Origin of the sequence: Flavobacterium sp. CFS9, assembly GCF_041154745.1 — a bacterium.
In the GTDB taxonomy this organism is placed as follows: domain Bacteria; phylum Bacteroidota; class Bacteroidia; order Flavobacteriales; family Flavobacteriaceae; genus Flavobacterium.
This window is the reverse complement of the sequence record NZ_AP031573.1, coordinates 5,188,432-5,303,774: the sequence shown is the minus strand read 5'-3', so window position 1 is coordinate 5,303,774 and position 115,343 is coordinate 5,188,432. Positions and strand designations below refer to the sequence as shown.

General features: G+C 36.7%; 75 protein-coding genes, 2 tRNA genes and 2 pseudogenes (2 of these 79 only partly in view). 48 read left to right on the top strand and 31 right to left on the bottom strand.

All coding sequences use genetic code 11. The features are described 5' to 3' along the window. The 5 genes in view from ACAM30_RS21715 to ACAM30_RS21695 are tightly spaced (at most 21 nt apart) and all read right to left on the bottom strand, a layout consistent with a single transcriptional unit that may run on beyond the window. A protein-coding gene (locus ACAM30_RS21715; protein WP_369616594.1) for a glycosyltransferase crosses the window boundary here: on the bottom strand, positions 1-1,816 show its 5' portion. Its footprint begins 590 nt before the window's first position; the window shows 1,816 of its 2,406 coding nt (coding positions 1-1,816); the start codon lies at positions 1,814-1,816; its stop codon lies off the left edge, out of view. Next, positions 1,809-2,591, bottom strand: coding sequence for an alpha/beta fold hydrolase (locus ACAM30_RS21710; protein WP_369616593.1), 783 nt, complete (start codon positions 2,589-2,591; stop codon positions 1,809-1,811). Before ACAM30_RS21710 ends, ACAM30_RS21715 begins: the two co-directional genes overlap by 8 nt. Continuing rightward, positions 2,582-2,881: an acyl carrier protein gene (locus tag ACAM30_RS21705; RefSeq protein WP_369616592.1), complete on the bottom strand. Its 300-nt coding sequence runs from the start codon at positions 2,879-2,881 to the stop codon at positions 2,582-2,584. Before ACAM30_RS21705 ends, ACAM30_RS21710 begins: the two co-directional genes overlap by 10 nt. Further along, on the bottom strand, positions 2,869-7,107 hold the full coding sequence (locus tag ACAM30_RS21700) for a beta-ketoacyl synthase N-terminal-like domain-containing protein (protein ID WP_369616591.1): 4,239 nt from the start codon (positions 7,105-7,107) through the stop codon (positions 2,869-2,871). Before ACAM30_RS21700 ends, ACAM30_RS21705 begins: the two co-directional genes overlap by 13 nt. Positions 7,108-7,128: 21 nt before the next feature. Further along, a complete protein-coding gene (locus tag ACAM30_RS21695) occupies positions 7,129-13,377 on the bottom strand; it encodes an SDR family NAD(P)-dependent oxidoreductase (protein WP_369618673.1) in 6,249 nt (2,082 codons plus the stop codon). Between the two features lie 16 nt (positions 13,378-13,393). Between ACAM30_RS21695 and ACAM30_RS21690 the strand changes: the two genes are divergently transcribed. Continuing rightward, on the top strand, positions 13,394-13,579 hold the full coding sequence (locus tag ACAM30_RS21690) for a carbohydrate-binding domain-containing protein (RefSeq protein WP_369618672.1): 186 nt from the start codon (positions 13,394-13,396) through the stop codon (positions 13,577-13,579). On the opposite strand, the pseudogene ACAM30_RS21685 reads toward ACAM30_RS21690, so the two are convergent. The 3 genes and pseudogenes from ACAM30_RS21685 to ACAM30_RS21675 all read right to left on the bottom strand — a co-directional run. Next, positions 13,510-13,815: pseudogene (locus ACAM30_RS21685) on the bottom strand (nitronate monooxygenase); the annotation flags it as partial. The gene ACAM30_RS21690 and the pseudogene ACAM30_RS21685 overlap by 70 nt on opposite strands. Positions 13,816-14,771: 956 nt before the next feature. Beyond that, entirely contained in the window at positions 14,772-15,458 is a 687-nt protein-coding gene (locus ACAM30_RS21680; protein WP_369616590.1) for a LytR/AlgR family response regulator transcription factor, read from the bottom strand. Further along, on the bottom strand, positions 15,455-16,555 hold the full coding sequence (locus tag ACAM30_RS21675) for a sensor histidine kinase (RefSeq protein ID WP_369616589.1): 1,101 nt from the start codon (positions 16,553-16,555) through the stop codon (positions 15,455-15,457). Before ACAM30_RS21675 ends, ACAM30_RS21680 begins: the two co-directional genes overlap by 4 nt. Before the next feature lie 220 nt (positions 16,556-16,775). On the opposite strand from ACAM30_RS21675, the gene ACAM30_RS21670 reads away from it, so the two are divergent. From ACAM30_RS21670 to ACAM30_RS21615, 12 genes are all read left to right on the top strand, one after another. Then, on the top strand, positions 16,776-17,432 hold the full coding sequence (locus ACAM30_RS21670) for a DUF2490 domain-containing protein (protein WP_369616588.1): 657 nt from the start codon (positions 16,776-16,778) through the stop codon (positions 17,430-17,432). A 17-nt stretch (positions 17,433-17,449) separates the two neighbouring features. Next, positions 17,450-18,742, top strand: coding sequence for a CitMHS family transporter (locus ACAM30_RS21665; protein ID WP_369616587.1), 1,293 nt, complete (start codon positions 17,450-17,452; stop codon positions 18,740-18,742). A gap of 42 nt (positions 18,743-18,784) precedes the next feature. Next, on the top strand, positions 18,785-20,029 hold the full coding sequence (locus ACAM30_RS21660) for a cation:dicarboxylase symporter family transporter (RefSeq protein ID WP_369616586.1): 1,245 nt from the start codon (positions 18,785-18,787) through the stop codon (positions 20,027-20,029). A gap of 37 nt (positions 20,030-20,066) precedes the next feature. Next, positions 20,067-20,864, top strand: a complete 798-nt coding sequence (locus ACAM30_RS21655; protein WP_369616585.1) for a TerC family protein — start codon at positions 20,067-20,069, stop codon at positions 20,862-20,864. A 406-nt stretch (positions 20,865-21,270) separates the two neighbouring features. Beyond that, complete coding sequence (locus tag ACAM30_RS21650) at positions 21,271-21,849, top strand: RNA polymerase sigma factor (protein WP_369616584.1); 579 nt, start codon at positions 21,271-21,273, stop codon at positions 21,847-21,849. A 389-nt stretch (positions 21,850-22,238) separates the two neighbouring features. Beyond that, positions 22,239-23,087 carry a FecR family protein gene (locus tag ACAM30_RS21645; protein WP_369616583.1) on the top strand — a complete coding sequence of 283 codons (849 nt, stop codon included), beginning with the start codon at positions 22,239-22,241 and terminating at the stop codon, positions 23,085-23,087. A 153-nt stretch (positions 23,088-23,240) separates the two neighbouring features. Next, entirely contained in the window at positions 23,241-26,480 is a 3,240-nt protein-coding gene (locus ACAM30_RS21640; protein WP_369616582.1) for a TonB-dependent receptor, read from the top strand. A gap of 529 nt (positions 26,481-27,009) precedes the next feature. After that, on the top strand, positions 27,010-28,308 hold the full coding sequence (locus ACAM30_RS21635) for a hypothetical protein (protein ID WP_369616581.1): 1,299 nt from the start codon (positions 27,010-27,012) through the stop codon (positions 28,306-28,308). Positions 28,309-28,379: 71 nt separating this feature from the next. Beyond that, on the top strand, positions 28,380-29,234 hold the full coding sequence (locus tag ACAM30_RS21630; protein WP_369616580.1) for a T9SS type A sorting domain-containing protein: 855 nt from the start codon (positions 28,380-28,382) through the stop codon (positions 29,232-29,234). A gap of 38 nt (positions 29,235-29,272) precedes the next feature. Then, positions 29,273-30,061 carry a hypothetical protein gene (locus ACAM30_RS21625; RefSeq protein WP_369616579.1) on the top strand — a complete coding sequence of 263 codons (789 nt, stop codon included), beginning with the start codon at positions 29,273-29,275 and terminating at the stop codon, positions 30,059-30,061. A 56-nt stretch (positions 30,062-30,117) separates the two neighbouring features. After that, positions 30,118-31,473: a S41 family peptidase gene (locus tag ACAM30_RS21620; RefSeq protein WP_369616578.1), complete on the top strand. Its 1,356-nt coding sequence runs from the start codon at positions 30,118-30,120 to the stop codon at positions 31,471-31,473. A 57-nt stretch (positions 31,474-31,530) separates the two neighbouring features. Then, positions 31,531-31,773, top strand: coding sequence for a hypothetical protein (locus tag ACAM30_RS21615; RefSeq protein ID WP_369616577.1), 243 nt, complete (start codon positions 31,531-31,533; stop codon positions 31,771-31,773). Between the two features lie 135 nt (positions 31,774-31,908). Here the strand turns inward: ACAM30_RS21615 and ACAM30_RS21610 are convergent, their stop codons facing one another. After that, the gene (locus tag ACAM30_RS21610) at positions 31,909-32,586 is read right to left on the bottom strand and encodes a hypothetical protein (RefSeq protein ID WP_369616576.1); all 678 of its coding nucleotides are present in this window, start codon (positions 32,584-32,586) and stop codon (positions 31,909-31,911) included. A gap of 218 nt (positions 32,587-32,804) precedes the next feature. Beyond that, the gene (locus tag ACAM30_RS21605) at positions 32,805-33,326 is read right to left on the bottom strand and encodes a hypothetical protein (RefSeq protein ID WP_369616575.1); all 522 of its coding nucleotides are present in this window, start codon (positions 33,324-33,326) and stop codon (positions 32,805-32,807) included. Positions 33,327-34,333: 1,007 nt separating this feature from the next. On the opposite strand from ACAM30_RS21605, the gene ACAM30_RS21600 reads away from it, so the two are divergent. The 9 genes from ACAM30_RS21600 to ACAM30_RS21560 all read left to right on the top strand — a co-directional run bounded on the left by ACAM30_RS21600 (position 34,334) and on the right by ACAM30_RS21560 (position 66,878). Beyond that, positions 34,334-44,380 carry an amino acid adenylation domain-containing protein gene (locus ACAM30_RS21600; RefSeq protein WP_369616574.1) on the top strand — a complete coding sequence of 3,349 codons (10,047 nt, stop codon included), beginning with the start codon at positions 34,334-34,336 and terminating at the stop codon, positions 44,378-44,380. A gap of 11 nt (positions 44,381-44,391) precedes the next feature. After that, a complete protein-coding gene (locus ACAM30_RS21595; RefSeq protein ID WP_369616573.1) occupies positions 44,392-45,465 on the top strand; it encodes an amidinotransferase in 1,074 nt (357 codons plus the stop codon). Beyond that, complete coding sequence (locus tag ACAM30_RS21590) at positions 45,465-46,742, top strand: KamA family radical SAM protein (RefSeq protein ID WP_369616572.1); 1,278 nt, start codon at positions 45,465-45,467, stop codon at positions 46,740-46,742. Before ACAM30_RS21595 ends, ACAM30_RS21590 begins: the two co-directional genes overlap by 1 nt. Beyond that, positions 46,742-57,766: an amino acid adenylation domain-containing protein gene (locus ACAM30_RS21585; protein WP_369616571.1), complete on the top strand. Its 11,025-nt coding sequence runs from the start codon at positions 46,742-46,744 to the stop codon at positions 57,764-57,766. The genes ACAM30_RS21590 and ACAM30_RS21585 overlap by 1 nt, the downstream gene beginning before the upstream one ends. A gap of 14 nt (positions 57,767-57,780) precedes the next feature. Continuing rightward, a complete protein-coding gene (locus tag ACAM30_RS21580) occupies positions 57,781-59,496 on the top strand; it encodes a carbamoyltransferase (protein ID WP_369616570.1) in 1,716 nt (571 codons plus the stop codon). Between the two features lie 155 nt (positions 59,497-59,651). After that, positions 59,652-60,452: a class I SAM-dependent methyltransferase gene (locus ACAM30_RS21575; RefSeq protein WP_369616569.1), complete on the top strand. Its 801-nt coding sequence runs from the start codon at positions 59,652-59,654 to the stop codon at positions 60,450-60,452. Continuing rightward, positions 60,445-61,392, top strand: a complete 948-nt coding sequence (locus ACAM30_RS21570) for a cysteine synthase family protein (RefSeq protein WP_369616568.1) — start codon at positions 60,445-60,447, stop codon at positions 61,390-61,392. The genes ACAM30_RS21575 and ACAM30_RS21570 overlap by 8 nt, the downstream gene beginning before the upstream one ends. Further along, positions 61,379-62,344, top strand: coding sequence for a 2,3-diaminopropionate biosynthesis protein SbnB (locus ACAM30_RS21565; protein WP_369616567.1), 966 nt, complete (start codon positions 61,379-61,381; stop codon positions 62,342-62,344). Before ACAM30_RS21570 ends, ACAM30_RS21565 begins: the two co-directional genes overlap by 14 nt. Before the next feature lie 91 nt (positions 62,345-62,435). Then, positions 62,436-66,878, top strand: a complete 4,443-nt coding sequence (locus ACAM30_RS21560; RefSeq protein WP_369616566.1) for an amino acid adenylation domain-containing protein — start codon at positions 62,436-62,438, stop codon at positions 66,876-66,878. An 81-nt stretch (positions 66,879-66,959) separates the two neighbouring features. Here the strand turns inward: ACAM30_RS21560 and ACAM30_RS21555 are convergent, their stop codons facing one another. The 3 genes from ACAM30_RS21555 to ACAM30_RS21545 form a co-directional block, all read right to left on the bottom strand. Beyond that, a complete protein-coding gene (locus ACAM30_RS21555; RefSeq protein WP_369616565.1) occupies positions 66,960-68,135 on the bottom strand; it encodes a chromate transporter in 1,176 nt (391 codons plus the stop codon). Positions 68,136-68,145: 10 nt separating this feature from the next. Then, positions 68,146-68,643: a hypothetical protein gene (locus ACAM30_RS21550; RefSeq protein ID WP_369616564.1), complete on the bottom strand. Its 498-nt coding sequence runs from the start codon at positions 68,641-68,643 to the stop codon at positions 68,146-68,148. A gap of 85 nt (positions 68,644-68,728) precedes the next feature. Beyond that, on the bottom strand, positions 68,729-69,574 hold the full coding sequence (locus ACAM30_RS21545) for a chromate resistance protein ChrB domain-containing protein (protein ID WP_369616563.1): 846 nt from the start codon (positions 69,572-69,574) through the stop codon (positions 68,729-68,731). Between the two features lie 844 nt (positions 69,575-70,418). Between ACAM30_RS21545 and ACAM30_RS21540 the strand changes: the two genes are divergently transcribed. From ACAM30_RS21540 to ACAM30_RS21495, 10 genes are all read left to right on the top strand, one after another. Beyond that, positions 70,419-71,291: an ABC transporter ATP-binding protein gene (locus ACAM30_RS21540; RefSeq protein ID WP_369616562.1), complete on the top strand. Its 873-nt coding sequence runs from the start codon at positions 70,419-70,421 to the stop codon at positions 71,289-71,291. A gap of 95 nt (positions 71,292-71,386) precedes the next feature. Then, positions 71,387-74,971 (top strand): M1 family aminopeptidase, encoded by a 3,585-nt coding sequence (locus ACAM30_RS21535; RefSeq protein WP_369616561.1) that lies wholly within the window; start codon positions 71,387-71,389, stop codon positions 74,969-74,971. Positions 74,972-76,129: 1,158 nt separating this feature from the next. Continuing rightward, on the top strand, positions 76,130-76,459 hold the full coding sequence (locus ACAM30_RS21530) for a DUF1493 family protein (protein WP_369616560.1): 330 nt from the start codon (positions 76,130-76,132) through the stop codon (positions 76,457-76,459). Between the two features lie 223 nt (positions 76,460-76,682). Further along, positions 76,683-77,576, top strand: coding sequence for a helix-turn-helix domain-containing protein (locus ACAM30_RS21525; protein WP_369616559.1), 894 nt, complete (start codon positions 76,683-76,685; stop codon positions 77,574-77,576). A gap of 107 nt (positions 77,577-77,683) precedes the next feature. Continuing rightward, on the top strand, positions 77,684-78,601 hold the full coding sequence (locus ACAM30_RS21520; protein WP_369616558.1) for a DUF6268 family outer membrane beta-barrel protein: 918 nt from the start codon (positions 77,684-77,686) through the stop codon (positions 78,599-78,601). A gap of 45 nt (positions 78,602-78,646) precedes the next feature. Then, positions 78,647-79,060 (top strand): DUF2141 domain-containing protein, encoded by a 414-nt coding sequence (locus tag ACAM30_RS21515; protein ID WP_017498703.1) that lies wholly within the window; start codon positions 78,647-78,649, stop codon positions 79,058-79,060. A gap of 86 nt (positions 79,061-79,146) precedes the next feature. Then, a complete protein-coding gene (locus tag ACAM30_RS21510) occupies positions 79,147-79,881 on the top strand; it encodes an ABC transporter ATP-binding protein (RefSeq protein ID WP_369616557.1) in 735 nt (244 codons plus the stop codon). 3 nt (positions 79,882-79,884) lie between these two features. Continuing rightward, positions 79,885-80,820: an HlyD family secretion protein gene (locus ACAM30_RS21505; protein WP_369616556.1), complete on the top strand. Its 936-nt coding sequence runs from the start codon at positions 79,885-79,887 to the stop codon at positions 80,818-80,820. Between the two features lie 106 nt (positions 80,821-80,926). After that, positions 80,927-82,066 (top strand): ABC transporter permease, encoded by a 1,140-nt coding sequence (locus tag ACAM30_RS21500; RefSeq protein WP_369616555.1) that lies wholly within the window; start codon positions 80,927-80,929, stop codon positions 82,064-82,066. 13 nt (positions 82,067-82,079) lie between these two features. Then, the gene (locus ACAM30_RS21495) at positions 82,080-83,423 is read left to right on the top strand and encodes a TolC family protein (RefSeq protein WP_369616554.1); all 1,344 of its coding nucleotides are present in this window, start codon (positions 82,080-82,082) and stop codon (positions 83,421-83,423) included. Positions 83,424-83,596: 173 nt separating this feature from the next. On the opposite strand, the gene ACAM30_RS21490 is transcribed toward ACAM30_RS21495, so the two are convergent. The 6 genes and pseudogenes from ACAM30_RS21490 to ACAM30_RS21465 all read right to left on the bottom strand — a co-directional run bounded on the left by ACAM30_RS21490 (position 83,597) and on the right by ACAM30_RS21465 (position 87,080). After that, positions 83,597-83,677, bottom strand: a tRNA-Tyr gene (locus tag ACAM30_RS21490). 271 nt (positions 83,678-83,948) lie between these two features. After that, positions 83,949-84,029 (bottom strand) — tRNA-Tyr (locus tag ACAM30_RS21485). Positions 84,030-84,642: 613 nt separating this feature from the next. Beyond that, positions 84,643-85,029: pseudogene (locus ACAM30_RS21480) on the bottom strand (peroxiredoxin family protein); the annotation flags it as partial. An 18-nt stretch (positions 85,030-85,047) separates the two neighbouring features. Then, the gene (locus tag ACAM30_RS21475; RefSeq protein ID WP_264530479.1) at positions 85,048-85,809 is read right to left on the bottom strand and encodes a DUF4369 domain-containing protein; all 762 of its coding nucleotides are present in this window, start codon (positions 85,807-85,809) and stop codon (positions 85,048-85,050) included. Positions 85,810-86,069: 260 nt separating this feature from the next. Beyond that, positions 86,070-86,510 (bottom strand): KTSC domain-containing protein, encoded by a 441-nt coding sequence (locus ACAM30_RS21470; protein WP_369616553.1) that lies wholly within the window; start codon positions 86,508-86,510, stop codon positions 86,070-86,072. A gap of 318 nt (positions 86,511-86,828) precedes the next feature. After that, complete coding sequence (locus ACAM30_RS21465) at positions 86,829-87,080, bottom strand: hypothetical protein (protein ID WP_369616552.1); 252 nt, start codon at positions 87,078-87,080, stop codon at positions 86,829-86,831. A gap of 89 nt (positions 87,081-87,169) precedes the next feature. Between ACAM30_RS21465 and ACAM30_RS21460 the strand changes: the two genes are divergently transcribed. From ACAM30_RS21460 to ACAM30_RS21420, 9 genes are all read left to right on the top strand, one after another. Next, positions 87,170-87,712 (top strand): hypothetical protein, encoded by a 543-nt coding sequence (locus tag ACAM30_RS21460; RefSeq protein WP_369616551.1) that lies wholly within the window; start codon positions 87,170-87,172, stop codon positions 87,710-87,712. After that, a complete protein-coding gene (locus ACAM30_RS21455; protein ID WP_369616550.1) occupies positions 87,712-87,855 on the top strand; it encodes a hypothetical protein in 144 nt (47 codons plus the stop codon). The genes ACAM30_RS21460 and ACAM30_RS21455 overlap by 1 nt, the downstream gene beginning before the upstream one ends. Positions 87,856-87,953: 98 nt before the next feature. Further along, positions 87,954-88,184, top strand: coding sequence for a hypothetical protein (locus tag ACAM30_RS21450; RefSeq protein ID WP_369616549.1), 231 nt, complete (start codon positions 87,954-87,956; stop codon positions 88,182-88,184). Beyond that, the gene (locus ACAM30_RS21445) at positions 88,174-88,554 is read left to right on the top strand and encodes a YchJ family protein (RefSeq protein WP_369616548.1); all 381 of its coding nucleotides are present in this window, start codon (positions 88,174-88,176) and stop codon (positions 88,552-88,554) included. Before ACAM30_RS21450 ends, ACAM30_RS21445 begins: the two co-directional genes overlap by 11 nt. Before the next feature lie 106 nt (positions 88,555-88,660). Next, complete coding sequence (locus ACAM30_RS21440; RefSeq protein ID WP_369616547.1) at positions 88,661-89,779, top strand: VWA domain-containing protein; 1,119 nt, start codon at positions 88,661-88,663, stop codon at positions 89,777-89,779. 220 nt (positions 89,780-89,999) lie between these two features. Beyond that, positions 90,000-91,463 carry an AAA family ATPase gene (locus ACAM30_RS21435; RefSeq protein ID WP_369616546.1) on the top strand — a complete coding sequence of 488 codons (1,464 nt, stop codon included), beginning with the start codon at positions 90,000-90,002 and terminating at the stop codon, positions 91,461-91,463. An 85-nt stretch (positions 91,464-91,548) separates the two neighbouring features. Next, the gene (locus ACAM30_RS21430) at positions 91,549-92,403 is read left to right on the top strand and encodes an EamA family transporter (RefSeq protein ID WP_369616545.1); all 855 of its coding nucleotides are present in this window, start codon (positions 91,549-91,551) and stop codon (positions 92,401-92,403) included. A gap of 427 nt (positions 92,404-92,830) precedes the next feature. Then, complete coding sequence (locus tag ACAM30_RS21425; RefSeq protein WP_369616544.1) at positions 92,831-94,117, top strand: Glu/Leu/Phe/Val dehydrogenase; 1,287 nt, start codon at positions 92,831-92,833, stop codon at positions 94,115-94,117. A gap of 161 nt (positions 94,118-94,278) precedes the next feature. Further along, on the top strand, positions 94,279-95,502 hold the full coding sequence (locus tag ACAM30_RS21420; protein ID WP_369616543.1) for a sterol desaturase family protein: 1,224 nt from the start codon (positions 94,279-94,281) through the stop codon (positions 95,500-95,502). Positions 95,503-95,624: 122 nt separating this feature from the next. Here the strand turns inward: ACAM30_RS21420 and ACAM30_RS21415 are convergent, their stop codons facing one another. After that, positions 95,625-97,223 carry a DUF6377 domain-containing protein gene (locus ACAM30_RS21415; protein ID WP_369616542.1) on the bottom strand — a complete coding sequence of 533 codons (1,599 nt, stop codon included), beginning with the start codon at positions 97,221-97,223 and terminating at the stop codon, positions 95,625-95,627. A gap of 482 nt (positions 97,224-97,705) precedes the next feature. Here ACAM30_RS21415 and ACAM30_RS21410 point away from each other — a divergent pair, with 482 nt between their 5' ends. From ACAM30_RS21410 to ACAM30_RS21380, 7 genes are all read left to right on the top strand, one after another. Then, on the top strand, positions 97,706-98,230 hold the full coding sequence (locus tag ACAM30_RS21410; RefSeq protein ID WP_369616541.1) for a DUF5004 domain-containing protein: 525 nt from the start codon (positions 97,706-97,708) through the stop codon (positions 98,228-98,230). A gap of 8 nt (positions 98,231-98,238) precedes the next feature. After that, the gene (locus ACAM30_RS21405; protein ID WP_369616540.1) at positions 98,239-99,321 is read left to right on the top strand and encodes a hypothetical protein; all 1,083 of its coding nucleotides are present in this window, start codon (positions 98,239-98,241) and stop codon (positions 99,319-99,321) included. 121 nt (positions 99,322-99,442) lie between these two features. Then, entirely contained in the window at positions 99,443-102,460 is a 3,018-nt protein-coding gene (locus ACAM30_RS21400; RefSeq protein ID WP_369616539.1) for a SusC/RagA family TonB-linked outer membrane protein, read from the top strand. A 25-nt stretch (positions 102,461-102,485) separates the two neighbouring features. After that, positions 102,486-103,991 (top strand): RagB/SusD family nutrient uptake outer membrane protein, encoded by a 1,506-nt coding sequence (locus tag ACAM30_RS21395; RefSeq protein WP_369616538.1) that lies wholly within the window; start codon positions 102,486-102,488, stop codon positions 103,989-103,991. A gap of 337 nt (positions 103,992-104,328) precedes the next feature. Continuing rightward, positions 104,329-105,573, top strand: coding sequence for a glycoside hydrolase family 71/99-like protein (locus ACAM30_RS21390; protein WP_369616537.1), 1,245 nt, complete (start codon positions 104,329-104,331; stop codon positions 105,571-105,573). Positions 105,574-105,598: 25 nt separating this feature from the next. Next, positions 105,599-107,617 carry a glycoside hydrolase family 97 protein gene (locus ACAM30_RS21385; protein WP_369616536.1) on the top strand — a complete coding sequence of 673 codons (2,019 nt, stop codon included), beginning with the start codon at positions 105,599-105,601 and terminating at the stop codon, positions 107,615-107,617. Between the two features lie 364 nt (positions 107,618-107,981). Further along, positions 107,982-109,151 carry a hypothetical protein gene (locus ACAM30_RS21380; protein ID WP_369616535.1) on the top strand — a complete coding sequence of 390 codons (1,170 nt, stop codon included), beginning with the start codon at positions 107,982-107,984 and terminating at the stop codon, positions 109,149-109,151. A gap of 24 nt (positions 109,152-109,175) precedes the next feature. Here the strand turns inward: ACAM30_RS21380 and ACAM30_RS21375 are convergent, their stop codons facing one another. The 11 genes from ACAM30_RS21375 to ACAM30_RS21325 all read right to left on the bottom strand — a co-directional run. Then, positions 109,176-109,610: a DUF6526 family protein gene (locus tag ACAM30_RS21375; protein WP_369616534.1), complete on the bottom strand. Its 435-nt coding sequence runs from the start codon at positions 109,608-109,610 to the stop codon at positions 109,176-109,178. A 117-nt stretch (positions 109,611-109,727) separates the two neighbouring features. Next, positions 109,728-110,243 (bottom strand): DNA-deoxyinosine glycosylase, encoded by a 516-nt coding sequence (locus ACAM30_RS21370; protein WP_369616533.1) that lies wholly within the window; start codon positions 110,241-110,243, stop codon positions 109,728-109,730. A 133-nt stretch (positions 110,244-110,376) separates the two neighbouring features. Beyond that, positions 110,377-111,204, bottom strand: coding sequence for an MlaD family protein (locus tag ACAM30_RS21365; RefSeq protein WP_369616532.1), 828 nt, complete (start codon positions 111,202-111,204; stop codon positions 110,377-110,379). Between the two features lie 22 nt (positions 111,205-111,226). Next, positions 111,227-112,006 carry an ABC transporter ATP-binding protein gene (locus ACAM30_RS21360; RefSeq protein WP_369616531.1) on the bottom strand — a complete coding sequence of 260 codons (780 nt, stop codon included), beginning with the start codon at positions 112,004-112,006 and terminating at the stop codon, positions 111,227-111,229. A gap of 2 nt (positions 112,007-112,008) precedes the next feature. After that, a complete protein-coding gene (locus ACAM30_RS21355; protein ID WP_369616530.1) occupies positions 112,009-112,767 on the bottom strand; it encodes an MlaE family ABC transporter permease in 759 nt (252 codons plus the stop codon). Between the two features lie 253 nt (positions 112,768-113,020). Then, a complete protein-coding gene (locus ACAM30_RS21350) occupies positions 113,021-113,494 on the bottom strand; it encodes a DUF1440 domain-containing protein (RefSeq protein WP_369616529.1) in 474 nt (157 codons plus the stop codon). 4 nt (positions 113,495-113,498) lie between these two features. Beyond that, positions 113,499-114,002 carry a DinB family protein gene (locus ACAM30_RS21345; RefSeq protein ID WP_369616528.1) on the bottom strand — a complete coding sequence of 168 codons (504 nt, stop codon included), beginning with the start codon at positions 114,000-114,002 and terminating at the stop codon, positions 113,499-113,501. A gap of 10 nt (positions 114,003-114,012) precedes the next feature. After that, positions 114,013-114,393: a VOC family protein gene (locus ACAM30_RS21340; protein WP_369616527.1), complete on the bottom strand. Its 381-nt coding sequence runs from the start codon at positions 114,391-114,393 to the stop codon at positions 114,013-114,015. 89 nt (positions 114,394-114,482) lie between these two features. Then, complete coding sequence (locus ACAM30_RS21335; protein ID WP_017495574.1) at positions 114,483-114,695, bottom strand: hypothetical protein; 213 nt, start codon at positions 114,693-114,695, stop codon at positions 114,483-114,485. 9 nt (positions 114,696-114,704) lie between these two features. After that, complete coding sequence (locus tag ACAM30_RS21330) at positions 114,705-115,085, bottom strand: DoxX family protein (RefSeq protein ID WP_202703995.1); 381 nt, start codon at positions 115,083-115,085, stop codon at positions 114,705-114,707. A gap of 235 nt (positions 115,086-115,320) precedes the next feature. After that, positions 115,321-115,343, bottom strand: the 3' portion of a protein-coding gene (locus tag ACAM30_RS21325) for a GNAT family N-acetyltransferase (RefSeq protein ID WP_369616526.1). The gene runs 724 nt beyond the window's last position; 23 of the gene's 747 nt are visible here — the last part of the coding sequence; its start codon lies beyond the right edge, outside the window; it ends in the stop codon at positions 115,321-115,323.

Below are 115,343 nucleotides of genomic sequence, written 5' to 3'. Positions count from 1 at the left end.
ATTTCATGTGCGGGGGTACGGTCTCAAAACCGGCAAATGCCTGTGAAGTGAACACGAGGTTTAATCGATGCGAATGGATGAATATGCCCTCTTCAGAAATACCGACTTCTTTTTGCAGTTCTTTGATGAGATTTTGCTGCCATTCAAATATTTTAGGAGCACTTTTTTCGGTATCCCCCATAACATCCGGTGGTACCGGGGTTGTTGTCACAGACGGGATACGATGTTTGTGTGCGAATAAAGCGCCGCCAAAAGTGATACAGTCATTAATGACTACATCAGGCTGCCATTGCCCAAGTAGTGTTTCTAAGCCCGGCATCATCATTTTAGCAAATGGAACATAGGTTTCTTCCAGCGCTAATTTCATGACTTCCGGTCCCGAACAGGAAGGACCGTCATCCTGGCGTTTTAATATTCGTTGAAGTTCCTCCTGATAGGGTAAGAGTTCCTCTTTGGGATAGATATAAGTACCTCCTTCAGGAATATGTTCTTTCGCCAAAGGTGTAATACCAAACCATTTGACTTCATGACCACGAGCCAATAAACTGGCACCCAGACTCAATGTCGGACTGATATGCCCGAAGAAAGGCGGAACAACCACAAGGAATTTGGCAGGAGATTCAGTAGACCGCTGTGCAGAAAGTATGGCATGTTCGAGTAAATCTGCTGCGGTCTTTGTTCCGCCTGCGTCAATGAAAGATTGACGAACTTTTAGAGCCGCTTCCCGATATTGAGGATTGTTCAGGATATCATGAACACTGGTTCTTAAGTGGTTTGCTTTAAATCGGTTAAAATTGAGACGTTCACCTGCACCCGTACGCACGACACGTCCCGCAACATGTGACTGATCGTATGCAATTGGAATGACAACAAGCGGCAGACCATGTGAGAGGGCTTCAGAAACGGTATTATGTCCGCCGTGGCACACGACAGCATCTAAATGAGGTAACAAATCCAATTGAGGAATTTGCGCATAGACCATAAAATTTTCAGGCCACTGATCAAATAAATCGGGATCTGAAACCACTACAACTGTTAGATCTTCCTCTTGAAATGCATCGATTACCTTTTGAAAAAATACTTTCTTATGCTCGTGGTCGAATGTGGTACCGATGCTGACTAAAATCTTTTTTTCTTGACTATTTTTCAAACGCTCCCAATCAAAATCATTAGATACACGGCGTTCTGTTAGTACCGGACCGGTAAATTGATAGTTGGAGTTGAGATCCATTTCTCCAAAGAAATATTGAGAGGTTAACACTAAAGTAAGAAGATCAGAGCAAGCCAAAGATTGGTTTTCTTTGACACCAAGCTCTTCTTGCAGCGCCATGATTTGATTGACTTCCCATTCGTGTACTTTTGGCAACTCACTAATAATTTTGATTGCTGCCGGGGCGGTTACGGAGGTCGCATAAGGACGATTCACTTTTTTTGCCGCAATTGCCGCCGCAAATAATTGATGATCACCAATAACCAAATCCGGCTGGTAGATTTCCAGCAGCTTAACAATTCCGTTATAACAATGTCTGTTTAAAGGGATCAATACTTCGTCGTATAAAAACTTGATACTTTCAATACCGTAAACGACCTTTTTTGAAATGATGTCCAGATAGTGTTCGCTCTCTCTTTTTTCTTCGTCAGTCTGATCGTATTGGATAAGCAATAGCTGTCCGCCTGCAGGAAGTTTGGACTTTAAGTTTTGGTCAAGACTAATCCACGCTACTTCATGTCCTCTTTCTAAAAGTTCGGCACCAATACTCAATGTTGGATTGACATGACCTGTTAGTGGGGGAACAACAAATACAAATTTAGCCATAGTTCTGTAATAAGGGGTTAGTTAAAAATTGAACAATAGTTTCTGCTATCTGAATGGGAGCCTGAATGGGAATATTGTGATCTCCATCGATGAGTTTCAGCTCGGCTGTATCAATTTGAGATTCTAACCATTCTCCCGTCGGTTTACAGTCGGAAGCTGTCCCATATAGTAACAGAGTAGGTATGCGTAATTCGGAAATAGGAACCTGATACAGAAAATCTTTTTCTTTCACCATATCTGCTTTGATACTGGTCTGGTGGAATAGGAACTCGTATAACCGATGGTTTTTTTCGAATTGTCTTTTTCCCATTTTCACTTTGGTGGTATCCGTAAAATTGGTGATGTAATGTTCCAGAAATTCCTTGCTGTACGATTCGATAATACCTCGTGCCTTTTCATCTTTCGGATCGGGTGCTTCGATGATAACCAATTGGTCTGCACGTTCAGGGGCGATCAAGGCAGTTTGGAGTGCAATAAGTCCCCCAAAACTATAGCCAACAAGTTGTGCTTTTTTGATTTGGAGGCAATCCATCATTGCGATTAAATCAATGGACATAGTTTCTAAATCGTATCCTTCTAAGGTGCGCTCACTTCTGCCATGACTTTTCAGATCGTACATGACCACATGAAAGTGCTGTGCCAAAATGGGAGCAATGTTAAAATAATAAATAGAAAGATTACTAAACATACCGTGGATCAGTACGACGGTATCTTCAGCATCTTTATTCAGTTCCTGTACGTGAACTTTTTTATTATTAACTGTAATTATTGGCATTCGTAGATATAATTAATGATCTTATTCAGATCAAGATTAATCAGTTGATCCAAATCCATATCCGACAGCCAGCCCGTGAAATCGATCTGATCGCCAAAATGTGCTTTGATTTTTTCTGAAAAAGAAACAATCTCTATACTGTCCATTTCCAGATCTTTGGTGAACGAACTCTCCGGAGTGATATCCATCTCTTCTACAAATTCTTCACCAATAATTTCTGTAATAAAACCTTTTAACAGGTTGAATAACTCCTCATGATTTCTTTTTAATGTCGTGTTTAAAGTGTCCATCCGATAATATAATTTAGGTGTTTGATTGTTTTAATTTCAATTTGATCGATCCACAGATGATCGCCTTGTATGCAGGTTACTTCGTGTCTTTTTGGGTTTCCTTTCAGTCCCGTTCCCAACAATTTTCCATAGGCTTCTTTTGCTACCCAGAATCGGGTGGTCCATTCGGCCTGATCTCGACCTTCTAACAAGGCTGATTCTGTACCAGTGAATACCAATTGATAAAATTCAGGACTGCGTTCGGCAATGATTTCCATGTCAATACCCACCGGTTTATCGTGCCGCGCAATGGCTACGGCATCTTTTCCTTTATGGGCCAGTGAGATCTGAATCTGTTCTGTAGCATTGCCTTTAAGATGAGGTTTGCCTGCTTTATCAGAATAAATTTCAAAGGTGATGGGATAACTGGGCTGTTTTTTCTTTTCACTCAGCACCTGTCGTACGGCATCTTTCACGGCTACACGGCTCACCATCCAGTTCTTCCTGCGGTTGGGCAGGAGTTCCTGATAGTATTGTTTTTCCCTTTGATTGAAATAACGCTTCAATATAAAATCCCAGGAACTGACGCGCGAGTAGGCCTGATGAAAGAAAAAGACCTGTGGGGCAATTTCTTCCGACAGACGGTTATGCAACGGTGACATGGAAACATTCCATAAAGCTTCGTCAATTTCTAATCTTCGGTTTTGCCACCCTTTTATAGCGCACCAAACTTTTCCGTCTCTTTGAAGAATAATGTCAGCGATGGCAAATTCATCGTTTAATTCAGTCAGTATACAGGTACACTCAAATTCACCGTCCTGATCGTGCAGGTCTTCGAAGAATTCGATTTGCCTGATTTTCACCGGAAAAGCAATTCGGTCTTTGGTTAAGGTAAGCTGAAGCCATAATCCAAATAATTGTCCTGCATTATCCAATAAGGAACCCTTACCACCATTACCTTTTATTTGTCCTGTAATGCCTTTTTTTCCAACAGCAGACACCACCGTAATGCCCTGATATTTTTCTCCATGAAACATGTGCTTCTCATAGATTTCCAAAGGAGTTCGTTCGATAGGCAGTCGTTCGCCTATAGACAGATCAAAAGCAGGCTGTTGCGGATGTGATGCTGCTAAAAGTACTTCGGCATTGGCAAAATTCTCAACATCCAGATAGGCGTGATTGTCTGAGCGCCAGATACCTTTTATCGTTTTTTCAAAAGGTTTGGCAACATTCATCCATTGAAATACACTCACGTTCATGATCTTGTGAATTTTGGTTGCCGGCTGTTCCGCTTGCGCGGCTTCTGCCAGTAATTCAAAAATCATGGTCATCGGAATCACAGGTTCCATATCTGCCACATCGGACCAGCCTTTGGGTTGTCGCAAAAGACTGTGATCAATGAGATAAGGATGTGTGTCTAAATTGACGTGTAGTGCTTTTGTAAAAGGACCGTCGGCCAGTTGTTTTTTCGTTAAAACCGGTGTCGAAACAACAGTTTGTGTTTGTGTATGATTTTGAAAGACGTCCAATACTTCTTCCTGCATTCGGATCATATCGGCGATATTGTCCTGAAATGCACGGACCAATGGATGACTTACTTTTGCTTCCGCTAAAACCTTTTTCGGTTGTACCGTATCGATCGATTTTCTTAAGTTTTGCAGGGCTTCAAAATCGCGAATAATAGGGGAACCTAGTTGTAATTTTATGCCTTTTTTAGGGACTATTTTTCTGTGATTTTGGATGTCTAAAAAGTCAAGTGCCAGAACTTTTCCTTCTACAAATAATGCGGCTACTACCCGTTGCAGCTGAGCAAGGGCTGTTCGATTGGCTACACTAGAGGCAAGGGTACTAAAGGCTCTCCCTTTTAGTGTATCATCGATAAAACCAATTAATCCTCCTGTACCCACCTGAACAAAAAAACGGACTCCTTCATCATAAAGTTTTTCGGTGAGTTCCCTGAACCTTACAGGCTGTACCAGATGTTCGGCGCTTAATTTACGGATAGACTTTAGATCTGCCGGATAAGGCAGGAGCGTAGTGGCTGACCACAACGGAATTTTTGTTTTTTGGAATTGTACTTTTTCCATGCCCGCTAAGATCACATCCAGTTTATCCGCAACAAAAGGAGAATGAAAACCGGATTGAAACGGTAAAATCTGATGGAATATCTGTTTTGATTTTAGTATAGGGGTTAATTTCTGCAGTGCAGCGAGGGTACCGCACAGGATGACCTGATGCGGACAGTTGTCATTCGAAACATAGAGATTCGGAATTTGTTCAATCAACGGCTTTACCTCTTCAAGACCTGCTCCAATAGCAATGAATTTAGAATCTTTTAATTCAAATGTTTTTGGATCAAGAACATCGATCAGGTCCTTGACTGAACTGGCTTCGGCCAAATCTGAAGCATATCCCGCCAGCCATTCTCCTAAACTATGTCCGGCATTCATATCCGGATAGATCCCTAATTTTTTTAAGGAACTGTCTAGTATGCCACAATTGTTAAAAATACCTAATGCGTCGTTCAGCAGTCCTTCACCTGCTGTTTCTATGGGAGGGGTCAATCCAAAATAGCGACTGACTGTTTCCACTTCACCTTTTTCTAAACCATCTAATCCCGGGAATACAAAAGCCAGTTTGCCACCGTCTTGTAAGAGAGGAGTGGAGGTGTACCATATATCTTGTTTATTGCGCCAGGCATTATTTTTAGTAACAATTTTGATTGCTTTTTGGATACGATCTGGTGTTGGATCAAAGAGTGCGATACGATAATCACCATCTCCCACAGCAGTATTATTATCCTGAAGTGCAGAAAGCAATGCTTCATGGGTTTCCCTTGCAAGCAACAACACTTCGTCTTTTTTGGGAATATCATACCCTTTTAAAACTACGTGTGCGTTGATCCCTCCAAATCCAAATGCATTTACTGCTGCGATTTTGGGTAAACCGGTTTGTGACCAGCTCTTAGCTTCCTGTATCGGTGTAAATCTGGTGTCTTGTATAGAGGCAGTTGGGTTTTCACAATATAAGGTAGGCGGCAATATGTCGTGGTGCAAGGCCAGACAAGTCTTGATCAAACCCGCTATTCCGGCAGCAGGCATGGCATGCCCTATATTGGATTTAACAGATCCTATACCGGCTCGTGCGGCGGTTTCTTCTTTGCCAAAAAACTGAGCCAGAGTCTGCAGTTCTGTTTTATCACCTAATGGAGTTCCGGTGCCATGAGCTTCCAGATAACCGATTTGTTCTTTATCTAAACTGGCATTTGACCATGCTTGTTCCAGTGCTTTTAACTGACCTTTTACAGAAGGGCTCATCACGCTTGTTCCATTGCCATCACTGCTGATACCAACTCCTTTAATAACGGCATAAATTTTATCCTGATCGCGTATAGCGTCGTCTAACCGTTTTAGGACAACAAAACCGCAGCCTTCACCAATAAGTAATCCGTCCGCATCTTCGCTAAACGGCTTGATTTGCTGCTGATGGGATAATGCTCCCAATTGGCTGAATATGCTCCAAAATGCAGCATTTTGACCAGTATGGACTCCTCCCGCAATCATCATATCGCTTCGGCCACGCAGCAATTCTTGTACAGCGTGATCTACAGCTACCAAAGCGCTTGCACAGGCCGCATCAACGGTGAAAGCAACGCCTCCAAGATTGAATCGGTTGGAGACTAATGAGGCCACAAGATTGGGAATTAACCCCATTGCGGTATCTGCCGAAAACCGTCCTTTACGTTCCTGAAAGGCTTCTTTTATTTTTTTAATATCTGAGGAAGATACTTCCGGCAATAGTTCTTGCAAAAGCGAGGAAATTTGTTCTCCTGTACGCACAATTTCAATGGCACGCGTAGCTCCGGGACCAGTGTAATTTCCTTTCCCGATGACGATTCCGGTTCGTTCCAATGAAACTTTTTTTCGGAATACACCTGCATCTTCTAGCGCTTTCTGAACAAGGTCAAGTGTTAATAAATGGTCAGGTTCAGTGCCTTCAACAGCAAGTGGTAAAATACCAAATGCTGTTGGGTCGAATTCATAATCAGGAATAAATCCGCCGCGATTACAATAGAATCGGTCTGTAGCTTCCTTGCTGTCGTTAAAGTGAATCGGATCGATCCGATCTGCCGGAACAACTTGCGTGGAGTCGACTTTATGGATGATATTCTGCCAAAATTCTTCTGGATTTTTTGCACCGGGAAACAGGCAGGACAAACCTACAATAGCAATATCTGTTTTTTTCATAATAGAGAAATACGACGGTTATTACCAATTTTTACCGGACATGATTAATACCTGACTTTCTGTCCCGTACTTGATTTCGTTCAGAAACAGTTCTTTCCCTTCTTCTAATGGAATCAGCGAAATTCCGCGTCGTTCGTACTCACTTTCCAAGGATGAAGAAACCATTCCCGCGCCTTTCCATGGCCCCCAGTTGATCGAGATTACTTTTCCTTTCAGTCTTTTGTTTAAGGCATTGGCATAATCGTCCAATACACTATTGGCTGCTGCATAATCCGTCTGTCCTTTGTTGCCATAGACAGAAGCAATGCTTGAAAATAAAACTACAAATTGGCAATCTGAGCGTAATTGTTCCGCCAGCACACGTAAGGGTTTTACTTTTGTATCAAAAACACGTTCGAAAGAACTGGTAGTTTTCTGTTTGAAAAGTTTGTCTTCCAGAAGACCTGCGCCATGAATGACACCATCTAATTGACCATATTGTTCATAAATATCATGGATAAGCTGCGTCAGGCCCTCTTCATTACAAACATCTAAGGATTGATAAACTACTTTGTTACCTAATTCTTCCATGTGTCGAATGGTACGTAGAATTTGATTGTTTTTGAAAATACGCAGCGTCTCTTTTTCAATTTGGGCCGGAGCACCGAAATTACCAGTTTTGATGATGTAACTCCTGATTTCTTCTTTTGATTCCATTAACTCTAATACTTTTGAATCAGTAATAACTTCTCTCGGATCAGTTGATCTTCCGACAAGAACATAGGTACAGGTATAAGTAGCGGACATGTGTTTGACCAGTTCCGCAGTAATTCCCTGTCCTCCGCCAAGAACTAAAACAACCGACTTTTTGCCCAATTCGATATGTGCCCGATCCAGAGCGGTTAACATAGGCGAAGGTATTATTTCGACTTTATGGCGTTGATTGTTTTTGTAAATTACTTCAACGGATTGGTCTGTTGTCAGGATCTCCCGTAAAGTGATTTCGGCTATTTGTTCTACTTCCTGTAAGGTATTGAGGCTGATCAGCCTGAAGCTGGTGTGCTCGAACTCACGTGCTAAACTTTTAAATAAACCGGGATAACCTTGATAATGACGCAGTGCACGGGTATCTTTCAACTCTTCAAGATGTGCCGGAATATCTGAGATCAAATATATCCATTGTGCCTTTTCAAGATCCATCTTCTTAATTAAACCAACGTGGTCGATGATACTATGCTTCACATCGGAGGAGTAGATATCGGTAATAATTAGTCCGTCAAAGAGTGTCAGATCTTGTTCAGTTTGAACCAATTCAGTAATTGCCCCGTGTTGTTCCAATATCTTTTTAATGGCCAAGGTTTGTGTTCCATTGTCCGGAACTATTGCAAACCGTTTCCCTTTAAGGATTTCGGTGTTTTGTGCTTCGGAAATATGGGTTGGTATTAAATCAAACCGTAAACGCGTCAATAAACTTTGCACGGGTTCCGTTGTACTTATTTCACTTATCCAGGTTGCTAAGCCATTTAGCGTTTTTATGGCGGCTAATTTTTCCATAAGATCATCAGCCTGCTCCTTATCGTCACCAAATCCGATTTTGTTTTTTAGATCGCTGATGATTTCCATTCGTTTAATGGAATCGATGCTTAAATCGGCTTCCAGATCCAGATCCAGTCCCAACATTTCTTTTGGATAACCGGTCTTTTCACTAACGATATCCAAAATGGCAGTTTGCAGTTCTGCAAGTGTTACTCTGGTTTTATCTGCTGCTACAGGTGCTATAGGCGCTGATTCAATTTTTGTTGTAACGGAATCAGCAGTACCTGTGTATTCCGTAAGCCAGTTGGCGAGTCCGCTTAAAGTTTTTAAGGCCGCCAGCTGTTCCATTACGGTGTCTTCATTTTCATGATCACTGCTAAGGATACCCAACTCATTGCGAAGCGCTCCGATGATTTCGACTCTTTTGATAGAATCTATGCTGAGGTCCGCTTCCAGATCCATTTCCATTCCTAACATTTCCTGCGGATAGCCGGTTTTTTCGCACACTACCGTTAACAACAAAGATTTGATATCTCTTGAAGGTATTTGCAGTGTTACTTTAGCTATCGGTTTATCGTTTGTAATTACGGTTGCTGCCAATTGATCAGCCGTTTTATTCTCTACTGTAGCAGCATAAACAGGGATAGGATTTAGCTGTTGCTGTTGTCCCAGGAAGGTAAGCATGACATCGCGTTGTGCCTGAATCAGCATTTTCATACTGTTTAAATATTCCTGTAGTATGTGTTCTGCAGCAGGTTGTGTCTCTGGTGTCTGGATGATCTTGGAGTTTGTCATTTGAATAGGAGTTACGATAGGTAATGCACCGTGAGCAGGTAATGTACCTGTGGTTGGATGAGCGGCTTGTCCGTTTACACGCCAAATCGTTGGGCTTTTTTGATAAAGATCCGGTTGATCGATTTGAATTAAATTCGGGTGTCTGTCTTCAAAGAGTTTGTTTAGATTAAAGGTGCGGCCGGTTCCAAGGTACTGTGCCAACATACAAAGGAGATGGGTGAGACTGTTATGGTTGTTATCCTCAACATGTAGTATTAGTTCCTCTTGATTTAGACAGGCCTTTGTTAATCCGGTCAATACTTTTCCGGGACCTACTTCAATAAATATCCTTGCTCCATCGGCATACATGGCCTGGATTTCGTCAACAAAATGCACAGGTTGAACCAGGTGATCGGTCAATCGAGCTTTAATATCAGATACCGGGTTAGGGTATAAGGCTGCTGTGGTGTTGGACCAAACCGGAATCTGCATTTCCTGAAAAGGAATTTCTTTCAGGACATTGGCATACAAATCTTTGGATTTACTCACCAAAGGACTGTGAAAAGCACAGGCGACTTCCAGTTTTTTGGCTGAGATCCGCTCATTTTTAAGTGCCTCCATGAATTTGTCAATAGCAGGAGTACTTCCGGCAACAACGCATTGAGTTGGTGAATTATAATTGACAGCATAGCAGTCCTGATGCTGGTCGAGAATTGTTTTCAGGCGATCTGCATCAAGGTTTACGGCTACCATAGTTCCGGGATCACCATTTGTAATGGCATCTAAAATAGATTGTGCACGTTTGCTGCTAAGTTCAACCAAATGTTGTTCATCAAATACACCCGCAAAACATAAAGCCGGTAACTCTCCATAGCTATGTCCTGCTACCATATCCGGTACAATACCGAATGATTGCAGTAATTGCGCTAAGGCAAGATCTACAATACCTAAAAGAGGCTGTGCCAGACGGGTATCCTTAATGGTTTCTTTTTGTTTTTTCAATGCAGCTGTATCAAATGTGGCTGCAGGGAAAACCACTTTTTCTAAATCAGGATATTGTGATATGATTTTTCGCAGGACGGGAAACAGAACAAACAGATCTCGTGCCATATGAATGTTTTGGCTGCCTTGACCAGGGAACAAAAATGCAGTTTTACCGTCTTTTTTGTTGACCATAAAAATATCTTTGCTTTCAATGCCCGTTAGCAGCAGTTCGATTTTCATCACCAGATCCTCGGCTGTATCTGCAACAATGCTCAATTGAATCGGTTTTTCTGAACCCACGGCCAAGCTGTAGGCAATGTCTTTTAAAGATAAACTGTCATTGCTTTCCAATAAAGTTTTGACCTGTTCCAATTGAATCTTGGCAGCCTCATAATGATCTCCCCGGAAGACGAATAATTCGGAGGACCAGGATTGTAGGATGGCAGCTTCTTCTTTTTGAGGATGATTTTCGATTACCATATGAAAATTGGTACCGCCAAAACCAAAGGCACTAATACCGGCATAACGTTCTTTTTCGGACCATAATCCTGTTTTTGCATGAAAAGCAAAAGGACTAGTATGGGCATTGTAGTAGGCATTAGGCTGTTGAAGATGAAGGGTAGGAGGTTTTACTCCGTGGTACACAGACAGTGTGGCTTTGATAAGTCCGGCCAAACCGGCTGCACATTTGGTGTGTCCAATTTGGGTTTTTACAGATCCCAGATGGGTCTGAGACGGTAAAGCTCCGGATTTGAGAAATAGATTGGTGAGTGCGGTGAGTTCCGTTTTATCTCCGACTACCGTTCCGGTACCATGAGCCTCAACTAAACCAACTGTAGCGGCACTGATACCTGCCTGATCGTAGGCACGTTCCAATGCGCGTACCTGACCTATTTTTCGGGGTGCGGTAAGACCAAGGGCTTTACCGTCGCTGGATCCCCCAACACCTTTAATAACCGAATAAATACGGTCACCATCACGCAGGGCATCTTCATATCGTTTTAAGACTAAAATAGCGACCCCTTCGCCCAATGCAATACCGTCGGCAGCACTGTCAAATGTAGCACAGCGTCCTTTGCGGGAGAGAGCATGTGTGCTGGAAAACATCAGATAATCGTTAATACCATTATGTAAATCGGCTCCTCCGGTAAGCACCATATCCGATTTGCCCAAGACCAGTTCCTGACATGCCAGATCAATAGCAGCCAGTGATGAAGCACAGGCAGCATCTACGGTAAAGTTTCTTCCGCCCAGATCCAGACGGTTGGTGATTCTGCCGGCAATAACATTGGCCAATATACCCGGGAATGAATCCTCGGTGGTTTGTGGGAATGCTTTTTCTACTTCTTCATGTAGCTCTCCAAAAACCTGTTTGTAGTAACCTCTGAAACTGTAGCTGTTGGCAAGATCATTTCCGCCTTCAGCGCCAATGATAACCGATATATTTTCTCTGTTGATTTGTTTTTCACCATAACCGGCATCTTCCATTGCACGTTTGGCAACGAGTAAAGTTAAAAGCTGAGTGGGCTCTATAGCTGCAAGAGATTGTGGCGGAATGCCAAATTCTAACGGATCAAAATCTATTTTTGGAATAAAACCACCCCATTTTGAATGTGATACATCCGAACCATTAGAATCAGGCTGATAATAGAGTTCTTTATTCCATCGTTCCTCCGGTACTTCGGTAACACAGTCTTTTCCAAGAATGATATTACGCCAGTATTCTGCTAAATTTTTGGCACCCGGGAACACGCATTCCATCCCTATAATAGCGATGTCTAATGCTTTTTCGGCTGATGAAGGTTTTTCCGGTAGTGCTGCCTGTTCAATGTATTTTTGATTTTCGATCGCAACGTTATGATGGAGTGATTCCAGTGTAATTACCTGATTGTGCATGGTGGCGACCTGTCCGATCATATACATGCCTAAATCAAGCTGTTGGTTTTTAGGAATAGCGATTAGTGCATCACCTTGTCTATCAATACCTTTTGCTGCAATTCGGAGACGTCCTACGTTCAGTTTTTCAAGCTGTTCCCAAATTTGCTTTTTGTCCGTTCCAAGAGCTTGTAACTTTTTCTTTTCATTGTCAAAATGCAAAGCGAATGCCGTATTTAAACAACGTGTTTCATGACCTGGTGCCGTTTCCAGCAGGACGGTATCTTTGGCTTTCATAGCTTGCTGCTGAAACTCTTGCTGAATAGCTCCTGTACTTACGGCTTCCTGTGTATACAAATAGGCTGTTCCCATCAATACACCTACCTTTACACCACGGGCAGCGAGAGTGGCGCTCATGACAGATACAAAGGCGGTGGAAAAAGCATCATGAATTCCGCCTGCAAAAAACACACTTATATTTTCCGGATGCTCTTCTTTTAAGATACGTTCGATTTGTTTTTCCCAAAGAACTGTACTGGAGAGCGGGCCAACATGCCCACCGCATTCCCGACCTTCAAAAACAAAATTTTTGGCGCCTTCTTTCAGGAAAATATCCAATAAAGCAGGGGACGGGACGTGTAAAAAGGTGGTTATACCGGCTTTTTCAAATACTTTAGCTTGTGCAGGCCGACCTCCTGCGATCAGTACTACCGGAGGTTTGGCTTCAAGGATATAGGCGGTTTGTTCTTCTCGTAATTCTTGCGGTGCAAAGCCTAATATCCCTACTCCCCAGGTTTTATCACCGGCCAATTTTTGAGTTTCTAAGACTAATGTTTTGGCTTGCTCCCCTTTGAGTAAAGAGAGTGCTATAAAAGGTAAAGCCCCTGCTTCTGCTACTGCTTGGGCAAATGCCGGAACATCACTCACGCGGGTCATCGGTCCTTGCGCGATAGGGTAGCGCAGGCCAAGTTGTTGGGCTAATGGGTTATTTTCGTTAATAATTAGAGCTGCTTTTGCTTGTTTCAGATGACCGTATAAGGCTTCTTTAAAACCAAAAATTAATTTTTTTAGCGTTTTAAAATTTTCATACAGTTCTGTCGCTAAAGCAATGTCTTGTCCCATAGGAATATAACTGCTGTTGGGATCGAGATCATTAAAATGCTGCTCTAATTCCTCTAAACTAACATCTTCTGATAAAACAGGTGAATTGGGTCTAACCAATACGCGATGGTGTGCGATAATTTTGGTTTCTGTTCCATTTAATTTTGAACATAGATTTTTGAGTTCCTGTGGAATTGCACTTTCGGGATACAATGCTAATTGACTATCTAGTACAATACCTTTAGCGCCAAGTGCTTTTGCAGCAGCAGCGGTATGAAGACCTATTCCTCCTTGTACCCATACCGGTATGGTTTTGATTTCTTGTATAACACGTTGAAACAGAACAAATGTAGATTCATAACCCACTAATCCAGCTGCTTCGTTTCCTTTTACTATAATTCCAATAGCTCCCAGTTGTTCAGCTTCTCTGGCTTGTTCAAGACTAGTTACCTGATACATACGTGATACGTTAGGGTAAATGTCTGTTGAGACCCCAAATGGAAGAATCGCAAGACTTACTTGCCCAGGCAGTTGAAGTGATGTTAGCTTGTCGTTTGTGAGACATATACCGTAGGAAGATATACTGTTCCCGTCAAGTTGATGTAGTGCTTCCTGAGCGATTTCGATATCATGTCCTAAACTTAATACGGGGAATGCTCCGGCCTGAAATAATTGAAGCATCAGGTTGACGTCAGGCTTTTCAAAAGGCGTTAATCCTATAATAGTTGAATTTTTCATAGGTTGATAAGATTGAAATGAGATTTGGAAATGGTATAACTTTAATAATGACTTTTGCGGTACTATTTAGTTATTGTGGTATAGTAGAATAAAAGTAATAAATTTCTTCTATAATTTAAGTATTAAGATAAATTTTATAATGATTTTTTTACAAAAACTTTAAATACCGGATTTTTTTTATCTTGTTTGTAAAAAAATACTTCTTTTTTTATGGTTTTTATAGTTTTTAAAAATTTGTTCGTACTGTTATCTAATGTATTTGTTTCATTTTTGGATAAGTACAGGAGGAATTTTACAGCTATAATATTGTTGAGTGTTTCAATTAGAGCTAATTAAAACTTAAATTTACCTTTTAGTATTTATAAAAATCTACGGTATTTTGCATGAAAAATTACGGTTATTTGCATGAAAAATCTGATCAGCAGCTTTAGGTGATCTCTATAATTAGTAACGAAGAAAAATGTTGTTGGTATTGTGTTGAAATCTAATAAAGTAGTGAGGACTTTCTCTTTTGATTGAAAAATAGAAAGAATAATATTTGATGAAAAACAGTTTCGAATCTAAGTCTTTAGAGGTTCTTTTATTGTTTTCTTTGTTTTATAAAATTGTAGCGAGAGCAGGATTCGAACCTTCTGTTGTAATAAATGCAGAAATATTAGAATACTATAAATAAGCAATTAAATCTCTTTAAGATTGTCCTTATACGTGCGGCCTATTGGTAACTCCCTGCCATCTCTGAGCTGTACCATGCGTGAATTGAATGATTTGACGTGGCTTTTTAAAACCAAGTACGACTTATGTATTCTGATAAAACCCAGATGACGGTGTATTTCTTCGAATTTTGCCATGCGTTCCAATACCATGTGGTTTTTATAACGGGATACAATTTTGAGGTATTCGCCAAAACCTTCTACCCAAAAAATATCATCCAGCTTGACTTTGTTTACAATATAGTCCGATTTAAACATAATATAGTCTTCGGCAATATCTTTAGACTTTATAAAATGGTGGTATTCTTTGGCCTTTGTAATGGCTTTCTCAAAACGTTCAAAACTGATCGGTTTTATAAGATAATCGACTACATCAAGTTCAAATGCTTTGGCTGCATGTTGTTCTTCAGCGGTTATGAAAATGCAGAGAGGTTTGTTGGGGGTATTTTGCAGCAGTTCTATGCCGTTGATGTCGGGCATATTAATGTCAAGGATAAGTAAGTCCACTTCATTGTGCTGTAAAAAATCGATGGCTTCCTGTGGATTGCTAAAGGTAGTAAGCAGGTTAACACCATCATTATTGGCACAGTAGTTTCTTATTAGCTCCAGCGCAAGGTATTCGTCATCTACGCCCACAGCCTGCAATTGTTTCATAATTTGATTTTGAGAGTAGAAAAGTACGTCTTATTTAATAATTCGTCAAACAATTGATAATTTTCTGCATATTTCATGGTGAGGATTTTTTTCAGAGCAGTGAGTCCCATTCCGTTATATCCATTATGGTTATTAAAGGGAACCTTGTAAGGTACAGAATTTTCTATTCGGAATACCAGCGTATCATCAACCTGATCAAAGTTTACCTTAATATAGGCTTCTCTATCCGCTCCAATACCGGAATGTTTAAGTGCATTTTCAAAAAGTGTAAAATAGACAGAAGGGGGAACCTCTACCTGTTCCTGTACTTCACTATCCTTTAGATCAAATACGATATTCAGGGTGTTGTTGTACTTGAGCTGGTACAAACCTGCTAGGGCCTTCATCATTTCGAACTCTTTGTGTATCGCAATAGTTTTTTTATCAGTTTCGTATATGACATATTGCAGCAGCTGGCTCAGTTGTAGTATTGCCTCAGTCGTATTACCATGCTGGCTGTAACTGCCTGCGTAAATATTGTTAAGGGTATTGAGTAAAAAGTGAGGGTTTATCTTTGACTTCATCAGGTTGAGGTCGGTCTCGTTCTTTTTTACCTCAAGGTCGAGATAGTCATATTCAATCAGGAATTTATGTCTAGAGATCCCTAAAAAAGAAGCCACTAAAATCACAATACTCTGCGAACTGTATACACTGATTAAAAACAAGGTGTGGTCTTGTGCTTCATTACTTTCCTGAGAGAATTCAGGTTCAACAAGCAGCCTTAACAAAGTTGTAGATATAAATAATATCAGAGCATATAACAGGTATTCAGGGTACTTATTGGTTTGGTAATAGGCGGGAACTAAGTAAGCATAACAAACAAAATACAATACCGTATTGACTGCCATAATAAAAAGTATTCTATACAATGCAAAAGGCATTTCGGTAAAATAAAGCGTTGAAATTACCAGAAAGGTGGTGTAGATCACAAAAAATAAAACGTGTTGAAACCTGATCAGGTTGGTCCATTGTTTTTTCATGAGACTGCCTATAATCTTTTGTTCAAACAGTAATCTGAAAGCTACAAGGAGGATAATGATGTTTATTAGTAAAACCATACTTTTTTGTGTTAAAAATTATTCACCCTTTAAAATTATATCATTAAAAATACAAATATCATTATTTTAAAACGGGCACTTTGTGTTGTTTGTTTATTAAATGAGTCGTTCGTTGAAAATTACTTTTTTGAAAAAATCAATCGTATACTTTTACCTCAGACAAATAAATTAACGATTTATCAAAATGTATAGAAAATATATATCAATCCTGTTTTTTTTAATGATTTTTTCTACGAAAGCAGTAGCGCAACAAGATAATTTTAACATGTGGCTGCAATATACCATGTCTGCAAAATTAAGTGAAAAGTACAGCTTTACAGCCCTTTCTCAATATCGTGCGTACGATTTAGTAATGGATTCACGTCTATTTTTAGTCTCTACCTACCTTGAAAGAAAGTTAGATCATGATCTTTATCCGGCTGTGGGTTATATGTTTTTGGTACTTCAACCCTATACCAGCGACACCGATAAAAAGCTGCGTTATGAGAACAGACCGTTTCAGCAGTTAACGATCAAAAATAAAATTGGCCGTACTACCTTATTGCATCGGTATCGTGTCGAAGAACGTTTCTTAACCAATCCGGATGATTTTGTGGTGAGGTTGAGGTATCTCCTGTCATTAAAAATTCCGTTGGGCAAAGAAGGAGGGAAGAATTTATTATACGGTATTCTGAAAAATGAAATCAGGATGAATGTAGTAAAGACGGAACAATTTGACAGTAACAGGATCACTGCCGGATTAGGAATTAATGTGGGTAAACAATCAGCCATAGAACTTTCATTTGTCAATCAGGTTAGTCCGGACGATACCAGTAATTATGTGTTGGCGGGCTATAGAAACACCTTTGACTGGTCGTCTAAAACAGAAAATAATTAAACTTAAAATATACCGTCATGCTTACAATTTTAGGATTCTCAATGATCATTGTATTTATGTACCTGATCATGACCAAACGTTTGTTTCCGTTAACAGCGCTCATACTTATCCCTATACTTTTTGCCATTTTTGGTGGATTTACAGCCGATCTTGGTTCGATAATCATGGAAGGTGTAAAGAATATTGCTCCTACTGGTATCATGCTTATTTTCGGAATACTCTTCTTTAGTATCATGATTGATGCCGGATTATTTGATCCGCTGGTCAATCTGATATTAAAATTTGTAAAAGGCGATCCGGTTAAAATAGCTTTAGGAACAGCCTTCCTAACGGTATTGGTTTCGCTAGATGGTGATGGTGCGACTACCTATATGATCGTTGTAGCCGCAATGTTACCATTATATAAAAAACTGGGAATGAATCCGCTTGTGCTTTCGTGCATTATTATGCTTGGTGGCGGAGTAATGAACATATTACCTTGGGGCGGGCCTACAGCGCGTGCTATGACCACGCTTAAAATGGATGCATCAGAACTGTTTATGCCTATGATACCGGTTATGGCAGGTGGTGTATTATGGGTAATATTTTCAGCATTTTGGCTTGGTCTCCGCGAAAAAAAGAGGATTGCCCGTGAAGGCGAAATGAATAAGTACCTGATAAACGAGGAAGAAACTGTAATAGAGCGCGAACTCAAAAGACCCGGTCTGATATGGTTTAACCTGTTGCTGACGATACTGCTATTGGCTTCAATGATGTTTGATGTATTGCCGCTGGCTGTTTCCTTTATGATTGCATTTTGTATTGCACTGATCATCAATTATCCGAAAGTCGATGAACAGCAAAAAGTACTAAAATTACATGCAGGCAATGCCCTTTCTGTAGCATCGATGATATTTGCGGCAGGTATTTTTACCGGCATACTTTCAGGCACAGGAATGATGGATGCTATGGCAGCTTCTATGATATCCGTAGTGCCTGCTACCTGGGGAAATGCTTTTCCTGTAATAACGGCTGTGAGCAGTGCGCCGTTGACCTTCTTTTTGAGTAACGATGCTTACTATTTTGGGATACTCCCACTGATTACCGAAACGGGATTACATTTAGGAGCAACAAAGCTGGAAATAGGAGCCGCATCGCTTATAGGTCAGGGAGTTCATCTCTTAAGTCCGCTGGTACCTTCTACTTATCTTTTGGTAGGATTGGCAGGCGTTGAGTTTTCTGACCACGTAAAATTTACTATAAAATGGGCACTGGGTTCATCACTTGCGATGCTTATTACGGCACTGCTTATCGGGTTAATAACTTTTTAAAACTACCTTTACAGAGCAATTTAATGAGTAAGGTTTAAAGAGATGAATACCACACCACAACATCCGGAGCGCAGCGGAATACCACAAAAGTATTTGAAAAATTTAGCAGCTTATGTTACTGTAGCATTGCTGTTGGGAATTGCTGTAGGCCATTATTATCCAGAAAAGGGTATTCAACTGGATTTTTTAGGCAGTGGTTTTTTATATCTTATTGAACCGCTTATACAGCCCATAATATTTTTAACGATCATTATAGGAGTAAGCAGTATTGGTAATCTTAAAAAAGTGGGTCGTGTAGGACTTAAGGCATTCGTTTATTTTGAAATAATAACCACTCTTGCCATGATCATGGGGATAATGGCAGCGTTGTTTATAGAACCCGGCAAGATTGAAAAAAGACTCATAGACGTAACTTTACCCAAACATTTTACAGCTACCGAATCACTGGATAGCGGCTGGTTTAATTTTATAGTGCTCAATCGCCCGCTGGTATTGCTGTTGCTGGCTGTTGTAACAGGTGTTTTGCTTAGTCTTTCGCCGGGCAGAGCAAAGTATGTAGGCATCTTGCAAAAAATGATGACCTTTTTGTATAAAGTACTCATGTATCTGTTTTTACTTATACCGGTTGCAGCTTTTGGCGGAATGGCGTATGCTGTATCGCGATTTGGCATCCATAGCCTTTTGCCTTTGGGAAAACTGCTGGCAACGACTTACATCACGATGGCAACTTTTGTATTTGTAGTACTAGGGCTTTTGCTTCGTTATTACAATATCAGTCTTTGGAAGTTTCTGAATTATATTAAGGAAGAACTGCTTATTGTTTTTAGTACATCATCATCCAGAACAGTGTTTCCTTTAATAGTTGCAAAGCTGGAACAGGCGGGCTGTAGTAAAGCTGTCGTAGGTCTTTCGATACCACTGGGTTATTCTTTTAACCTTGCAGGGGCGTCTATATTTTTGCCTATCTGTACGTTGTTTGTTGCTCAGCTGTTTAACATTCCGCTTACGTTTCGAGATATCATCACTATAGCGCTGGTTATCATGGTGACATCAAAAGTAGCATCGGGAATACCGGGATCTGGTTTTGTAGCACTAACCATAACGTTTACAACACTTAATAAATTTCCTTTAGAAGGTTTGGCGCTGCTTTTCAGTATTGATAAGTTTATGAACGAAGCCCGAACGATAACTAATTTTATAGGCAATGGGGCAGCCGTTATACTCCTTTCTAAATATGAAAATGACTTTGAACCAAACCCAGAAATAGACCTTTCCATCACAAAATAAACAAGCCATTAAGGCACCATTCTTTAAAATAATAAATATGACTGATTTGATTACTACTTTTAACAGCCTTTGGCAAGATATTATAGCACATCCCGGTACATCACTGGCAATTATTGGAAACCTTATTCTTATTGAGAGTCTGCTCTCCGTAGACAATGCAGCCGTACTGGCTACGATGGTAATGGATTTACCGGAAAACCAGCGTGAGCGTGCACTTAAATACGGTATTTGGGGCGCTTATATTTTTAGAGGTATTGCCATGGTATTTGCTTCGGCACTTATTGCTATTTGGTGGCTTAAACCTATCGGCGGACTTTATTTGCTCTATCTTGTATATTCATGGTACAAAGACAAGCAAAAAGAAAACAGTGAAGAAGAAAAAGTGAATAAGGAAGGGAACTGGCTGTATCGACTTACGGTAAGCACAATAGGTCATTTTTGGGCTACAGTTTGCCTAGTGGAGCTTATGGATATGGCTTTTTCAATCGATAATGTATTTGCAGCGGTAGCCTTTACACCGAACATCATATTGGTATGTATTGGAGTATTTATAGGGATACTGGCGATGCGCTTTATAGCACAGAGGTTTGTGAATCTCCTGGAAAAATACAAGTTTTTAGAAACTGCTGCTTTTGTAGTAATTGCCATTTTAGGGATCAAGCTGGCGTTGTCTTTATACGAACATTTTTATCCCGAAACAGCATTCAGTAAATTCTTGGGAAGTCATGCTGCAGATATTGGGATCTCGGCCCTTACCGTTGCTATATTTTTTGTACCCATACTTACTAGTACCTTTTTTGATTTTCCAAAGAAAACCAAATCTGTTGTTAGATAAATTTCATTGTAAAGTATAACAGATAAAGTCTGTCATCCACGCCGCAAAGTTACCCTTTGCGGCTTTTATAATGGCTAAAATTACATAGATTGCATAATTTTCTTCAATTGCAGACAAAGCTGGACCAATATTACACTTCCAGGTCCATAATTCGGTACAAACTATTTATTGAATTATCCTCCGGCGGCTAATAATTTAAATAAAAGCAAATAATTCCGGTTTTATATTTTCATCAGTATTTCATTTCGAAATAATTAAGTGCAGATTTACAGCTAACTTAAAACTGCGACGTCATATTGTGAATGTCACAATATTAACAAATTATTAAATGACAGAATTCAAAAATTAACAATTGAGGTTTATCATACATTTGTAAGGGTCTTCTTTAACAGTTGAAATTTTTATTATGAGTTCTAATTTAATTATAAGGTTACGTGCTGGTGATGATTCATGCTTTAAAGAAATATATGATTTATACCATTTTAAAGTATTTTGTTTTGTTAAAAAATACACTTCGCAATTAGCCGATTCAGAAGATGTCACGCAGAATGTTTTTATTCATCTTTGGAAATATCGTTCCAAATTAGATCCTCAGGTAAGTCTTGAAGCTGTTTTGTTTAAGAGCTCTAAGCAGGAAATTTCCAGATGGTATAAGAAGCAAAACCGAATCTTTTCGGTTGAAGATAATGCGCTGATCCAGGAATTGGATAGTAAAACACAGTCTGAAGAAGAAGTGAGTTTACAAATGGAAAGAATTGAATACCTATTGGACAAAATTCCTGCTAAAAGAAGAAAAATATTCAGCCTGCACAAGTTTGAAGACCGCAGTTATAAGGAGATAGCCGAAGAGATGGAGATGTCTCCGGGGGCTGTTGCCAACCAAATTTCCAAGACCTTACAATTTCTTAAGAAAAACTCTGTCCATAATCACGAGTTGTATTGGTTCGCTTTATTCTTTGTATATCAGACAGAATTAGTATTGTAAATGCATCCAGAATTGGGCGTAATTGATAAAAAAATGATTTAACATATTAGTCCGGATACATCGGGATATGCTCATAAAAGAATAGGAAAAGAAACATGTTTCTTACGCATAGTGGTCTCTGTGTGTTTAGAATAAGTAGAACGCCTTTTTTGAGAGCGTTAAATCTATGTTTCTATGTGTTTAAAAATAATTACGCCCAATAATGGGTTAAATAAACCTTTTTAAGGTATTTGCGGGTTGATTTTGTTCTAAACTCTTGTTGTTAAATCTTTATTCAGATTAAGAAAACGTTAATAGTACTACTGCTCCGTGATATTTGTCGAAGTCAGAATCTAATGTAGTTGAATTGATATCTGTACGTAAATTTCAAATAGTAAATGTTAACTCGAATGAAATCCAAAAGAATGAAAGAAGAATGGAATTTGATCCCCAATCGGGGTATACTTCCTGACCATAGTGAGGCAAGAATGTGGAACAATATACGCAGGGTTACGATTGATAAACATAAAAGGCTATACAACTGGATTGCTGCGGCATGTGCTGTATTTGTAATTTCATTAGGCAGCTATCAATTTTTCGGTTTACATAAAAAATCAGATCTTGAAATTACTTCAACCACTACATTTAAAAATGATATCCGACTCATAAGCCTGCCTGACGGAACAAGAGTATGGCTGAATCAAAACTCGCAAATTGAATATCCCGCACATTTTTCGGATGACGAAAGAAAGGTAACCTTAAAAGGAGAAGCTTTTTTTGAGGTAAAACGGGATCCTTCAAAGCCATTTGTAATTACCTCAGGGTCTATAAAAACGACGGTTTTAGGAACTTCATTCAACATTAAAGCCTATAGTGAAAAACAGCCCGAGGTAAATGTCAGAACCGGAAAAGTAAAAGTGGAAGGAGAAACTAATAGTGTATTGCTGCTAAGAGGTGATAAAGCAGTCTATACCAAAGGATCTTCTACCGTAAAAAAAGAAAAGACAGACATTCTGGAACCTGAATGGAAAAAAGCGTTGCTGTATGTTGACGGACTGACTCTGGAGCAGGTTTTGACTAAATTAAAAGAAGAAAATGATTTTAAGGTAAATTATTTAGAAGATGATTTAAAAAATCTCACCATTCAGGGTACGCTCGACAGCAGGCAGGGGATTTACGAAATGCTGCAGACTGTTGCATTTGCCTTAGAAATAAAAATCAGACCTACCGGAAACAATACCTACTTAATCAGCAGGTAAAAAAGACACACCGTTTTATTGCGATTTTTTGCAGCCTATAACACTTAAAAAAAAGTTTTATAAGCAGCCGGGGATTTCCATGTCCAAACTTAAAAGATTTAATACGTACATCATATTCAAAAACAAATTCTAATAAACTAATAATTATCAATTATGAACAATGATTTTTCCAGGCAGTTTCCTTTTGTCTTATGGATTTTATTTTTTGGAGTTTTTCTCGGAACAAATACTATTTATTCGCAAACCGGAACTGTATCAGTTGATTTTAAAAATTCTTCGCCTCAAAAAATTATCGAGAATTTAAAATCACGCACTCCTTACCAATTTATCTATCAAAAGGACTTAGATCTTAGTCTCCCTCTTATCACACTAAAAAAAGAAAACGTTTCCATTGATGAAGTTTTAAGTGATTTACAAAGAATGACCAACTTAAATTTTAGAAGAAACGAAAATAACATAGCCGTAAACAGTAAGGATGCGGACAAAAAAAAAAAGAAAGGAAAAATTACAGGTAAAGTTGTAGACATCAACGGACTTTCGCTTCCGGCAGTTAATATAAAAGTAGTAGAGTTAAATTACGGAGTACAGTCTGATATTGACGGAAATTATATTTTAGAATTAGAATCTGGGGAATATACGATTGAAATCAGTGCTATCTCTTTTCAAACACAGAAAATCACGGGTGTAAAAGTAATAGAAGGAGGAGAAATTCCTTTGGTCGTTTCCTTAAAAGAAGCTGCGCAATCCCTCAAAGAAGTGGTAATTGTGCAAAATTACAAACAGGCGACAGCTTCCATTCAGGGATTGCTGTTACAGCAAAAAAAAGCGGCACAATTCTCTGATGGTATCTCAGCAGAACAAATTGCGAGAACACCGGACAGAGATGTAGCAAGTTCACTAAAACGTATCACAGGTGTAACAACCGTCGATAATAAGTATGTTGTAGTCCGTTCTATGGGAGAAAGATGGAATCAGGCCGTTATGGACGGAATTACGCTTCCCAGCACCGATGCCTATCAGCAAAACTTTTCTTTTGATATTATTCCGACTTCAATGGTTGAGAGTATTGTAGTCAGTAAATCAGCAACTCCGGATATGTACGCCAATTTTGCGGGAGGTTATGTAGAAATTAAAACAAAAGATATTCCTAAAGAAAACTTTAATAGTTTCTCGATAAGTACATCATACAACAGCAGAAGTACTTTTAAAGAAAGACTTACGAAGCAGGAAGGTGCTTACGATTATTTAGGTTTCGATGATGGCAGAAGAGATTATCCAACGAATTTAGTATCCTTACCCATACCAACAAACGAAGCTGATTCCGGACTTTTTCTGGAACAGTCTAAGAGGTTTACAGAAGACAATTTTACCACTTATAAAACATACGCTGCTCCGGGTACAACACTTCAATATGCGATGGGAAGAGCGTACAAATTAAAAGATAATAACAAGTGGGGTTTTGTAGGATCGTTATTTTTTAAAAATACTCAGGATAAACTGGATATTGAGCATACGCAAAGAGCAAGTAATGCCGATAACTCACTTTTTGTTCCGGAGACCGATAAAGCATTGTATTCAACATTTACCAAATACGGATTTAGAAATTCAGGAGCCAATTATACCTTTAATTCTACTCTGGCAGGAATGTTTAATGCGGGAATTCAGTTTGGCGATCATAAAATAACGGCACGTAATACAGTGATGCACATTTACAACAATCAGCTCACTCAGGTAACAGGGTGGAGCGACAGTGATGCCATATCTGAAATTATGAATGGATCAATACTTCCTTCGACTTCAGAAACAGATTATCCTGTTTATCAGACACTGCTGCAAAGCAAAATTGAAGGAAGTCATAAGTTTGGCAAGCTGGATATCAATTGGTTTGGAGCTTATAACACCGTTTCGAAAGATACTAAAGACGCTACTTTTCTTGATACTTACAGAAAAAAAGTAGGAGATGATATTTTGCTTTATCATTATGTGTATAACTCAGAAACAAGATTCCCTTTCAGCAGAAGTAATTTTACAAACGATGAAACCGATTATAATTTCGCTATCAATTTTAAGTACTCTTTTGACTTTAGCGACACCTATACCAATGATATAAAAGCGGGATATTTTGGCACTTATAAAAAAGCTACCAACCAGCAGGAATCGGCAAAGGTAGTCGTAATTGGTACAGGTGCAGATAAAGCGGAAATTTATGAACCTCTTTCCAAATTTTTAGACGGTTCGAGATACCATTACGGAGGTTTTGGATGGCAGGATTATGGAGTATACGGTAACCGATATGTAGGTGACGTAAAAGTGCATTCTCCTTTTTTAATGCTCGATGATAAAATTGGACGGTACGTAAGATTAGTGTGGGGAGTAAGAGCAGAAAGTTATTTGTATACCGAAATTGAAAGCCAGTCTGAAGCGGCAGGAGATTTTGGAAAAGACCAGAAAGACGATAAGTTGTGGCAGTTTTTACCATCGGCAAGTTTGGTGGTAAGTCCTACCAATAAAATGAATATCAGATTGGGATATAATAAATCGGTTTTGCGTCCTCAATTTGCAGAACGTTTGAGCATTCCCTATTATGATCCTATTCAGTCTGCCAAAATTTATAATTATTCAGGCGGAATGATTTCCAGTGTCTCCAACAATTATGATTTAAAGTTAGAATGGTTTCCATCCGGAGGTGAAATTTTATCTTTTGGGGTATATCATAAAAATATAGATGATCCTATGGAATCAGTAGGAAGTTTAAATCCATCAAGAATCAGAAACATTTACAACCTTAATTCAGCCAATGCTAAACTTTGGGGAATAGAAGTAGAGCTGTATAAAAGCCTTTCTTTTTTAGGGGAAGGAGAAGCTCTTAAACATATTTTTATCTCCGGGAATGCTTCTATTAACAAAACAAAAGTAACCTCTTATGTAGCCATTGACGGAACAGGAGGACTGTATGAAGCAAACAGACCGCTTTACGGACAGTCCCCCTATACGTATAATTTAGGATTAGATTACGTGGGTGATCGTTTAGGATTTAGCGTGAGACATAATGCTATAGGAGATCAGTATATATTGGTGGGATTTGATTATCAGTCTGAAGAAATCAGAATGCCTTATTCGATTACAGATGCACAGATTAGTTATAAGTTTTTTAAAGAAAAAAATCTTGAACTCAAATGCAGTATGAAAAACCTGTTTGATGCAGCAATCAAAACTTATGATAATTCAAACAGTTATTCACATATTGAAAATGTGCCGGTAGGGTCAAATCCACGAGACCGATACAGCTTAGGAGCAAATGCCACTAATAAATATGACGAAGACATTGATAAAGTATTGTTTAAAGCTAAAAGTGGCAGAACAATAAGCGTTTCATTAAGTTATTCCTTTTAAAGATACAATCCATTAAGAAGCTTTATTGGAAGAAGTAAAGGATTATCTCAGACGAAAGAATAGGGGAGAGATACTTTTATTTGTCTGAGAAAAAGAGCGGTTTAAGTCAGAAAGATCCTGGATATTAAGAAACCGTTAACAATAAAAATAGCGGTGATATTTTGCACTTCTGAAGTCTAATATAGTTATACTAAGATTAATTTTTTTAATTCTTCATTTAGTTTTAATCAAGGTCTATTGTTTTTTTTATGCAGTTTCTGCAGGGTCTTTTGAAAACTTACGGCTTTATAAAAAGACCTGCAGTGATTGCATTAAAAGATCAGGAAGAATGGAAAGCAATCCTTTCATTGCGTTGGAAACCCTAAGAATGAAAGATGGAGTTTAGGTATAAACCTCCGACGGTAAAGCGGAACCAGTTTATCAAAAAAGATCTTTACCAAAAACGAGAAAGACCTAAGGAAAGATATTTTGCTGCTCTCTCCAAAGGCCTAGTTTGATTAGCAGCAAATATAGCAATAATTAAATTATTATGAAAAATTTTTTTCTATTTGCAATGGCAGCTCTACTTTTGGGCTCTTGCCAAAATGATGACTCTACTGCAGATTCTTCTTTTTCAATGAAAGCTTCAGGTGCTGACTATGCTCATCCACCTACAGTACAAACAGTAAGCGGTGCTATTACCTCTAATACTACATGGACAAACGACAGAGTTTGGGAAATCGATGGAGTTATTACGGTGAAAAATGGTGCAAAATTGACTATTCAGGCGGGAACTTTTATTAAAGCAAAACCTTTGGCACCCGGAGTTGCTACAGGAGTTTTGGTAATTACTAAAACAGGGCAGATTGATGCACAGGGAACTGCAGAATCTCCAATTGTTTTTACAAGTTATAATTTATTAGATGACAATGCTAATACTTCAGCTGCTCCTGGAGATTTTGGAGGAGTTGTTCTTTTAGGAGACGCAGAGGTTAATACAGGTTCTGTTACTAACATTGTGGAAGGATTAGACGATCAGCCTAATTTTACTGAATTTTACTATGGAGGTTCAAACAACAATCACAATGCGGGAATCTTAAGCTATGTACGTATCGAATTTGCAGGACGTATTTTAGATACAGATGTTGAAATCAACGGTTTAACATTGGCTGGTGTTGGAAGCGGAACTACTATTAACCACATTCAGGTGTCTTATGGTAAAGATGATTCATTTGAATTTTTCGGAGGTAAAGTAAACGCTACTCATTTAGTTTCTTTTGCTGCTGATGATGACAACTTCGATTTCGATTTTGGTTACACAGGAAGCATCACAAAAGCTATCGCACTTGCAGACAGTAATTCAACACACAGTTTAAGCGGAGGAAATCCTGATTCTAATGGTATTGAATTAGATAACAACGCTACCGGAACACTTACTACAATTATTACACGTCCGGTTATTTCTCAATTATCTATCATTGGTGTAAGCTCTTCTACAGTTGCTGATTTGTATGAAAATGCAATTCACGTGCGCAGAGCAGGTAACATCAGCCTTACAGATGTAACGGTAACAGGATACAATACAGGAATTAGATGGGATTCACCTTCAGTTCCATCAGGATCTTCTTATTTAAGAGTTTCAATCCACGGATTTGATAATGTTGCTCTTCCGGTAGGAACAACTTTAACAGGTCTTGGTACGACTACTTCTACAGTTGACCCGGCTACAAAATGGAGCTTAAACCAGCCTTTCTTTAATAATGGTGCTCTTAACTTTACAGGAACTACAGGAGCGTTTAAAACAGAATCTAACTGGACTAACACCTGGACAAAATTTTCTAATTTCTAATTAGAAAAAAAACAGCTTACTAATTAATACTGCAAGGGTAGAGAAATCTGCCCTTGTTTAAAATAAAAAACATGAAAAAAACACTACTTTTTTTTGCTTTTATAATGATTACTACGATATCATCTGCTCAATACACAATCTGGGAAGATGATTTTGATGATTCTAATGCTTCAGACTGGAATTTACTGGACAGGGATGGAAATGGAAGCAACTGGATAGCCCGAAAAAACATTCAGTTGGATGCAAGTACCGGAAGTGTAATTGACGGAACTATTGATGTTCTGGGAACCTATAATATTGATTTTACAACTGGCGGACCGCTCGAAGGTTTAGAAAATAATCTGGCCATCAGTCCGGTTTTGAATATTTCTTTTTACTCAGGTAAAATTAGTTTGACTATAAAAGCACAGCCAAGTATTTACGATAGTAATCAGAATATTTTTATCTATGGCTCTACATCTCCGGATCCTGCCTCGTTTAAACTTTTGCATACCATTACCCTGGAAAGAAATACTGTTGAAGAGGCAGAATTTAAAAATTATACAGTAGATATTTCTCAGTTTGCCGGAAAAGCCGAAGTATATATAGCACTAGGGAATAATATTTCAAGTCCTTTTATTGGCTACGAAATCGATAAAATTTCAGTAATGGCAGAAGCTTTATTAGGAATAGGTGATAATAAGTTAAAATCATCTCTATGTTATTTAAAACAAAATCCTGTTCAGGATTATCTGGAGTTAGAAATAGCAGAAGAGTATAAAAACGAAGAAACAGATTTAAAAATTTACAATACGAATGGCGTTTTAATAAAAGAGTCTTCTTATAAAACAGAAGGTTTGCCTGTTAATGATTTAATGCAGGGCATTTATTTCCTTTCTGTAACCAATAATGGAGCTTCAAAAAAAATAAAATTTATTAAAAAGTAATCCGGTTTTCAAATCAAATGATGCAAACAAAAATAAATATGATGAATTTATTGCCAAAGTTATTCGCTTTTTTAATTTTAATTACTCTTGTAACATCTTGTTCTACTGATGAAAAAGTACCTTTTTACAGCAATGAAACCAATCAGCCGGGAAGAATAACCATTAGCGGTTACAATGCTTTAAATGATTCGCTGCAGATAAGGGTTAACGATAAAATTATTGAAATTAGTAAAGACAAAAAAACGGCCTTTGTAAAAAAAATAGAAAAAGAGTACGACTTTGTCTATTACGGTAGTCAGGGAAAGACGATTTCTATTATAAACAAAACCACTAAGGCAGTATTGCATACCTATGAGTTTAATGCTCAAAAGGTTAAGGATACGATTTCCTTTTTTGCAAAAGATAACTTTTGGATCGATAATGTTTCGCGTATAAAGCCGGGCGTTTTAAGTAAAACGGCTAACAGTGGCTATAAATTTATTTTTCCCAATCAAAACTTGTATTCCAAAAGTAGTTACAGAGGTAATCTTGATGGAATTATACGCAAACTTAACGGACAGGTTTTGGGTACGGTTGAAAATATAAATAAAGAAAAGTTTAGTTCTTTTATTGAATTTCCATTCAGCTCACCTCCAACCATTTTAATGGAATTGGTAAAACACGGCACAACAGAATCGTATATTCCGGGACAAAAAGTAACCGTAATTATGACCATGTCTGTCAATAAATCAAAACTAATAGTACTGGAGGAAAAAGTAGATGCAAATGGTAGTTTTTCGGGTGTAGAAGGAACTTTAAGCCTGACAGATTATTTCGTTTTTAAATAATAATAAATCTTCATTTTCGGGAATATAAAATCATTACTAACAATTAAAATCAATAGATGAAATATTCAAATATTTCTGTTTTATCGTTATTTCTTTTTTTATCTGTTTTTATGTTTTCTTGTTCAGATAATGATTCTCCCGCTCCGGTTTATGAAGCAGGTACAAATGAGTATGCCAATGAGTGGATGTACCAGCAGATGAAGAAATATTATCGCTGGAACACCACAATGCCCGAAAATGGACGTCTGGATCTCCCTCCTAAAGAGTATTTTGCGGGTTTACTGCAAAAAGACGACCGATATTCTTATGCTGTTCACCCTGAACAGCCGGAAACGGCACAGCAAAGTCTCAGACGTAAATTTGGATTCGAAGTTTCTTTTTTTGAATTTGAATCGAAATTTTACGGTGTAATTCTTTATGTATTAGAAGATTCTCCCGCCAAAAGAAATGGTTTAAAAAGAGGTCAGCTGATCACAAAAATAGAGGGAACAGCGCTAAGCCAAAATAATTATGCTGAATTGTATTCTAAAATGACCGCATCAACGCAGTTAAATCTGCAGCTGGTTTTCTATACAGTACAGTCAGGATTTTCTGCGGTAAAAGAAGTTTCTATACTGCAGGGATATAGCTTTTCACAGCCCATCAATTATAGGATTATTGAAGATAAAGGCAAAAAAATCGGTTACGTCGAAATTTCTCATTTTGATGCTGGACAGGCGCAATCGTATCTTCAGACTTTTCAGGAACTTAAAAATAAATCAATTACAGAACTTGTGGTCGATTTGCGGTATAATGGAGGAGGGGATATCGCAGCTGCAACAGCTTTAAGCATTATTCTGGCCCCTAATATCCAATCCAATACTCTGTTTATAAAATTTGAAGGAAATGCTAATGGCGGAAATGTAGACCAATCCTTTAAACAGGCTTTAGAAAGCAATGAATCAAAAATAAGTTTTGATGCCCTTCGCAATGTTCATCCGTCCATAAACAGAGTCTATATTTTATGTGGTCAGTATACAGCATCTGCCTCAGAGCTTGTGATGAATAATCTAAAACCTTATATGGAAGTTATAACCATTGGAAACAGAACCTTTGGTAAAGATGTAGCGGGTTTTCCAATTATTGACGACAGAATATTAAATAAAAAAGGCTGGACTTTGTATCCGGCGATATATAAATTGTTCAATTCCAGGCATGAAGGAGAGTATTCAAAAGGAATTGATCCGCTCATTTCTTTAAATGAAATTCAGCAGCCGGAAGTTTTTCCTTTGGGAAACAGTTCCGAAGTTTTATTAGCCAAAGCTTTAAATTCTATTAACGGAAATACCGCTAAAAATATTCCGGTAACAGCGAAGACCTTTCCTTTATCGGCAAATAAAGCAGACGCTGATTTCTTAATGACAATTCACTAATTCAAATACGATTTTTACTTCATTATGCAGGGTATCGATAAAAGAGAACATCGGAGAATGGAAGAGGTTTTTAATAAATATAAAAACAGCTACAGCAATTCTGTAATTAAACTGGAAGAGGATAATATCAAGATCTGTCAAAATATGGAAGAACTGAATGTCTTGTACAGCAGTTTTATGATTTTGCTGAATGAATTACAAAGATGTGCCAGAAATTATGAGCAGAAAAAAATAGTGACCCGAAGCATACTTCATAAAAACTTAAGAAAGCTGAATGCAGAGGCTTGCCGAAACAGATAAAGAAGAAAAATGTAGTAATTCCTATAGAAAATAAAAGCCATGAGACTTTACACAGCAAGAGTGTTTGTGTACGTGACTCATGGTTTTATCTGAATAAAACAATACTAAGTTCTAATAGGATTGAAATAGAATCAGCTAGTTATTTTCGTTAGCAATTATTCTATTTTCAACAGAATTGACCGGTGAATAATTAAATTTTACGATGTTAAATTCATAGTTAAACTTTTCTAAATCATCACATTCACAGTCTATTTTGTCAAACTGATCTTTGGTCGTTGTGGTGGCAGTAACATAGGTAAATGTGGTCACGGTTGTTCCTGTTAGTTCAACATAACCTACAACGCAGGTTAAAAGGCCAATCGTTTGGGCTGTTGTCCGTTTTGCATCTCCTTGTATTATTTTCATATATCGTAATAGATTTGATTCCAGATATTTTAGTTTGTCATTCGAAATCCCTAGTACATCTTCAAAGAATTGTAAATTCACGGCAGAGGGTGTACCGCCATACGATTTTGTGCTGGAGTATGCAGATGTTTCTCCCATTCCATTTATAGTGATCATAGTGTTCTGCATTTCGGTGCCATCTACCAGGTACAATCCTCCAACAAAAGGTTTTGTATGGCATGTTTTTTTTAGGGCGGCTCTTATCTCAACGAATAATGCGAGCGCATTTTTAAAAGCTTCCAAAAGGATTGTTTCTGTTTTGTTATCTGTGTCCTTTGGTAGCGATGCCAGTAATAAATTTTCATTGCAGGTGTGCAGCCACGCTCCATCGGGGGTGGGCGTAATGCAATATGGTATAGATTTGTTCATGGGTCTGTGTTTTTTGTTGTGTATAAAAAGGTCTTTATTGCAATTGAAGAACTTGTTTGAAAACTGTTTTTTCTATTGCAGAAATAACAAATTTGGCCATTTTATGCACTCTTCTTCGTTGAATAGATTTAGTATTCCTTTCAAAGGAGTGCATAAACTGACACAAATTAAATTTCCTTTACGAAAAGTATGAATTTCGAAAAAGTTTTGTTGTTGAACTAAAGAGGTTCTACATAGGAATAACCAACTTTTGTATAGTCTACATTATAAGAAAATGCAGTTGAATCGCTAGAGCATTTATGCTTGACCAGTACAGCAGCAGAAGAAGCTTTTGAAACTGCATATACAACAGAAGTTGTAGGTATATTCAGGCCAGGTACTAAGGAAAGAAGAGTAATAGTGGTACCAAGATTTTGAGCTGTTGTGTTACCCGCAGCCGCAGCCTGAGTTGCCGCCATCGCTCTATTAAGATAGTCGCGCATTGGGTTTACTGAACCACCCACACCTGATAAAATATCGTTGAAGAGCTGTTCGTTTGCCTGCTGTATAGTACCATTACCAATTAATGCTCTTTGTACTACATTAGTTTGTGACATTCCTCTTATCGAATTCAAAGCTTTCACCATAGCAGTTTGATCTAGTGTATAAAGACCATCCACCACTTTTTGTCCCGAAGTGGCCAGTACAGCATCTTTTATTTTGTTAGGAACTTGCAAGGCTCTTAAGAATGCATTTCCCATTATCTGGTTTTGCTCAGGTGTCCATATGTCTAATTTATAATAGAAAATGTAATCATTTCCTTCTGTATGTATCCATGTGCCATCATTAGTAACGCCACGTGTTTCAAGTATAAGATAATCATGTTTCTCAAAATTGTCAATAATAGTGCTCATTGTTTATTTGTTTTTGGGGTTGTAATCATTGCTACAAGATTTTATCATTACCTGTAACAACTAACCTTAGATCACCAGGCTTTCTGATGTTTCTAAAGTATTTGTCTTACTCATGAGGCTTTTCAGTTTCCGCCCCTGTAATAAAAACCTCTACAGGAAGGTTGGTTTAAGTGGGTAATGCAGCATTGCTTTTTTTCTACTAATAAACGAATTAAACAAGACCATAAATCCGTATTTTTTATTTTACCTTTTAGAATATCGTATTCTAATTACGCTTGGTATTGTAAAAATTAGCTTACCGATAGTTTTTTTGTTTTGTAATATTACTCTTCAAAATTACTTTATTATAAAATCATGAGATAGCGTATAAATACTTGATTTTTAATAAATTAACATTTTTTTTATTTACTGAGGAGGAACTAACAGTCTTCAACAAACATATGTTTAAAAAAAAAGCCCTGATTTTTATCCGGACTTTCCTTTTTGCGGCAAAAATGATGTCTCTTTCAATATGCTGTAGTAATCTATTCAGAACTTCTTAAAATCAAAAAAACTTACTAGGGTATTTCACTAGAATAAAGCAGGGTGAATTATGGATGTTTTATCTCTTATGAAGGAAAGTCCGTAACTTTTATATGAAAAATCCGTAATTTTTAGGGAGATGTTCTTACTATTTTGGTGAAAAATCTGTCATCTTTTGAATTAGACCTTATAGATGATTTAGGATAAGGATTAAAAAAGCAGAATGTAGAAATATTTAGTGTTGTAAAGTACTTAGTGTTTGTTAATTAAGCATTACAAAGGAATACTGGTTCTGATTAAAACACACGAATGTGAAAATTATGGATAGAAGCATGGAGTCAAATAATATTTATTTAGTTTCAAAATATTGGAAGAAAAAGGTATTGAATAGAGAAAAAGTTCTTGGGGGGCAACATAAACAAAATAGTCTTCCTTGTACAACTATTAATGCCAAAGAACTAAATTATTTTAATAGACTTACCAATAAAAACGCAATAGCTCAATATACAGTTATAAGTGCTGTCTATTCTTTTTTGTTAAAGAAACTTGTCCCTGAATTTGATGGTTATCTTGTTTCAAACTATAAAGATCAGGACAATTCTTTACTTCTGTCATTTCCTGTAGATTTAAAAATTTCATTTAAAGAGCATCTTCAAAAAGTAAAACTTGAAATTTTAGAGACCTTAAAACATTCTGATTACAATAATGCTCCCATATCTGAAAAAACAAATGTTAATGATTTAAGTCTTTTATCACCTTACGGTATAAATTTCAATTCAGACTCTAAGTTAGATTGTAATGGTATTTTGCTTCAGGTAAAAATAGAGGATACCATAGAAATTCAGGCTTCTTATTTAGAAGGTTTTGTAAAGCAAACAATAGTGGAATATCTGCTTGAGCATTTGAATTATTTCATTGTTAATTTAGAGGATAGTGTAGCATTTAATTTATCAGATTACCCGTTACTATCAGCAAAAGAAAAGCACCAATTATTAGTTGATTTTAATGATACAGATATTGCTTATCCAAAAGAGAGAACAACAGTAGATTTATTTGAAGAGCAAGTAGTAAAAACGCCAAATAATGTTGCTGTTGTATTTGGAGAAACAAAATTAACTTATATCGCATTAAACGAAAAGGCAAATCAGCTGGCTCATTATATTTCTTCCAAACACATCGTAAATAAGGGAGATATAATTGGGGTGTTTCTGCCTAAATCAGATACAGGAATTATTTCGCTATTGGCAATATTAAAGTTAGGCGCGGTTTACCTGCCAATAGACACCAATTACCCTCAGGAAAGAATAGATTATTTAATAAAAGACAGTGGTTTAAAATTGTTGATTGCTAATAATGCCGCTTTAGAGATTGATAATTGTGATACAGTAGCAATAGAATCAATCCATTTTGAAGATAGCAGCAGCGACAATATCAATAAAGCGATTTCACCCGAAGATTTAGCCTATGTCATTTATACCTCAGGTTCTACAGGGCGTCCAAAAGGGGTGATGGTAGAACATCGAAGTGTTATAAACATGTCATTAGATCAAATCAGATCTTTTGAAATTTCCGAAAGCGATACAATAGCCTGGTTTGCTTCTGTTTCTTTTGATGCCTCTATATCAGAGATTCTGATGAGTTTGTACAGTGGTGCTGCGCTATCTGTTCCTACAGAAGAAATAATTAAAGACAAGGATCAGTTTGTAAACTTTTTAAAAGAGACAAAAGTATCAGTTGTAACTTTTCCTCCAAGCTATTTAGGATTACTGACAGAGAATGATATTTCCGGACTAAGATGTGTCATTACAGCCGGTGAGTCTGCTAATCCGGGCAAAGCAAAAGCAATTGTAAGATCAGGAATTGATTATTATAATGCATACGGACCTACGGAATGTGCTGTTTGTGTATCGATATACAAAGTAAAACATGATTTTGACAGATCTGTTGTTCCAATCGGTAAACCAATCTCTAACACCCAGGTGTACATCTTAGACGAAGCCTTAGAGCTGGTGCCAATCGGAGTTACAGGAAAGCTGTATGTAGCAGGAGCAGGAGTCACCAGAGGTTATTTGAAAAAGGCAGAACTAACAGCAGAAAAGTTTATTTCGAATCCTTTTAGAGAAGGATCCCGCATGTATGATACAGGAGATTTTGCTTGTTGGATGGCTGATGGTAATATTGAATTTTTAGGAAGAAAAGACCATCAGGTCAAAATCCGCGGCTACAGGATAGAATTAGGCGAGATAGAGAACGCCATTTTAGAATCTTCAGAAAATCTCCAGCAAGCAGTTGTGGAGGTAAAAGAACAGCAGCAAGAGAAAGTACTAGTAGCCTATCTGGTTACCAAATTCCCTGTTGATAAATCAGCATTGCGAGGTTTTCTGCAAGAGCGCCTGCCGGATTATATGATTCCCGGTTTTTACGTAGCACTGGATAGTTTACCCTTAACCCCAAATGGCAAAATAGACCGTAAATTACTGCCTGAAGTCGAACAAGACGATTTCATCAGAAAAGTATATGTCGCCCCCAAAAACGACATCGAAAACAAATTAGCCGCCATATGGCAGGAAGTCCTGGGAATAACTCCTGTCGGAACAACAGATAATTTCTTTGAATTGGGCGGACATAGTCTGATTGTCAATCAGGTCATCAATAGAATTCATAAGCAATTGGGCAAAACCGTATCCTTTAAAACATTTTTTGCAAACCCTACAATAGAAGGACTAAGCAAACAATTGCAAAAGAACGAATATACAGCCATCACCAAAGCACCGCAAGCAACATCCTATCCGTTGACCGCCTCCCAAAGCCGATTATGGACCCTGAGCCAGTTAGAAGGCGGCTCCTTAGCCTATAATATGCCTGGTGCAGTCAGGTTAACAGGACTCGTTAATGTCGATAAATTCGAAGAATCGTTCCAACTATTAATTCATCGTCATGAAATTTTAAGAACCTGTTTTAAAACAAACGATGAAGGCGAAGTCCGTCAACATATACTGCCTGCAGCACAAGTACACTTTACCATCACAGAGAAAGATTATAGCTCAGTTGAAAATCAGGAAAGCGTAATTGCAAATGATCTGCAGGAGCAAAACAATGAACCCTTCGATTTAGAGCAGGCACCACTTGTAAGAGCCTCTTTAATCAAGTTAAAAGAGAACCAATATGTGTTTTTTCTATCCCTGCACCATATTATTGGAGACGGATGGTCCATAGAGTTATTATTATCAGAAGTCATAAAAACCTATAACGCCCTAACACAAGGAAAAGAAATTGATCTGCCAGAACTAAACCTGCACTATAAAGATTACACTGTATGGCTAAAGGATCAACTGGATCAGGAGAGACAACAAGCATCAGAGCAGTATTGGCTGCAGCAGTTTGAAGGAGAGTTACCCGTTTTGGATTTACCGGGTTTTAAAACACGCCCATTAGTGAAGACCTATAACGGACATAATCTCACCCATCAATTTTCAAAAGCATTTTTAGAGCAGTTAAAAACATTTTCAAAAGAACAAGATGTAACCCTATTCATGACCCTAATGGCAGGAATCAATGCCCTGTTGCATCGATACACCGGTCAGCATGATATTATCATTGGCACCCCAATAGCAGGAAGAGAACATCCGGATCTGGAGAATCAATTGGGATTGTATCTCAATACACTCGCCATACGAACCCAATGGAAAGAAAAAAACAGTTTTTTAGATGTAACAGCCACACAAAAAGAAACCCTGTTAGGTGCTTACGATCATCAAAGTTATCCATTTGATGCACTGGTAGGCAAGTTGAATTTAAAGAGAGACACCAGCCGTTCCGCTCTATTTGACGTCCTGGTAGTGTTGCAGAATCAGGCACAGTTAAACAATCTCAATCAGGAAGAACTTGTAAACTTAGCAATAAGTCCTTACGATTTTAAGAGCAAAACAGCTCAGCTGGATCTTAGTTTCACCTTCACAGAAGCAGAAGGATTAGACCTTAGAATTGATTACAACACAGATATTTATGAGGAATATTTGATCGAAAGAATATTTCCTCATTTAGAAAATCTGCTTACAGCAGCATTAGAACAACCCGAAAAACCTATCCGTGAAATATCTTATGTAACAGCTGCGGAAAAACAGCAGCTATTAGTTGATTTTAACCCAACAGCAGTCGTTTATCCAAAAGATAAAACGATAGTAGACTTATTCGAAGAACAAGCCGCGAGAACACCCAATACCATTGCCGTTGTATTTGGAGAAACACAGCTTACCTATCAGCAGCTTAATGAAAGAGCCAATCAATTGGCGCATTATTTAAGAGAAAACTATTCGATACAGCCCAACGATTTAGTTGGACTCAAACTCGATAGAAACGATAAAATGATTGTTACTATTTTAGGAATATTGAAATCCGGAGCCGCCTACGTGCCCATAGACATCCATTATCCCGAAGATCGAATATCCTATATTGAAAAAGACAGTAACAGTAAAGTTGTTATAGATCAGGCAGCATTGGAGAGATTCATTGAAGTACAGGAGCAATATGCAAAAGAGAATCCGGAAAAAATCCATGCACCACAGGATTTAGCCTATGTCATTTATACCTCAGGAACTACAGGTAATCCCAAAGGAGTGATGGTAGAACACCGCAATGCCTTTGAATTGATCAAGTGGTCTGAATTGGAATTTGATGCGTCAAAATTTGAAATGATGTACGCTGTTACTTCCTATTGTTTTGATTTATCGATTTATGAAATTTTCTATCCGTTATCGATCGGAAAAAAAATAAGAGTTTTAAAAAACGCCTTAGACATCAAAAACTATATCCATAACGAGAACAAAATTGTATTGAATACAGTTCCTTCAGTCGTTAGAAAATTAGTAGAAGAGAATGTAGATTTAAGCAGCGTATCCTTTATCAATATGGCAGGAGAAATCGTGCCGGTTGATCTTGTTGTAAAACTTCAAACAGAAAAAGCAGAAGTCAGAAATCTATATGGTCCGTCAGAAGATACCACCTACAGTACCAGTTATGTCATACAAAATCAGGAATACAGAACAATTCCCATCGGAAAACCGATCTCCAATACTCAGGTGTACATCTTAGACGAAGCCTTACAGCTGGTGCCAATCGGAGTTACAGGAAAGCTGTATGTAGCAGGAGCAGGAGTCACCAGAGGATATTTGAAAAAGGCAGAACTAACAGCAGAAAAGTTTATTTCGAATCCTTTTAGAGAAGGATCCCGCATGTATGATACAGGAGATTTTGCTTGTTGGATGGCTGATGGTAATATTGAATTTTTAGGAAGAAAAGACCATCAGGTCAAAATCCGCGGCTACAGGATAGAATTAGGCGAGATAGAGAACGCCATTTTAGAATCTTCAGAAAATCTCCAGCAAGCAGTTGTGGAGGTAAAAGAACAGCAGCAAGAGAAAGTACTAGTAGCCTATCTGGTTACCAAATTCCCTGTTGATAAATCAGCATTGCGAGGTTTTCTGCAAGAGCGCCTGCCGGATTATATGATTCCCGGTTTTTACGTAGCACTGGATAGTTTACCCTTAACCCCAAATGGCAAAATAGACCGTAAATTACTGCCTGAAGTCGAACAAGACGATTTCATCAGAAAAGTATATGTCGCCCCCAAAAACGACATCGAAAACAAATTAGCCGCCATATGGCAGGAAGTCCTGGGAATAACTCCTGTCGGAACAACAGATAATTTCTTTGAATTGGGCGGACATAGTCTGATTGTCAATCAGGTCATCAATAGAATTCATAAGCAATTGGGCAAAACCGTATCCTTTAAAACATTTTTTACAAACCCTACAATAGAAGGACTAAGCAAACAATTGCAAAAGAGCCAATATACAGCCATCACCAAAGCACCGCAAGCAACATCCTATCCGTTGACCGCCTCCCAAAGCCGATTATGGACCCTGAGCCAGTTAGAAGGCGGCTCCTTAGCCTATAATATGCCTGGTGCAGTCAGGTTAACAGGACTCGTTAATGTCGATAAATTCGAAGAATCGTTCCAACTATTAATTCATCGTCATGAAATTTTAAGAACCTGTTTTAAAACAAACGATGAAGGCGAAGTCCGTCAACATATACTGCCTGCAGCACAAGTACACTTTACCATCACAGAGAAAGATTATAGCTCAGTTGAAAATCAGGAAAGCGTAATTGCAAATGATCTGCAGGAGCAAAACAATGAACCCTTCGATTTAGAGCAGGCACCACTTGTAAGAGCCTCTTTAATCAAGTTAAAAGAGAACCAATATGTGTTTTTTCTATCCCTGCACCATATTATTGGAGACGGATGGTCCATAGAGTTATTATTATCAGAAGTCATAAAAACCTATAACGCCCTAACACAAGGAAAAGAAATTGATCTGCCAGAACTAAACCTGCACTATAAAGATTACACTGTATGGCTAAAGGATCAACTGGATCAGGAGAGACAACAAGCATCAGAGCAGTATTGGCTGCAGCAGTTTGAAGGAGAGTTACCCGTTTTGGATTTACCGGGTTTTAAAACACGCCCATTAGTGAAGACCTATAACGGACATAATCTCACCCATCAATTTTCAAAAGCATTTTTAGAGCAGTTAAAAACATTTTCAAAAGAACAAGATGTAACCCTATTCATGACCCTAATGGCAGGAATCAATGCCCTGTTGCATCGATACACCGGTCAGCATGATATTATCATTGGCACCCCAATAGCAGGAAGAGAACATCCGGATCTGGAGAATCAATTGGGATTGTATCTCAATACACTCGCCATACGAACCCAATGGAAAGAAAAAAACAGTTTTTTAGATGTAACAGCCACACAAAAAGAAACCCTGTTAGGTGCTTACGATCATCAAAGTTATCCATTTGATGCACTGGTAGGCAAGTTGAATTTAAAGAGAGACACCAGCCGTTCCGCTCTATTTGACGTCCTGGTAGTGTTGCAGAATCAGGCACAGTTAAACAATCTCAATCAGGAAGAACTTGTAAACTTAGCAATAAGTCCTTACGATTTTAAGAGCAAAACAGCTCAGCTGGATCTTAGTTTCACCTTCACAGAAGCAGAAGGATTAGACCTTAGAATTGATTACAACACAGATATTTATGAGGAATATTTGATCGAAAGAATATTTCCTCATTTAGAAAATCTGCTTACAGCAGCATTAGAACAACCCGAAAAACCTATCCGTGAAATATCTTATGTAACAGCTGCGGAAAAACAGCAGCTATTAGTTGATTTTAACCCAACAGCAGTCGTTTATCCAAAAGATAAAACGATAGTAGACTTATTCGAAGAACAAGCCGCGAGAACACCCAATACCATTGCCGTTGTATTTGGAGAAACACAGCTTACCTATCAGCAGCTTAATGAAAGAGCCAATCAATTGGCGCATTATTTAAGAGAAAACTATTCGATACAGCCCAACGATTTAGTTGGACTCAAACTCGATAGAAACGATAAAATGATTGTTACTATTTTAGGAATATTGAAATCCGGAGCCGCCTACGTGCCCATAGACATCCATTATCCCGAAGATCGAATATCCTATATTGAAAAAGACAGTAACAGTAAAGTTGTTATAGATCAGGCAGCATTGGAGAGATTCATTGAAGTACAGGAGCAATATGCAAAAGAGAATCCGGAAAAAATCCATGCACCACAGGATTTAGCCTATGTCATTTATACCTCAGGAACTACAGGTAATCCCAAAGGAGTGATGGTAGAACACCGCAATGCCTTTGAATTGATCAAGTGGTCTGAATTGGAATTTGATGCGTCAAAATTTGAAATGATGTACGCTGTTACTTCCTATTGTTTTGATTTATCGATTTATGAAATTTTCTATCCGTTATCGATCGGAAAAAAAATAAGAGTTTTAAAAAACGCCTTAGACATCAAAAACTATATCCATAACGAGAACAAAATTGTATTGAATACAGTTCCTTCAGTCGTTAGAAAATTAGTAGAAGAGAATGTAGATTTAAGCAGCGTATCCTTTATCAATATGGCAGGAGAAATCGTGCCGGTTGATCTTGTTGTAAAACTTCAAACAGAAAAAGCAGAAGTCAGAAATCTATATGGTCCGTCAGAAGATACCACCTACAGTACCAGTTATGTCATACAAAATCAGGAATACAGAACAATTCCCATCGGAAAACCGATCTCCAATACTCAGGTGTACATCTTAGACGAAGCCTTACAGCTGGTGCCAATCGGAGTTACAGGAAAGCTGTATGTAGCAGGAGCAGGAGTCACCAGAGGATATTTGAATAAGGCAGAACTAACAGCAGAAAAGTTCATTTCGAATCCTTTTAGAGAAGGATCCCGAATGTATGATACAGGAGATTTTGCTTGTTGGATGGCTGATGGTAACATTGAATTTTTAGGAAGAAAAGACCATCAGGTTAAAATTCGCGGCTACAGGATCGAACTGGGCGAGATAGAGAACGCCATTTTAGAATCTTCAGAAAATCTCCAGCAAGCAGTTGTGGAGGTAAAAGAACAGCAGCAAGAGAAAGTATTAGTGGCCTATCTGGTTACCAAATTCCCTGTTGATAAATCAGCATTGCGAGGTTTTCTGCAAGAGCGTCTGCCGGATTATATGATCCCCGGTTTTTATGTAGTACTGGATAGTTTACCCTTAACCCCAAATGGCAAAATAGACCGTAAATTACTGCCTGAAGTCGAACAAGACGATTTCATCAGAAAAGTATATGTCGCCCCCAAAAACGACATCGAAAACAAATTAGCCGCCATATGGCAGGAAGTCCTGGGAATAACTCCTGTGGGAACAACAGACAATTTCTTTGAACTGGGCGGACATAGTCTGAAAGCCATAAAAGTCATTAATAGGATAAAAACAGAAATAGGTAATGGAATAGAAGTTTCTGACATGTTTAAATACCCTACCATTTCCTCACAGGGAGTACATCTTGATTTTGCTTTCAAAAATGGGTATTCATCAATTGTTCCTGTCAAAAAACAAGAATTCTATGAGATGTCGGATATGCAGAAAAGACTTTGGATTATTTCAGGCATGGAAGAAGAGGCCATTTATAATATTCCTTTTGCATGCATTTTATCAGGATCTCTAAATGTGGAAGTATTTAATGAGTCTGTAAAAAGAGTAATCAAAAGACATGAAAGTTTACGAACCCTGTTTGTTATTGATGAAGGAGAGCCTAAACAACAGATTATAGCGATAGAAAACTTAGAGGAGAATTTGATAAAATTTATTGACCTGTCTGAAGAGGTCAATAAGGAAGAGATTGCAGAGACAATTACCCACCGGGAATTAACGCTCTCTTTTGATACTAAAAAAGATCTTCCCTTAAGAATAAACATTATCAAAATAAACGATAAGGAACACATTTTAAATCTAACATTAAACCATATCGCCGCAGACGGCTGGTCACTGAAAATACTTTTTGAAGAACTCATTATGTATTATGACAATCTGGTAAAAGGAAAAGAAATTGCTTTAACGCCATTGCGAATTCATTACAAAGACTATGTGTCATGGAAAAAGTATGATCAGGAACAACTGGCTAAAGACCAGAAGAGCAAAGAATTTTGGTTACAGTATTTGCAGGGTGAACTTCCGGTATCTAATCTTCCGGCAGACTTTCCGCGCAAGAATATGGTTCATACTTATACAGGCGGAAATGTTTATTTAGAGCTCTCTCAGGAACAGACAGGAAGTATTGAAAAATTGGTAGTCGGGAAAAACTCAACGCTTTTCTCTTTTCTGTTATCGGTATTAAATACAGCCATTTTTAGATATACAAGGAATCAGGACATTATTATCGGAACAGTTGTTTCAGGAAGAGACATGCTCGAATTGGAAGAGCAGATTGGGCTTTATATCAACACTATAGCCATCCGGAATATATTCGATCAGGATATTGATTTTACAGCACTGTACGAACAGGTACATCTTAATAATCTTAAAGTTTTTGAGCATCAGAACTATTCTTTTGATTTACTGACAGACGAATTGTCTTTCAAAAACGACGACTTAAAAAGATCTTCAATATTCAATATAATGTTAGCAGTACAGAATTTTGACATTATCAAAAGGAGAGAAGCTGAGGGATTAGAAATTATTTCTTACGACGGTAAGTACTCAGAAGGAATTAGTAAATATGATATGACGCTCGATGTGATGGTACAGGACAACAATACCATGCTGATTAATTTCGAGTTTAATTCAGGTTTATTCAAACCTTCTACCATTAAGGCATTTTCGAATTCATTTATGCAAATTATTGAACAAGTGCTGTGCAATCCCGAAATAAAAATCTCAGAAATAAATTTATCAAATACAATTAAATCAGAACCTGAAAAAGTTAGTAAAAAAATAAGTTTTAATTTTTAAAAGTAAAAAAGATGTCGCAAACAAAACCTATTGTAAGCTCTTACAATGAATGGGACCCGTTAGAAGAAGTAATCGTTGGAACAATGGAAGGTGCATCAGTACCGCCCTGGCATGTTACCCTAAAAGCAACAATGCCTGAAAACCACTGGGATTTTTATAAAAAAAATGGTGGAAAATTATTCCCTGCCGAACAGATAAAAGCTGCACAGCTAGAACTGGACAACCTGGCCCATATATTGGAACAGGAGGGAGTAATCGTTAGGAGACCGGATCCGGTAGATTTTAACAGACCTTACAGCACTCCCGACTGGAAAAGTGAAGGCGGGTTATATAGTGCGATGCCACGTGATGTCTTATTGGTTATAGGTGAGAACATTATTGAAGCTCCGATGCCTTGGAGATCAAGACATCATGAAGTGAATTCTTTCCGACCACTGATAAAAGAATATTTTAATAAGGGAGCAAAATGGTCGGCAGCTCCAAAGCCGCAATTGCTGGATGAACTTTATGATTATAATTATCAGGAAGGAAGCGGCAATGACCCTATCAATTATGTTATAAATGATTTTGAACCGGTATTTGACGCCGCTGATTTTACCAAATGTGGTAAAGACATTTTCGTGCTTAAAAGCCATGTAACCAATGATGCAGGGATTAAGTGGCTTCAGCAGCACATTGGGGATGACTATACAATTCATAAAATAGATTGTAATGACAGGCACCCAATGCATATTGACACCACTTTTGTACCGTTGGCACCTGGGAAATTGCTGATCCATCCTGACAGGATGAACAAAATTCCCGAGATGTTCAAAAGCTGGGACATTCTTAAAGCCCCCGCACCAGTTATGCCGGACAGTCAGGTTTTGTATATGAGCAGCAAATGGCTTACCATGAACACCTTTATGATCGACAGTGAAAGAATTCTGGTGGAGAAAAACGAAAAACCAACCATCGAAGCACTGAAAAAATTTGGGATGAAACCGATACCGTGCAGTTTTTACAATTTCAACACTTTTGGTGGAGGATTTCACTGTGCAACATTGGATATACGAAGAACAGGTGAACTTAAATCATACTTTTAATGCAAGATGAACTAACATTTAGTACCGAAGAAAAGAAATCTGTTGTCCAGTCGTATCGGCATCCGGAATGGAATGATGTTCCTGATGAGAAATGGAATGACTGGAAATGGCAGCTAAGCAACAGACTGAATAGTTTTGAAGAAATATCAAGAATTATCAATCTTACGCCGACCGAAGCTAACGCCTTAAATCACAATTCTTTGTTTAGAGTTGACATCACTCCATATTTTTTGAGTCTTGTTGATAAAGACGATTTTAACTGTCCAATAAGGAGACAGGTTTTACCGACAGAGAAGGAAATGTATGATTTTACAGGGATGAACGAAGATTCTTTAAGCGAAGACGAGTATTCACCGGTGAATGGTATAGTGCATCGGTATCCGGATCGCGTTTTAATGCTGATCACTACCCAATGTGCATCCTATTGCAGGTATTGTACCAGAAGCAGGTTGGTAGGTGACAACTCTAAAAATTATAACTCCACGGATTTTGACAATCAGATTGAATACATAAGCAACAATCCGCAAATCCGGGACGTACTGCTTTCGGGGGGCGATCCTTTACTGCTGCCAATTAAAAGACTGGAATCGATCTTAATGCGATTAAGAGAAATTCCGCATCTCGAAATTATCAGGCTCGGTACGAGAACACCGGTATTCAACCCTAGTATTATAACTCAGGAGTTTTGCGATATGGTAGAAAAATACCATCCTTTTTGGCTGAACATTCACGTGAATCATCCTAAAGAAATTACTCCGGAGTTACAACAGGCTTGTGAAAAGTTGTTGAAAGCCGGAATTCCTTTAGGCAACCAGGCAGTATTGCTAAAAGGGATAAATGACACCGTTGAAATACAGCGTAAGCTTTGTACAGATTTAGTAAAGATGCGGGTAAGACCTTATTATCTGTATCAATGTGATTTAGTAAAAGGAGCAGGCCATTTTCGGACTCCTATATCCAAAGGTATCGAGATTATGGAAGGACTAAGAGGACATATTTCCGGATATGCAATTCCAACTTTTGTAATTGACGCACCTTATGGAGGTGGTAAAATTCCGCTGGCTCCAAACTATGTTTTAAGTCAGTCCCCAAACAAAGTTGTTTTAAGAAATTATGAAGGTTTTATTACCGTGTATACAGATTCGGACCATGAAACGGATCATGAAATTATTTCCGGCAACAGGAAAGGCAAAGACATATCAGTTCTGGATTTGATTCAGGGCAATGAAAAATTTATAATGCCACAAAATTTTAGAAACTCAAAAAGAGAAGACTAATGGATAATACCAATACAACTTTAGACACCGTTTTAACTCTTACATCCGCAAAGTTCCTTAAACAAGAAAAATATTGGTCCGAAAGAATCGCTCAAATAGCAGAGAAAACGAACTTAGTATTTAATAATAATGCCACAGTTTCTGATGATTTTGAGAAAGAGGAATACATTTTCAGTATTGATGAGCAAATCAGTGACAAGATTTTTTCCTTAGCTCGTGGAAATGATCTGTCTGTTTATGTCATATTGGATGCTGTCCTGAAAATTATGCTTTACAATTATCTGGATCAGGATACAATCACTACAATTTCGTCAGTTTTAAAAGAAAATGCCGATGAAGAAACACTCAACGATTCGGTTTATATATCCGGAGAAATTGATTCTTCAAATTCTTTTAAAGAGTTTGTAATGCAGTTGAGTGAGACTGTTGAGATGTCTTATGAGAATCAGGATTATCCCCGGAATGTTTTAGCCGAAAAAATCAGTGGTAACAGCAACGATCTGTCAAACGTGTGGCATGTTTTTGAGCCGATCCATAATTCAGCTGAAGCGACTGGTAATGATATCGTTTTTACATTTGAAAAAGCAGGCAATGTGCTTCAGGGTAAAATAGAAGCGAACCCAGCTGTTGTACCAGGCATCTATTTGGAGCAGATGGGGACTCATTTTTTAAAGGTAACAAGGCTGGCAATAGGCAACCCTGAAATTACTCTTCAGGATATCAGCCTGTTTTCTGACAGTGAAATAAAATATTACAAAGAAGGATTGAATCCACCTGCAAGTTTATCGGCCCTTTCGGCTGATACGATTCATGCTGTTTTTGAAATGCAAGCCCATAGTAATCCTGATAATTTATTTTCAATCGATTGCGAAGGCCAGCTTACGTATAATGAGGTAAATGAAAAGAGCAACCGGTTGGCACATTATCTATTGGAAAAAAAGGAGACTAAAAATGCTGTAATCGGAATCTATTTAGAAAGATCGAATGATCTCATCATCTCGATATTGGCAATATTAAAGGCGGGCGGGACATTTTTCATGATCGATACGACACTTCCTGCCGAGAGGATTGATTTGATGCTTGCAGAAGTGAACGTTCCTATAATAATTTCAAAAGCTTCCTTTAGTGATGCTGTAGCTGATGAAAACAGAACAGTAGTGGATCTGGATCATTTGGATCTGGATCATTATCCTGTTACCAATACTAAACCTGTAGCGGGCCCAAAAGATCCGGCATATCTTATGTTTACTTCCGGCTCAACGGGCAGCCCGAAAGCAGTACTTATTTTACATGAATCTTTTGTTTCCAGAATGAGCTGGTTAACACAGCACTACAATCTTACTGACAACGATGTAACCATTCAGAAAACACCTCTGTCCTTTGACCCTTCCATTTGTGAAATGTTTCGTGGTGTGGCTTCAGGAGCAAAAATTTATTTTTTACCCAATAGTGAAGAGAAAAATCCCGAAGCTATTCTTGATGCAGTAAGCCGGTATAAAGTAACCACTATTGATTTTGTTCCATCCATGCTTTCTGTTTTTTTGGATTATATCAATACGTTTGAAAATCATGTTGAAAAATTGGCAACCTTAAGATGGGTATTTACGGGGGCTGAAGCGCTTTCGTCCAGAGTTGTCAATACATTTAACGATACTTTGTTTGCCACAAATGGCACAAGATTAATAAATACGTGGGGCGCAACAGAAGTAACGGTTGATGTGACTTACTATGATTGTTCTGCATTTCCGTCGGAGCTTAAAAAGGTTCCGGTAGGAAAACCAATTGAAAATGCCCAAATCTACTTACTCAATAAGCATAAAAAGTTTACACCAATGGGAATGATTGGCGAACTTTATACAGCCGGTATTTATGTTTCAGAGGGATACTATAATGCTGAAGAACTGAATGCGCAAAAGTTTGTGACCATTGAAAATTTTGGTACTACCAGATTTTACAAAACCGGCGATTTCGCAAGATGGCAGCCGGACGGGAATTTAGAATTTATAGGAAGAAAAGACAATCAGTTAAAAGTTAGAGGTATAAGGATCGAAAGTGCCGATATTGAGTATCAAATTTTAAAACTGGATGAAGTAAGTCAGGCTTTTGTGACGGTTATTCAGGATCCAAAAACAGAAAATGATTATCTGGTTTGTTACATCGTTCCCAAAAACAATAGCAAACCCATTAGTGCTGGAGCGATCAAAGAAGAATTGAAAACAAAATTACCGGACTATTACATGCCGGACTATTTTTTCTTCCTGGACAGCTTTCCTTTAACAGCAAATGAAAAAATCGATACTGCAAAGCTTCCAAAGAACATCAATGTAAAAGATAGTTTTGCTTCAGAATATGCAGCTCCGGATACCGACTTAGAACGAAAAATTACCCTGATTTGGCAAGAACTGCTTAATTTGGAAAAGGTTGGGGTTAATGATGTTTTTTTTGACATAGGAGGACATTCTTTAAATGCTGTTTCGCTGATCTCGCTTTTGCATAAAAAGTTGAGTATCAAAATCGAGATCAAGGACATCTTTAAATATTTTACCATCAGATTGCTCGCCTCGTATATACAGGAGAATAATTTGGATTCCGCCTATGCTGAAATTCCAAAGGTTTCAGAGAAAAAATATTATAAAACAACCAGTTCTCAAAAACGTCTCTGGTCTTTAAGCAAATTTGATGAGGCATCCGTAGCCTATAATGTCCCGGTTGCTGCTGAACTGAAAGGGAAACTGGATATTGATTACTTAAAAAAAGCTTGTGCCGCTTTAATTGAAAGACATGAAATACTGAGAACAGCGTTCGTTCTTTTGGATGACGAAATCGTGCAGGACATCTTGCCATTCAGTCCGGAGTTTGCAGCCCTGGAATATTTAGATTATAGCAAAACAAACAATGTTGATGTAGTGATCAATAGCTACATAGAGGATTTCATTCAGCATAAATTTGATTTAGAAAAAGGACCGCTGATACAGCTAAGTCTTTTGAAAAAGGCAGATGACGATTATTTACTGCTCATCTGCATGCATCATATTATATCCGATTCCTGGTCTCTCAAAATAATAATGAAAGATATTTTATCGTATTATAATGCTTTTTCTGCTCAGATTCCGGCAAATATTGCTCCTCTGGAGATTCAGAACAAGGATTATGCGGAATGGGAAAATAGTACTATCGATTTGAAAGAAAGAGTGTATTGGAGCCAGAAACTCGATGGAAATCTTTTGAAAATCGATCTGCCATCCTTCCGCGAGCGTCCGAAAACGCAGACTTATAATGGAACCTACGTGGTTTACACGCTTCCGTCAAACACTACAAAAAACCTGCAGACGCTGGGCAAAGACTATAATGCGACGCTTTTCATGACCGCAATGTCTGTTTTTAATTATATATTTTATAAGTATACCGGAAACACCGACATCGTACTGGGAACTGTTATTGCAAACAGGGAAAAATTATCGTTACAAGATCAAATCGGATTTTATATTAATACTTTGGTTATTAGGACACAATTTGATCCGGGCGGTAAATTTTCAGACCTTATCGATCTGACAAAAAATAATATAATTGAAGCCTTTGAACATAAAGATTATCCTTTTGATGAGTTAATCAATGATATTAATATTAAGAGAGATTTAGGCCGTTCTCCGGTTTTTGATGTTTTAATTGAGACTCAGAATTATGCCAATACCATTTCTTCGGATGATAATCTGAGTGCAGAATCAGTTGAAGTGAATGTGATAAAAGCAGATAATAAAACAGCGATTTGTGATCTCAACATCATGCTGGTAGAACAAGCGAACGGAGAAATTGTTTTTAATGCCAGATATAATACGGACGTTTATGATTCTGAGGTTATTGAGCGTTTATTCAAACATTTTAATTATTTGTTGGATCAGCTTGGAACTGATTCGGACAAAAGCTTTAGCGACTATGATTTGCTGATTGAAGAAGACAGAAAACTCATCAGCCAATTTCATGATACAGATCAGTTTATTCCTCAAAGAACAATCCCTGACTATATAAAGGAGCATTCACAAGTAACTCCTGATGTATGTGCGATTCTGTACAATGGCACGCAGACTACCTACGGAGAACTTGAGGAGGAAAGCAGTCAGATAGCAGATTTTCTGTCTTTGAATACCCATAACAAGCTTATAGGTGTTTTGATGCAGCGCTCTCCTGAAATTGTAAAAACAATTACAGGAATATGGAAAGCAGGTATGACCTATCTGCCCTTTGACCCAACTTACCCTTATCAGCGTATAAAGAAACTGATCAACGATGCCGGTCTGGAGATGCTTGTTATCGATAAGAATTATATAAAAGAAGCGATGTTATTGCAGTGGGATTGTCCTGGCCTTAAAAGCATCTTTTGTGTCAACAGTGAAAATATCTTTCTGGAAGCGGAATCCAAAAATGCTTCTATGAGCAAAGACCTTTGGGAGTATGTAGCCGAGCGTTCTACTGATGATATCACGGCTGGAGGATGGCTCAATAGTTATACCGGTAAACCTTTCAGCCGGGAAGAGATGAACGAGTATCGTGAAAATGCCCGATTTAAGATAAGCCAGGAAATAAATGCACAATCTAAAGTATTAGAAATAGGGTGTAGTTCGGGAATTACCATGTTTGCCATTGCTCCTTTGGTTATGGAATATCATGGAGTAGATTTATCGGCAAACGTCTTAAAAAATAACGAAGCAACGATTAAGGAATTAGGAATTGATAATATTCATCAGCACAATCTTTTTGCTCATGAAATTGATCAAATCCATACAGGTGATTTCGATCTGATTGTCATCAATAGCGTGATACAGAATTTTCATGGCTATAACTATCTCCTGGATGTATTAGAAAAATGTTTTGCCTTATTAGGAGACAATGGGAAAATTTTCATTGGAGATATCATGGACAACGATAAGAAAGAAAGTCTGATATCTTCCTTGCAGAATTTTAAAGAAGCCAATAGTAATGAAAAAGTGAAACTGGAATGGGATGAAGAGTTTTTTGTTGAAAGATCTTTCTTCGATGATTTAAAGTTTAAATACGATTTCATTAGCCAGGTATTGCATACCGATAAAATTGGAAGTATTGAGAATGAATTGTTTTCTTTTCGCTATGATACCTTAATTTCTTTAGATAAATCTCAAAAGAACATTACAGAAGGTGTACAAAAAAGGTATCAGTATGACAAGCGTTCCCTTAGAAAAAGCAACAACATTTATTCTGATTTATCAAAGCTAGACGAGGCTGCTTATATCATTTACACTTCCGGCTCAACAGGTGAACCCAAAGGCGCAATTTTGCATCATTTGGGGATGATGAACCATATATATGCCAAAATCAGTGACCTGGAAATAACCACTGATAGTATAGTGGCGCAAAATGCTTCACAAGGATTTGATATTTCAATATGGCAGTTTTTTGCTGCTCTGGTTCAGGGAGGATCAATCGTCATTTATGATGATGATACGATAACGAATCCGGAAAATTTACTGGATCATTTAACTTCAGATCAGGTAAGCATTCTTGAAGTGGTGCCTTCCTATATGTCACTGTTATATAATTCGGCAGAAAACAATGGCTTTAGGGAGCTGGAATCGTTGAAATATCTGTTAGTTACCGGCGAAACGGTACATCATGCCCTTATCAGCAAGTGGTTTGAGGCCTTTCCGAATATCCCGATTGTCAATGCATACGGGCCAACAGAAACTTCTGATGATATTACGCATTATATGATGAAAGACTGCCCTCAGGGGCCAAATATATTGATTGGAAAAACTTTACAGAATTTCAGGATCTACATCATCGACGATTCGTTTAAACAAGTTCCGATAGGAGTGAGGGGAGAGATTGTAGTTTCAGGTCCCGGAGTCGGATATGGATATCTTAATAACCCTCAAAAAACAAGTGAGGTGTTTTTGGACGATCCTTTTCAGTCTTTAAAAGTTCCTATGTACAGAACAGGAGATATCGGAAGGTACTTGCCGGATGGAAATATCGAATTTTTTGGCAGAAGAGATTTTCAGGTTAAGATCAACGGCAGGAGGATCGAATTAGGTGAAATAGAGAATAAAATATTACAAATTGCAGAGGTCAAAGAAGCTGTAGTGCTTTTGAACAAAAACAAGGAACAAAACTATCTTGTAGCCTTTGTCATTCTAAGTAATTCCCCGGCAACTGAAGATGTAGAAGTGGAAACTGAAAAAATCAGAAAGCGCCTTGCACAAAGTGTGCCTGATTATATGGTTCCTTCAAAGCTGTTTGTGGTGCAGAGTTTTCCGGTCACTTCTAACGGGAAAATTGATCGTGTCCAGCTTTTAACAAAGTGCGATTCGAAAAGTAATCCGGAAAAAGCAATAGCCCTTCCTTCAAATACCTATGAAGAAAAGATTCTTCAATTTTGGAGCGACACATTAGGAAGAGATACGCTGGGAATAAATGATAATTTTTTCGAGAATGGCGGGCATTCTATTTCAGCGATTCAGATTATTACCAAAGTCAAAAAAGAATTTCAGGTGGATATTCCGTTAAAGGACCTTTTTGAATATCCAATTCTGGAAGATTTTGCAAAAAGGGTTGACTTTCATAAAAAAGAAATGCTCAATCTGGTATTGCCAAATCCGGGGAAAAAAAGCAGAAAGAGCCGGTATAAAATATCACCTGTTCAGTTTGCCGAATGGTACCTGCAAAAATTTAATCCTAACAGTACATTTTACAACATTGGATTTATACTTGAATTCACTGGTGATCTGAATATTGAGGCATTTTACCAAACCATAGTACATCTGTATGGCAGACACGATATATTCAGAACAGCATTAATTGAAGATGATGGCAGACCTTATCAGCTTCTCAGAGAAAATGTTGAACTTAATCTGTCTGACTTTCTGATCGATATCAGACAAGAGTCACAGCAGGAAAGTAAGGTACAGGAACTCATAAAAAAATACAGCAATACTGTTTTCGATTTATCCAAACCGCCAATATGTACGACCAAACTGATCAGGCTCGCTGATGAAAAATATATTTTTACATTAGAGACGCACCATATTGTCTGGGATCAGATATCAACGTTTATTTTCCATAAGGAACTAACTCAGGGCTACAATAATTTTATAGCCAAAGGCGATTTTGAGCTTCCGGAATTAAAGGTAAATTATATCGATTACACCGAATGGATTAACACCCTTATCGATACAGGACAATTAGAGTCGCAGAGACAATATTGGCTGGAAAAATATAAAACAATACCAGAGCCGCTTGAGCTGCCAACAGATTTTCCAAGACCATTGGTGCACTCTTTTAATGGAGATTTTATTTTCAAATCGGTTGATTTAGATTTCAAACAGAAAATAAGCGATTTCTGTAATCAGAATGGAGTTACTTATCAGATCTTTTTAATTTCTGTATTGAATTTGTTATTGTACAGATTAACGAACCAGGACGATTTTGTCGTAGGAACTCCTATATGGAACAGAGATAAGGAAAATCTGGAAGATATTATTGGCCTGTTTGCATCAGGGATACCAATACGATGCACGGTAGACGAAAACTGGTCTTTTAGAAAATTAATGGAGCATTCCAAGAAGAGTTCACTGGATGCTTATGAGAACCATCTGTATCCGTTTAACAAGATTATCGAAGAATTAAATCCGACTACAGATTTTTCAAGACAAAAAGTGATGTCCGTATTTTTTGGTGTGCAAAACGATGACACCGAATTGACTGAAAGAAATTTTGATGGTATCACCATCAATGATATCACTGGCCAGTACGATTTAAAGATAAACCATACGTCTGTTTTTGATTTCACCCTTCAGGTAGATCACTCCAAACACTATATGTGGTATTCGTTACGATACAATACGGATTTGTTTAAAGAATCGACAGCACAAAATTTCCTTACGCGATACGAGCAGCTGATTCGCCAGTGTATGGAAACTCCTGACCAGAATATTGGAGATTATGACATATTGCTGGACGAAGAGAAAATTATCATTGATGATTTTACTCAGAATACAAATGTTTTCACTATTGAAGATTTCGGTATTCATAACCTGATTGAAGAAACTGTAGCAAAGTATCCTGAAAATGTCGCAATAGTCGACAATAAACAACAGCTTACTTATGCTCAAATCAATGCTCTTGCCAATAAAATTTCGCATTGCCTGATCGAAAACGGTACTAAGAAAAAAGACAGAGTCGGAGTGCTGATGCAGAGGTCTACAGAATTTGTAGCGACTGTGTTGGGAATACTTAAAGCAGGTGCAATTTATGTACCGCTGGGTAAAGATTATCCTGTACAGCGTATCGAAGAAATTATTAGTCAGGCAGAAATTGAAACGATAGTGACTACGACGGAATGTTTGTCTCAGGCATTTATGGATTCCTCTTTTTCGAAAATGCTCATTGATCTGAATACAACAGATATTTCCGGGTTTTCTGAAAATGCTCCAAAAGTACAGGTAGAAAATCAGGATCTGGCTTATACGATATTTACTTCAGGATCAACAGGAAAACCTAAAGGGATTAATATCAAACATGTGGGTATAATCAATATTGTAAAATCTACCACAGAGGCTTTTAATTTCAGTGAAAATGAGAGTGTTTTATTTCACACGCCTGTAGTTTTTGATGCCTCAATTATGGACTTTTTGTGGCCATTAGCCGTAGGTGCAAAAATAGTCGTGATGAAAGATGATGATGAAAAAAGTATAAAAGCATACGAAAGTCATATTGAGAATCATAAGATTACTCACATGCAGTCGGTACCTTTGTTATTAGAATCAATTGTCGACGGCCTTGAAAGAAACGAAATTTCAAATCTTCAAAGTCTAAAGAGAATAGCTGTAGGTGGCGCTTTATTGCAGACTTCATTAAGAAACCGATTTTTTAATGTCTTGGATTGTAAATTGTTTAACTGTTATGGACCAACTGAAACCACTGTAGATTCTACCCGATTTGATTGTTCTGCAAGTACCGTGGGAACAGATCAGTTTGTACCCGTAGGCAAGCCGGTTGCCAATACCAGAATTTATGTTCTGGATCAAAAGATGAAAATATGTCCTCTTGGTGTTCCGGGCGAATTGTATATCTCATCAATAGGAGTAGCAGCCGATTATCTGAACAATCCTGCACAAACAGAAAAAGCTTTTGTACATAATCCTTTTCAGGACGGATTGAGCGCAACGCTTTACAAAACAGGAGATAAGGGTATTTATGATGAAGCCGGTAACTTAATAGTATACGGACGACTGGACAATCAGGTAAAATTGAATGGTAACAGGATTGAGATTGATGAAATAGAATCGGTACTTCTGAATCATAATGCTATTTTTAATGTTGCGGTAATTTTAAACAAACAAGCATCTTACGAACAATTAATCGCTTTTATTGAACCTGAAAAGGGAATCAACAGTTTTGTTGCTGATGACGGCAAAATGTACACTTGGATTACCCTGCATCAAAATGAAATGATACGGGAAGATTTCCTCAGCCTCTCAAAAACAGCATCTATTGAGCCATTGCTTCTTCAATCTTTTAAAGATTTTGATCAGATACTTTATGATTATCCCGATCTGCAAATCATGATTAATGACGAAAGTGGTAAAACAATCTGTTGTGTAACGGCTGTTCCTGTTTTTCTGCCGGACGCGGATGGTGCTTCTGATGATCTGAGTATTTTATTGCGCAGGGTAGAGGAAACACAATACAACGCCATAGCCATTCTGAATACTTCGACGCATTCGACATTCAGCACACTGAAAGAGGAAGATATTTTAAAGTGCTACACCGAGGTTTGTCATCATTTTGGATATTCTAATCTGATCAGCGTCAAATCTTCAACGGAAAGAGAAGGTGCTTTTTCTCTAACAGATTATTCCTATTTGCTTAACGAACAATCGACCGGGAATTACTTGAATGATCATGCAATCAGAATGCATTTGTCTGTGTATTTGCCGCAATACATGGTTCCCCGAAAATTTATTGTTCTAAATAAAATACCACTGAACGATAATGGAAAAGTAGACAAGAATAAATTAAACAAATTGAAGCTCAATAATGATTTCCTGTTGCCCGAAACCAAATTGACAGCAACACAGCAAACCATAAAAAGCTTCTTTACGGAAATTTTAGAGAAAGAAGTCCAAATTCATTCCAGTTTTTTTGAATATGGAGGACATTCTATCAATATGATTCAGCTGATTTCTAAAATCGAAAAAGAGTTCGGTATAAAATTCCCGATAGTAGAAGTGTTCAATCGCCAATCCATTTATAGCATATCGGCCTATATCGACAAAAATGCAAAGAATAAAGAGGCCGGTATCTATCTGCACAAACTCAGCAGTGGAAGAACAAAGAATATGGTGTGCATACCGTCTATCAGTACCACGGCATTAGACTTCTTAGAGTTGTCAAAACACCTTGATCATTATAATGTTTATGCACTTGATTTTTCTTTTTTAGATTCCTATAAAGAAATGCATAACAGTCTAAATGACATCGTAGACAGCGCTATAGCAATGATAATGAACAGCGGAATTGAAGGCGAGCTTGACCTGCTGGGCTATTCAGCCGGAGGTTTATTTGCTTATGAACTGCTCAAAAAACTCGAAGATTATAAAGTGGTCAATAAGTTTATCGTATTGGATATTGTGCCGCCGCCTCAGACGGTCAAAGTCAACAAAAAAGCGACTACTTATAAAGATGCCGACGTTGATGCATTCTTAGAATTAGATCAGCTGAATAAATTTAACCCCGATGAAAGGAAAATAATTGAAGAACGAATATGGAAATATGCCGAAGTCACTTCGTTTATATCAGGAAATAAAATGATTAATATTCCAACCCATGTTTTCCTTAGTGAAAATTCCAACATCGAGAAACACAGTATTTGGCAAGCCTTAATCAAAAGTAAAATAAAGGTGACCAGGCTTGAAGGGGATCATTACGAAATACTTCAAAAAGAAAAAGTAGAAAGAAACACCCAAATTATAACAAATCAAATAGAAAAATAAAAAGATACAAAATTATGAGAAATATTATCTTAGGAATAAATTGTGTATACCACGAATCATCAGTGTGCTTAATAATTGATAACAAAGTAGTTGCAGCTATTGAAGAAGAAAGACTTTCAAGAATCAAACATGCAAAAGAATCAAAAATTGACAATCCCGATGAATTGCCGATTCTTGCTTTGAACAAATGTCTCGAGATGGGAGGGATAAGTTTAGAGGATGTTGCTTTAATAGGATTTTCATTTCAACCTGAAAGAAGATTAAAAAACATACCTTCAGAAGATCGTTTCATACCGAACAACTGGGGTTGTGAGGACGGTGAAAAGTTATTTTATGATAAATTAATAACAATTCCTCAAAAACTTAAGGAAATGGGTTTTAAAGGGCAGTTTAGCTTTATAGAGCACGCAATAGCACATTGTGCATCAGCATATTATCCGTCTCCGTTTAAGGATGCAGCCATACTTTCTATTGATGGAATCGGTGAATTTGAATCGACCACTCTTGCCCATGGAAATGGTAAAAAAATTGAAGTATTACAACAAATTGCCTACCCTAATTCAATTGGTTTTTTATGGGAGAAAATTTCTAAATTTTTAGGCTTTTCAGAATACGATGCGTGTAAAGTGATGAGCGTAGCGTCGTTCGGAAACCCTTTAACATTTGAAGAAGAATTCAATAAGATGACTTCCATCAATGACGAAACTATTTTTGAACTGGACAATGAGATACTGTGCTTCAGAGTGGAAGATTATTCGAAGTTAGAAAAGTTGTTCAACATTAAAAAAAGAGAAACACTGGATGAATTAGAAGAGGTTCACAAAGATATTGCAGCTTCTTTGCAAAAGTGGACCACAGATATTATTGTAAAAATTATCGACAAGCTTTTTGAAGAAACAAAATCTGAAAACCTTTGTATTGCAGGCGGTGTAGCTTTAAACTGTGTTGCCAACACCATAGCTTTTGAAAACAGTAAATTTAAAAATATTTTTATACAGCCAGCGGCGAATGATGCGGGAACAGCTTTGGGAGCGGCTTTAAAACTGAATATTGAATCAGAAGGGAACTTAGAAGGATTAGTTTTAGACAATACTTTTTTAGGCCCTTCATTTACAACTGAAGAAATTCACAACGAAATGTCCAAGAGAGACCTTGTGTATGCTCATGTGGAGGATATAGAAGTGAAAACGGCAGAACTCATTGGGGAAGGGAATATTATCGGATGGTTTCAGGGAGCAATGGAATTTGGACCCCGGGCTCTTGGAAACAGAAGTCTTTTAGCAGATCCGAGAGATTTCCATATGATTAAAAAACTCAATTCAATAGTCAAACACAGAGAAGATCACAGACCATTTTGCCCAAGTGTTTTATCAGAAGAAACAGAAAACTGGTTTGATATTAAAAAGAATACACCTGTATCGGAGTATATGCTTATGGCTTATCCGGCTTTAACCAATAAAAAAGAACTCATTCCGGCAGTAGTACATGTTGACGGAACTTCGAGAATACAGGCGGTAAATCAGAAAACCAATCCCAAATACCACGGGTTAATATCCGAATTCTATAAATTAACCGGAATCCCGATGGTTTTAAACACTTCTTTTAATGACAGAGAACCAATAGTTTGCACTCCTGAGGATGCTATAAAAACTTTTTTGAAATCCAATATTGATTATCTGGTTATGGGTAACTTTATAATGAGTAAAAAGGATAATCTGGAGAAAGTCTAAACTTTTTCTTTTGAGAATGAAAAATTTGAAAAAGATTCATTGACTCTGGAATTTATCTTCGTTAAGGTTATCGGATATACCAGTTGTTATGTAGTGACCATTGGGAGAATCAAGAATTTCCCACGAGATAAAAGAAAATATAAATTCGAAAAAATATGAATTATAAAGAATATACCGAAGCAAACAGAATTGCATGGGATGAGGTGAACCCAATACATCAGGATTTTAAAAAGAAGTATAAAAGCAAATTCACGTTACATGATTTTAGCACTCTGGATGAGAAACTTCTGGAAGTATTAAATAAAATAACATTCCAAAACAAATCAATACTTCAGCTGTGCTGTAACGATGGTGAAGAACTGATCTCGCTTAAAAAAATGAATGCCGGCAAATGTGTCGGTATCGATATCTCCGTTGAAGCAATCAATTCGGCACGATCCCTAAACGATCAACTCGATCTTGACTGTATATTCCATGTCGAAGACGTTTATGAAATGGACGAAATTACAAAAAAAGAAAAATTTGATATCGTATTAATGACGGTAGGTGCCCTGGTCTGGCTGCCCGATCTTCATCAGATCATGAAAAAAATTTCAAAAGTATTGTCGTCCGGAGGATATCTTGTTATTCAGGAACAGCATCCTTTTAGCTGGCTTATAGATGAGGACATGAAACTTTCGGAAGAGGAAAATTATTTTAGAAAAGAACCATTGAAAGAGGAGGGTGGTCTGGATTATCTAGGAAAAACAGAGTATAACGGAAGCCCAAATTATAGTTTTAATTACACGTTCTCCGACCTGTTCAATGCCATTGCAGATAATGGGCTGTCACTGTATAAATTATTTGAATATGATAATGATATATCAAATTTAAAAGAAGACTTAGAACAAAAAAAACTTTCCTATCCGTTGTCATACATATGCATTGCAAAAAAAACAAATCCTATCGATGAATAACTTATTAGACAAACTGTACACACTAAAGAAACTTATAGGAAATACTCCTTTGTATAATTTATGTACTGAGAAGAGTATTTTTATAAAAGCAGAGTACTATCAACTTGGCGGTAGTATAAAGATGCGATCAGCATTCAGGGTAATAGAAGAAGCAATTCTTGACGGTTCAATCAATGAAGAAACAGTTGTAATTGAGTCTACTTCAGGGAATTTTGGGATAGCGCTTGCTTTGATTTGTAAAAAACTGGACTTAAAGTTTATACCTGTTATCGATCCGTGTATCTCTTTATATAAAAAGAAAAAGCTGGAACTACTGTGCAGTCATATCGTGCAGATTACACAGAAAGACGAGACAGGGAATTATCTGCTGAACAGAATAAAATTTATCAAAAACTATCTTGAAGAGAATAAGAACTCTTTCCAGCCCAACCAGTATAAAAACAAGAATTGTTATCTGGCTTATAATACGATGATCGATGAGATTAAAGATCAAATGGATCAAATTGATTATATTTTTATTTCTGTCAGTTCGGGTGCAACAATCACGGGGATATCACAGCATATAAAAAAGTATTTTACAGGAACAAAAATTATAGCAGTTGATATTGAAGGCTCATTGATTTTTTCGAACATCACCAAAGAACGCAGATTACCTGGCATTGGTGCCAGCAAAACATCCGATTTTATTGCTCTGGCAGACATAGACGACCATGTTATTTTAACGGAAGAGCAAATAATAAGCGGATGCCAAAAATTATTTCACGATTATGGCATCATGGTAGGTGCTTCGGGAGGTGCAGCTTTTTATGCGGCCCTGCAGAATATTGAAAAATCTGAAAAGAAACACAATTGTTTAATCATTATGCCCGATTCCGGCGACGATTATCTGGAATTAATAGATTATAAATGCTTTCAAAAAACTTCTTATGAAATACATTAATGAACAAAATATATTGGAGATAGGTAATAATTGGAATGAAATTATTCAGGTTATTGAGGATACGGTTCTGCTGTTAGAAAAAAAAGATTTCGCACAGCCTATAAAACCATACCTTAGGTATAAAGACTTAAAAAACAGAATAATAGCGATGCCTGCTTATATCGGAGGCGATTATAATATTTCGGGTATAAAATGGATTGCCAGCTTTCCTGACAATATAAAAAACAATTTGCCGAGAGCCAATTCAGTTATTATCCTGAATGATGCCGATACCGGTGTTCCCATATCCGTTATAAATACTCCCATAGTCTCGGCCATACGTACATCGGCAGTTACGGGCGCTATCATAAAGAGCTATAGGGAAGCAGTAGCAATTAATGAAAAGATAAATTTTGGTATTATTGGTTTAGGACCAATTGGGAGGATGCATCTCGAGATGATTTTTACTTTGCATGAAGATATCATTGAAAAAGTTTACGTCTACGATCTCAATCTAATTGATGAAAAGCTATTGCCCGAAAAATGGAAACATAAAATCGTAATCGCAAACGATTGGGAGCAAGCCTACGTAAACTCAAAGATTTTTATTACGTGTACAGCCTCGTCAAAAAGATACATCAATCTTCCACCACCAAAAGGCTCGCTGCAGCTCAATGTTTCGTTAAGGGATTACGAACCAAGTGTTTGTGATTTTATCGACTGTATGATTGTTGATAATTGGAACGAAGTATGCAGAGAAAATACCGATATTGAAGTGATGCACCATACAAAAGGACTGCTTGAAAAAGATGTACTTGTAATCACTGATGTCATATCCGGAAAACTAAAGAAAGTTATAAGGGCAGACGATACCATAATGTTCTGCCCTATGGGTATGGCGATTTTTGATATTGGGATAGCAAAATATTTTTATGAATTATCACAAGATAAGTATATCGGACAAGTACTGTAATTACTTTCAAAAGTTAAAAAGGAAATAACCGCTGCAGGAGATTATTAGATCATCTGTGGTCATAAATGGAGCTAGTATAACAAGGATATTCATGAAACTGACATTACCACAACAAGATATTTATTTCGAACAATTACTATTTTCTAATGAGCCGATATACAATATTGGGGCTAAAATCGAAATTAAAGGTGTAGTAAACATAGAAATATTCAAAAGAGCGTATGTTGCACTGATCAATCAGCACGATGCTTATCGAATTGTTTTTGTTAAAAATGAAGAAAATATAGGTACTCAGATACTGGATGATCATGAATCGGAGCTCGGGTTTATTGATTTTTCAGAGAGTGAAAACCCCATTGAAGAAGCAAATTTATATATGCAAAAGGAATTTATGAAACCTTTTAATTTATTAGAAGGAAGCCTTTTGCATATTTTTACCTTAGTAAAAGTTCAGGACGATTTTTATTATTTATTCTCTGTGTATCACCATATCATAACCGATGGTTGGGGAACTTCATTAATGTTTCAAAGATTGGTTCAAAACTACAATGAGATCGGGGAGTTTGATGCAGTTATTTCAGACTATCCATTTAGTTACAAAGACTTTGAAGAAGATGATTTTCAATATCAAAATTCAGAATCATTTAACCAGGATTTAGAATACTGGTCTCAAAAATTCAAACAATTACCGGAGAATTTACTCGAGAAGCGGGATGATAGTGTGCAAATAAATAAAAGCAGTCGTAAAGAACTGTTTATTAAAAGAATTGTCTATAACCAGTTAAATGAATTAGCCACAAGTTATAAATGCTCCACTTTTACTTTAATTTTAGGAATTTTATACACCTATTTTGGCAGAAAACACGAAAACAATGATTTTGCTATTGGTTTACCCGTTTTAAACAGAAGCAAATCTGCTTATAAAAAAACGGTCGGACTTTTTATGGGAATTTCGCCTCTGAGAATGTCATTGGATTTTGAAGCTACTTTTCAGGATTTAATAATGGATATCAAAAATCAGTTGAGACAAGATTACCGCCATCAGCGATTACCGTTAGGAAAGTTAATTCAGGAACTTCAGTTGTACAGTCAAAAAGAACGATTGTTTAATATCACACTATCTTACGAAAAACAAGATTATTCAGCTCATTTTAAAAACACACAAACCAAAGTAATTCCGTTAAGTCATCAATCAGAAAGAGTAGCTTTGGCTTTATACATTAGAGAATTTGACGAATCGGAAGATGTGAAAATTGATTTTGATTATAATTTGAATTATTTCGATGAAGCAGGCATCACGCAAGTGGTCAATCATTTTGAAAAGCTGGTTGATTCTGTTTTAGATAATTCAGATAAAAAGCTAAAAGAGTTAACCTATCTGACAAAAGAAGAAAAGCAGCGACTATTATTTAATTTTAACCATACAAAAGTTGATTATCCAAAAAATAAAACGGTATTAGATTTATTTCAGGAACAAGCTAAAAAAGTATCGGAGAAAATTGCATTAAAAGATGACGTAAAATCATATTCTTATGGCGAACTGGATAAGCTGTCAAGTCAAATAGCAACCTATATTATGGCGCAATTTGGTCAGGAAGATAAATCACCAATTGCGGTTTTGTTAGGTCGTTCCGCAAATATGATTGCAGTTTTGTTAGGGATTTTAAAAACGGGCAGGCCTTATATTCCGTTAGATCCTGCTTTTCCAAAAGACCGTTTAAGTTATATTGTGGCCAATAGTCAAACCAGCATCATTGTTAACGAAAATAGTTATGAAATTGAGGGGATTGAAGAGGTAAAGACACTATCATTAGAAAATATTCTTGATGAAATTGATGAAGTACAAGTAACAGAATTTCAAATCGTATCACCGCAAGATACAGCTTATATTATTTATACATCAGGTTCAACAGGAAACCCAAAAGGAGTTGAAATTGGACATCAGTCATTACTTAATTTCTTAACCAGTATTCAGCAAGCACCCGGAATTAGGGAAAGTGATGTTTTATTTTCAGTAACCACTTATTCTTTCGATATTTCCATATTAGAATTTTTTGCACCCTTAATTTCGGGAGCAACTTTGTATGTGGCTAGTCAGGATTTGTTATCCGACCCTACTTTAATTATTAGAAAATTAGAAGAACTCAAACCAACAATCATTCAGGCCACACCAAGTTTTTATCAAATGTTATTCAATGCCAATTGGCAAGGAGATAAGCAATTAAAAATATTATGTGGCGGCGATTTGCTAAGCGAATCATTAGCCCAAAAACTGATTAGCCATAGTTCAGCATTATGGAATATGTATGGACCAACCGAAACGACTATTTGGTCTAGTGTAAAAAAAATAGAACGGCCTTCGGAAGCCTCCAATATTGGTAAACCTATAAACAATACACAATTCTATATTCTGGATGAGTTCTTAGATCCAAAACCAATTGGAACGCCGGGAGCCATTTATATTGCTGGAGATGGATTGGCGTTGGGATATTATAAAAACAATGAATTAACCAAAGAAAAATTCATCCAAAACCCTTTTGATTCGAATGCTTTGTGCTACGAAACTGGAGATGTTGGAAAATGGAATAATGATGGGGAAATCGAATTTTTAGGACGAAATGACAATCAGGTAAAAATTAGAGGTTATCGAATAGAATTGGGAGATATCGAGTCACAATTAAATCAAATGGCAGCCATTAAAGCAGCTGTTGTCATTGCAAAAAAAGGAGCGCAGCAAGAAGCTTTTTTAATAGCTTATGTTTTAAAAAATCAGGAGTTTATAGATACAAGTGAAATTTTAAATCAATTGAAAATGACACTTCCGTACTATATGATTCCGAATGCCATCCTTCCATTGGAAGAATTTCCGCTTACGCCCAATCAAAAATTGGATAGAAAATCTTTGTCACAAAGAGAGATTCAATATCATACAAATGAAGAGCATTTCAAAGAACCTGTTTCCGATTTAGAAATAAAACTATCTCAGTATTGGGCGACAGCATTAAATAGGGAAGAAGCAATAAGTGTAACGGATAACTTCTTTGCACTCGGAGGTCATTCTTTAAATGCAGTAAAATTGATCGGATTAATTTCCCGAAATCTTTATTTAGAGATTACGTTAAAAACTATTTTTGATTTCCCTACGATAAAATCACTGGCTGTTTATTTGCAAGAGTTAAAACCAACCCAATCGAACGCCATACCGTTAGCTGAAATCAAAGATTTATATCCTTTGACTCCCGCTCAATACACCATTTGGCTGGCTTCTCAGCAAACAAAGAATTCCATTGCTTATAATATGTCTGCCGGATATACTATTGAGGGATTTATGGATACAGCCAGAATTAACAAAGCAATAAATCAAATCATTGAAAAGTATGAAATCCTTAGAACCCATTTTATTGAAATTAATGGAATTCCGTATCAAAAAATAAATGCTACAGCGAAAAATAGATTTGAAACTGCTTTACATCAATTAAAAAAGGATTCAATCGAAGAAGTGATCAGTCAATTAATTAATACCGAATTTGACTTAGAAAGAGAACTGCTGATAAGAGTTCAATTGATAGAGTTAGAAACGAACCAACACCTGTTACTCTTTTCTACACATCACATTATGATGGATGGCTTATCGCTGGAAATTTTTATTAAAGAATTTATCCAAAACTATAATGAAAGTACTCAAAATCAAACTAATGATGATATTCTGAAGCTTCAATTCAAAGATTACTCAGAGTGGTTGCATAAAACAATAAAAGAAGATCAATCTAAAAATGAGTTATTTTGGAAAAATTATCTTAAAAACTATGAGCCTAAAAATTCATTTGACAGAGATTTTAGTATTCAAAATAATAAGCAAAATGGAAGTAAATTATCCTTTGAATTCACAGAGGAAGTTACACTCCTTCTAAAACAATTAGCTGCCGAAAAACAAATTACTTTCTACACACTTTTAGTGGCTGCAATCAATGTTTTAATATATAAGCTTTCCAAACATTCAGATATCTGCATTGGAACAGTAAATTCAGGAAGAAATATCTCTGACTTAAACAATCAAATCGGAATGTTTGTCAAAACTCTGGTGTTAAGAACTCAAATACAATCAGAACAAACTTTTGCAGATGTATGGGAGAATGTTAATCATAACATACTGGAAATAAACAATTATCAGGATGTGCCATTTGACAAAATAGTACCTGATATTTTTGATGTGATGTTAGTCTATCAAAACCCTGAATTTAATTTAGAAGGTAGCATTGAACTGGATGAATTGAAATTAACATCTTACCCAATTGAAAGCAAATTCAGCAGAATACCTATGGTGTTTAATTTGTTTGAAAGTAAACATCAGTTAAAAGGAACTATCGATTACAATTCTGATTTATTTGAGGAAGATACCATACACATGATTGTATCAGAGTTTCGTAAAATGCTAAATGAAATTGTTGTTAATCCTTTAATGAAGATTGGAGAAATAGATGACAAATTAGAGCAGGAAATTGATACCACATTAGATTTTGATTTTAATTTTTAAAGTCTGAATTATCTCGTTTTTGTTCTAATTTTTTTATCATAAAAATGCGCCGCGTTTGTAAGGTATACTATGTAGAGCCGTTCAGATTATTACTAATTTAATAATTATACCTAAAACAGCCGATGCTACAATAATATAGGGTTCCTGAATTTTCTTTATATAAAGCAGTGCAAAAATTGTGATAATTGCTACTAGAGCCGTTGGAATGTCTATTATACTTCTTTTGGCTATCACCATTACAGATCCAACAAGAGCGCCTATCACAGCAGCTGTAATACCTTCGACAAATGCTTTAACGGGTTTGTTTTGTGCTATTTTTTTAAAAGAAGGCGCCATTGCTATAGTAAAGAGATAACAGGGAAGGAAAGTAGCCAACGCTGCCACTAATGCACCTAAAAAACCATTGACCAAATACCCAATAAAACCAACCGTTATTACGACCGGACTAGGTGTAATCATGGCTACAGCAACCGAATCCAGAAATTGCTGTTCAGTAAGCCATTGATTTTCGATTACAACTCCTGAATGTAGAAAAGGGACTATCGCCAGACCGCTTCCAAATACAAAAGTTCCTGCTTTGGCAAAGAAAATAGCAATTTTAGTAAGGGTAGAACTTTCATAGCTCCAAAACCCTGTCAGTAAAAAAACTAAGGATAAAGAGTTTACGGTTTTGCTGTTCCACCATTTAGGAGGCGCTTTAATTGCCATGTATAAAAGACCGGCTGCAATAAATAAAAGGACTTGTTCCTGCTTTGTAATATAAGTAATAAAAACGGCAAGAATAAAAAAGAGCCAAAGGAGCCATTTGGATTTCATGGATTCCAAATTCAGCTGGCCAACAGATTTTAAAGTAAGTTTATAAGAACTTAATGCTATAATTCCGATTACAGCTGCGCCAACTCCGTAGAATACCGCCTGAATCCAGGACAGACCTCCGTAGAGTTTATAAATGATCCCTAATAAGAGCACCATTAGAAAAGAAGGAAGAACAAAGGCAATTCCGATTAATGTAGCACCAAGGAAGCGGTAATGCACAAAACCAATATAAATTCCAAGCTGAGCCGCCAAAGGCCCCGGAGCAAGCTGAGCCAGAGCGAGTCCTTCGCGGTATTCGTCCTCTGAGATCCACTTTCGGTTCTCCACCAGATCTTTGTGCATATAACCCACCAGAGCAACGGGACCGCCAAAACCTATACTACCAAGCTTTAAAAAATAAAGGGTTAGTTCTCGTAATGTATATTTAGGATTTTCATTCATGATCTGTAAATTAAAATGCAATTCCAAACTGAAACCCTACTGTAAAAGAAGCGGGATGATTATTGCCAAAGCGGATGGGCAGGGGGATTGCGGCAAAGTAGCTGCAATTGGTGCTTTTTATTATTGTTTTATTCAAAACAGGTGTAATGCCATATCTTCCGGAGGAATCAAAAGCAGCCCTTCCCGCAAAAGTATATCCGTGTCCTAAGGCTACCAGAACCCCGGGATGAAACAATAAGTTACTTACTTTACTGGTACCCTGATCGTCCTTGATATTGGGAACTACCTCAAAAGAAAATCCGATTTTCTCGTTTTTCCAGATATTGATTCCGGTTGGAAATCCTACAGCGTAGTAGTCTCTGAAATTTACTGCAGTTTCATCTTTATTTAAGGTTACCAGAGGATGCAGAATACCAAAATATCCTGTGATTTTAGGATACGTAGTCTGAGAAAAGCACGGAAGGCTAAATAGTAGTAGAATAGAAAAGAGCGGGAATCTTAAAAGCATCGATTTTGTTTTTATAAATTATAGAAACAAAATTATAAGCATTAAACTTCTCTAAATAGTATGTATTTTACGTTTTGTATAGGGATTACTTTTTTTGGATTTTTTTTCTGTATGCCGACGGATTCTTTCCGGTTTGGAGTTTAAAAATTCTTGTAAAATGACTTTGGTCTGAAAATCCGGTTCTATAGGCAATCTCCGTCAAAGTATAGGTTGTGTTCTCAATAAGATTTACCGCTTTTTCAATCCTTTGTTTTCTGACATAGTCCCCGAAATTTAAATCTTCAAAATATTTAGAAAATTCTCTCGACAGGTAGGATGGGTTCAAATCGAGTTCACCCGATATTTTCTTAAGGTCGAAAGTAAACTGAGCATCAATCTGGTCCTGAATAAGATTTTTGAGGTCTTTTACCCAGGATGGTGTTTTTCCGGTTGTTTTTTTGTCTTTAAGAAACTTGTTGTAAACTTCGTGTAGCAGGTTCTCGAAGGGGCTGTTCTGCAGATGTTTTTGTTTGTATAGATGTGAGGCCCAGCTGTAAAGTGCGTCATAGAGCACCATTCCGGTTTCAAGGAGTTTATAATCATCGGTAATATTATGCGAAAGCCCGGCAGACACCGCCCAGAGTCCGGCAGATTCTTTTGCAATTTCATGACGATCCGTATCAGCCCCGCGTACAATTCCTGCCATGATGGAAATAGCGGGATCTTCGATTTTATATTTTTTTACAATATAATCGAAGGTGCACTGCTCCTTATAATGTGTGAATTCAACATTTGGGATATCAAAAGGAATGGCATTTAATTCTTTTGCCTTGTCCAGAACCTGATCATAAGGGACGTAAATAAATTCAGCCTCAGGATCCACAAAATTTCTAATAAGCCATGGGCATGCAATTCGGTCTATTTTTGGTCTTTCTCTGGTGATCCATTTCATAAATCAATTGTTTTTTAGAATGCGTGCTAAGGTACATTTTTTTATTATTTAAGTGTCAGCTAGTGAGAATGCACAGCGCTTATGAAGTATACTTTGTAGAGCGGGGAGAATTTTATTTAATTGAAACAAAATCGTCTAAAAAATTATTTTGTTACAAGAAATGGAACAAAATGATAAAAAATAAAAATTTGTTACCGTTTTTGTAACAAATTTAAAAATATAAAAAAATTGTTCACCTGGTAAATTAGTACAATCCTTCGCTAGGGAATAAAACTTTGTAAATGTCTTTCGACTTCAAACTCATAATAACCATGCTGTTGCAGGTTACACGCAGCAACTGGTCGATGTATACATTAGGAAAACGTGATTTACCAAAGCTGCGCAAATGTCTCTGACTTTGCGCTTTTTTTTTTGCACTTATGAATTATTACAGTTTATAAAAGTCTCCTGACTTTTTACCGTTATTTTTTAATACTGTTTTAAATCTTTTCTTTTCTGGAAATTACATCTAAGAAATTTAGTTTTAAAGTCTGAGACTTTATTACTGATATGTTTTAAATTAGATATTGCAAGTTGGCGCAAAGTCAGAGACATTTGCGCAGCGCTGGAGAGATATACTTCGTAGAGCGGGGATTTTAGATCTCCATAGTATTTTAGAGAAATATATTTTATTTTATTACTGGTAATCAGTGTTTTAAGCAGCTTAGGTCCAGGTGAAAGCTTTGATGCATGAAAAAAAAACGAATAGTATTTCTAATCAATAGTAAATCTAACATCAAGGCTGTAACAAATAAATGAGGTTATCGTCTTAAGTATTTATTATCAATCAATTAAAATGAATAGTATGGAATTAATCATTAAAAATCTGGACAAACAATATAGTAATGGTGTGCATGCACTGAACGGTGTTTCGCTTCACATTAAAAAAGGAATGTTTGGATTGCTAGGGCCAAACGGAGCAGGAAAATCTTCTTTGATGCGAACATTGGCCACTTTACAAGATGTTGACAGTGGTTCAGTAACCCTTGGAGATATAGATGTTCTAAATAACAAAGAAGCAGTTCGTAAAGTTCTAGGCTATTTGCCACAAGAATTTGGTGTATATCCAAGAACCTCGGCTGTCGAACTTTTGGATCATTTAGCACTGTTGAAAGGATTTGATAAAAAATCAGACCGTAAACAAATTATAGAACAATTGCTGGTTAAAGTCAATCTTTGGGAACATCGAAAAAATGCTGTAGGGAGTTATAGCGGAGGGATGCGCCAGCGTTTTGGAATTGCACAATGTTTAATCGGAAATCCGCAATTGGTCATTGTAGATGAACCAACTGCGGGATTGGATCCTGGTGAAAGAAATCGTTTTTATAATATTTTGAGTGAAATAGGAGAGAACACTGTTGTGATCCTTTCCACTCATATTGTTCAGGATGTTCGTGAACTTTGCACAGAAATGGCAATAATGAACCAGGGCAAAGTACTATTTAGCGGTAATACTGATGATGCTTTACTACAAGTAAAAAACAAAGTTTGGGAGAAAAAAGTAACGAAACTGGAATTACCTGAATATCAAAAAGACTATAAAGTAATCTCGAATAAATTAGTGGGTGGGCAACCTTTAATCCACGTTTTTTCTGATACTCATTTGAATAACGGATTTAGTCCGGCAGAGGAAAATCTCGAAGATGTGTTTTTTGCAAAATTAAACGAATTAGTTTAAAAATAAAGATGCTGAATGGTTAGTATCTAGAAACTTAGACTAAAATTTCAGTATTACTTAACATCAATCTATTAGCTATTTTTAAATAAAAAATTATGTGGAAATTTATTCGTTACGAACTAAAATATTGGTTGCAAACACCAATGATATGGATCTTTTTGCTCATTAATACCGTGATCGTATTTTTTGCTGTTGGATCTGAGCAGGTTACCATTGGTGGAAGCATTGGTAACATACACAAAAATGCCCCTTTTGTAATAGAACGCTTCTATGGTTTGATTTCGGTGATTTGTTTATTGATGACTACAGCCTTTATGAATGCCACGGCCAATCGTGATTTTCAAAGCGGAATGTATCAGTTTATATTCTCCTCTCCAATCAAAAAAAGGGATTATTATTTTGGAAAATTTATTGGAGCAGCGATCGTTTCCGTAATTCCTTTGCTTGGAGTTTCCTTGGGCGCTCTGATTGCTCCGGTACTGGCACCAATTTTTAATATGTGTCCCCCGGAAAGATTTGGCGAAATCATTTGGTCCGGACACCTGCAGGGCTTATTAGTTTTTGGGATTCCAAATGTGATTATCTCGGGGGTATTACTCTTTGTTTTAGCCATTATTTTCAGAAGTAACATAATATCCTTTATTGGCTCTATGCTTATTTTGGTATTCTATGTGGTTTCCTCCGGATTTACCAAAGATATTCATAAAGAATGGTTAGCCAATTTACTAGATCCTTTTGGGCTTCGTCCGTTTAATATTATGACCAAGTATGTTACTGTTGCTGAAAAAAACCTGAACGCAGTCTCTTTACATGGCGACTTATTGACGAATCGTTTGATTTGGATAGGAATCAGTTTGGTTATTTTAGTGGCAGTTTATTTTAAATTTTCTTTTAATGCTAAAAAAGAAAAAAAGAAAGAGAGTAAAAAATCAAAAGTATCCGAACCTCCGGTTGTTGTTTCAAATGTGGTATTCGAAACTCCCAAAGCCAGTACTTTTTCGATACATACTTTTTGGAGTTTAGTGAAATTTGAAACTAAATCGATCGTCAAAAATCCAACCTTTATTATCATTATGGCCATTGGAATAATTAATTTGATTGCAGGCCTTACAAGTTTTACAGGTAATTACGGAACTGCTCAATATCCTGTTACCTATAATGTAATCGATACTATAAAAGGGGCTTTTGGCATTTTTATGATCGGATTTATTACTTTTTATACTGGTGTTCTGGTTTGGAAAGAGCGCGATGCCAAAATCAATGAAATTCAAGATGCCACACCAATCCGAACAGGTGTTTTATTCTCCTCTAAATTGATGGCTCTTATTATTGCTATGGCCATTGTTTTGGCTTTTACAATAATTGTTGGGATTGTGTCACAAACGGCTTATGGATACTACAATTACAAATTAGATGTTTACCTAAAATCAATAATGGTAGTGTCTTTACTGAGCTATTCTTTTATGGCGGTAATTTCTTTGTTGTTCCATTATTTAATCAACAACCGATATATTGCTTATTTTGCTTTTGTCACTTTTATTATCGTTAATGATTTCATTTGGGGGGTACTTAAAATTAATAGCAATATGTTGAATTTTGGCAACACACCTGCTATTACTTACTCAGACATGAATGGATTTGGTCCTTTTGTAACCTCTGCCATTTGGTTCAATATATACTGGACGCTGTTTTGTTTGATTTTGTGTTTTGTCATTAACGCATTTTATGTTCGTGGTAAAGAACAGCAATTTAAATACAGATGGGTAAATGCAAAAAAACAACTTAGAAAAAATAAGATTTCAATAGCCATTAGTTTGATTGCATTTGCACTTTGCGGTAGTTTTGTTTATTACAATACCAAAGTTTTAAACACTTACGATTCTTCAAAAGAAGAGGAGAACAAACAAGTGGAGTATGAGAAAAAGTATAAAAAGTTTGAACATCTGGTACAGCCTCGTTTTTATAAATTCAATTACACTATTGACCTTGTGCCGGAAAAACGAGACATGACTGCAAAAATAGAAGCTTGGGCGAAAAACAAATCTACTGTAGCTATACGAGAACTCCATTTTACAATGCCACAACTATCCGATAGTATAAAAATGAGTATCGCCGGAGCAAAAGTGAAACTAAAAGATTCCCGCTTAAATTATCAGATTTATGCATTAAACAAACCTTTATTGCCCAATGATTCTATTAAGATTACTATCGATTTATGGAAATTGACAAAAGGATTCGAAAATGAAGTGACTTTTACACAACTGACACAAAACGGGACTTTCTTCAATAATTTAGATATTGTACCATCTTTGGGATACAATCGCAATATGGAGATTTCAGATAAAAACGAACGAATCAAACTGAATTTGCCAAAGAGAGAAATAATGCCAAAACTGAATGAGAACAATCTTTTGGATAGAGGAAACACATACCTTGGTAATGACTCGGATTGGGTTGAGGTGAATACAACGATAAGCACAGCACCGAACCAAACTGCTATTGCCCCGGGCTCACTATTAAAAACCTGGGAAGCTAACGGAAGAAAGTATTTCAATTACAAATTGGATCAAAAATCATTGAATTTTTATTCCTTTATTTCTGCAAAATATGAAATAGCCCGTAAAAAATGGAATGGTATAGATCTGGAAGTTTATTACGACAAGGAACATGCTTATAACGTTCCTAATATGCTCAAAAGCATAGAGAAATCATTAGAATATTACACTAAAAACTTTGGGCCATACTACCATAAACAATGCAGAATTATTGAGTTTCCAAGATATGAAAGTTTTGCACAAGCTTTTCCGGGTACTATGCCTTTTAGTGAAGGTATCGGTTTTATCATTGATTTAAGTAAAGTTAAAAAAGATGATATTGACCAGGTTTATTATGTTACGGCACACGAAATGGCACATCAGTATTGGGCGCATCAGGTTTGCGGTGCCAATATGCAGGGAAGCGAAATGTTTAGTGAAGGTTTCGCACAATATTCTGCTTTGATGGTCATGGAAAAAGAGTATGGAAAAGACAAAATGAAAAAATTCCTGAAGTATGAGATGGATCATTATTTAAGAGGCCGTAGTTCTGAGCTTGAAGGAGAACAGCCTTTGATGAAAACCGAGCATCAGCAATACATTCATTATGAAAAAGCAAGTGTGGTCATGTATTATCTAAAAGAAATGATCGGGGAGAAAAAGGTAAATCAAGCTTTGAAAAATTTGGTTGATACTTATGCCTATAAAAAACCGCCATTTCCAACTTCGATAGACGTAGTAAACGAATTACGCAAAGTGACTCCGGATAGTTTGCAGTATTTGATTTCGGATATGTTCGAGAACATCACATTGTTTTCAAACCGAATGCTGGAAGCTAAGTATAAAAAAGTAGGCGCTGAGTACGAAATCACGTTAAAAACGACTTCAGAAAAATTCAGGTCGGATGCACTTGGAAAAGAAACCCAGGTACCTATTGCTGATTATATTGATATTGCTGTTTTTGCAGAACCAAAAGATGATTCTGGCTTGGGTAAGGTTTTGGTTTACAAAAGACTGAAAATAACAAAAAAGAATAATGTGTACGTTTTCAAGACTAAAGAGAAACCTTTTGAAGCTGGTATCGATCCCTACAACTATTTGATTGATCGAATTCCGGACGACAATTTGAAAAAAGCGGAGGACTAATTCTTTAAGCGGATTTCTAAAACATTTTCTGGTTTTTTAATCAGCAATATAATTCTGTTTTTATCAAAAGTAATAATCCGCTTTTGATAAAAACAGAAAATTAATAATCTTAATTTTTGTGACAAAAAAGGATAAAGATGGATTTTAAAACAGCGGATAGTAACGGCAAATTTAAGAGCAAAGACTAGCATCAAAATTCAGATCCTGATCATAATCCAAAGCTGCGCAAATGTCTCTGACTTTGCGCTTTTTTTTGCACTTGTGAATTATTACAGTTTATAAAAGTCTCCTGACTTTTTACCGTTATTTTTTAATACTGTTTTAAATCTTTTCTTTTCTAGAAATTGCATCTAAGAAATTTAATTTTAAAGTCTGAGACTTTATTACTTATATGTTTTAAATTAGATATTGCAAGTTGGCGCAAAGTCAGAGACATTTGCGCAGCGCTGGTGAGATACGCTTCGTAGAGCGGGAATTTGTTACCGTTTTTGTAACAAATTTAAAAATATAAAAAATTTGTTCACCTGATAAAATAGAACAATTCTCGGCGAGGGGATAGAAACTTTGTAGAGCGGGGAGGTATCGATCCCTACAACTATTTGATTGATCGAATTCCGGACGACAATTTGAAAAAAGCGGAGGACTAATTCTTTAAGCTGGATTTCTAAAACATTTTCTGGTTTTTTAATCAGCAATATAATTCTGTTTTTATCAAAAGTAATAATCCGCTTTTGATAAAAACAGAAAATTAATAATCTTAATTTTTGTGACAAAAAAGGATAAAGATGGATTTTAAAACAGCGGATAGTAACGGCAAATTTAAGAGCAAAGACTAGCATCAAAATTCAGATCCTGATCATAATCCAAAGCTGCGCAAATGTCTCTGACTTTGCGTTTTTTTTTGCACTTGTGAATTATTACAGTTTATAAAAGTCTCCTGACTTTTTACCGTTATTTTTTAATACTGTTTTAAATCTTTTCTTTTCTAGAAATTACATCTAAGAAATTTAGTTTTAAAGTCTGAGACTTTATTACTTATATGTTTTAAATTAGATATTGCAAGTTGGCGCAAAGTCAGAGACATTTGCGCAGCGCTGGTGAGATACGCTTCGTAGAGCAGGGATAATATACTTTATAATGGATTTAAACCTTAAAAAGATGGAACAATTAGAAACGGAAATAGTAAATTTCTTTAAATTATCTACTGGTATAAGAAATATAGATTTAGATACAAATATAGGGAGTGAGAGATATAAGATATTTGACTTAGATGCTGAAAATTTAATGCAAACGTTTTTTAAAAAATATAATATTGATTATTCAAATTTTATCGTTAATAAGTATTTTATATATCCGGAGTATTCTTGGAGGAGTTTGATTTTTATTCGATTATTTTTTGATAAAGTGGAATATCCTTTAAAGCCGGCACTTACAATAAAACATTTAGTAGCGGTAGCTCAGCGAAAAGAATGGTTTGATCCTATTTGATAGCGACACAAGGGGGCAGTTAATCTACATTTGCACAGTGCTTGTGAGGTACACTTTGTAGAGTGGGGATAGAAACTACGTAGAGTGGGCACAAAGTCAGAGACATTTGCGCAGCACTTTTGAGATACACTTCGTAGAGCGGGGGGTAATTTTAATTGGTTGTATTCTACAGATGTAATCGAACCATTTCTTATGTTTGCAGCTCAATATCTAAGTTTTAAGTATGAGTAAGAGTATTAAAATTATTTCATCAGAAGAATTTCCAAAGCAATTTATGTCTGATGCTTCTCTCGACTTTGATTTCTTAAAATCTCCCTTACAGATATACGATTTAAATACTACAACCGAGTATATCCAGATTCCAACCCCGCTTTTTAGGCCTGATTATAATTTTATGGTTCATGTTACCAGAGGTTATGCCAAACAGCAAGTCGACAAAGAAGTGATTTCCATAAATGAAAATGATGTTTTGTTTGTAAAACAGGGACATATTACCGCAATGAAAGAAATTGATCAGATGATAACGGGACATTTTATTTTATTTGAGGAGAGTGTTCTGAATCATATTTTGTCGAAACAGGAGCTGATACAGATTTTTGCCGCCAATTCGGTTCTTAAACTGCCTAAAGAGACCAGTATATGGCTTAATTCTTTGTTTGGTTTGTTAAGTGAGGAATTTCGTAGTGAAAATTCCAATATTGAAATTTGTTATTCGATCATGCAGGCGGCTTTTCAGAAAATTATTTTTTCGAATAAAGAACTGAATAAAACAATACATCGCAACAATGAGATCACTTTTTCTTTTAAAGAGCTGGTTTATAAATATCATACAGAGAATAAGTCAGTGACCTTTTATGCTGATAAATTAAAAATCTCTGTAAATTATCTCAATAGATGTATCAAGCAAACCACCGGAATAGCTCCAAAAGAGTGGATCAACAATGTGAGTATTCTGCAAAGCCAGATACTTTTGCAGGATTTGACTAAAGATATTTCAGAAATTGCTTTTGCATTGAATTACGAGGATCCTTCTTATTTTGGACGCCTTTTCAAAAAAATAACAGGTACGACTCCTTCTCAGTACCGAAATTCACTTAAGCACGATTTGTCCGAGTAACGGCAAACTAAATCCTAGTAACCATTATTGTTTTAACTGCACCTTTGCCCTAAGAAAATCTTAGAGGGCTGATACAGCTTGTGTGTTTAAATTTAATAAATGTTATTTTGAAAAAAGTACTGTCATTCGTTTTACTAACCTTATTTTTTTGTCTTCCAAATAGGTTTTACGCTCAATTAATAACAGATGGTGCCGGGATGAGCATTACTGTGCATGGGAGAACTAACTTTAAGAATTTGTCTGCTGTAGATCCGTACTACGGGAATAAATTCAAATACAATACTTACGATTTCTGGTTGCCAATACCCTCTTTTAAAATTGGAAAAACACGTATTCTCGGAACGGTTAACTACCGTGTTTTAGATTTTACGTTTGACAGAGATATTGAAATTAGTCCGAATTACATCAAGAAGATAAACGAAATCAAACCTACCATTGTGGTGCGCCATCCCTTTGGAAAAAGATGGGCTGCTTTTGGAGTTTTGATACCTACAATTGGTTCTGACTTTAAAAGTTCGTTTTCGATGAACGATATGGTATTCGATGGGATTTTTGGAGTTTCGAGAAAGTTTGGAGAAAAGTCAAATCTCGAAATCGGAATTGGTCCTCATGTTATGTATGCTTTTGGCAAGTTTTTAATAACACCTGCAGTATCTCTCGATTATAAGAGCAATAATGGTAAGTGGCTTGCTCAAATATACTGGCCAAGGGTAAATGTTTTTAGAAATCTGGGTAATAATACTCAAGTGGGTCTGGCCGGCTCGATTGACTGGACGCTTCACAATTTACAAAACTACAAGAATGATCAGGGAGAAGAGATCGATTATGCTCAGTTTTCGGCAATCCATGGCGGTCTGCAAATTAATCAACGTCTTTTTGATGGTTTTTGGCTGCAACTGCAGGGAGGTTTAGGATTTGCCAACAAATACACACTTTTTAATTCTAATAATGACACCATTAGCAATTATAAAGCAAAAGAAACGCCTTATGTGAAAGTGATGCTCAGTTATCGTTTTGGGAAATAAGCGCGAAAAGAGAATTATATTAAAAATTATAAAATTAAAGACAAAATGAAAAAATCTATTCTAAGCATTCTTCTATTGGGAGTATCGTATTTTACTAATGCACAACAGATAAAAACGAATGTTGATGTCCACAATGTTCAAAAAGGCAAAGGGACTGTTGTACTAAATGTATATGATAAAAAAGAAAATTTTCTCAAGCGAGCCTGTTTTACCAAAGTTCAAAAAGTGAATCAGGAAACGATGAAGTTTCAAATTGATTTGCCAAGAGGGACTTACGCAATTACGGTTTATCAGGATTTGGATAATAATGGAAAACTAAACAGTAACTGGTTGGGAATGCCTAAAGAGCCTGTAGGGAACAGTACTAATTTTATACCGGATGGCGGCGCACCAACATTTCAGGATTGTTCTGTTTATATCTTAAATAATGACGCTACAATTAAAATAAATCTTTACTAAAGATTTTTGAAATTTTAATTTAAAAGAGCCGGTCTTTTATAAAATGACTAGCATTACCAGGCAAACTTAAATCAAGATATAAAATTATGGAAGAGATAAATTCTGAAAAAAAAGTGATTGCAGAGTTAAAGGGGGCTTGCAAGGAGTATCAAACCGGTGATACATTGATTACGGCTTTAGAAGCAACCACAATTCAGTTTCGAACCCGGGAGCTTACCTTAATAATCGGCCCTTCCGGTTCAGGGAAGACTACATTGTTATCCCTCTTAGGCTGTGTTATTTACCCAACAAAAGGAGATGTTTTTATAGATGGGCAACATGTAAATGCGCTTTCTGCTAAGGAATTATCGGCTTTGAGATTGAATAAAATAGGTTTTGTATTTCAAAGTTTTAATCTTTTGGCACCGCTTAATTCTTTAGAAAATGTAATGATGCCGTTGCAGCTTATGAAGGTAAGCGAGCCTGTAGCTAAGGAAAAAGCAGAAAAAGCGCTTGAATTAGTGGGAATGAAAGATAGAATGAAAAATTTACCCAAAATGCTAAGTGGAGGCCAACAACAAAGAGTTTCGATTGCGCGAGCATTGGTAACCAATCCGCCAATTGTACTTTGTGATGAACCAACGGCTGCATTAGATGTAAAAAGTGTTGGTTTAGTAATGGAGGAACTAAAAGAACTGGCTCAAAATGGAAAAAGTGTAATTGTGGTTACACATGATATGCGGCTTAAGAAGTTTGCAGACAGAATTATTTATGTAGATAGCGGAATTGCGACTGAAAACGAGAATACAGCATCTATAACGAATCAATTAATCAAATTATAAAGAATGAAATATATTTTAGTTTCTATAACAGCCCTTCTTTTTTTTAGCTGTAGTAAAAAAGAAGAAATAAAAAAGGATCAGACAGGTTTTGCTAAAGAAGTTCTTTCATCAGCTATTGTTGGAATCGGGCGCATTGAACCGGATGAGAAATTGTCTTTATTGGCAACAGAAGTCGGAGGAGTTGTTCGGGCTATCCATAAAAAGGAAAATGATAAAATTGTGAAAAATGATGTAATTATCGAATTGGATCATTCAGTTCAGGATGCTAAAATCGCCCGGATAAAAAGTCGAATTCAAACCCAAAGAGCTGAGATAAACATCGCACAATTGAATCTAAAAGAGCAGAAAATAAATGTTGCAAACAAACAAATTGAATTAGAACGACTGAGAAAATTACAAGAAAAAGGTGCGGAAACCAAGCAGCGTGTTGATAATCTTGAAACAGAAACTAAAATTTTTCAAACCAATCTGGAACAATTACAAAGTAAGGTTTTGGCTGAAAACTTCAGACTTCAGGAAATTAAACAAGAGCTGGAAGTATCAAACAGGGAGATGCAGCAATATTTGATTAAAGCGCCGGGCGATGGACAAATTATGACCATGAATGCAACGAAAGGAGCTGCACTGTCACCCAATCAGTCTTTTGCAGATTTTATTCCGAAAAGTAGTTTGGTGGCTACCTGCGAAATCGACGAGTTGTTTGCAGATAAAGTAAAAAAAGGTCAGAAAGCCATTATTCGCCAAATAGGTTCCAATAGAACGATTGGATCTGGTAGGGTTATTTTCGCCTCGTTGGCACTTAAACGTAAATCTATTTTTTCTGAAAAAGCAGAAGATCAGGAAGACAGAAGAGTACGGGAAATAAAAATTCTGTTGAACAACCAGACGAAGTATTTAATTAATTCCCGGATTGAATGTGTTATTCAGGTATCAAAATAAGTAACACTCAAAAACAAGCATGAGAGTAGGTAACTTTATATGTACCGGAAATGTGAATATGGGGATATGGATTCCGAATATAAATGAAAACAAATAAGAGCTAAGTATGAAATTTGGTATTAAAACAGCCTGGAAGTTTATTCGTTTCGATAAAACAAAAAGTATTGGAGTAGTGGTTGGAATAGTAATAAGTACTTTTCTCATCGGACAACAAATTGGGACATTTAATTTTTTGACAGGACTAATGAGTGTGTTGGTAAAAAATACAACAGCTGATATTTGGGTGGTTGATAACAAAACAACAGATGCCAATCAGCTTAGTTTGATAGATACCAGAAAAGAGAAAGAAATCAAGAGTTTGGAGGGAGTGAAAGAGGCATTTCCAATGGTTGTAACAAATGGTAAGGCAAAATTCACTAACGGAACCAGTGCTGTTGTAAATATTATTGGAAGTGAATTTCCTTATTTTAAAGCAGGTCCGGATCGTGCAAAGGTTGTGCAAGGAGAACTTTCAGATTTAGTACAGGAGGCAGCAGTGTCTGCAGATTATTTTGACCGAAGTAATTTTGGAGGTTCGTCAAATGTTGGGACCTGTTTTGAAATCAACGGGAAAAGAGCGGTAATTACTTTGCAAACCAAAGGGATAAGAGGTTGGGGAGGTTATTTAATGTACACTACGATCGACAGAGCCAGGTTTTACAGTAATATTCCTTCGACTGCTATAAGTGCCTTATTGGTAAATGTAAAAAAAGGGGAAGATGTAGATGAGGTTGTAGACCAGATCAATAATTCGATATACGGAGTACGAGCATGGCAGGCATCATCCTTGAGCTCAGCAACAATAAATAGTGTTTTGGCTTCTACAGGTTTAGGCGCCAGCACTGGATCTTTAGTAGGATTTGCCATTGTTGCCGGTTTTTTTATCATTGGATTAACGATGTATTCATCAGCACTTGACAGAATTAAGGATTATGGAACTCTAAAAGCAATTGGTGCAACGGATTCATACATTAGAAAATTAATACTGACACAAGCTGCTTTGTTTGCTATTGTTGGATTTATGATTGCTTTTGTTTTTTTATTGGGGTTTAAAAACGGAATGTATCAATCGGGAATAGTGATAGATTTTAGTCCCGGAGTACTTGTCTTAATTCTAACAGTTACCTTCTCTATTTCGCTTTTCGGGGCTGTGTTTGCCATTAGAAGAATAAAAAATGTAGAACCTGCCTCTGTATTTAGAGGTTAATAAAATTGTTAGGATGAAAAAAAAATTATGGTGTATAGGTTTTATAAGCAGTCTTCTGTTGTTAGGATTTTTTAAAATGACTGCACAAAACCCGGTCTGGACCTTAGATAAAGCCATTGAAGCAGCACAAAAGAATAGAAAAATAATAGCTTCACTGGAAAAAGAATATAAAATCAATCAATTAAAGACAAAAGAATTAAATGCCAAATATTTGCCCAAAGTAGCGTTGAATTATAATTATCAGTACAATCCGATTATTGCGACAAGTGTTTTACCGGCTGAAGCATTTAGTTCCCATCAACCATCAGATGGTATGATCGCAGTGAAATTAGGAGCTAATTATTCTCAAAGCGCAGGTGTTTTATTGCAGCAACCCTTACTGGATATGTCTGTTTCAAAATTAATAGCCGAATCGAAACTACAGGAGAAACTAGCTGCTTTAAATGAAAAAGAAGCAAGGTTGGAACTTACCTATGAGGTCTCAAAAGTATATTTAAATATAGTAGTTGCAGAAGAACAGGAAAAAGAAGCAGTTGGTGATACTGCCCGTACAGCGTTGAGTCTGGAGACTATTAACCAAAAGTACAAATACAAAAGAGCTTTAAAGGCTGACGTAAACGATGCTAAAGTGACGCACAATATTGCGGTTCAAAAATACCGCAATGCAGTCCATAATTTATTGGTTTTGAAACAGTATTTCTTATACGTTGTTGGAAATGAATCTTCGATTGTTTCTTCTCTAAAATTAGAAAAATACAGCATAGAGGAAAGCATTCCAAATCTTGATGATAATTTAATTGAAGCACTGCCGCAAATTGAAATTTTGAAAACGCAAAACGAAGTATTAGAGAATAAGAAAAAACTGGAAAGAGCTAAATATGGTCCGTTGATTAATGTTAATGGTTATTTAGGAGCAGATCAGTTTACAGAAAGTATGAATCCTTTTCAGCAAAATAGTTGGTATGGGAATAGTTATATAGGAGTTTCATTAAAGTTACCTTTTTCTTTGGGAGAAAATACGGCAAAAAGAATTGATCAGTTAAGATTTCAGCAAAATCAGAATAAGGATAGAATTACAGAGGATATTAATAAAAGCAAATACAATGTTTTAAATGCCGTTACTGTTTACGCTAATGTCCTGGAACAATTAAAAACAGTAAGTGAAAACAGTAAGCTAACTTCTGAGATTGTGATGATTTATCAGGATCGATATCAATTTGATCAAATATCCTTTAATGAACTAAACGATAAAGAGATCCAATTGCAAAATATGGAGCTATTTTATAATCAGCTTAAAAAACAATTGATAGTATCATGGCTTGACTGGAAAAAAGCGGCAGGGAAATTAGTTCAGTAAGTTCGAAGAACATTAACGCATGCTTTTAGGATAGTGCCTTTTACAAATTCTTCCATTCCCATATCATTTATTTCTCTGGTAAAACGAGTATAGATAGGCAAACAAAAACTTCAGTACTGTGTAGGTGATATAAAAGAAAAAACCTCCAAATCTTATATGATTTGGAGGTTTCGTGGGGAGAGCAGGATTCGAACCTGCGAAGTTCACACAGCAGATTTACAGTCTGCCCTCGTTGGCCGCTTGAGTATCTCCCCAAGCTTATATTTGTTGCGCTTTGTTGTTCTAAGCGGTTGCAAATATAGGAAGGTTTTTGATGTTTGCAAATAAAAAATGAACTTAATTTTAGGTTGCACATTTTTAAGTTATAGTTGGGCTGATAAAAGCTTCTGTAAGAATGACTTTAGGAATTTCTTTGATTTTTTTTTTATGAAGGAAATATTGAAAGGGCACTTTAGGTAAGCTATGCAAAGAAAAAAATGAAATTAAAGTAAAAAAAAAGTCCTGATGAAAATCAGGACTTTTTCGTGGGGAGAGCAGGATTCGAACCTGCGAAGTTCACACAGCAGATTTACAGTCTGCCCTCGTTGGCCGCTTGAGTATCTCCCCAAGACTTTGTATTGTTGCGCTTTGTTGTTCTAAGCGGTTGCAAATATAGGAACGTTTTTCATGTATGCAAACAAAAAATGCACTTAATTTTACGTTAGTTTTACATTGTTATTTTAATTCATTGGAATTGAATAAAGTAAAAATAAAGTTTTTTAGGGATATTTTTTTAAAGTAGGATTATTTTTACAAGTCGTGATTGGTTATTTGTTTGTTTTTTTAAATGGTTAAACGTTTTAATTACTGTTTTTTCTCAGAAAGCAGCAATAAATGGGAGCTAAACCAAATAAATCTATTCCGTAATGTGTAACATTGGTTCGCATTGAAATTTGAAGTTTGACGAAGATAGGTTGGTTTTGATCTTCTTTTGATAAGTTGTGTTTTAAAACTTTACAAAGTAGTTTTTTTATTTGAAATTAAGCACCAATTCTTTTATTTATGAGGGAAGGTCAAAAGAAAGATCGTTTGTGTCTTAAATAAAGTTCATTGGGTTTGATAAGATGTTTTTTATTGGTAGAGAGCATCTCTTTGGATCGGTCTTTAATCTGGTAGTACTATATAAAAACAAAAAAATCTCCACCAGGGAGATTTTTTTGTTGTATTCTGAAAGATAATATTATTTGGCTAAAAGCTCTATTATTTTTGCTCTCAATTCCGGACCTCTTAAATCCTGAGCAACTACTTTTCCTGAAGCATCAAGAATAAAAGTTGCAGGAATAGATTCAACACCGTATTGTTTCGCAATTGGCTCGTCCCAAAATTTTAAGTTTGAAACTTGTGTCCAGGTTAGTCCATCTTTTGCAATGGCTTCTTTCCAGGCTGCAGCTTCTTTGTCTAATGAAACTCCAATAATATTTAAACCTTTAGCGTGTAATTCTTTGTAAATAGCTACCACATTAGGGTTTTCTTTTCTGCATGGACCACACCATGATGCCCAGAAATCAACGATAGTTACTTTGCCTAAGCTTTCTTTAAGCGAAACTACTTTTCCTTGTGGATTTGGAGCTGAAAAATCTGCTCTTCATTTAGGGCTTCCAACAGGAGCTGCTGATGCACCAACTGCAGGATTTTTCATTTGTCCCAGTTTAGTTTTGATTTCTTTTCCAGGAGTAGAGTTTTTTAAAGACTCATCTAAAGAGTTGTATAAACCTTCCGCTTTTTTGATATCAGTGCTTGGATCGTTAATCATACTTTGAATGATTAAAGCAGAGATAAATGCTTTTGGGTGAGTTTCAGCGTAAGCTAAATATTTCTTTTTAGAGTTTTCCTGAACCTCTGTTTGAAGTGTCATGTATTGTTTCATCAAGCTATTGATAGTTGCTGTATCCTGAGCTTGTTGAGCTTGTTGCATTTTTTGAGTGTTTTTCTTTTGGAAATCAACTAAACTTTTTTGCGTTTTTGTCATATCCTCATTGAATTTTACATACTCGTCATTGTTGTAAGTACCTGAAATTTTAGATTTGTGGATACTGTCTTTGTCAACTGCAACAGTAATTTCTCCTGTTTCTAAGATGAATGGAATCGGGCCATTAGCTCCCTGAACAATTAAAGTATGAAAAGCTGGTTCAGTTACTTTTCCTTTAATTTCGAATTTTCCGTTTTCAACTTTTACAGTGTCAAGAGATACAGCCATTTTTGTTGTTGGATCCTGACCTTGAAGGATGATGGTTTTTCCGTTTTCAATACCGGTTGCAGTTCCTGTAATTAGGTATTCTCCGTCTTTAACTTTGCTGCAAGAAATAATCGCTGCAGAAGCAGTTAGTAAAAAAAGTATTTTTTTCATTATAAAAAATTAATTAGTTAATTGATTTGTGCAACAAAAGTATTTAAAATTATAAAACATAAAGAATTTTGGAACCTAAAATTTTGTTATTGTTTTTTTAGGTTTAATTGTCATGTAATCAGAATGTTTGTGAGGTTTATTTGACTTAAAACTCTTAATTATATCGTTATAATGAAAATAAATAACGTTTTTTTAAATTTTTATGCATAAAAAAAGCACTCTGTTGCGAGAGTGCTTTTGTAGATATTTTTGGTATAAATCTATTCTTGATTAGTTTTCTTTCTCCATGTGAAAGAATTAAGAATGTGTCTTTTTGCAAATCTTGCCGGAGAATCAGCATTTACCATTTTCACGTAAGTCGCTTTAGGAACACTGATGTATTCGTAAACACTTCCGTTAGAGAAATCGATAATCAAACGACCTTCAACAAATTTATAATCAGTAATTGAACAAGTCGAAATCGTTTCAGTGTATTCCGGTAAATTAAGTTTAATCGTTTCAGGATTAATACTTACCAAGAAGTGATAAGCCTCAATAATAGCTTTACTTTTTTCTTCTGCAGCTTTTAAACCAGCATCATCACCTTGAAATTTATCAGGATGAGATTCTTTCATCGCATTACGATAGATTGTTTTTAAATCTTTTAATTCAGCAGTTTTGTCTACATTTAGTAACTTGCGGTATTCAACTATTTTTTTCATAAATAAAAGGTAACTTCTTGTCTATTAGTTTGAAATGATTGTTTTTTACTTCAAAACGACAAATTTTTTGCAAAGGTACACTTTTTTTTAACTTTTTACTTTTGAGCGGAAAAATATTTGTTTTTGTTTGAGGTTTATGATTGCGGGGGCTGAGTGTTGGGTATACTTAACCGCAAAAACCGCAAGGATTTTTTTAGGATAAGATGTACTCCAAAAGCGAAGTTCGCAAAGCTTCATAAATAAAAACTTTGCGAACTTTGCGTAAATCTTTGCGGTCTTTGCGTTAAAAGTGACCTGAAACTTGAAACTAATCTGTAATTACTTGTTCTCCGGTTTATTATTCGCTTTATCGAAGTTTTTAGATTTTTTTGGATACTTATCATAGCTGATATCGCTTGGGTTTTCGATAACAGATTTAATGGTAATCCAATCACCTATATTGAAGTTTGTATGTGCGATTTTATAATCTAAAAGGTACTCACCACAAAAGTAGTTGTTGTTTTCATCTTTTTCTATGATGCCCGTATAAATTCCTTTTTGCAGCATTTTCCCTTGTGGATCTTTAGACATGATTTTGTTTGTTTTAAAATTGAAGCTGCAAAGTTAATCAATATTATGTTTGTTTTAGGGAGTTCGTCACAATCTCAGTATATTTGCACATGCAAAAAAACTTCAAGCCACATCCTAATTCCTTTAAAAATACCTTTTGTGTTTTTCATGAAGTACTTTCAGATAAAATTGAAGGTTTAAAGAAACAGTTTGAAAGCAAAGCGGGAAGCGCTTATTATTATACAGAAGCCGGAATGTATCGGGTATCGAATCACTGGGGACGACTGGCTAACAGCAAATGGCGTTTGGTTGCAATGATGCCGGAAACTGCTTCGAAAACCAAAATAGGTTTTGCGGCCTGGGACGAATTTTATCCCGATAATGCTGAAGAAAAATTGTACTATATCGAAGCCGACTTCGATCAGAATCTGGTAACGTATCAGCACAAGAAGAATCCAAATTATGATGGAAAACCTGTTTTAAGAACCAGTTTTGAAACCACAAAACGAATCAAACAAGTTCGCAATCTGCAGCAGCTCACTTCATGGGCAAAACATTTTGATTATGATGATATTGATGAGTTGAGAAAGCAAATTATCAACGAATTGATTTACACGGAGAAAACTTTAGAGGAAATTAAAAGAGAAATATAATGGGACGCAACAACGAAAGGAACATCAAAAAGCATAATGATAAGTTGCACAAGGCTCAGGCAAAAGCAAAGCAGGCAGAATTGACCCGCAAAGAAAAACTTAAAGAAATTATTAAAAAGTTCAACGAGAGTAAAGGAGAGTAAAAATGTTTCAAGTTTCAGGTTTCAGGTTTTTTTGTAGGGACTTCAAATTAAGAATAACTTGAAACTAGAAACCTTAAACAAAAAAAATAACAATACAGATGAGTAAATACGAAGATTTAAAAGCAAGTGTGCAGGAAATTATTGATTTAATTGCTGCAAAGAATAATAGAGAAGCGAACAATAAATTGCTTGAAGTAAGTGATACTCTGGATGATTTACTTGATCATGCAGAAGAAGATGAAGATTTAAGAGAAATCAGCAGGTATCAGGTTTTATTGAATCAGCTGCATGTGAAAATTAACGGAGAAGAGCAGGTTGATGGAGAGTAAGAAGTGCTTTTGCGATACCGGATTAATGTTCGAAAATTGCTGTGGCCAGTATCTTGAAAACAATCAGAAAGCACCAACCGCTTTGGCTTTAATGCGTTCCAGATATTCCGCTTATGCCAGTCACAAGGCAGATTACCTTTTAGAAACCACTTATATTTCGGAAAGAAAATATTATTCTAAGACCGAAATTTTAAAATGGGCAACCGCTAATAAATGGCAGAGACTCGAAATTCTTAGTTTTACGGAAAACACAGTTGAATTTAAAGCCTATTTCCTGGATTCAGACAATAAACTACAAGTACATTATGAGTTTTCAACTTTTAAATTTGAAAATAGCGAATGGTTTTATGTGGACGGAAAGTTTGAATAATTGTCAGACCTAACGCTGTTAGTTATTGGTTTTGGTTAGATATTTTAACTAAAAATTAATAAACGTTTCGTTTTTCATAATTCTAAAATAGCGTAATTTTAAAATTATGAAAAACGAATTTAAAAAAGGTTTTTATTTTAAGTCGTACGAAGCTCCGTTTCAGTCTCCGTTTGAAAAGCTTTTTGGTATTTTTAAAGAGCTGATCACCCATACTTCGGGTGATTTTGACGAAGCAATCAGCTGGTTAAGGGAGTTAGACATAGAATACAAACTAACGGACGAGAACTACACGATCGATGATTTTATCGAAGATTTAAAAAAGAAAGGTTACATAAGAGACGAAGTTAAACCTGATGGAAGTGGTGGTTTTGGTATTACCGCCAAGACTGAACGCGCTATCAGACAGCAGGCCTTGGATCAGATTTTTGGTAATTTAAAACGTTCAGGGACTGGTAATCATAAAACCAAACATGCCGGAAATGGTGACGAACATACGGGTGAATTTCGGGAGTTTAGTTTTGGAGACGGATTAGAAAGAATTTCGTTGACAGAAAGTCTGCGAAATGCCCAGATCAATAACGGCGTTGAAAGTTTCATGCTAACTGAAAATGATTTGGTGGTAGAAGAAACCCAATATAAAGCTCAAATGAGTACCGTTTTGATGATCGATATCAGCCACAGTATGATTCTGTACGGCGAAGACCGAATTACGCCTGCAAAAAAGGTTGCCATGGCTTTGGCTGAATTAATTACTACACGTTATCCCAAAGACACACTCGATATTTTGGTTTTCGGAAATGATGCCTGGATCATCCCTATTAAAGATTTACCTTATCTGCAAGTGGGGCCTTATCATACGAATACCGTTGCGGGACTTCAATTAGCGATGGATATTTTGCGAAGAAAACGAAATACCAACAAGCAGATTTTTATGATTACCGATGGAAAACCCAGCTGCGTACGCGAGCGTGACGGTTCCTATTATATGAATAGCAACGGACTTGACGAATACATCGTTGATAAATGTTACACACAGGCACAGCAAGCCAGAAAATTACACATTCCGATCACAACATTCATGATTGCAAACGATCCGTATTTACAGCGTTTTGTCAACCATTTTACCGAAGCCAATCAGGGAAAAGCATTTTACACCGGATTAAAAGGGCTGGGAGAGATGATTTTTGAAGATTATGAAACGAATAGGAAGAAGAGAGTGAGGTAGTGTTTAGGCTTGGTTTTAGTCTCAGTCTCAGTCTCAGTCTCAGTGACGGTGTCCTGCTGAGCGAAGTCGAAGCAAGAGTCCAGTGCCAATCTCAGACACCATTGTCCTGCTGAGCGGAGTCGAAGCATAAGTCTCGGTGGTCTCGTTAAGCGAAGTCGAAGCAATTGGCTATTAAAAGTTTTAAAAAAAAAACAAATTAGAAATTTTTCAATCAGTAAAAATGGAAATAAAAAATATAAAAACATTAGGACAGTTAAAAGCTGTTGGTTACAAAAGCACCAGTATTAAAGACGAATTGCGTAATAATCTTCGGGAGAAAATAAAGTCAGGAAAGCCTGTTTTTGAAGGTGTTCACGGTTTTGAAAATACGGTAATTCCGGAATTGGAGCGTGCTATTCTTTCCCGTCATAATATTAACTTATTAGGACTTCGAGGTCAGGCGAAAACACGTTTGGCGCGCAAGATGGTTGAATTGTTAGACGAATACATTCCGTTTGTTACGGACTCGGAAATTAATGACGATCCGTTAAATCCTATTTCTCGTTTTGCTAAAGATATAATTGCCGAAAAAGGAGATGATACCCCAATTTCATGGCTCCATCGCAGTGAGCGTTTTTTCGAAAAACTGGCCACACCTGATGTTACCGTTGCTGATTTAATTGGTGATGTCGATCCCATAAAAGCAGCAAACTTAAAGCTTTCCTATGCCGATGATCGTGTAATTCATTTCGGAATGATTCCGAGAGCCAATCGCTGTATTTTTGTGATTAATGAGTTGCCCGATTTACAGGCGAGAATTCAGGTTGCTTTATTCAATATTTTGCAGGAAGGTGATATTCAGATCAGAGGATTTAAACTGAGAATGCCTTTGGATATGCAATTTATATTTACAGCCAATCCGGAAGATTATACCAATAGAGGAAGTATCGTAACGCCTCTAAAAGATAGAATCGGTTCGCAGATTCTTACGCATTATCCTGAAAGCGTTGCCATTGCGAGGGCTATTACAGAACAGGAAGCCAAACTGGATGAAACACAACACCAATTAGTCTATGTGCCGGGTCTGGCCAGAGATATTTTGGAACAGATTAGTTTTGAAGCACGCGAAAGCGAATATATCGACAATAAAAGCGGAGTAAGTGCCAGAATGAGTATCACCGCTTTCGAGAATTTAATGAGTACGGCAGAACGACGTGCCTTAAAAGCCGGAGTAGATAAAACCACTTTGCGTTTGTCTGATTTTGTGGGGATCATTCCTGCTATTACCGGAAAAGTAGAACTGGTTTACGAAGGAGAGCAGGAGGGAGCTGCTGTAGTAGCTCAAAATTTAATTGGTTTAGCCATCAGGACTTTATTTCCAACCTTATTACCGCGAATAGAAAAGCTTGAAAAAGCGGGAGAAAAAACACCTTATTCAGATGTGATCGAATGGTTTTTTGCCGAAAGCGGTTTCGAATTGTTAGACGATGCTTCAGACTCAGAGTATCAGAAGATTTTAGACGAAGTAACTCCGCTGGATGTTTTGCTGAAAAAATACCAGCCTCAACTGGATAAAAAAGATCAGTATTTCATGAAAGAATTTATTCTGTGGGGATTGGTCGAATACAAAAAACTGAGCAAAGACCGATTTGCGCAAGGACATCAATTTAAAGATATGTACGGAAGTTATATCAGCAAATTGTAGTTTATAATCTATTTTTTCTAACGAAACCCGACAGGTTTTTAAAACCTGTCGGGTTTGTTTATTTTTGCGTTCAAAATTTAATACTATGTTGTTTCTTGTCCTCAGTATTTTGTGCAGTGTAATTGTAGGTGTTATTTTTAAAATAACCCGAAAATACAATACACATCCAACCCAGATTATCGCCTTCAACTATATTGTTGCTTTAGCATTCTGTTATTTTACCTTTAGCCCCAATTTAAAGGAAGTTGATGCAAACGCTCCCTGGAATATTTATATTGCTATTGGCGTATTATTGCCGGTGGTCTTTTTATTTCTGGTAGCTTCCATAAAAAATGTGGGGATTGTAAAAACAGATACCGCCCAGCGATTATCACTATTCATCCCAATTCTGGCGGCTTGGTTCATCTTTAAAGAAGAATTTAATACCTATAAAATTATTGGGTTATTGATCGGTTTTCTGGCGCTTTTATTCATCTTAAAAAAGCAACCGGATACCACAGAAAATATATGGATTTATCCCGCGGTGGTTCTGGTAGGGTTTGGAGTTATTGATATTCTCTTTAAGCAAATCGCTCTTTATACCACTTTGCCTTATCCGACTTCTTTGTTTGTAGTGTTCTGTATCGCTTTGATGGTAGCGTTTTGCATCTCAATCTATGAAATTGGTGTAAAAAAGAGGAAATTAGACTCTAAAAATATCCTTTTTGGTGCCTTGGTGGGAATTTTCAATTTCGGAAATATTTTATTCTATTTAAAAGCGCATAAGGCCTTCGCTGAAAACCCATCGACGGTTTTTGCCGGAATGAACATGGGAGTTATTGTTTTAGGAAGTTTTGTTGGTTTGCTTTTCTTTAAAGAAAAATTATCTAAAATTAACTTTGTAGGGATCTTTTTAGCTTTAATAGCGATCATTTTTATTGTTATTTCACAGTTTAAATAAAATTTTTCGACATGTATTGTATTGATTAACAGGTGTTGTTTGTTAATTTTTTCATTTTGCGAAAATAAACTCTACTAATTCTATAGAATTTGTAAAATATATTTTATAGATTTGCAATAACAATGAAAAACTATAGTCAAAATATCATCTCATCTTTATGTAGCTTCACGATGTGTAGCATGCAGGACTATGTGATGAAATGGCGTTAATAGAGAAATTTACTTGTTATTTTTTTTTTTAGCCTTTCATGCACCAATGAAAGGCTTTTTTTAGAACTGGAAAGAAGCAAAATGAGAACCAATAGAAATACCAGTGTTATGATGCGATGCTGTCTTCGGAAAATACCATGTTAGAGCAAGTATCAATAAACCGTAGAAAAGATTTTTTTAAAAGATAAAATACAATAACCCCAATTAAACGATATAATATGAGCGCAGAATTAATAAAACAGAATCCCTTTCAATCAATGATTGATCGTTTTAACGTTGCCGCCGACATTCTTAGATTAGACGAATCGATCAGACAAAAACTTCAACGTCCCGAAAAGCAAATCGTCGTTAACTTTTCCATTACTTTGGACAACGGTTCCGAAAAGAACTTTGAAGGTTATCGGGTGATACACAATACAGCTTTAGGTCCCTCAAAAGGTGGAATCAGATATGATAAAGGAGTAAACCTTGACGAAGTAAAAGCACTGGCTGCCTGGATGACCTGGAAATCGGCAGTAACAGGTATTCCGTTTGGAGGAGCAAAAGGCGGAATCATTTGCGATCCGACAACACTTTCTAAGAATGAATTAGAGAAAATTACGAGAGCCTATACCAAAGCCTTAATAGATATTTTCGGACCTGATAAAGATGTTCCGGCTCCAGACATGGGAACGGGTCCTGATGAGATGGGATGGTTAATGGATGAGTTTTCGATACTTCACGGCAAAACAATTCACGCTGTAGTAACCGGAAAACATTTGCATTCCGGCGGTTCATTAGGTAGAGTAGAAGCAACAGGAAGAGGTGTTAGCATCATTACTTTATTGGCCCTAGAAAAATTAAAACTCAGACCTGCAAAATCTACAGTAGCCATTCAGGGTTTTGGAAATGTAGGATTGCATTCGGCCTTATTTTTATTCGAAAAAGGATTAAAAGTGGTTGCGGTAAGTGATGTTTCTGAAGCGTTTTATAATCCTGAAGGACTTAATATTCCCGAATTGATTTTGTACTACAATCTGAATAATAAAAGTATTAAAGGATATCCAAATTCAGTTGCGATTAAACACGAGGATTTATTGTTGTTAGAGGTAGATGTGCTGATTCCTGCTGCCAAAGAGGATGTGATTACACAAAAGAATGCTAATGACATTCGTGCTAAAATTATTGTGGAAGGTGCCAACGGACCGGTTTCTTCCGATGCGGATAAAATATTACACGATAACAATGTTTTAGTGGTACCGGACATTCTGGCCAATGCGGGTGGAGTGACAGTTTCGTATTTTGAATGGCTTCAGAATTCGCTTTTAGAATCCTGGAGAATTCATCAGATTAATACACGCTTAGAGGACATTTTAGAAAAAGGATTTGAAACTGTTTTCAGAATTGCAGCCAAACATAATGTTACACCACGTATTGCAGCTTACATTATTGCATTGCAAAAAGTAGCCGACACTCAATCTGTAAAAGAAGTGGCATTGGATACGCCGAAATTTAAGCAGAATTAAAAATTAGATTTATAAATAATAAAAGATTGTTTTCATCAATTAATAAGAAGATTTTCAGTCGAAAAGAACTCGTTGATTGATGAAAATGTCTTTGTTTTTATATGGATATAGAAGTACTACTGCTTTGTGTTTTTTTATGAATTAAATACGTATTTTTTAAAATGGAACATATTAATTTTCTAGCTTTCGCTATGCCTGCTTTTTTTCTCTTTCTCTTTTTAGAATACAAGCTTGCACAACGGCGAAAGAGACCGGAAATTTTTAATTACGAAAGTTCAGTTTCAAATATTAGTATTGGTATTGCAGAGCGTTTGATCAATTTGTTTGTGGCCGCCAGTTTTTACCAGTTGTATTATTTGATTTATGATAATTATCGATTTTTTGACATTTCGAATACTATTTTTGTGTGGATTGCCTTGATTCTAGCTACCGATTTTGTTTGGTATTGGTACCACCGATTGGGGCATGAAGTCAATTTTTTCTGGGCAGCACACATCGTCCATCACCATAGCGAAGAGTTTAATTTTACCGCGGCCGCCAGAATTACCACTTTCCAGGCGGTGATTAGAACAGGATTTTGGTGCGTATTGCCACTTATTGGTTTTCACCCCTCTATGGTTATCACAATGCTGATTGTGCACGGAGCCTATTCTTTTTTTACGCATACACAGCTTGTAGGCCGAATAAAATGGCTGGAATATGTTTTTGTTACGCCTTCTGTACATGGTGTGCATCACGCATCTGATGAGAAATATCTCGATAAAAATTACGGCGATATGTTTACCTTTTGGGATCGTCTTTTTGGAACTTTTCAGGAAGAGGAAGAAAAACCCAAATACGGTTTAACGCATCCGCTCAAGAGCTATAGTTTCTTGTGGCAGCATTTTCATTACTATTTTGAGATTTACGAACTATGGAAGCGCTCAGCAGGATTTAAAGCAAAATGGAAAGCGGTATTTGGCAGTCCCGCTCATATGGATCAGGATATTCGGCCAACCTTAGAGAAACGCTTTCTACAGGACAAAGCTAATCCGCATCAAAGGCTTCGATTTAAGAATTACCTCTATATCCAGCTTGGGGCTTCGACGCTGCTTTTAACGGTTTTCACGTATTGTTTTGAAGGATTAAATGTTTCAGACAAAATTTTTGTATTGTCCATTATTCTGGTAACCTTAGTGAATTGCGGAGCATTATTGGAACAAAGAAGATGGATGTATTATTTGGAATACCTGAGAATATTTATGGTAAGCACTTATTTTTTATACGAAGAAAATTTGCTGTCATTTTTCTTCATCCCGCTTGCCATTATGATTTTTGCTGAGCAATTATTCTCACTTAGTAGACATTATCAGGAAGTTGTATTGCAATTAGAAACTTCCGAATAGAAAAATAATCGCCACGAATTCCCGAATTTGTATTTCAAATAATTCGTGAATTCGTAGCAAAAAAAAGCTATTTGTCATTTTCGAAAAGCCTCAGAACCTTAGCCCCTCAGTACCTTAGTACCTTAGATAGTCTTAATCGCCATTATTTTTTCCTCAAAGGTATCTTTAAAATCAGATTTACCTTTGATTCTGGTTTTATACGTATAAATGGTCGCTACAGAAAGCTCCAGAAATTCTGCCACCTGATTGCTGTCCTGAATTCCCAGACGGTATAGTGCAAAAATGCGAAGCTCAGTATTCAAAAGTTCTCCTTTTTTGACTACAGACTTATGATCGCTTGGGAATAAATTATTAAAATCGGTTACAAAAGTGGGAAACAGTTTGAGGAAGATTTCATCGAATTGATGAAAAAGATTTTCACGCTCTTCCTTTACATTGTATTTTTTTAAGTTCGCAATAACTTCATCGGTTTTCTTAGTGATAATCTTATGGAGCGTACTTTTTTGAATGTGATCAATTTTATTAATGAAAGCCGAAGTTGCTTTAATGAAATACGTAATATATTCTTCTTTAATGGCATTCGCCTCGCTCAGACTAACGTTCATTTCCTGAAGCTGGGCATAGGAGGAAGCCATTATTTTTCGTGCCTTATTTTTTTCCTTTAATTGTTTGAAAATAATAATTGAAAACAAGACAATTATAAGCGTCAGTATCGTCAATAGGATGATGATTTTTTCGAGTTTATCATTTTTATCTTTTACATTATTGAGTTGGGCTTTTTCGATAATCGGGAGGATCGACGAAATTTCAATTTTTCGATGTCTGGCATTGTAGAACGTGGCATCGTCCATTGCAATATTGATATACTCGTTTGCCTTGTCGAGATACCCCATTTTAAAAAGCTCATTGGCCAAATTTCGAAGAGCAACTGTTTCTTTAGTTGCATTTTTGACATCGGCAATAGCAGCCAATGCGAGATACTGAATCGCTTTTTTGGTATAACCTCTTTCCGAATAAATGTAACCCAAACTTGAAGTTGCGATGCCGTAGTAATCCGGTGGAAGATTGTAATTGTTGATCCAGTAACTAAAAGCAAATTCAGCACCACGCCAATCTTGTTGTTTTAGCCGTTTTAAACTTTCAGCTGCCCAATATTCGTTAGAATTCGTTCCTATTAGCTCTAATGCCTTTTTTAGAAAATAATTTCCCTGTCGGACATAATGGATATTAAAACGCTGGTCACGGTTATAGTCGGCAAGATCGTAATAGGCACGCGCCTTTATGGAGTAATATTCGAATTTGTTTTTTTGATCCAGTTTTTCCTCTTTGATGACATCTAAAGTATCTATTGCTTCTTTGAACAGCCCGGAAGAGAGTAAAACAAATCCTTCTTTAATACGGCTTTTTGCCAGATACTTTGGGTCTTTTAGAACGATCGCTTTAATTTTTGCTTCTTCCAGATAATAGTAAGCAGAGTCATATTTAAAAGATTTGTATTCCTCAAACAAAGACATATAAGTATGATAGAGTTCTTCATTGTTTTGGCTAACGGTGAATTTGGAAACATTTTTTTTGAGGGTTTCTATTTTGCGGTATTTCTGTTTTAAGTAAATATCCTTCTTAAGAAGTACTTTATCTAATTCTTCTAAAACAGGATTTGTCTCTTTCGCGCTCAGAGAAAAGCCTGCAATGAAAAAACACAGAATGAATATTCTTTGCATGGTTTTTTTCGGTTTAGGGTAAAATAATCTTTTTTGGTTGGTTAGAGTTAGTTGGTTTTTAATTCGGGATAAATATAAAAGTTAAGGATTGACAGCACTTTTTGAGATTTTCGAACTTCATTGAAACAAAGTTTTACTACCGCATTTAGTATTTAAAACTAAGAACTAAATGTTAAAAACGGCTTGATAATTTGCAATTATACAATAAAAAGAGGTTATGAAAGTGCATAGTGAAAAAAATATGAGGTAAAATTTTCATATTGTCATTTTTGATACTGAAATTTTGCCGTTTTCATCTAAACATAACCTTGATTTTTTAAAATAAGATATTTTGTTAAGTTGTTGTTTTTTAGTGTGTTGTGCATTTTTTTGTTCGAATTTCATCTTGATTTTTCACAGACATTTTTTTTTAGATTTATTTAACATCTAGCTTCGTTCTGTCTTTTAGGAGACAAAAAAACTAACAAACAAACCACAAATTTATGAGATGTAAAAGTATTTATTGGTTAGCTGTTGTTATGTGTTTCATCGCCATTGGCTGTGACAATACCGACGACGGAAGCTCCGTTGATCCGATTACTATTTATGAGAAAGTAAATGGCAATTGGGGATTAACAAATTTAAAAATGGTAGATGAAGTTGCTAAGGCAAATAAGATCGAACCAAGTGAAGAAAACTTGAGTACCTACTTTAACTACGAAGATTTCAAAATCAAATTTAACGTAGATGAAGAAAACAATCCAACAAGTTACGAAGTTGCCGGAAACGTTCCTCCTTTATTCGCTGCAAAAGGATATTGGAAACTAAGTTCGGATTTTCAGCCCACAAATCCGGGAAATCCAGTTATGATTTATTTGTATAGTGACGCCCAAAAAACACAAAAAACAGATGAATTAGGATTAACATCAGTGCCGGGTAAAAACGGAGAAATGGAAATTAAATTATCCCGTGTTTCAGGAGGGACTCCATTTGTGTCTTATGTATTTAAATTAAATGCTATTAACTAAAAAGTACTATGAAAAAAATTATATACACCATTTTATTGGCCCTTTTGATGGCTCCTCATTTTACTCAGGCTCAGGGAGCTGCGGGAACTGTAGGCAGTATGTCATCATTTCCGGTAGTATACAAGTATGATGAAAAAGTGACCTGGTATTTTGATCTTTCGGCGACCACATTTGCCGAAACCGAAGAGGTGTACATGTGGATTTGGTCGCCCTCTGAACCGGATGCCGGACATTGGGAAAACTCATCCGATTTTGCAAAATTAAAATATGAAGGAAATAAAGTATGGAGTTTTACCTTAACGCCAACGCAATACTTTTCGAAAACCGCTGCCGAAATTGCTGCCAGTAACGGATTTTGGTTTCGTTTGAAAAACAAAAACGGATCTAAGCAAACTGATGTTGCGAATATGGCTTATACGGATTTCTCTTCTTTTTATACGGCTAATGAACTTATTATAGCCTATCCTTCTAAACCAACAATTGACAAAGGAGTTAGTATTTTGTTCAATGCCAATCTGGCTCCCGGATTTGCAGGCGCTTCAAGTGTGCATTTTCATAGCGGTCTAAACAATTGGGACATAAAACAAGAGTATCAGGCATGGCTTCCGGATGTTGTGGAGAAAACAAAACTGAAAGATCTGGGTAATGGTTTTTATAAAATGGATTTGATTCCGAAACAGTACTATAATGCGCCGGACGGTTATGTGATGGAAAATTTGGTTTTTCTGATGATCAAAGACAATTGGGCGGGAACAACTCCGGATCAGGTTTTATATGCGGGAGCCTATACACCGCCGCCACCGCCGGTATTCGGATTTTTTCCGTCACAAATCAGTCAGAAAGATTTTCTCGGAATGTCCAGAAAAAACAATGAACCGGGTGTAAACAAATTGTTATACACTATTACAGCAGGAACAAAAACGATTTCCGGAGAGTTTAACGGTGGTACCAATGAGATAAAAGGATTTGTCAATTTGGTTTCGGAACTGAATGATATTCCGGACTTGAAAGAGATTCATGTGGTGGTAAAAGACAACAAAGACAAGCCAATCTCTGATACTACGATTCCGCTGAAAACTTTAGACAAATAATTCACGATCCAATTAAAACGTCAATTCTAATGAAAGGAGCATCATCTCAAAAATTGGTCATAAAACCAACAATGATTGTGCAAATTACATTGGATCTATAAAAAATAATAAATCGCTAAATATGAATAGTAAAAATAAAAAAACGGTCCTGCATCAGATGTGGACTGATAAAACTCTGGTATTCATGATTTTCATGCTTTTCGTTTCGGCAGGAATTTTTGCTCAGGAAAAGAAGCAGATATCAGGTACTGTTTACGACAATGCGGGTGTTGTAGTGCCCGGAGCTTCGGTAATCGAGGTGGGAACAAAAAATGCGACCACAACTGACTTCGACGGAAAATTTACCTTGACGGTAGCCACAGGAGGTTCAATAGAAGTTTCTTTCATCGGATCAACAACTCAGAAAGTTCAAATTACAGCCGCAAGCAAAAATATTAGTGTTCATCTGCAAAACGACGGTTATCAGCTGGCTGAGGTTCAGGTAGTTTCTGTGGGATACGGAACTCAGAAAAAATCAGATTTAACCGGAGCTGTTTCGAGTGTAAAAGCCGATGATTTAGTAAAAGGAACCATTTCTTCGACCGAACAGGTTTTGCAGGGAAAAGTGGCAGGACTTAATATTATTCGTCCTTCCGGAGATCCTGCTGCAGGTTCAACGATACGTTTGCGTGGAGGAACTTCATTAACCGCAAGTAATAGTCCGTTAATTGTTGTTGACGGAATTGCGGGAGTGGATATCAATGTGGTTCAGCCATCCGATATCAAATCAGTAGACGTGTTAAAAGATGCTTCGGCAACCGCCATATACGGTTCAAGAGGAGCAAACGGAGTCATCATGATTACAACAAAATCCGGAACAAAAGGAGTTTCGATAGTTTATAACGGACTATCAAGTATCGGTTATGTAGCAGATAATCTCGATCTTTTATCAGCAAATCAATGGAGAGCTTATGTGCGTTCAACCGGAAATAAAGATGCTGTTGATTATGGAGGAAATACCAACTGGCAGAAAGCCGTACAACAAACCGCTATTTCACAGTCGCACACCTTGACAATTAATTCCGGTAAAGCCGACAGCGGTTTCAGAACATCACTTTCTTATCTGAACAATGAAGGTGTTATTAAAACCAGCGGATTGCAAAGATTAAGCGGAAACGTCAATGCCTATCAATATCTTGGAGACAATAAAGATGTGAAATTTGATATGGGTTTATTTGCTAATGTCGACAAATGGCATCCGCTAGATTACAGAATCTTTGAACGTACTTATAATTTGAACCCAACCATTCCGGTTTATGATGCCAACGGAGAATTCTCGGCAGTTTCCGGAAATATTTACCAAAACCCGGTCGAAATTTTAACCAACAGAACGGCAAATAATGAAAGACACAGGTTGTTAGGATATTTTAAAACGGAAGTGAAGTTTTTAAATGATTTTACCGCCGTAGGGAACATTTCATACGAACATAATGCTGTAAAAGGGAATCTTTATAAACCCAGTTACGCCGTTATGGAAGGAATTACCGAAGGAGGATTTGGGCAAAAAACGTATGCGGAATACGCAAATGCACAAGGAGAATTTTATCTGAATTACAACAAAGTAATTGACAAACACAATATTAGCGCGCTGGCGGGGTATTCTTATTTAGAGAATATTTACGAAGGTTTTGGAGCACAACGTAGTGGATTTGTAACAGATGCTTTTAGTTACAATAATCTTGGTGCAGGTTACAATTACCGTTTAGGAGATGTCTATTCGTATAAAGGGAAATCGAATTTAGTATCGTTTTATGCCCGTGCTAATTATTCGTACGACGGAAAATATTTGCTTACCGGAACAGTGAGAAGAGACGGTTCGAGCCGTTTTGGAGAAAACAACAAATGGGGAGTTTTTCCATCCGGATCTGTGGCGTGGAAAATTTCGAGCGAAGAATTTATGAGCACTACAAAAGGCTGGCTGGATAACTTAAAATTAAGAGTAGGTTATGGAGTTACAGGAAATCAGGACGGAATTGGGGAGTACAAGTCCCTTTCTATTTTAGGAGTTGGAAACGATAGTTATTATGATCCGGTTACCGGAACATGGAGCTTGGCATATTCTCCAAAACAAAACCCAAATCCTGACTTGAAATGGGAGTCAACCAAACAATTGAATGTTGGGCTGGATTTCAGCTTGTTCAACAGAATTACGGGTTCATTCGAGTATTATGCTAAAAACACTAACGATTTATTATACACTTACGAAGTGCCGCAACCGCCTTATTTAGTGGGAACGATGCTGGCAAATGTTGGAGAAATGTCTAATAAAGGAGTGGAACTTACTCTAAATGCAGATATCGTAAAAGGTGATAAGTTCAATTGGAATGCAAATTTAACTTTAGGCCACAACGTTCAGAAAATCGAAAAACTATCGAACCCAACTTATAAAACAGACGTTATCTACAGCGGATCATTGCATGGTTTAGCCGGTATGTCAGGACAATACTCTCAAATTATTGCTGAGGGATATCCGGTTGGAACTTTCTGGGGATTCAAAAATGCCGGTTTAGATGCCAACGGAAAAATTCAGTACTACAATGCGGCAGGACAGGTAGTAGCAGAAAATGCTTTAGTAGATGCCGATAAAACAGCTTTAGGAAATATTCAGCCGGATCTGACTTTAGGTATCGGAATGAATTTTACTTACAGAAATTTTGATCTTGGAGTTTCAGGTTACGGAATGTTTGGTCAAAAAGCATTAAATGCCACCAACATGATGCTAAATGATCCAAACAGACTGCCAACATTCAATGTTCCGGATGCTTTTTTAGGAAGCGGAATTACTTCGGCTCCAAAGTATTCTGATTACTGGATAGAAGATGCTTCGTTCTTCAGACTTCAAACGTTGACTTTTGGTTATACACTTCCTCTGAAATTCAAAAAATCTAAGCTTAGAATGTATGTAATGGGAGAAAATCTGTTTGTAATCACAGGGTATAAAGGTGTAGATCCTGAGATTGGTTTAAATGCTCAGGACGGAATCAATCAAACCGGAGTAATGGATCAGACCGGATTAGCAGCTCCTGGAATTGACCGATACAACAATTATCCACGACCGACAACGATTTCTGTTGGATTAAATTTTACGCTGAATAATTAAGCGAATTAACTCAAAAATATAAAAAATGAAAGTCAAAATAACAGCAGCATTAGTAGTAAGCATGCTTTTTACGATATCATGTACCAATCTGAATGAAGAGTTATATGATAAAGTGGAAGACGGAAAATTTGGGAACACCTCAAAGGAAGTCGATGCATTAGTGGGCGGAGCGTATTCTTCTTTGAGAGGATTTGCAGATAATATTTCAAATAATTATCCTACCAGCGAGTATGTATTTTTCCTGAACGAAACGGTTTCTGATGAAGCTACAATTCCTACCAGAGGAACCAACTGGTACGATGGCGGACAATATCAGGATGCGCAAAGACATACCTGGAAGGCAGACAACCGTATGATTCTTTCGGCCTGGCGTTACAATTACACCGGAATCGCGAAAATCAATGCGATTATTTATCAAATCGATAAATCGTCTTTGTCAAGTGCGGCCAAAGCTCCAATCTATGCCGAGTTAAAAGCACTTAGAGCTTACTATTACTATAATCTTTTGGACTTATTTGGTAATGTACCAATTGTAACCAATTTTGAAGATACTTCTTTGCCAACAAATTCTACGAGAAAACAAGTGTACGATTTTGTGGAGAAAGAATTGTTGGATGCGGTCCCTTATTTAACAGCCAACATTGTTTATTCAAAATTGACAAAAAATGTAGCCTATTCATTATTGGCGAGATTGTATTTAAATTCAGAAGTATTCACCGGAACAGCCCGTTGGCAGGATTGTATCAACATGTGTCAGAAAGTAACCGGATATACATTAGCACCTGATTTCTTTACCAATTTTGCCACACAGAATCAAACATCACCGGAGATAATTTTTGCCATTCCTTACGATCAGAAAGCAGGAACTGTTGGAAATTATATGAATTCGATGTCTTGTCATTACCTGCATAAACTGACCATTTCTGCATCAGGAAACGATTTTCCGTGGAGTGCAAACGGAATGTGTGCACAGCCGGGAGTATATTCTGCATTTGCAGATACAGACAAAAGAAAGAAATGTATGGTTGCCGGAGATCAGATTAATGTGGCAACAGGACAGGTTATTGTTATGGATAATGGTGAACCTTTAACCTATACTGAAGAAGTGACAAGTGTGGCCAATGCCAAAGAAAATCAGGGAGTTCGTTTAGGAAAATACGAAATGAAAGCAGGAGAACAATGGGAACGTGACCATGATTTTGTTTTGATTCGTTATGCCGAAATTTTAATGATGCAAGCCGAATGTTATGTTCGTTTAGGATCTTCAGCTTTGGCAAAACCATTTGTACAGCAAGTTGTAACACGCGCTGGCGAAGAGATGCCGGCAACTATCGATCTTCATTTTATCGATCAGGAATTATTGAAGGAATTTACTTTTGAAGGAAGGAGAAGAACGGACAATATTCGTTTTGGAACTTTCTTTTTGCCATGGTGGGAGAAAGGGGCCACAGAAAAGTACAGAGGTATTTTTCCAATTCCAAGTACCGTTCTGACAACAAATAAAAACCTGGTACAGAATCCCGGGTATTAGGTTGTTTACTGTCAGTCTTCCATGTTGGTTAGTCGTGGAAGGCTGACATATTTTAAAAAGAATATTGGAATGGCTTTGTTTTTTAGCCACAGAGTAATGGATTTTCACAGATTATAGTTAATCCGTTAGATGTAATTATTTTTAAACACATAGAAACATAGATTTTAGATTCTCAAAAAAGGCATTTCACTTATTTTAAACACACAGAGACTACTGTGTGTAAGAAACCTGTTTTTTTTGTACGCTTTTACAAATATATCCCGATGCATCGGGACTATGTGTTAGATATTTTTTTTAATTATATCCAACGGGTTAACAAATAATAAAAATAAATAATATGAAAAGATACATAACCTTATTGTTTGTTGTAATCCTGAATGTTTTAATCGCTCTAGGATGTAGTAGTGATAATAAAGGTTCGGATAAACCAATAGAGTCTGAAATACTCGCACCGGTTGCGATTGAAAAAACAAACAGCACTAAAATTTACGTTCATTACATGCCCTGGTTTGAAACCAACGAAAGCAGTACCGATAAAAAATGGGGGTATCACTGGACAATGGCCAATAAAAATCCAAACAATATTGGAGCAAATAATCGCAGAGAAATTGCATCGTACTATTATCCCCTAATTGGTCCCTATCATTCAGGAGATAAAAGTGTGATCGAGAATCATTTGCTATTGATGAAATATTCAGGAATTGATGGTGTTTTGATCGATTGGTACGGTACGTATGATGTGAATGATTATAGAATGGTAAAAGAAAATACAGAACAGCTTATTGAAATGCTCGATAAAGCAGGTTTAGAATATGCTATTGTATATGAAGACAGAGTTACGACAAACGTAGTAAATTCAGGAAAAGCAATCTCGGTGACAAGCGCTGCCAAAACAGATTTAGCGTATCTGCAAACCAATTATTTTAAGGATGCCAATTACATCAAAGTAAACGGAAAGCCTTTGCTGCTGAATTTTGGACCAATTGTATTACAGACTCCGGCAGAATGGACCAATGTTTTTAACAGTTTAACTGTGAAACCTACTTTCCTGACCCTTTGGGATCAATCAGTTGAGGCAGGTGACAATGCTTCGGGTGAATATGCCTGGGTTTACAAAAACAGTACGTACCTGACTAATTTTTATACGAACACTAAACCGAAACTTTCTGTAGCAATGGGGAGTGCTTATCCCGGTTTTAAAGATTTTTATGCCGAAGGCGGCGGTGGAGCTGCCATTGGATGGACGATCGATCATAACAATGGAGCCATGTTGGACGAAACACTTTCACTGGCAAAAAATGCAAACCTAAGCTACCTTCAACTGATTACCTGGAATGACTTTGGAGAAGGAACAATGCTTGAGCCTACCGTAGAATTCGGATACACCTTTATCGAAAAAGTAAAAACATTTGCCGGAGTAAAAAATACCGAATCTTTTTTTCCTGATATCAGTAAATTATATAATCTAAGAATCGAAAAGAAAGGCAATGCCGATATCCAGAAAAAGCTGGATCTGGCTTTTAATTATTTTGTATCCATGCAGCCTGCAAAAGCAAAACAGTTAATAAACGAAATAAAATAAGAGTTGTAATCAATACAATCAAATAATGAAAAATATAAAATACAGATATTGCCTGATGGCGTTAACCACAATTTTGCTCTATGCTTGCGGTACCCAAAAAACATACAAAATAAGTTCTCCGGAAAAACATATCGAATTGGTTTTTGAATTAACTCCATCCGGTCAGCCACAATACAGTTTTACTTCTGATAAGAAATCTGTGATTGAACCTTCTTTAATGGGTTTTGAATTTCAGGGAATTCAAAAAATGACCGATGGTTTTGAAGTCGTTTCTACCGAAGAAAAAACCTCAGATGAAACCTGGGAGCAGCCTTGGGGAGAATTCAAAAAAATCCGTGATCATCACAACGAATTAATTGTTCACCTAAAAGAGTCAAAAGGAGAAGAACGTCTTGTAGATATCATTTTCAGAGTTTTTGATGATGGTGTAGGATTCAGATATTCATTTCCAAAACAGCCCAATTTGGGTAAGGTGAAGATTTCGAACGAGATTACACAATTTACTTTTAAATCGGATAATGACGTTTGGTGGATTCCGGTACACAGAGAAAACAGCTATTACGAAAGTGAATATCGTAAGACACCCATCAGTAAAACTGATACCATTAATACGCCGGCAACTTTTGAAACAAAAGAAAAATTGTTTGTTGCCATTCATGAAGCAAACTTAACAGATTTTGCTTCGATGACACTTTTAAAAACGGGTGATAAACAATACAAAAGTGATTTAGTGCCGTGGGCAGATGGCGTAAAAGTGTATGCCGAAGCTCCTTTTCAAACACCTTGGAGAACCATTGTAGTTGGAAAAACGGCAGGTGAAATGGCTGCTTCTACCATTATGTTAAACCTGAACGAACCATCAAAAATTGAAGACCTTTCTTGGATAAGACCTTCAAAATATATTGGGATCTGGTGGGGAATGCATTTAGAAAAATTCACTTGGGGACAAGGACCAAAACATGGTGCAACAATCAAAAATACGAAAGAATATATCGATTTTGCAGCAAAAAACAGTTTTGACGGAGTTCTGGTAGAAGGCTGGAACGAGGGCTGGGATGGAGACTGGACTGCAGACGGAAGTGCCTTTAGTTTTGTAAAAGCTTACCCGGATTTTAATTTAGAAGAAATTACAAAATATGCCGCCATCAAAAATGTTCGTTTAATTGGCCATCACGAAACTGCCGGAGCAACAAAACATTACGAAAGCCAGTTGGAAGATGCATTTAAACTGTACCAAAAAATGGGAGTCAATTCTGTTAAAACAGGCTATGTAAATAAATATCTGGACAAAAAAGAATGGCACGACAGTCAATATGGAGCACGTCATTACAGAAAAGTGATAGAAACAGCAGCCAAATATCATATTATGATCGACAATCACGAGCCAATGAAAGGAACAGGTTTGCAACGTACCTATCCCAACTTCATGTCTCAGGAAGGAGGCCGTGGTCAGGAATATAACGCGTGGTCGGTAGACGGAGGAAATACGCCACAGCACTTGACAACTTTACCGTTTACAAGAATGCTTTCCGGACCTTTTGATTACACACCCGGAATCTTCAATTTTGATTACAAAACACCATCCGGTGCGAGAGTACAGACAACATTAGCCAATCAACTGGCATTGTATGTCATTATTTTCAGTCCGTTACAGATGGCGGCAGATTTGCCTGAAAATTATGTCAACAAACCTGAGTTTCAATTCGTAAAAGACGTACCCTGTACGTGGTCAGATACAAAGGTTTTAGATTCAAAAATTGGAGAGTATACCACAATTGTCCGTAAAGACTGGGAAGAGAAAAATTGGTACTTAGGTTCTATTACCAACAAAGTACCCAGGACATTAAAAGTTAGTTTAACCTTTCTGGACGAAGACAAAGAATACGAAGCAGAAATTTACGCAGATGGAGCAGGAGCAGATTACAAAACAAATCCATATCCAGTGACCATTTCAAAACAAAAAGTAAATAATAAAACGACAATGAATATCAAATTGGCAGCTGGCGGAGGAGCAGCTATAAAATTTACTCCAATTGAGAAATAAACCTTCGTTTATTTTGAGTTTAGTATGAGCAGAATAAACCCGGTATCTTTCAGAAGACGTCGGGTTTGTTTGTTTTATCTTTTTGATAGGATATTAGAAAAAAACAGAAAGAATAATTATTGATAAAATTTTAACCTTTACAGTTAACGAAAAATAATCATCCAATTTAATTTTGTTTGTAGTGAATGTGTTTGATTATCAGTTATGTGTGTCGTTTTTTGCTTTGAATTTGTATCAGTTTTTGTGGTATGGGAACCTGAAAAAAAGGCTAATTCTGATTTGGAGAATTTCCTTCAGGAAGGTTTGAAAATATCATTTTTAAATCAGATTGGCTATATTTGAGAGTAAATTCTCAAAATAAAAAATGGAAAAAAAATTAACGCAATTCTTTGTAAAGTCTTTTTTGGTACTGCTGTTCATTCATTTAGGGTATTTTTTATATGGTTTTTTTACCTTTAAAGGAATGGCTAATATCAATTCCTACTTTGAATTTTACAGATTCAAATTTTACGATGATGTTTCCATTTCCCATTTTTTCATCAGCGGTTTGTTTTTATTTTTCTTCCTGATATTTTTGATTAAAAATCATTCCCGATACGCTTATTCTCTGACCAGTCTGCTTAAAACGGGTTTTGTATTACTCCTGATTTGTTTCCTGAGTTTTTCCTTTTTTATCAGTTATAGTTTTGGACAAAATGCTAAATTAAGGAGCGAACTCTCTGAAGCTAATTTCAATAAAGACAAAGCGTTACTGAATGTTTTAAATCCGTTTTTATACAATTATACTTCTTACAGTTCTGAAAAATTGTTTAATCCGGTTAATATCCTGTATCCAAAACCCTATCCAGTCACGGAGGTAGTGGACAGTGTTTTAATAGCAAACGGTTATTACAACACAGAGAGCAGGTATTACAGCATAGATACCGTGAAAGTGCTGACAACCGATTTAGATAAAGTCTCGACCGTAGCCAGTAAGGTTCTGGACGAAATTGGTTTAGATAAAAAGGAACTTTTAGAGAGAATTATAACCAAAAAGGTGATTAAAGACAGTACAGAGATCATATTCAGAGGCGTTGAGGTTCGACCAGAATACGATGATAGCATTTGTATTTTTCTCGAAAATAAATCCTTGTTTAAAGCTGTAGACGGAATAGCAGCAGAAAAACAACAGTACAATGCCGCTGTACAACGTTATAAATTGCTGTACAAATACAGAAAAGACTCGTTGCAGTTGAATTTTCAGAAGCTGGATACTCTTTTGAAGAAGTATAAAGTTGAGAGTAGTATTGTTCCCAAACAACTTGCCGCAGATGCATTTTACTTTAGAGAACATCGCGATGAGGTATTGAATACGATTCGAAACAGCTTTGACCGAAAAGCGCTGATGGAGAAATTTACTACTTTTGACAAGCTGTTTTACGAACCCAACTATTTACATCCGTCAATTATTGGGATGTATTTTGGGGTGATTGTAAGCGTTTGGTTGGTTCTTTTTTTAGTGTACATTTTGTTTAATCGCAGAACTAAAAGTTAGAGAAACTTTAGTCTTTTATCGTTTTTACACCCTGTTATAATCGGCTCTCCAGTGTACGATGGCTTTTTTTATAGCGTCTCCGCTGAGGTTATTTTTAAGAGCATCTTCCAAAAGCGGCAGGATTTCGTTATCAGGAGCAAATCTCAAAGCAAAAATCTGATCATCCGTTAGTTTGTACTCAAATTCTTCAAGCCTTTTTCCGGTAAGACTGAAATAACGATAGCGAAGTTCCAGCCTCACGATTCGGTTTTGAAGCGTCAGGGCGTAATGCTGGCGAAGCATATAGGCAAGAAAAAACAGAAATAGAAAACAAACACTTATAAAAGACCAAATAAGGGCATTTTCCGTAGTACAGGCAAAATAAATACTGCAGCCTAAGAATAGTGCTAAAACCGGATAATAAACAAAATGATGCGGGGTATAAAACCGAACATGATTGTAGTAAGTTTGAATTTTCATAAGGATATCGTTTTGGTTTCCGATTAAGCAACAAAGCTACTCCTGAAGAGAATAGCTTATTCAAAGAAAAAATAACGCAATCAATGTTTTTTACAACTTAAATGTATTAATTTTTTTTTAATCTGTGTGAGATGACGACGTATTATTATGATGCGGAGAAACAGAGATTTTCCACTCCTGAAGTTTAGATTCATAACTTTTACCCGCATTTGCCGGACTTGTTGAGGGTAATGTGATCAAACGATAGTTTTTTTTCAGCTGGACATATTTTTTAAAGAATGCCGCTGCCTTTTGTCCGTTAAAAAGAATGGTTGTGATATTGGGATGCTGTTCTAAAAAGGATTCAAAATCGTTAGGGATTTCATTTTTAATAGCACTGTCTAAACTTCCTATTCTTTCGCAATACTGTAACACATCCCATACCGCAATGTTATTTTTTTGCAGCAAAGTTTTTCGGGCTTCATAATCAGTGGAAAGATCTTCCTTCAAAATTGCAAACATAAATTTCCAGAAATTATTCTGATTGTGACCGTAATATTGATTCAATTCCAATGATTTGGTTCCGGGCATAGTACCCAAAATCAGAATAACAGCATCTTTGCTGGATAGGGGCGGGAAAGAAAAACTTTTCATGAATTACTTTTTTTGTAAAGCAGTAAGGTAAAGATTTTACAAATTATTTTTAAAGCGTTTCATTAAAACTTTGATACCAAATTAATTTGGATGACAGCTTGTGTTTTGCTTTTCCATTTTCCTTGAAGTTTGTCTAAGGTTTATCCTTTCCGGAGGATGCTTTTTTAGCGTCTTCTTCTTTTTGTTTCTCCTGTTTTTGTTTTTCTTCTTTGGCTTTTTCCTCTTTTTCTTTATTGATTTTTTCCTGTTGTTCTTCTTTTTTCTCTTTAGCTTCCTCTTTTTGTTTTTCCTTTTCCTTCTCTTTTTTCCTGAAATAGCCTCTCAACAAAAAGTTATTTTTGGCCGCTTCCATATTATCACTAAAACCTTTGGTACCGCTTTCCAGATTCGAAAGGGTATTCGAAACACTATTGGCCATTTTATCATCGCGGACTAATCTTGCCAGGGCTCCGTTTCCGTTGTTCATGCTATGGCTAAAAGTCGCAAGTTCATCAGAAATAACCCCAACATTATCGACACTTTTTTTGACACTTTTCATGATGTCCTGCATTTCAATTCCGTCAATCGAAGCAATGGCTCCGTTGTTTTCGATTATTTTTTGTGACTTTGTACCGGGAGAAATAGTGAGAACTTTGTCACCCATCAATCCGTCAGAACCAATGCTGGCACGAGCGTCTGTTTTGATGAATTTTCGAACATCGTCTTTAATCACCATTGAAACCACAACAGACGAGTCATTTATTAATCTGATTTCTTCCACAGTGCCAATGTTAATTCCTGAAAAGCGCACATTGTTGCCCACTTCCAGACCGCTTACCGTTTTAAATCGGGAGCTGATGTGAAATGTGGAACCAAAGATATTTTTTTGTTTCCCTATAAAGTAAATTGCCATTATAAAAAGTAACAATCCAATTGCTACAAACATTCCTAATTTCCAGGTATATCCAGATTGTTTATCCATGATTTCTACAATTTATTTTGTTTTATTTGAAAAAAGAGCGCACCCATTCGTCCTCGTCTTTTTCCAGTTCTTCGTAAGTCCCTTCGGCATGTATTACACCATCTTTTAAAACCATAATTCGGTCGGCTGTGAGTTTTGCGCAAGCCATATCGTGAGTAATAATGATGGAAGTTGTTTTACGCTTGTGTTTGATATCGAGAATTAATTCGCTGATCTCTCGCGAGGTTATGGTATCTAATCCCGTTGTCGGTTCGTCGTACAGGATAATCTCCGGTTTTAAGATTAATGTTCTGGCCAGACCGATTCTTTTTTGCATTCCGCCTGATAGTTCCGAAGGCATTTTATCGATGGCATCCCCCAAACCAACATTATCTAAAGCTTCCATGACTTCAGTTTCGACTTCTTCAGGTGTTAGGTTGTGTTTGTGTTTTTGTAAAGTGAAAGCCAGATTTTCACGCACCGACATGGAGTCGTACAGCGCACCACTCTGAAATAAAAAGCCAATTCGAACCCTGATCTGATTTAGCTCCGTTTTCTTCAGATTTAAGACATTTTCGTTAAATACTTTTATTTCGCCCTGATCCGGTGTTATTAAACCCGCAATACATTTTATGGTCACCGATTTTCCCGAACCGGAACGCCCAAGGATCACTAAATCTTCTCCTTTATTCACCGTTAGATTTATACCTTGCAGAACAGTATTGTCTGTACCAAAAGTTTTGTGCAAATCCCTGATCTCGATGATTGGAGTTTTGCTTTTTGCTTTAGTTTTGAGTGTTGTATTTCCTTCTTCCTTAATCATCTTTAAAAGAATAAATCGGTTATTTGAACAGCAATCATATCAAGAATAAAAATGGTCAGCGAGGCTGTTACTACAGCTGAATTTGCTGCTTTTCCCACACTTTCAGTTCCATTAGAAGCATTAAATCCCTTAAAACATCCAATCATTCCGATAAAGAATCCGAAGAAGAACGTCTTAATCGTGGCAGGAATCAAATCCAGATATTCCAGTGATTGTAGAATTTGAGTCAGATAGCGATAAAAATTAACATCACCGTGGATATTAATTCCAACAAAACCACCAACAATACCCACAGCATCTGCAAAAAGGACTAAAATGGGAACCATTAAGGTACAGGCCAAAATTCGGGTTACGACCAAATAGTTGTATGGATTGATTGCCGAAACTTCCATCGCATCAATTTGTTCGGTTACCTTCATCGATCCTAATTCGGCACCAATTCCCGAGGATATTTTTCCGGCACAAATTAAGGCAGTAATTACGGGAGCAATTTCTCTTATTAAGGAAAGGGCTACCATTCCGGGCAACCAGGATTCCGCTCCAAAATTAACCAGTGTAGGACGGGATTGAAGGGTGAGTACTAATCCCATAATAAAACCGGTTATGGCAACTAAAGGCAATGATTTATATCCAATTACATAACATTGTTTTATAAACTCTTTAGCCTCATAAGGAGGAACAAAAACTTCCTTAAAAAACTGCTTTGCAAACAAAGTTGCATTTCCTATTTCGGTGAAAGTATTTTTTAGAGTGAGTATCAAAATAATAGTTTTTTAGTATTAAATCGAAAACGAAACAATGTAAATCTTAAAAGACAGTTTTGGTCTTTATTTACGATAGATTAAAGTTACTTGACAACTAAAGAAGAAATCTTACATAACTTTTTTTGAAGTTTATATAATTAGCATTGGTTCAATGAAATAAATATGTAAAGCTCACGTTATGTGAGGTTTGTAAAATAAAAAATCCCTTTGCGAAAAGGGATTCTGTGGATTTATGGTTTCAGTTTTGCCGTTAAGACTGTGACTGTAAACTGTAATATTTTCTGGCGATGTAAGCGATTGGAAGCCCAATGCAAAACATCAAAATTACGATGGATAGGACTAAAGGGAAATCGAAATGTTTTTCGGGAAGTCCGGGGAAAGCAATAGGCAGAACAATTAAATTCATGATGATCCAGACAAAAATTCCATAAAGGAATCCCGAAACAATTGTATTTTTTTTCAGAAATGGAAGAAAGGGATAGATAGTAAAATAAAACCAGGCAAAGGTGAGTGCAATGAAGTAATGTAATCCAAGACCACAGAAAGCCATTAACGAACCTCCATTATAAGCTTCTTTTCTAAAAACACCACTTGCAATGGATTGCAGAATTTTTACGGCAGGTGTTTTTTGAAGGATAAAAGCATAAATTGTAATAGCTGCAATGATGTCAAATGTTCCGGCAACAAGTCCGGCGTATAAAATGGTTTTGGTTTTAGAGCTCATAAAGTTATTTTACAATGTTATAAATATTTTTTAATTGATTTAAATGCCTTTTGGCGTGCATAACACAAAAGCTTAGCAACTCGTAGATGGTTAAATTCCCTACACCCGGTATTTCAAAATTCATACAGGTGAGGGTTAAATCATAATTTTCGGCAATAGGAAGCATTTCACTTTCAATCCTTTTTAGACTGGAAAGCAAGTCGGTTTTATCGTATTCGCGGTCTTCAGGATAGATAAAGTCCGGTGAATTATACTTGCTGCTGAAATCGAGAAAAATGGAGGTGAGTACAGGAATCTTGTCATCGTAGTTTCCGGGCAGTTTTTGGGTATCTGAATCACAAACCTGACGCAGACCTGATGTTGATTTAATAATATGACGTGTAACCTGTCCGGCAGTCCAGCTTCCTTCAAAAGGAACCTGATTGATTTCAGCCGTTGTAAAAAGAGAAAGAGTATCGTAAAATTCTCCGAAAGTAGTGGTGATTTCTTTTTTTAATTCGGTTTTCATAATTCTTTTTTTATTCGATTACGGTGGTGATCCACCAGACATTTCCAAAAGGATCGGAAACACCGCAAGTCCTGCCGTAATCTTTGTTACTTAGTTCCATTACACTTGTGGCTCCATTTTCTAATGCTTTTTTATATGTTTCGTCCACATTGGGTACATATACAAATAAATTGGCAGTTTGTCTGGACCAGTCTTTGATCACGTCTGTAACCATAAGCGTGCTTCCGTTGAGCATGATTTCGGCATGCATAACCGTTCCGTCTTCGCGTAGTACATTATTATTGGAAGAATTGTTTGCCTCAAAAACTTTTTGGGTAAATACAATAAATTGTGATGCGCCATTTAAAATCAAATAAGGCATGATGGTCTGATGTCCGGAGGGTAAGTTCATTTGGTTAGATTTGAAGGTTGATAGTGTCTCAAATTTACAAATTTTATCAATAAAACTTTACAAATCAGATATTTGTTGTTTTTTGCGATTCACAGAAGAACTTCACAATGATAGCCATAGGAATCAAGAAGTTCTATTATTCTTTGATTTGAAATTGAAGGTGCATGAACGCGCAAAATCCGATCACAATCCTCTAAATCAAAATTAATATGACTGTTTGGAAAATGCTCAAGAAGTTTCCCCACAATCAATAGCGATTGCTCGACTTCCTGAACATTTGTTTTATAAACTTCTATCATCATTTGGAGAGGTTATAAAGCGATGTTTTTATAACGTTCTATTTTGTGATAATAAACGTAAGAGATCGCCAGAATTACTAAAAAGATTAAAGGAAAGAAGGCCTGGAAATTGATACCGTCTACGGCAGCATGACTTATGGAAGCAAATATAAAGTCGAAGCCAAAACCGGCATAAGCCCATTCCTTTATGTTTTTTGGAATAGAAGGAATCACCAGCACTAAAACACCAAGAATTTTAAAGACAACTAAGGCATTTCCGAAATACTCAGGATAACCCAAATGCCTGATTCCTTCTTTTGCTAATTCAGTTTGTGAAGTTAAGGCCGGCATAACGCCTTCGAATAAAAAGATAATAGTAGTAGTGATCCAAAAGATAATTTTTGCTTTTTTCATGGGATAGTTTTTAAAAGGTTGTTAATTAATTCATTACAAACTTACAATTCTTATCTTTTGAAGGGACTACACATTTACGACTATTTTAGGGGCATTTGGGACAGAGTGGAAGATTTTAGATTTTAGATTTTAGAGCCAAGAGTCAAGAGAATAGATTTTGAAATTTGACTCTTGGCTCTTTCTTCTTTTACTCTTGAAACCTGAAACTTGAAATCTGAAACCTGGAGTTTAGAATTTAAGATTCGGAATTTATTTGTA

Coding starts and splice junctions, on each gene's coding strand:
- ACAM30_RS21585 (WP_369616571.1), top strand. CDS start 46,742: ATGGATAATACCAATACAACTTTAGACACCGTTTTAACTCTTACATCC.
- ACAM30_RS21610 (WP_369616576.1), bottom strand. CDS start 32,586: ATGAACAAATCTATACCATATTGCATTACGCCCACCCCCGATGGAGCG.
- ACAM30_RS21660 (WP_369616586.1), top strand. CDS start 18,785: ATGAATACCACACCACAACATCCGGAGCGCAGCGGAATACCACAAAAG.
- ACAM30_RS21450 (WP_369616549.1), top strand. CDS start 87,954: ATGAGTAAATACGAAGATTTAAAAGCAAGTGTGCAGGAAATTATTGAT.
- ACAM30_RS21705 (WP_369616592.1), bottom strand. CDS start 2,881: ATGGACACTTTAAACACGACATTAAAAAGAAATCATGAGGAGTTATTC.
- ACAM30_RS21400 (WP_369616539.1), top strand. CDS start 99,443: ATGAATAGTAAAAATAAAAAAACGGTCCTGCATCAGATGTGGACTGAT.
- ACAM30_RS21350 (WP_369616529.1), bottom strand. CDS start 113,494: ATGAGCTCTAAAACCAAAACCATTTTATACGCCGGACTTGTTGCCGGA.
- ACAM30_RS21430 (WP_369616545.1), top strand. CDS start 91,549: ATGTTGTTTCTTGTCCTCAGTATTTTGTGCAGTGTAATTGTAGGTGTT.
- ACAM30_RS21565 (WP_369616567.1), top strand. CDS start 61,379: ATGAAATACATTAATGAACAAAATATATTGGAGATAGGTAATAATTGG.
- ACAM30_RS21440 (WP_369616547.1), top strand. CDS start 88,661: ATGAAAAACGAATTTAAAAAAGGTTTTTATTTTAAGTCGTACGAAGCT.
- ACAM30_RS21645 (WP_369616583.1), top strand. CDS start 22,239: ATGAAATCCAAAAGAATGAAAGAAGAATGGAATTTGATCCCCAATCGG.
- ACAM30_RS21500 (WP_369616555.1), top strand. CDS start 80,927: ATGAAATTTGGTATTAAAACAGCCTGGAAGTTTATTCGTTTCGATAAA.
- ACAM30_RS21445 (WP_369616548.1), top strand. CDS start 88,174: ATGGAGAGTAAGAAGTGCTTTTGCGATACCGGATTAATGTTCGAAAAT.
- ACAM30_RS21625 (WP_369616579.1), top strand. CDS start 29,273: ATGATGAATTTATTGCCAAAGTTATTCGCTTTTTTAATTTTAATTACT.
- ACAM30_RS21560 (WP_369616566.1), top strand. CDS start 62,436: ATGAAACTGACATTACCACAACAAGATATTTATTTCGAACAATTACTA.
- ACAM30_RS21635 (WP_369616581.1), top strand. CDS start 27,010: ATGAAAAATTTTTTTCTATTTGCAATGGCAGCTCTACTTTTGGGCTCT.
- ACAM30_RS21330 (WP_202703995.1), bottom strand. CDS start 115,085: ATGAAAAAAGCAAAAATTATCTTTTGGATCACTACTACTATTATCTTT.
- ACAM30_RS21570 (WP_369616568.1), top strand. CDS start 60,445: ATGAATAACTTATTAGACAAACTGTACACACTAAAGAAACTTATAGGA.
- ACAM30_RS21710 (WP_369616593.1), bottom strand. CDS start 2,591: ATGCCAATAATTACAGTTAATAATAAAAAAGTTCACGTACAGGAACTG.
- ACAM30_RS21550 (WP_369616564.1), bottom strand. CDS start 68,643: ATGCTTTTAAGATTCCCGCTCTTTTCTATTCTACTACTATTTAGCCTT.
- ACAM30_RS21525 (WP_369616559.1), top strand. CDS start 76,683: ATGAGTAAGAGTATTAAAATTATTTCATCAGAAGAATTTCCAAAGCAA.
- ACAM30_RS21620 (WP_369616578.1), top strand. CDS start 30,118: ATGAAATATTCAAATATTTCTGTTTTATCGTTATTTCTTTTTTTATCT.
- ACAM30_RS21435 (WP_369616546.1), top strand. CDS start 90,000: ATGGAAATAAAAAATATAAAAACATTAGGACAGTTAAAAGCTGTTGGT.
- ACAM30_RS21530 (WP_369616560.1), top strand. CDS start 76,130: ATGGAACAATTAGAAACGGAAATAGTAAATTTCTTTAAATTATCTACT.
- ACAM30_RS21395 (WP_369616538.1), top strand. CDS start 102,486: ATGAAAGTCAAAATAACAGCAGCATTAGTAGTAAGCATGCTTTTTACG.
- ACAM30_RS21425 (WP_369616544.1), top strand. CDS start 92,831: ATGAGCGCAGAATTAATAAAACAGAATCCCTTTCAATCAATGATTGAT.
- ACAM30_RS21535 (WP_369616561.1), top strand. CDS start 71,387: ATGTGGAAATTTATTCGTTACGAACTAAAATATTGGTTGCAAACACCA.
- ACAM30_RS21345 (WP_369616528.1), bottom strand. CDS start 114,002: ATGAAAACCGAATTAAAAAAAGAAATCACCACTACTTTCGGAGAATTT.
- ACAM30_RS21495 (WP_369616554.1), top strand. CDS start 82,080: ATGAAAAAAAAATTATGGTGTATAGGTTTTATAAGCAGTCTTCTGTTG.
- ACAM30_RS21615 (WP_369616577.1), top strand. CDS start 31,531: ATGGAAGAGGTTTTTAATAAATATAAAAACAGCTACAGCAATTCTGTA.
- ACAM30_RS21695 (WP_369618673.1), bottom strand. CDS start 13,377: ATGGGACAAGACATTGCTTTAGCGACAGAACTGTATGAAAATTTTAAA.
- ACAM30_RS21460 (WP_369616551.1), top strand. CDS start 87,170: ATGCAAAAAAACTTCAAGCCACATCCTAATTCCTTTAAAAATACCTTT.
- ACAM30_RS21365 (WP_369616532.1), bottom strand. CDS start 111,204: ATGGATAAACAATCTGGATATACCTGGAAATTAGGAATGTTTGTAGCA.
- ACAM30_RS21595 (WP_369616573.1), top strand. CDS start 44,392: ATGTCGCAAACAAAACCTATTGTAAGCTCTTACAATGAATGGGACCCG.
- ACAM30_RS21385 (WP_369616536.1), top strand. CDS start 105,599: ATGAAAAATATAAAATACAGATATTGCCTGATGGCGTTAACCACAATT.
- ACAM30_RS21655 (WP_369616585.1), top strand. CDS start 20,067: ATGACTGATTTGATTACTACTTTTAACAGCCTTTGGCAAGATATTATA.
- ACAM30_RS21470 (WP_369616553.1), bottom strand. CDS start 86,510: ATGAAAAAAATAGTTGAATACCGCAAGTTACTAAATGTAGACAAAACT.
- ACAM30_RS21335 (WP_017495574.1), bottom strand. CDS start 114,695: ATGATGATAGAAGTTTATAAAACAAATGTTCAGGAAGTCGAGCAATCG.
- ACAM30_RS21465 (WP_369616552.1), bottom strand. CDS start 87,080: ATGTCTAAAGATCCACAAGGGAAAATGCTGCAAAAAGGAATTTATACG.
- ACAM30_RS21505 (WP_369616556.1), top strand. CDS start 79,885: ATGAAATATATTTTAGTTTCTATAACAGCCCTTCTTTTTTTTAGCTGT.
- ACAM30_RS21580 (WP_369616570.1), top strand. CDS start 57,781: ATGAGAAATATTATCTTAGGAATAAATTGTGTATACCACGAATCATCA.
- ACAM30_RS21605 (WP_369616575.1), bottom strand. CDS start 33,326: ATGGGAAATGCATTCTTAAGAGCCTTGCAAGTTCCTAACAAAATAAAA.
- ACAM30_RS21680 (WP_369616590.1), bottom strand. CDS start 15,458: ATGAAACAATTGCAGGCTGTGGGCGTAGATGACGAATACCTTGCGCTG.
- ACAM30_RS21390 (WP_369616537.1), top strand. CDS start 104,329: ATGAAAAGATACATAACCTTATTGTTTGTTGTAATCCTGAATGTTTTA.
- ACAM30_RS21630 (WP_369616580.1), top strand. CDS start 28,380: ATGAAAAAAACACTACTTTTTTTTGCTTTTATAATGATTACTACGATA.
- ACAM30_RS21380 (WP_369616535.1), top strand. CDS start 107,982: ATGGAAAAAAAATTAACGCAATTCTTTGTAAAGTCTTTTTTGGTACTG.
- ACAM30_RS21405 (WP_369616540.1), top strand. CDS start 98,239: ATGAAAAAAATTATATACACCATTTTATTGGCCCTTTTGATGGCTCCT.
- ACAM30_RS21555 (WP_369616565.1), bottom strand. CDS start 68,135: ATGAATGAAAATCCTAAATATACATTACGAGAACTAACCCTTTATTTT.
- ACAM30_RS21420 (WP_369616543.1), top strand. CDS start 94,279: ATGGAACATATTAATTTTCTAGCTTTCGCTATGCCTGCTTTTTTTCTC.
- ACAM30_RS21575 (WP_369616569.1), top strand. CDS start 59,652: ATGAATTATAAAGAATATACCGAAGCAAACAGAATTGCATGGGATGAG.
- ACAM30_RS21510 (WP_369616557.1), top strand. CDS start 79,147: ATGGAAGAGATAAATTCTGAAAAAAAAGTGATTGCAGAGTTAAAGGGG.
- ACAM30_RS21455 (WP_369616550.1), top strand. CDS start 87,712: ATGGGACGCAACAACGAAAGGAACATCAAAAAGCATAATGATAAGTTG.
- ACAM30_RS21540 (WP_369616562.1), top strand. CDS start 70,419: ATGGAATTAATCATTAAAAATCTGGACAAACAATATAGTAATGGTGTG.
- ACAM30_RS21475 (WP_264530479.1), bottom strand. CDS start 85,809: ATGAAAAAAATACTTTTTTTACTAACTGCTTCTGCAGCGATTATTTCT.
- ACAM30_RS21665 (WP_369616587.1), top strand. CDS start 17,450: ATGCTTACAATTTTAGGATTCTCAATGATCATTGTATTTATGTACCTG.
- ACAM30_RS21415 (WP_369616542.1), bottom strand. CDS start 97,223: ATGCAAAGAATATTCATTCTGTGTTTTTTCATTGCAGGCTTTTCTCTG.
- ACAM30_RS21375 (WP_369616534.1), bottom strand. CDS start 109,610: ATGAAAATTCAAACTTACTACAATCATGTTCGGTTTTATACCCCGCAT.
- ACAM30_RS21670 (WP_369616588.1), top strand. CDS start 16,776: ATGATTTTTTCTACGAAAGCAGTAGCGCAACAAGATAATTTTAACATG.
- ACAM30_RS21600 (WP_369616574.1), top strand. CDS start 34,334: ATGGAGTCAAATAATATTTATTTAGTTTCAAAATATTGGAAGAAAAAG.
- ACAM30_RS21700 (WP_369616591.1), bottom strand. CDS start 7,107: ATGAAAAAAACAGATATTGCTATTGTAGGTTTGTCCTGCCTGTTTCCC.
- ACAM30_RS21370 (WP_369616533.1), bottom strand. CDS start 110,243: ATGAAAAGTTTTTCTTTCCCGCCCCTATCCAGCAAAGATGCTGTTATT.
- ACAM30_RS21675 (WP_369616589.1), bottom strand. CDS start 16,555: ATGGTTTTACTAATAAACATCATTATCCTCCTTGTAGCTTTCAGATTA.
- ACAM30_RS21340 (WP_369616527.1), bottom strand. CDS start 114,393: ATGAACTTACCCTCCGGACATCAGACCATCATGCCTTATTTGATTTTA.
- ACAM30_RS21515 (WP_017498703.1), top strand. CDS start 78,647: ATGAAAAAATCTATTCTAAGCATTCTTCTATTGGGAGTATCGTATTTT.
- ACAM30_RS21545 (WP_369616563.1), bottom strand. CDS start 69,574: ATGAAATGGATCACCAGAGAAAGACCAAAAATAGACCGAATTGCATGC.
- ACAM30_RS21410 (WP_369616541.1), top strand. CDS start 97,706: ATGAGATGTAAAAGTATTTATTGGTTAGCTGTTGTTATGTGTTTCATC.
- ACAM30_RS21360 (WP_369616531.1), bottom strand. CDS start 112,006: ATGATTAAGGAAGAAGGAAATACAACACTCAAAACTAAAGCAAAAAGC.
- ACAM30_RS21590 (WP_369616572.1), top strand. CDS start 45,465: ATGCAAGATGAACTAACATTTAGTACCGAAGAAAAGAAATCTGTTGTC.
- ACAM30_RS21650 (WP_369616584.1), top strand. CDS start 21,271: ATGAGTTCTAATTTAATTATAAGGTTACGTGCTGGTGATGATTCATGC.
- ACAM30_RS21640 (WP_369616582.1), top strand. CDS start 23,241: ATGAACAATGATTTTTCCAGGCAGTTTCCTTTTGTCTTATGGATTTTA.